This is a genomic window from Pseudobdellovibrionaceae bacterium, assembly GCA_019637875.1.
In the GTDB taxonomy this organism is placed as follows: domain Bacteria; phylum Bdellovibrionota; class Bdellovibrionia; order Bdellovibrionales; family Bdellovibrionaceae; genus JAHBUW01.
The window spans coordinates 57672-173014 of sequence record JAHBUW010000010.1 but is presented as its reverse complement, the minus strand read 5'-3'; the positions used below and the strand labels follow the sequence as shown (position 1 = coordinate 173014).

Annotated in this window: 100 protein-coding genes and 2 tRNA genes (1 of these 102 only partly in view); 58 read left to right on the top strand and 44 right to left on the bottom strand. The window is 59.5% G+C overall.

Annotation, left to right across the window (positions count from 1 at the left end; translation table 11 throughout):
- Positions 1 to 77, top strand: the end of a protein-coding gene (locus tag KF767_13535) for a response regulator (GenBank protein ID MBX3018907.1). The gene continues 1855 nt to the left of window position 1, outside the view; only the last 77 of its 1932 coding nucleotides appear in the window; its start codon lies beyond the left edge, outside the window; the stop codon is at positions 75 to 77.
- 48 nt (positions 78 to 125) lie between these two features.
- Here the strand turns inward: KF767_13535 and KF767_13530 are convergent, their stop codons facing one another.
- The 4 genes from KF767_13530 to KF767_13515 form a co-directional block, all read right to left on the bottom strand.
- Positions 126 to 1949 carry a hypothetical protein gene (locus KF767_13530; GenBank protein ID MBX3018906.1) on the bottom strand — a complete coding sequence of 608 codons (1824 nt, stop codon included), beginning with the start codon at positions 1947 to 1949 and terminating at the stop codon, positions 126 to 128.
- 13 nt (positions 1950 to 1962) lie between these two features.
- On the bottom strand, positions 1963 to 2427 hold the full coding sequence (locus KF767_13525; protein ID MBX3018905.1) for a hypothetical protein: 465 nt from the start codon (positions 2425 to 2427) through the stop codon (positions 1963 to 1965).
- Between the two features lie 73 nt (positions 2428 to 2500).
- Positions 2501 to 3265 (bottom strand): endonuclease/exonuclease/phosphatase family protein, encoded by a 765-nt coding sequence (locus KF767_13520; GenBank protein ID MBX3018904.1) that lies wholly within the window; start codon positions 3263 to 3265, stop codon positions 2501 to 2503.
- A 33-nt stretch (positions 3266 to 3298) separates the two neighbouring features.
- Positions 3299 to 4504, bottom strand: a complete 1206-nt coding sequence (locus KF767_13515; protein ID MBX3018903.1) for a phosphatidylserine/phosphatidylglycerophosphate/cardiolipin synthase family protein — start codon at positions 4502 to 4504, stop codon at positions 3299 to 3301.
- 80 nt (positions 4505 to 4584) lie between these two features.
- Here KF767_13515 and KF767_13510 point away from each other — a divergent pair, with 80 nt between their 5' ends.
- On the top strand, positions 4585 to 5283 hold the full coding sequence (locus tag KF767_13510) for a hypothetical protein (GenBank protein MBX3018902.1): 699 nt from the start codon (positions 4585 to 4587) through the stop codon (positions 5281 to 5283).
- A gap of 10 nt (positions 5284 to 5293) precedes the next feature.
- Here KF767_13510 and KF767_13505 read toward each other — a convergent pair whose 3' ends face one another.
- Positions 5294 to 6607 (bottom strand): hypothetical protein, encoded by a 1314-nt coding sequence (locus KF767_13505; GenBank protein MBX3018901.1) that lies wholly within the window; start codon positions 6605 to 6607, stop codon positions 5294 to 5296.
- Between the two features lie 113 nt (positions 6608 to 6720).
- Between KF767_13505 and KF767_13500 the strand changes: the two genes are divergently transcribed.
- Complete coding sequence (locus KF767_13500) at positions 6721 to 7461, top strand: Fe3+-siderophores ABC transporter protein (protein MBX3018900.1); 741 nt, start codon at positions 6721 to 6723, stop codon at positions 7459 to 7461.
- 85 nt (positions 7462 to 7546) lie between these two features.
- Here the strand turns inward: KF767_13500 and KF767_13495 are convergent, their stop codons facing one another.
- The 5 genes from KF767_13495 to KF767_13475 all read right to left on the bottom strand — a co-directional run bounded on the left by KF767_13495 (position 7547) and on the right by KF767_13475 (position 15708).
- A complete protein-coding gene (locus KF767_13495) occupies positions 7547 to 10984 on the bottom strand; it encodes a hypothetical protein (GenBank protein ID MBX3018899.1) in 3438 nt (1145 codons plus the stop codon).
- Entirely contained in the window at positions 10971 to 12338 is a 1368-nt protein-coding gene (locus KF767_13490) for a hypothetical protein (GenBank protein ID MBX3018898.1), read from the bottom strand. The genes KF767_13495 and KF767_13490 overlap by 14 nt, the downstream gene beginning before the upstream one ends.
- A 255-nt stretch (positions 12339 to 12593) precedes the next feature.
- A complete protein-coding gene (locus KF767_13485) occupies positions 12594 to 13385 on the bottom strand; it encodes a hypothetical protein (GenBank protein MBX3018897.1) in 792 nt (263 codons plus the stop codon).
- Positions 13382 to 14683 carry a hypothetical protein gene (locus KF767_13480; protein ID MBX3018896.1) on the bottom strand — a complete coding sequence of 434 codons (1302 nt, stop codon included), beginning with the start codon at positions 14681 to 14683 and terminating at the stop codon, positions 13382 to 13384. The genes KF767_13485 and KF767_13480 overlap by 4 nt, the downstream gene beginning before the upstream one ends.
- Positions 14680 to 15708 carry a glycosyltransferase family 9 protein gene (locus tag KF767_13475; protein MBX3018895.1) on the bottom strand — a complete coding sequence of 343 codons (1029 nt, stop codon included), beginning with the start codon at positions 15706 to 15708 and terminating at the stop codon, positions 14680 to 14682. The genes KF767_13480 and KF767_13475 overlap by 4 nt, the downstream gene beginning before the upstream one ends.
- A gap of 84 nt (positions 15709 to 15792) precedes the next feature.
- On the opposite strand from KF767_13475, the gene KF767_13470 reads away from it, so the two are divergent.
- From KF767_13470 to KF767_13445, 6 genes are read left to right on the top strand one after another with little or no spacing between them, the layout of a single operon-like run.
- Positions 15793 to 17214 carry a hypothetical protein gene (locus KF767_13470; protein MBX3018894.1) on the top strand — a complete coding sequence of 474 codons (1422 nt, stop codon included), beginning with the start codon at positions 15793 to 15795 and terminating at the stop codon, positions 17212 to 17214.
- Positions 17204 to 19573 (top strand): hypothetical protein, encoded by a 2370-nt coding sequence (locus KF767_13465; GenBank protein ID MBX3018893.1) that lies wholly within the window; start codon positions 17204 to 17206, stop codon positions 19571 to 19573. The genes KF767_13470 and KF767_13465 overlap by 11 nt, the downstream gene beginning before the upstream one ends.
- A 40-nt stretch (positions 19574 to 19613) precedes the next feature.
- Positions 19614 to 20780 carry an MFS transporter gene (locus KF767_13460; GenBank protein ID MBX3018892.1) on the top strand — a complete coding sequence of 389 codons (1167 nt, stop codon included), beginning with the start codon at positions 19614 to 19616 and terminating at the stop codon, positions 20778 to 20780.
- The gene (locus KF767_13455; protein ID MBX3018891.1) at positions 20777 to 21688 is read left to right on the top strand and encodes an ABC transporter ATP-binding protein; all 912 of its coding nucleotides are present in this window, start codon (positions 20777 to 20779) and stop codon (positions 21686 to 21688) included. The genes KF767_13460 and KF767_13455 overlap by 4 nt, the downstream gene beginning before the upstream one ends.
- Positions 21685 to 22428 carry an ABC transporter permease gene (locus KF767_13450; protein MBX3018890.1) on the top strand — a complete coding sequence of 248 codons (744 nt, stop codon included), beginning with the start codon at positions 21685 to 21687 and terminating at the stop codon, positions 22426 to 22428. Before KF767_13455 ends, KF767_13450 begins: the two co-directional genes overlap by 4 nt.
- An 18-nt stretch (positions 22429 to 22446) precedes the next feature.
- Positions 22447 to 23595, top strand: coding sequence for a hypothetical protein (locus tag KF767_13445; GenBank protein ID MBX3018889.1), 1149 nt, complete (start codon positions 22447 to 22449; stop codon positions 23593 to 23595).
- 1138 nt (positions 23596 to 24733) lie between these two features.
- On the opposite strand, the gene KF767_13440 is transcribed toward KF767_13445, so the two are convergent.
- From KF767_13440 to KF767_13430, 3 genes are read right to left on the bottom strand one after another with little or no spacing between them, the layout of a single operon-like run.
- Positions 24734 to 27235 carry a hypothetical protein gene (locus KF767_13440; protein ID MBX3018888.1) on the bottom strand — a complete coding sequence of 834 codons (2502 nt, stop codon included), beginning with the start codon at positions 27233 to 27235 and terminating at the stop codon, positions 24734 to 24736.
- Positions 27235 to 29298: a choice-of-anchor J domain-containing protein gene (locus KF767_13435; GenBank protein MBX3018887.1), complete on the bottom strand. Its 2064-nt coding sequence runs from the start codon at positions 29296 to 29298 to the stop codon at positions 27235 to 27237. Before KF767_13435 ends, KF767_13440 begins: the two co-directional genes overlap by 1 nt.
- 23 nt (positions 29299 to 29321) lie before the next feature.
- Complete coding sequence (locus KF767_13430) at positions 29322 to 30743, bottom strand: hypothetical protein (GenBank protein ID MBX3018886.1); 1422 nt, start codon at positions 30741 to 30743, stop codon at positions 29322 to 29324.
- A 235-nt stretch (positions 30744 to 30978) separates the two neighbouring features.
- On the opposite strand from KF767_13430, the gene KF767_13425 reads away from it, so the two are divergent.
- Both KF767_13425 and KF767_13420 read left to right on the top strand, forming a co-directional pair.
- A complete protein-coding gene (locus tag KF767_13425; protein ID MBX3018885.1) occupies positions 30979 to 31884 on the top strand; it encodes a LysR family transcriptional regulator in 906 nt (301 codons plus the stop codon).
- A gap of 983 nt (positions 31885 to 32867) precedes the next feature.
- Entirely contained in the window at positions 32868 to 33554 is a 687-nt protein-coding gene (locus KF767_13420; GenBank protein ID MBX3018884.1) for a DedA family protein, read from the top strand.
- Between the two features lie 91 nt (positions 33555 to 33645).
- Here KF767_13420 and KF767_13415 read toward each other — a convergent pair whose 3' ends face one another.
- The gene (locus tag KF767_13415) at positions 33646 to 34671 is read right to left on the bottom strand and encodes a hypothetical protein (GenBank protein ID MBX3018883.1); all 1026 of its coding nucleotides are present in this window, start codon (positions 34669 to 34671) and stop codon (positions 33646 to 33648) included.
- Between the two features lie 74 nt (positions 34672 to 34745).
- On the opposite strand from KF767_13415, the gene KF767_13410 reads away from it, so the two are divergent.
- The 5 genes from KF767_13410 (at position 34746) to KF767_13390 (ending at position 38766) form a co-directional block, all read left to right on the top strand.
- Positions 34746 to 35561: a TatD family hydrolase gene (locus tag KF767_13410; protein ID MBX3018882.1), complete on the top strand. Its 816-nt coding sequence runs from the start codon at positions 34746 to 34748 to the stop codon at positions 35559 to 35561.
- Complete coding sequence (locus KF767_13405) at positions 35562 to 36434, top strand: tRNA threonylcarbamoyladenosine dehydratase (GenBank protein MBX3018881.1); 873 nt, start codon at positions 35562 to 35564, stop codon at positions 36432 to 36434.
- Positions 36428 to 36577: a hypothetical protein gene (locus KF767_13400; GenBank protein ID MBX3018880.1), complete on the top strand. Its 150-nt coding sequence runs from the start codon at positions 36428 to 36430 to the stop codon at positions 36575 to 36577. The genes KF767_13405 and KF767_13400 overlap by 7 nt, the downstream gene beginning before the upstream one ends.
- A gap of 40 nt (positions 36578 to 36617) precedes the next feature.
- Positions 36618 to 37712, top strand: coding sequence for a class I SAM-dependent methyltransferase (locus KF767_13395; GenBank protein ID MBX3018879.1), 1095 nt, complete (start codon positions 36618 to 36620; stop codon positions 37710 to 37712).
- A 79-nt stretch (positions 37713 to 37791) separates the two neighbouring features.
- Positions 37792 to 38766: a deoxyhypusine synthase family protein gene (locus KF767_13390; GenBank protein MBX3018878.1), complete on the top strand. Its 975-nt coding sequence runs from the start codon at positions 37792 to 37794 to the stop codon at positions 38764 to 38766.
- A gap of 41 nt (positions 38767 to 38807) precedes the next feature.
- Here the strand turns inward: KF767_13390 and KF767_13385 are convergent, their stop codons facing one another.
- Genes KF767_13385 through KF767_13370 form a run of 4 tightly spaced genes read right to left on the bottom strand, consistent with a single transcriptional unit; the run spans position 38808 to position 43157 of the window.
- Positions 38808 to 39959, bottom strand: coding sequence for a hypothetical protein (locus tag KF767_13385; GenBank protein MBX3018877.1), 1152 nt, complete (start codon positions 39957 to 39959; stop codon positions 38808 to 38810).
- The gene (locus tag KF767_13380; protein ID MBX3018876.1) at positions 39956 to 41470 is read right to left on the bottom strand and encodes a hypothetical protein; all 1515 of its coding nucleotides are present in this window, start codon (positions 41468 to 41470) and stop codon (positions 39956 to 39958) included. Before KF767_13380 ends, KF767_13385 begins: the two co-directional genes overlap by 4 nt.
- Positions 41467 to 42150, bottom strand: coding sequence for a hypothetical protein (locus KF767_13375; protein ID MBX3018875.1), 684 nt, complete (start codon positions 42148 to 42150; stop codon positions 41467 to 41469). Before KF767_13375 ends, KF767_13380 begins: the two co-directional genes overlap by 4 nt.
- On the bottom strand, positions 42147 to 43157 hold the full coding sequence (locus tag KF767_13370; GenBank protein ID MBX3018874.1) for a hypothetical protein: 1011 nt from the start codon (positions 43155 to 43157) through the stop codon (positions 42147 to 42149). The genes KF767_13375 and KF767_13370 overlap by 4 nt, the downstream gene beginning before the upstream one ends.
- A 143-nt stretch (positions 43158 to 43300) precedes the next feature.
- Between KF767_13370 and KF767_13365 the strand changes: the two genes are divergently transcribed.
- Positions 43301 to 44110, top strand: a complete 810-nt coding sequence (locus KF767_13365) for a TIGR02147 family protein (protein MBX3018873.1) — start codon at positions 43301 to 43303, stop codon at positions 44108 to 44110.
- On the opposite strand, the gene KF767_13360 is transcribed toward KF767_13365, so the two are convergent.
- The 6 genes from KF767_13360 to KF767_13335 all read right to left on the bottom strand — a co-directional run bounded on the left by KF767_13360 (position 44013) and on the right by KF767_13335 (position 48955).
- Positions 44013 to 45308, bottom strand: a complete 1296-nt coding sequence (locus KF767_13360; protein ID MBX3018872.1) for a hypothetical protein — start codon at positions 45306 to 45308, stop codon at positions 44013 to 44015. The two genes, KF767_13365 and KF767_13360, sit on opposite strands and share 98 nt — an antisense overlap.
- Positions 45309 to 45376: 68 nt before the next feature.
- The gene (locus KF767_13355; protein MBX3018871.1) at positions 45377 to 46987 is read right to left on the bottom strand and encodes a hypothetical protein; all 1611 of its coding nucleotides are present in this window, start codon (positions 46985 to 46987) and stop codon (positions 45377 to 45379) included.
- Positions 46988 to 47120: 133 nt separating this feature from the next.
- On the bottom strand, positions 47121 to 47465 hold the full coding sequence (locus KF767_13350) for an arsenate reductase family protein (protein MBX3018870.1): 345 nt from the start codon (positions 47463 to 47465) through the stop codon (positions 47121 to 47123).
- On the bottom strand, positions 47465 to 47830 hold the full coding sequence (locus KF767_13345) for a hypothetical protein (GenBank protein ID MBX3018869.1): 366 nt from the start codon (positions 47828 to 47830) through the stop codon (positions 47465 to 47467). Before KF767_13345 ends, KF767_13350 begins: the two co-directional genes overlap by 1 nt.
- Positions 47831 to 47898: 68 nt before the next feature.
- Positions 47899 to 48402 carry a secondary thiamine-phosphate synthase enzyme YjbQ gene (locus KF767_13340; GenBank protein MBX3018868.1) on the bottom strand — a complete coding sequence of 168 codons (504 nt, stop codon included), beginning with the start codon at positions 48400 to 48402 and terminating at the stop codon, positions 47899 to 47901.
- Positions 48403 to 48406: 4 nt separating this feature from the next.
- Positions 48407 to 48955 carry a NifU family protein gene (locus KF767_13335; protein MBX3018867.1) on the bottom strand — a complete coding sequence of 183 codons (549 nt, stop codon included), beginning with the start codon at positions 48953 to 48955 and terminating at the stop codon, positions 48407 to 48409.
- A 128-nt stretch (positions 48956 to 49083) separates the two neighbouring features.
- Here KF767_13335 and KF767_13330 point away from each other — a divergent pair, with 128 nt between their 5' ends.
- From KF767_13330 to KF767_13315, 4 genes are all read left to right on the top strand, one after another.
- Positions 49084 to 50004, top strand: coding sequence for a class I fructose-bisphosphate aldolase (locus KF767_13330; protein MBX3018866.1), 921 nt, complete (start codon positions 49084 to 49086; stop codon positions 50002 to 50004).
- A 13-nt stretch (positions 50005 to 50017) separates the two neighbouring features.
- Complete coding sequence (gene lysS / locus KF767_13325; GenBank protein MBX3018865.1) at positions 50018 to 51544, top strand: lysine--tRNA ligase; 1527 nt, start codon at positions 50018 to 50020, stop codon at positions 51542 to 51544.
- 177 nt (positions 51545 to 51721) lie between these two features.
- Positions 51722 to 52375 (top strand): hypothetical protein, encoded by a 654-nt coding sequence (locus KF767_13320; protein ID MBX3018864.1) that lies wholly within the window; start codon positions 51722 to 51724, stop codon positions 52373 to 52375.
- 205 nt (positions 52376 to 52580) lie between these two features.
- Positions 52581 to 53525 (top strand): hypothetical protein, encoded by a 945-nt coding sequence (locus KF767_13315; protein ID MBX3018863.1) that lies wholly within the window; start codon positions 52581 to 52583, stop codon positions 53523 to 53525.
- Between the two features lie 211 nt (positions 53526 to 53736).
- On the opposite strand, the gene rpsD is transcribed toward KF767_13315, so the two are convergent.
- The gene (gene rpsD, locus KF767_13310; GenBank protein ID MBX3018862.1) at positions 53737 to 54363 is read right to left on the bottom strand and encodes a 30S ribosomal protein S4; all 627 of its coding nucleotides are present in this window, start codon (positions 54361 to 54363) and stop codon (positions 53737 to 53739) included.
- Positions 54364 to 54586: 223 nt separating this feature from the next.
- On the opposite strand from rpsD, the gene KF767_13305 reads away from it, so the two are divergent.
- Positions 54587 to 54922 (top strand): hypothetical protein, encoded by a 336-nt coding sequence (locus KF767_13305; protein MBX3018861.1) that lies wholly within the window; start codon positions 54587 to 54589, stop codon positions 54920 to 54922.
- Between the two features lie 90 nt (positions 54923 to 55012).
- Positions 55013 to 55210 carry a hypothetical protein gene (locus tag KF767_13300; GenBank protein MBX3018860.1) on the top strand — a complete coding sequence of 66 codons (198 nt, stop codon included), beginning with the start codon at positions 55013 to 55015 and terminating at the stop codon, positions 55208 to 55210.
- 7 nt (positions 55211 to 55217) lie between these two features.
- Here the strand turns inward: KF767_13300 and KF767_13295 are convergent, their stop codons facing one another.
- The 4 genes from KF767_13295 to KF767_13280 all read right to left on the bottom strand — a co-directional run bounded on the left by KF767_13295 (position 55218) and on the right by KF767_13280 (position 57403).
- Entirely contained in the window at positions 55218 to 55496 is a 279-nt protein-coding gene (locus KF767_13295; GenBank protein MBX3018859.1) for a hypothetical protein, read from the bottom strand.
- Positions 55497 to 55587: 91 nt separating this feature from the next.
- A complete protein-coding gene (locus KF767_13290; protein ID MBX3018858.1) occupies positions 55588 to 55866 on the bottom strand; it encodes a CsbD family protein in 279 nt (92 codons plus the stop codon).
- A gap of 173 nt (positions 55867 to 56039) precedes the next feature.
- On the bottom strand, positions 56040 to 56450 hold the full coding sequence (locus tag KF767_13285; GenBank protein MBX3018857.1) for a hypothetical protein: 411 nt from the start codon (positions 56448 to 56450) through the stop codon (positions 56040 to 56042).
- Between the two features lie 5 nt (positions 56451 to 56455).
- Positions 56456 to 57403 (bottom strand): HD domain-containing protein, encoded by a 948-nt coding sequence (locus KF767_13280; GenBank protein ID MBX3018856.1) that lies wholly within the window; start codon positions 57401 to 57403, stop codon positions 56456 to 56458.
- A gap of 101 nt (positions 57404 to 57504) precedes the next feature.
- Here KF767_13280 and recG point away from each other — a divergent pair, with 101 nt between their 5' ends.
- Both recG and KF767_13270 read left to right on the top strand, forming a co-directional pair.
- Entirely contained in the window at positions 57505 to 59604 is a 2100-nt protein-coding gene (gene recG / locus KF767_13275; GenBank protein ID MBX3018855.1) for an ATP-dependent DNA helicase RecG, read from the top strand.
- Between the two features lie 6 nt (positions 59605 to 59610).
- Positions 59611 to 60807, top strand: a complete 1197-nt coding sequence (locus KF767_13270) for an RNA methylase (GenBank protein ID MBX3018854.1) — start codon at positions 59611 to 59613, stop codon at positions 60805 to 60807.
- Here KF767_13270 and KF767_13265 read toward each other — a convergent pair.
- A complete protein-coding gene (locus KF767_13265) occupies positions 60795 to 61541 on the bottom strand; it encodes a hypothetical protein (GenBank protein ID MBX3018853.1) in 747 nt (248 codons plus the stop codon). The two genes, KF767_13270 and KF767_13265, sit on opposite strands and share 13 nt — an antisense overlap.
- A 166-nt stretch (positions 61542 to 61707) precedes the next feature.
- Between KF767_13265 and KF767_13260 the strand changes: the two genes are divergently transcribed.
- The 16 genes from KF767_13260 to KF767_13185 all read left to right on the top strand — a co-directional run bounded on the left by KF767_13260 (position 61708) and on the right by KF767_13185 (position 81387).
- Positions 61708 to 62223, top strand: coding sequence for a hypothetical protein (locus KF767_13260; protein ID MBX3018852.1), 516 nt, complete (start codon positions 61708 to 61710; stop codon positions 62221 to 62223).
- 63 nt (positions 62224 to 62286) lie between these two features.
- Positions 62287 to 64398, top strand: a complete 2112-nt coding sequence (locus KF767_13255; GenBank protein MBX3018851.1) for a S8 family serine peptidase — start codon at positions 62287 to 62289, stop codon at positions 64396 to 64398.
- 293 nt (positions 64399 to 64691) lie between these two features.
- Positions 64692 to 65201, top strand: coding sequence for a CarD family transcriptional regulator (locus KF767_13250; GenBank protein ID MBX3018850.1), 510 nt, complete (start codon positions 64692 to 64694; stop codon positions 65199 to 65201).
- Between the two features lie 244 nt (positions 65202 to 65445).
- Complete coding sequence (locus KF767_13245; GenBank protein ID MBX3018849.1) at positions 65446 to 66918, top strand: glutamate--tRNA ligase; 1473 nt, start codon at positions 65446 to 65448, stop codon at positions 66916 to 66918.
- 4 nt (positions 66919 to 66922) lie between these two features.
- Entirely contained in the window at positions 66923 to 68410 is a 1488-nt protein-coding gene (gene cysS / locus KF767_13240; protein MBX3018848.1) for a cysteine--tRNA ligase, read from the top strand.
- 46 nt (positions 68411 to 68456) lie between these two features.
- Positions 68457 to 70505: an excinuclease ABC subunit UvrB gene (uvrB, locus tag KF767_13235; protein MBX3018847.1), complete on the top strand. Its 2049-nt coding sequence runs from the start codon at positions 68457 to 68459 to the stop codon at positions 70503 to 70505.
- Positions 70502 to 72526 carry an excinuclease ABC subunit UvrC gene (gene uvrC, locus KF767_13230; GenBank protein MBX3018846.1) on the top strand — a complete coding sequence of 675 codons (2025 nt, stop codon included), beginning with the start codon at positions 70502 to 70504 and terminating at the stop codon, positions 72524 to 72526. The genes uvrB and uvrC overlap by 4 nt, the downstream gene beginning before the upstream one ends.
- Positions 72526 to 72954, top strand: a complete 429-nt coding sequence (locus KF767_13225; GenBank protein MBX3018845.1) for a hypothetical protein — start codon at positions 72526 to 72528, stop codon at positions 72952 to 72954. The genes uvrC and KF767_13225 overlap by 1 nt, the downstream gene beginning before the upstream one ends.
- Before the next feature lie 75 nt (positions 72955 to 73029).
- A complete protein-coding gene (locus KF767_13220; protein MBX3018844.1) occupies positions 73030 to 74238 on the top strand; it encodes a SpoIID/LytB domain-containing protein in 1209 nt (402 codons plus the stop codon).
- A gap of 182 nt (positions 74239 to 74420) precedes the next feature.
- Positions 74421 to 75686 carry a hypothetical protein gene (locus tag KF767_13215; protein MBX3018843.1) on the top strand — a complete coding sequence of 422 codons (1266 nt, stop codon included), beginning with the start codon at positions 74421 to 74423 and terminating at the stop codon, positions 75684 to 75686.
- A 21-nt stretch (positions 75687 to 75707) separates the two neighbouring features.
- Positions 75708 to 76622, top strand: coding sequence for a hypothetical protein (locus tag KF767_13210; GenBank protein MBX3018842.1), 915 nt, complete (start codon positions 75708 to 75710; stop codon positions 76620 to 76622).
- A gap of 183 nt (positions 76623 to 76805) precedes the next feature.
- Positions 76806 to 77645: a hypothetical protein gene (locus KF767_13205; protein ID MBX3018841.1), complete on the top strand. Its 840-nt coding sequence runs from the start codon at positions 76806 to 76808 to the stop codon at positions 77643 to 77645.
- A gap of 26 nt (positions 77646 to 77671) precedes the next feature.
- A complete protein-coding gene (locus KF767_13200; GenBank protein MBX3018840.1) occupies positions 77672 to 78286 on the top strand; it encodes a hypothetical protein in 615 nt (204 codons plus the stop codon).
- A gap of 58 nt (positions 78287 to 78344) precedes the next feature.
- Positions 78345 to 79232, top strand: coding sequence for a tyrosine-type recombinase/integrase (locus KF767_13195; protein MBX3018839.1), 888 nt, complete (start codon positions 78345 to 78347; stop codon positions 79230 to 79232).
- 21 nt (positions 79233 to 79253) lie between these two features.
- Positions 79254 to 80720: an ATP-binding protein gene (locus KF767_13190; protein ID MBX3018838.1), complete on the top strand. Its 1467-nt coding sequence runs from the start codon at positions 79254 to 79256 to the stop codon at positions 80718 to 80720.
- Between the two features lie 157 nt (positions 80721 to 80877).
- A complete protein-coding gene (locus tag KF767_13185) occupies positions 80878 to 81387 on the top strand; it encodes a hypothetical protein (protein MBX3018837.1) in 510 nt (169 codons plus the stop codon).
- A gap of 30 nt (positions 81388 to 81417) precedes the next feature.
- Here KF767_13185 and KF767_13180 read toward each other — a convergent pair whose 3' ends face one another.
- Positions 81418 to 81810, bottom strand: coding sequence for a MerR family transcriptional regulator (locus tag KF767_13180; protein MBX3018836.1), 393 nt, complete (start codon positions 81808 to 81810; stop codon positions 81418 to 81420).
- A 70-nt stretch (positions 81811 to 81880) separates the two neighbouring features.
- On the opposite strand from KF767_13180, the gene KF767_13175 reads away from it, so the two are divergent.
- From KF767_13175 to KF767_13160, 4 genes are all read left to right on the top strand, one after another.
- Entirely contained in the window at positions 81881 to 82528 is a 648-nt protein-coding gene (locus tag KF767_13175) for a cation transporter (protein MBX3018835.1), read from the top strand.
- Between the two features lie 8 nt (positions 82529 to 82536).
- A complete protein-coding gene (locus KF767_13170) occupies positions 82537 to 82968 on the top strand; it encodes a disulfide bond formation protein B (GenBank protein MBX3018834.1) in 432 nt (143 codons plus the stop codon).
- Positions 82965 to 83615 carry a thioredoxin domain-containing protein gene (locus tag KF767_13165; GenBank protein MBX3018833.1) on the top strand — a complete coding sequence of 217 codons (651 nt, stop codon included), beginning with the start codon at positions 82965 to 82967 and terminating at the stop codon, positions 83613 to 83615. Before KF767_13170 ends, KF767_13165 begins: the two co-directional genes overlap by 4 nt.
- Positions 83616 to 83693: 78 nt before the next feature.
- Entirely contained in the window at positions 83694 to 84032 is a 339-nt protein-coding gene (locus tag KF767_13160; protein MBX3018832.1) for a hypothetical protein, read from the top strand.
- Between the two features lie 3 nt (positions 84033 to 84035).
- Here KF767_13160 and KF767_13155 read toward each other — a convergent pair whose 3' ends face one another.
- Positions 84036 to 84377: a hypothetical protein gene (locus KF767_13155; GenBank protein ID MBX3018831.1), complete on the bottom strand. Its 342-nt coding sequence runs from the start codon at positions 84375 to 84377 to the stop codon at positions 84036 to 84038.
- 114 nt (positions 84378 to 84491) lie between these two features.
- Between KF767_13155 and KF767_13150 the strand changes: the two genes are divergently transcribed.
- A tRNA-Val gene (locus KF767_13150) sits at positions 84492 to 84566 on the top strand.
- 182 nt (positions 84567 to 84748) lie between these two features.
- Positions 84749 to 86728 carry a hypothetical protein gene (locus tag KF767_13145; GenBank protein MBX3018830.1) on the top strand — a complete coding sequence of 660 codons (1980 nt, stop codon included), beginning with the start codon at positions 84749 to 84751 and terminating at the stop codon, positions 86726 to 86728.
- Between the two features lie 30 nt (positions 86729 to 86758).
- On the opposite strand, the gene KF767_13140 is transcribed toward KF767_13145, so the two are convergent.
- The 4 genes from KF767_13140 to KF767_13125 form a co-directional block, all read right to left on the bottom strand.
- Positions 86759 to 87361: a mobile mystery protein B gene (locus KF767_13140; GenBank protein ID MBX3018829.1), complete on the bottom strand. Its 603-nt coding sequence runs from the start codon at positions 87359 to 87361 to the stop codon at positions 86759 to 86761.
- Positions 87358 to 87831 carry a mobile mystery protein A gene (locus tag KF767_13135; GenBank protein ID MBX3018828.1) on the bottom strand — a complete coding sequence of 158 codons (474 nt, stop codon included), beginning with the start codon at positions 87829 to 87831 and terminating at the stop codon, positions 87358 to 87360. The genes KF767_13140 and KF767_13135 overlap by 4 nt, the downstream gene beginning before the upstream one ends.
- Before the next feature lie 126 nt (positions 87832 to 87957).
- Entirely contained in the window at positions 87958 to 89331 is a 1374-nt protein-coding gene (locus tag KF767_13130; protein ID MBX3018827.1) for an MBL fold metallo-hydrolase, read from the bottom strand.
- Between the two features lie 33 nt (positions 89332 to 89364).
- Positions 89365 to 89438 (bottom strand) — tRNA-Cys (locus KF767_13125).
- Between the two features lie 218 nt (positions 89439 to 89656).
- On the opposite strand from KF767_13125, the gene KF767_13120 reads away from it, so the two are divergent.
- The 3 genes from KF767_13120 (at position 89657) to KF767_13110 (ending at position 93394) form a co-directional block, all read left to right on the top strand.
- Positions 89657 to 90682 (top strand): hypothetical protein, encoded by a 1026-nt coding sequence (locus KF767_13120; GenBank protein MBX3018826.1) that lies wholly within the window; start codon positions 89657 to 89659, stop codon positions 90680 to 90682.
- 101 nt (positions 90683 to 90783) lie between these two features.
- The gene (locus tag KF767_13115) at positions 90784 to 92406 is read left to right on the top strand and encodes an FAD-dependent oxidoreductase (GenBank protein ID MBX3018825.1); all 1623 of its coding nucleotides are present in this window, start codon (positions 90784 to 90786) and stop codon (positions 92404 to 92406) included.
- Between the two features lie 115 nt (positions 92407 to 92521).
- A complete protein-coding gene (locus KF767_13110; GenBank protein MBX3018824.1) occupies positions 92522 to 93394 on the top strand; it encodes a hypothetical protein in 873 nt (290 codons plus the stop codon).
- 4 nt (positions 93395 to 93398) lie between these two features.
- Here KF767_13110 and KF767_13105 read toward each other — a convergent pair whose 3' ends face one another.
- A complete protein-coding gene (locus KF767_13105) occupies positions 93399 to 95477 on the bottom strand; it encodes a hypothetical protein (GenBank protein ID MBX3018823.1) in 2079 nt (692 codons plus the stop codon).
- Positions 95478 to 95614: 137 nt separating this feature from the next.
- On the opposite strand from KF767_13105, the gene hflX reads away from it, so the two are divergent.
- Both hflX and KF767_13095 read left to right on the top strand, forming a co-directional pair.
- The gene (gene hflX, locus KF767_13100; protein MBX3018822.1) at positions 95615 to 97012 is read left to right on the top strand and encodes a GTPase HflX; all 1398 of its coding nucleotides are present in this window, start codon (positions 95615 to 95617) and stop codon (positions 97010 to 97012) included.
- Positions 97012 to 97311 (top strand): peptidylprolyl isomerase, encoded by a 300-nt coding sequence (locus KF767_13095; protein MBX3018821.1) that lies wholly within the window; start codon positions 97012 to 97014, stop codon positions 97309 to 97311. The genes hflX and KF767_13095 overlap by 1 nt, the downstream gene beginning before the upstream one ends.
- Before the next feature lie 20 nt (positions 97312 to 97331).
- On the opposite strand, the gene KF767_13090 is transcribed toward KF767_13095, so the two are convergent.
- From KF767_13090 to KF767_13075, 4 genes are all read right to left on the bottom strand, one after another.
- Positions 97332 to 97538 (bottom strand): hypothetical protein, encoded by a 207-nt coding sequence (locus tag KF767_13090; GenBank protein ID MBX3018820.1) that lies wholly within the window; start codon positions 97536 to 97538, stop codon positions 97332 to 97334.
- Between the two features lie 116 nt (positions 97539 to 97654).
- Positions 97655 to 98164 (bottom strand): hypothetical protein, encoded by a 510-nt coding sequence (locus KF767_13085; protein ID MBX3018819.1) that lies wholly within the window; start codon positions 98162 to 98164, stop codon positions 97655 to 97657.
- Positions 98165 to 98173: 9 nt separating this feature from the next.
- Entirely contained in the window at positions 98174 to 99550 is a 1377-nt protein-coding gene (locus tag KF767_13080) for an aldehyde dehydrogenase family protein (protein MBX3018818.1), read from the bottom strand.
- A complete protein-coding gene (locus KF767_13075; GenBank protein MBX3018817.1) occupies positions 99547 to 102924 on the bottom strand; it encodes a PDZ domain-containing protein in 3378 nt (1125 codons plus the stop codon). Before KF767_13075 ends, KF767_13080 begins: the two co-directional genes overlap by 4 nt.
- Before the next feature lie 45 nt (positions 102925 to 102969).
- Here KF767_13075 and KF767_13070 point away from each other — a divergent pair, with 45 nt between their 5' ends.
- Positions 102970 to 103668, top strand: coding sequence for a hypothetical protein (locus KF767_13070; GenBank protein ID MBX3018816.1), 699 nt, complete (start codon positions 102970 to 102972; stop codon positions 103666 to 103668).
- 19 nt (positions 103669 to 103687) lie between these two features.
- Here the strand turns inward: KF767_13070 and KF767_13065 are convergent, their stop codons facing one another.
- Positions 103688 to 104488 (bottom strand): DUF2799 domain-containing protein, encoded by an 801-nt coding sequence (locus KF767_13065; GenBank protein ID MBX3018815.1) that lies wholly within the window; start codon positions 104486 to 104488, stop codon positions 103688 to 103690.
- A 468-nt stretch (positions 104489 to 104956) separates the two neighbouring features.
- Between KF767_13065 and KF767_13060 the strand changes: the two genes are divergently transcribed.
- The 5 genes from KF767_13060 to argS all read left to right on the top strand — a co-directional run bounded on the left by KF767_13060 (position 104957) and on the right by argS (position 113329).
- On the top strand, positions 104957 to 108796 hold the full coding sequence (locus KF767_13060) for an ATP-binding cassette domain-containing protein (GenBank protein ID MBX3018814.1): 3840 nt from the start codon (positions 104957 to 104959) through the stop codon (positions 108794 to 108796).
- Entirely contained in the window at positions 108759 to 108971 is a 213-nt protein-coding gene (locus tag KF767_13055; protein MBX3018813.1) for a glycosyltransferase, read from the top strand. The genes KF767_13060 and KF767_13055 overlap by 38 nt, the downstream gene beginning before the upstream one ends.
- A gap of 48 nt (positions 108972 to 109019) precedes the next feature.
- The gene (locus KF767_13050; GenBank protein ID MBX3018812.1) at positions 109020 to 109637 is read left to right on the top strand and encodes a hypothetical protein; all 618 of its coding nucleotides are present in this window, start codon (positions 109020 to 109022) and stop codon (positions 109635 to 109637) included.
- 392 nt (positions 109638 to 110029) lie between these two features.
- Positions 110030 to 111430: a S8 family serine peptidase gene (locus tag KF767_13045; GenBank protein MBX3018811.1), complete on the top strand. Its 1401-nt coding sequence runs from the start codon at positions 110030 to 110032 to the stop codon at positions 111428 to 111430.
- Positions 111431 to 111658: 228 nt separating this feature from the next.
- Positions 111659 to 113329: an arginine--tRNA ligase gene (argS, locus tag KF767_13040; GenBank protein ID MBX3018810.1), complete on the top strand. Its 1671-nt coding sequence runs from the start codon at positions 111659 to 111661 to the stop codon at positions 113327 to 113329.
- A 99-nt stretch (positions 113330 to 113428) separates the two neighbouring features.
- On the opposite strand, the gene KF767_13035 is transcribed toward argS, so the two are convergent.
- Positions 113429 to 114406, bottom strand: coding sequence for a glycine zipper 2TM domain-containing protein (locus KF767_13035; GenBank protein ID MBX3018809.1), 978 nt, complete (start codon positions 114404 to 114406; stop codon positions 113429 to 113431).
- A gap of 34 nt (positions 114407 to 114440) precedes the next feature.
- Positions 114441 to 115292, bottom strand: a complete 852-nt coding sequence (locus tag KF767_13030; protein MBX3018808.1) for a hypothetical protein — start codon at positions 115290 to 115292, stop codon at positions 114441 to 114443.
- Between the last annotated feature and the right edge of the window lie 51 nt (positions 115293 to 115343).

Genomic DNA, 115343 nt, shown 5'->3' with positions numbered 1-115343 from the left:
CGCTCAACAAACCCAAGCAAGACGTTTTCAATCAAGATCTGAAGACGCTCGTGGGTTCTCTTTTTAAGAAAAAGTAGCCGCTCACTTCTTGAAACGCGACGCGTTTCAAGAAGTGAGCGGCGACCTCAGAACTGCCACTTCAGGCCGCCCTGAAGTTCGACGCGGCTGAACGATTCGCTGATGCCCGCGCTTTCGGCTTTCAGTTGGCCGATCTCGAGACCCCAGAAATAGAAGCGGCGCCCGCCGTGCGGATACAGGAATTCCGTGCGCAGGAAGATTTCGCTCGCGATTTTGGGTTCGCTGCCGAGGCCGACGGTGAAAACCCCCAGCTCCGTCTGGTTCCAGGTTCCCAGCAGGCGGTAGGGCATCTTGAGCTGCGAGAATCCGCCGATCTGCAACCCCATCGTCGATCCCGTTTTGAACGAGTACTGTTCGGGCGCGAGCATCAGTCCCCAGGCGTTATCGAGGAAATTGTAGTGATCGGGGATCGAGTAGTAGATCGGCAGCCGTGCGCGCGACGTGGGGCCGACGTCCTTTTTCCATTCCGAGATGAACTGCTGGTAATCCAGGCCGAAGCCCAAGTTCTGGTTGCTCATCCAGCCGCGCAGGTGCAGGCGGGCGTCGAACGGCAGCGCCAACGCCGCCGTGAAATCCCAGCGCGGGTGGCGGACGATGTCCCAGGCGGCCGAGAACTTGCGACCGTCCTGTTGTACGGTCAGAAAGCGGCGGTTTTTGTTCGCGTCCGAAAGGTTGAGGAGCGTCCACGAAAGGCGATCTTCGTTGTCCTCGATCTGACCATTTTCGTCGCCGGCTTCGATCTTCATCGACGGGTTCTTTTTCAGATCGATGGTGACCGAGCTCGCGTAAGTCGAAATCGGCAGGCGATCGATCACGTCGACCCGCATGGATTGGTCACGGACGGCGCCGTCGATGACGAATTCTTGGCGCATGGGGATATCGCCTTCGCCGCGCAGATAGACCACGGGGCGGCTGAGCGCGATCTCGGTACGCCACGAGCCGTCGGCCAGCTTCACGAAGCGGTGGCCCGCGGCGGGCTCGGCGCCGTAACCGGTCAGCATCAAACGCCCGCGGGCGTCGTTCGAAGCGATGTCGCGGAACTCCACTTCCTTCATGCGGGTGTCGACGTCCAAGGTCGCACCCGACAGCAAGAGCACGCGCATCGAGATCACGTCCGACATCGAAGTCAGGAAGATGACCCCTTGCGGATCGACTTTCGTGCCGTTGATGTTCACGAAGGACTCTTGGCGAAGGGAGTCGCGGGTCCGAATCTCCAGACGTCCTTTCGCGACCTGCACGAAGAAGTCCTTCGAGCAAAGCGAGATCCGCGTCGGCAGCTCCGCCTTCTGCACGCAAATTTGGAAGTAAGGGACGAACTGCAGGCCGCGGAAGACGGACTCGGGCAGAACGTCGCCCTCAAGCTCGGCCAGGTTCTGATTGATCCCGTCGACTTTGCGCTGACGGAATTTGACCGTTTGTTTGTCGATGGGGTGAATCCAGATCGCTTTGCCGATGTTGTCGCGAATCGAAATCTCGCCTTCGGCCAGAAGCCCGGCGGGCCATTTCAGTTTCAGGCGGAACTTTTCTTCGCTTTCGCCGCGGCCCACGCGGAATTCGAACAGACGGGCGTCGAACAACACGTTACCGACGCGGAACTTGTCCTTGTCGACGAGCTCGTACTCGAAACGTTGCGGCAGGATCTTCACGTTCGTTTTGTCGATCGGGAAGAAAAGACTCAGTTCGGTATTGGGCTTTTCGCGGACCCTTTTACGGGCGACGCCGGTGGGGGGAACCGAAGGCGCGACGCCCGAGGGCGGCAGAGGAGCTTCGGCCGCGGGCACGTCGCCTTCTTGCGCGAACGCAAAATCGGGAGCGACGAATAGAAAGAGTCCCACGAGGCCGAGAAGGCCGCGGCTGATCTGAGCGCGCATTGGAAAAATTGTCTCATCCCGCTAGGCGGAGATCAATATCGAGGGCGGGGTCGAAGGTCGCGAATGAGAGCACGCCTTGGTCCTGAAGTTCACGAATATTGGTGAAGAGTCGGTTCAGGGCGACGCTTTTCTCGTCACGCGTGAAGCGACGTTCACGGAAAAGCTGATCGACTTCCTTCTGCAGGCGACCCGGAACGCAGGCCTGAAGTTTGGGGACGTAAGACGGTGCCGCCATTTGCAAAAGGGGCGTGAGCAGGCTCGCGGGCATTTGATCGAAAACCTTCTCCAGCACGGGTTCCGGCCAAGCGGCGACTTTTTCGAAGGACAGCGATTTCACGGAAACCATATGGGCCCAGCCCGGATCTTCTTTCGCGATCAGGCTCAAAAGCTGACGGCGTTTCTCGGGCTCGCTGGTCTCGATGAGCTTCACGAGCTGCAAAAGGCCTTTGGGTTTTCGAAAACGCGCGAGGGTCGACATCGATGACTTATCGGTCATTCGCGTCGGGGGCTGCACCCGCCGAAAGGCCAGGCGTGGCGAGGAGGAAGACGGGCTAACCCGGCAGCTCGAACTCCACGAAGAGCGGTAAGTGATCGGAAAGTTCGATCCAGGGAAGCGCGTTCAGGACCGAGGTCGAGGTGATCGTCAACCCCCGCATGTAGATGCGGTCCAGGGTCATCAGGGGAAAGTGGCTGGGGAAACTGCGCGCGTGTTCGCCCCGATGGGTCAGGAAGCTTTCGCGAAGTTCGAGTCCTTGCGAGAACAGCGGCGAAAGCGAGCCCTGCCAGTCGTTGAAATCGCCGGCCAGGATCAGCGGTGATTCCGCCGCCACGCGGGTTTTCGCCCAAGTGATGATTCGCTGAGTTTGGATGAGGCGTGACGAGTGCAAGAGGTTCAAATGCGTGTTCAGGACATCCAATCGCGTTTCGGGATAACCGTCCTCGGCGGGCAGATGCAGTTGACAGTGCAGCAGACCGCGCTGCTCGAAGCGGTTTGTACTCAGCGAGATATTTTCGGACATCAAGATCGGATATTTGGAAAGCAGCGCATTCCCGTGATGGCGCTCGGGGAAGACCGCGTTCTGACCGTATTTGTAGTGCGGCCAAATGGTGTCCGCCAAAAACTCGAATTGCGCCTCGGACGGCCAATTCGTGATGTTCGACGCGAATTTTTGATTCTGCCCGACGACCTCTTGCAGAAAGCAAAGATCCGCGCCGGTTTCACGGATCGCCTCTTTGATCCGGTGGAGCGTGAAGCGATTGAAGGTGCAAAAACCTTTATGGATGTTGTAGCTGATCACTCGAATCCGGCGGCCCACACGTTCCCCTGGAGCCTGGTTTTGGGATAGGCTCTACATCCAATAGCGTACGAGATAAACCAGGCGTCCGACAAGGCGGCGCAGGGCGCTGTCCGAGTCGAGATCCCTGAGCGTCAAGGCCTGGGACGAACGCACGTCCAGGTCCCATTGTGCCACGAGGGGCTCGACGTGCTCCGGTTGCGCGAACGTGACGTCGACTTCCAGATCGTGAATCAGCGAGCGGTAATTCAAGTTGTGCGAGCCCACCATCGCCCAGTCGTCGATGACCATGGTTTTCGCGTGCAGGACGACGGGTTCATATTCGAAGACATGAACGCCGTCCCGAATCAGTTTGCGCAGCATCGTGCGGCCGGCTTCGCGCACCATCCAGACGTCGGTCTTCGCGGGCAAAACGAGTCCCACGAATACCCCGCGGCGCGCGGCCGCGCGCAGGATACGTAAGAGTGACGGCCGCGGCAAAAAGTACGCATTCGTGATCAGAATGCGGCGTTCGGCTTTGCGTAGACGTTTGCGGAGATCGCGCGTGATGCGCATGCGGCGACGAAGCGTATCGTTCAGGCGAAAAATTCCCAGCGGGGGCCGGCGTTCGCGACGAATCCGGCGGCGAAAGCGCCAGCGGGGTTGATCGAGATCGCGCGACCGGATCCAGGCGCGCTGGAAGGCGGCGATCAGCGGTTTCAGCGTCGGCAGGGTCGCCGTCAGGCGCACGCCCGTGTCGCGCCACGCCCGTTCCTTCACCGCACGGGCCGAGTGGACGTCGGTCACGTTGAAACTTCCCAGAAAAGCCATACGCGCATCGACGATGACGGTTTTGCGGTGATTGCGTTTGTTGGCATAAAACAAAAGCGTCATCAGACGCGTGAAAAAGGCGCGCATCTTCCGGCTGAGCGGCGCCTTCTCGGGACGGAACATCAAACGCGAGAAGAACAGCGGCGGGTGGTACACGCGGAAGTCGATCCGTGCCTTCTCGCAGGAGGCTTGCAGACGCTCGATCGCCGAAATCGAACCCACGCCATCGACCATCAAATGCACGTCGACTTTCCGTTCGCGTGCGGCCGCGAGCGCTTGAATCAGGCGCTGTCCGATCTGGTCCCAATCGTAAATGTAAACCTCGACCAGAATCTCTTCGTTCGCTTGTTCGATGGCCTCGATGACGGCGTCGAAATAGGCGTCGCCGGTGAAGAAAAAACGGACATCGTTGAGCGGGAAGACGGTCGTCGTGGAGTTCACAGGATGCATCTAATTTATCCACTGTGACATCCGGGGTCAAACCGCAGGAATTCTTGCGCCGGACCCTTTGGATTTCCGACAATGAAGGGATGAACGCCATCGCCAACAAGACCTTGTTCGCCGCCCTGACCCTGATCGGATTTTGGGCGCCCCCTATTTCGGCCGCGACCCCTTCGGTGCTTGCCGTGATCGATCCCGTTCCTAAAGCGGAGTTCGAGTCGGTTCGCAAAAGCCAGATTCAACAACAGTTACGTGCCTGCTCGGGCTGCCAGATCTTGAACCTGACCCCTTATGATTCCGCGGGCAATTTCGATCCCTCGGGACTTTCGCGCCAATTGAACAACGTGCCCCGTGAAAACGCGGTCGTCGTCGTTTTGTGGAACAAAAGATTTGAGCCCAACGCCGACAAAGGCGTCGTGGAGCAGATCAAGGGGCTGGCCAGCCAGGGCGTTCTTTTCGTCGCGACGGCGGGCAAACCCGAACCTCGCGGCGCGACCCTGGGCCTGCGCCGCACGCTCTGGGGACAAACCCCCCAGGTCGTCATCATCGGCGAGTTGACCGAGCGCGAACGCCTGCTCCCGGGCACCTTCTTCGGGCCCGAAATGCTGACCGCGATCCGTCCACCCTCCGAGGTCATGGGGCAAGACGTTGCCGCCCTGATGTTCTCGGCCCGCCTGGTGAGCCAGCTCAAAGAAAAGAAGAGCACCGAGTGGGTCGACTTCCTACGCAATAAAAAAGCCACATCCAAGCGGATGTGGCCGTCCATCGACGAATTCTTCGGCCGGTGATCGCTGTGCCTTAGGTGCGCACAGCCCACTTTGCGACGAGGTCGTGGTTGATCCAGGAGACCGGTTGTTGCGGGGCTGCGGCGTCGGCGAGCATGGCTTCGCCGCAGGCGTCGAAGACCTCTTCGCTGAGGACCGCGGTCATCAGATTCTTGTCACTGATGTGGGCGCCGATGATGCGCTCGCTGGTCGCGAGCAGCGTTTCCATTTGTTTGGCGGTATTGTGCTGGGGCCACAGGTCGAGCTCGCTCTGGGCTTGGACTTCGGGCGCCGACAGGCACTCTTCGCACCAGCGCAGAACGTCCGCGATCTTCACTTCGGGTTTCAAAAGCGCCTGGCAATCGTCCCACAGTTTTTTGGTTTTCGCGGACGAGGGGCCTTCGTGTTTCAGCGCTTTCAAAAGCGGGTAGAGCGGCACTTCCACGCCCTGGAAAATGCTCGAGGAGTTCGTCAGGATCTCGGGGCAGTTGTAGACCGCCGCTTTGATGCCGCGTTGGAAGGCGTCTTTCGCGACATTCTCCAATTGGATTTTCGCCCAGCCCTGCAGGTACGGCGCGTAGCTTTGCCATTGGTACTCGTTTTTAATCATGACTTCGGTGCCGTGGTAGCCGTAGCCCGAATAGCTGACGTGGCGACCGCTTTTTTCAAGTTTCGAGCGCAAAGCCGCGCTTTCGTCGATCAGAATTTTGAAAGTGTCCGCCGAAACCGCCAGGAAGCTTTCGCGCGCGACTTCGCCTAAGCCCGATTTCCAGAAGGTCTCGCTTTGCAGGTAGCGATCGCCCGTGCCCTTGAAGACGCGGTTCATGAGCGGCATCACGATGCGCGCGCGGGGCACGCCGCCGGCCATCAGATGCGCGAAGTGAACGTTCGCCTCGGCGGGGAGCAGGGGCTCCAAAGTCGCCAGGTAGGTGCGGACCTGCGTGGCGAAACGATTCGCGCCTTTTTCTTTCGCCTCGAGAAGCTGCGCGTGGGGCACTTTGAAGTTTTCCCAATCGGTCAGCTTCACGTCCTTCATCATCTCGATGATCGTCTGACCGCTCGAGAGCATTTCCATGTCGAAGCCCGCCTCGAGCGGAACGTTCACGAGGGGTTGGGTTTGCGTCGCGAGTTCGTCCGCGTTCAGGGGACGCAAGGTGCCGTCTTTTTCGCGACGACCGACGGTGCCGCGGATGACCGTCATGCCCCGGCGTTCCGCCGCCTCGACAAGACCGTTCGCGTAGCCGCGATTGAAGAGCTCGCCGAACAGGACAAGGACGTCGCCCTTTTTCCAAGTCGTTGTCGCCGGAATTTCACGAAGGGAAGGGACGCGATGTGACAACTGCGACATTTGATCTCCTTTGATCGAGGCGTCCAAGACTTTTTCAGAGGGGGTTTTGGGTCAAGTAAAAAGGGGCTTCCAGGGGGCGTCACAATGGGTCACGATGGGGGAAGATGCGTGTGGTGAGCCTCGTCCCTTCATTGACGGAAACTTTGGCCGAGTGTGGCGTGAATCTCGTCGGGCGCACGCGCTTTTGCGTGCATCCGGAAGCGGCGATGAAGGCCATTCCGGCCCTCGGCGGCACGAAGGATCTCGACGAAGCGAAACTCGCCCTTCTGCAGCCGGATTTACTCGTCGTCGACCGCGAAGAGAATCTGCCGTGGATGGCCGAGCGCGCGCCCTGCCGGGTCTTCGTCAGCCATGCGGTTTCGGTCGACGGCATGGGCGCGGAGCTCCGCCGTTTGGCCGCCGAGTTCGCGGCCGCGGACGCCTCGCGCGCCGCGCTCGAAGATCTCGCCCGTCGTTACGAAACGGTGGCGGCGGCCCCGAACGCGCGCTGGGACGACGCCCGGATTCCGGGCACGATCGAAACCTTGCAGGCGGGGGACGCCACACGTTTGGAATACATCATTTGGAAAAAACCATGGATGAAGATCGGCCCGGGCACCTACATCCACTCGGTCCTTATGAAGCTGGGGGCGGACGCCAGGCTTCCCGACACGGGGGACAAATATCCGAAATTCGAGATGAATGAACTCCCCGCAGGAACGCGGCTTCTGTTCAGCTCCGAGCCTTTCCCTTTCGCGAAGGTGAAAGAGGAACTCCGCACGTTGGGGCGACCGGCGGTGCTCGTGGACGGAGAGGGCTATTCGTGGTTCGGGATTCGTGGTCTGCGCTTTCTGGAAAGCGCGCTCCGGAAATGAAAAAAGCCCCGTTGTCGGGGCTTCAAAGACCAGCCCCGTTGTCGGGGCTTTGAATCACTTCAAGGGACGTCCTCTCAGGGACGCGCTACTTCAAAGGCCGAACGGTCGAGTAGACTCCGGGCAGGGCCCGTGAGCCGCGCAGGAAAGCCTCACGCAGCTTCGTCGTATCCAGCTGACGGACCTGCAGCTCACGCTGGAAGCTCGTCGGAATCTTGTCCGAGTAGGTCACGCGCGCCATGAAGGCGGTCATGTCGTTCACGCCGCGCATGGTGGCGAACAGGCCCTCGACGCTCGCACGGCTTTTCTCGTCGCCCAACATCCCGACGGGCGTGGACGGACGAACCATGTAGAACGATTCGGTGAATTCCACCGCGCGGCCCATGTTCTTACCTTCGCAGATGAGAAGCCCTTTTTGACGTGCGGCCCAGCGCTCACGATCGGTGAGCTCGGGGTGCAGGTACTTCGCGTAGATCGAGCGCTTCTCGGTGAACGTCCAACCCCAGAAGCCCGGATCTTCGCGATCAAACAGGATCGGGTTCACGCGCACCATCACGCAGCGCTCGGCGTCCTGCGCCTTCACTTTGAACTGCAGCGTCTCCATCACGAGGGACATGTCCTGCGAGAAGCTGACCGAGTTCGACTGGCCGAGGTTTTCGCTGGAGCCGATCTGGTAGCCGCCGCCGACGCCGATACCCAGGAATTTCGAAATGCCCAGTTCGACTTGTCCTTCGAGCGCGTAGCCGTCATGCACGCCGTACGAGCGCGATAACGAGAACGAGTTGCCGACCGAGAACGAGCGCGGATCCACGCGTTCGGGAACGACTTCCACCGCGCACTGTTGCACGCCGTCTTCGTTACGGGCGCAGCTTTCGCGGCCCTGCAGACGGGGGTTCTTCACCAGGTACTGGAACTCGATATCGAAGGCTTCCGACTGCGCGGTATCGAAAAGCTTCACGCAATCCGCTTGCAGGTCGTACAGGCGCGAAACGCGTTCGCCTTCGTCCTTCGCGTCGAGCAGACCATGCTGTTTACCGGCCAGGTTTTGCGTCCATTGCTCGCGGAAGATGTAACCGCACATCTTCACCGCGAGCGTGCGGTCCATCTTTCCCGTTTCCAGGAAGGACTTCATCAGCTCGGGCGCAACGGGGGGCTGCTCTTCGTTCCGACGCGTGGGCACCAGATTCGGCAAAGAAGCACTCAGCTTCTTGCGGAACGCCAAGCTCTGATCTTCCCGGGACAGATCGACCAGATCCAAACCGTTCAGACGCGCGATGATCTCTTTTTTCGAGGACTTCACCTGCGAAGCGCTGATTTCGGCTTGGGCGCGCAGGAAGGGGCGCTCCAGCTCGAGGACCAGCGATTTGCCGACGTAGTTTTCAAGCTTCCGCAGACCGCCGCCTTCACCGCGGTGGATGAACTGCGCCGCGAACGGCACGGTTTGGATCGCGTGGTTGTAGTCGACGAACTTCTCGAGCTCGCGGCCTTTCACGTCGGGCGCGAGCGCCAGATCTTCACGCAAAGGCATGATCTCCAGCACGAACTGGTTCAGCAGATTCAGCGAGATCAAAGACTCCGTCGGCAGCGAGAAGCGGACCTGATCGATGATCTGACCGTCTTCACGAACCGAGATGACCGTGCGGTCGACCGCGTAGATGCGATCCTTCAAAGCGCCCGCGTTCGAAAAGTCCTGCACGGACTGATCGACCAGGGCGTAACGGAGCAGGTACTTGCCGGCGGGCAAGTTCTCGGTCACGTAACCGGTCGAGGTGTCGAAAGCCGCGCGGTAAAGCTGCGGGCGGACCGCGATGTTCGCCTGACGCTTCTGGTTCAGGTTCATCTGCTCGTCGAGCGAGTATTGGTAACGCGTTCCCGACGCTTCCATGAAGTAGCTGTCGAGCAAGATCTGGGACGGACGGTTCGCGCAACGCGCGATGCGGTCGCTCGTCGGCAACCAACGGACGTCCTTGAACCACTGCGAACCGCGGCTCCAGGGGTTGATCTGGATTTTGAACTCTTCGTTGAAGCCGTAGTCTTTGTTTTCCAGACGCACGGACTTTTCGAACCAGCACTCGTTCGCGTAGTGGTTGTAGGTCATGGAATCTTCGAATTCCAAGCAACCGTCATCGAGCGTGGTGACCGCCGTCGATTGACCGTTCACCTTGTGCACATTGAAGGTCACCGAACGCATCGCCTGCTGGTCGATCCCCAGACGGACGCAGGCGCGCACGCGGTAGGTGAGGGTCCGCATCTTCTGGTACTGGTTCTGAAACCCGTAGGTCATCCCTTGCAGCTCGCGAACTTCCACGCGGAAGCGTTGAAGCAGATCCGAACCCTCCGGATCGGGATTCTGCGCGCCGGGAGTGATGACGCCCGAAGGACCGACGACGGGATCGCGTTGCCCCACGGGACCGCCCGCCAGTGTCGGTTCACCGTTCATGCCCGGAAGGGGCTTCGTCCCGTTCCGGTAGATCGCTTTGCCTTCCGACAGGAAGCGGTCGATCGTGTAGGTCTTGTCTTTCATGAAGCGGTCCATGAAAGTTCCGTCCGGTGCCGAGAACATCGGGCCGACCATATTCTGTGCGGGACCACCGTGGTACAGACCGTGGAAGGGCGCGAGCAGTGCGGGACCGTTTTCGATCGTGACGCTGACTCCGGCCATCAAGAAGGACGTGGTCGGGCAGAACTCGGTCAGCGTGAACTTCGAATTCAAGAAGACCTTGTTCCCGTTCACGACTTCCGCTTTGACGTGATCCATCTGCGCGATCACGACGCGCATGGGATCGCGGCCATCCGGGTGCATGGTGCAGATCAAACGGATGCGACCGTCGACTTTACCGTAAGCGACGGGAATCAGCTGGCGCTCTTTGCGCTCGTCCATACGCTCCATCAAAAGCGTGGCCGAGACTTCCAAGATGTACGAGCCCTTTTGGCCCGAGATCTTTTCCTGCATGACGTTCAAACGAACCCAGTCGAGCCACAGCGAGCGACGTTCTTTTTGACCCGTGCCTTGCAGCGAGAGGCTCGCTTTTTCCACGGGAATCGGGTTCTTCACACGCGAATCCAAAGCCGAGTAGATCTTCGCCGACCAGGGGTTGACGATGAACTCCACTTTGCGCTCGCCGGTCTGCACGCCTTCGGGGCGCAGGCTACGGCTGATCGTCACGTACTCTTCATCGGCCAGGTAGTTGAACGGAAGCTCTTCGTCCCAGATCAGGCAGCCCTGCGGGTCGGTGTTGATCGTGACGTCCTTCGCGCCGCCTTGAATGACGAAGCGGTGGTTGATGATTTCGCGCGAACGCGCGCTTTCCTTCAGGCAGGCGGTCAGGGACATCGTTTTCGAAAGCGGCAGCGACACGTTCGGGTGGTTGGTCGTGGTCGTGAACTTCCCGTCGGTATGGGAAACGAAATAGCTGGCCGTATCGTCGATGTCGACGCGCTGGGGTTCGGGCAATTGGCAGGCGGCCAGCGCCATGAGCGCCAGCCCTGAAAGACCTAACTTGATAAAGGCCTTAGAAAGGGACATCGAAAGTCTCCAGCGTCAGATTCATGAAGCGCTCGCGAGCCTGGGAAGTCTTCAAATAGACGACTTCACGCTCGCCACCCAGGGCGCCCACTTTAAACATTTTTTTGTAATGAAAGCTCATGCCCGTCGCGTAACCGATGCGGTTCGTGGTGGTCATCGCGTCGTTGTAGTTCGCGATGGTCGCATCGGGTTCGACCCGGAAATACGAGAACGAGGGCGCGAGCGTCCAGTTTCCGTTCATGACGAATTCGATTTGGTTGCCGAGCAAATATCCGGTGGAAAGCCCCTCGGGGGCTTCGGCGTTACGGATGACGGCGCCCTGGAAGCGGTAGTTCAGGCGACGCGAGATCTGCACGCCCGCACCCAAGCGAGCCTCTTGTCCCTGGAAGCGGTAACGGAATTCATTCTGGGGAGAATTGTCCGCACCGAGCGGCGTATTCCCAAGGTAGGTCGAATCGGTCGAGACGTTCAGGGGCAGATCGCGGAACTGGAAGGTCGCGACTTGGGCGAGCGCCTCGAAGCGTTCGCCTTGATAGCGAACGCGCAAGGCCGCGGAGCTGAAGCTCGGCGTTTTATCGTAGTCTTGCGAATTGTTCGTCAGCGTCGCCGAGCTCGGAACCGCGGCCATGGCCGAAAGGCTCAGCGAGAGCGCGCGAGTTTCGCCGGTGGACAGCATGGCCTTCGCCGCCGGGAAAGTCGAAGCCACCAGAAGCGTGGAGTGCGTTTGGGTCATGTCGAGCGCGCCCGCGGTCAGGGCGAAGTAGTTGCGATCCGAAAACACCGCGGCGGCATTCAAAAGCTCCAGCGAATTTTCGCGACCGTTCGTCGCGCTGGCGGCCTGCACGTGTCCGTTACGGAAGCTCACGCGGGGCTGCACGTTCAGGGCGAACATTTCGGTGAAGTTGTAATCCAGGCCCAGATTCAAGCCGAGGGCCGCTTGGGTTTTCTGATTCGCCAGCGAGTCGCGGATGAACTGACCGCCCAAAGAGAGCGACCACGAAGCGCGGTAGGGGCGTTCGGGCGCGAGCTCGGTGTTCGTCAAAGGCAGCGCCAAGTGGCTTTCGCCCGGAAGCAGGGGACGGCTCGAGCCGACCTCGGCGTTGGCCACGGCGGGATCGGCCGCGCGGCGCGGTTGCGGCGTGGTGTTCGAACGGAAGCCCGAGGTGTGGCCCGAAGAGCGAATTTGCGAAGAGTTCCGGGAGCGAGAGTTGGTGTTGGAGTTCGTGGTGGTCGCGGCTTTCTCGCGGCGGCTGTCCGTGGCCCAAGCGGCGCCGGCCGAGTTGGCCGCGCCGTGCTGAGCCCAAAGGGTCAGCGGCGAGGAGAGCATTATAAATAGAAGACCATAGAGTCTCATGTGACCACCAGTTCGCCTCAAGAACAGATCAAGAAGCGCGCCGGATGACCCCTCTCCGGATTTTTAGCTTTTGGGTGAGTTACCAATGGCGGCGACCGTCTACAAGCGTTCCCGCGTGAAACCTTGAGATTGTCAGAAGTTAGACAGGACCCAAATTCGGCTCTGACGCCAAAAATTGGCGCCAAAAAGGACTAGAGCGCTTGCTCAAGTCGAAGGAAAGGGGGATTCATCTCGGCGGTATTCGAGATGGAGAGCTTAGCGGCTGAAAGCTTGGGCATCGGCTTGGACCGAAGAGCCCCACATGACGACCGAGCTTGAGGCGAGGAATCTTTGAAAAAACTGGATGAGATCGCTCGTGCCTTCGTTCAAGTAATACATCACGCACTGGTTGTCGGTGGTGTGTCGGCCGTGCGCGACGTCCTGATGATTCGTCACCATGGGGATGCCGTTATTCACGAAGCCGAGCGCGTGACCGAGCTCATGCACGATCGTCGATTGCTCGACGAAGCGACGGACAACGGGGCCGCCGCTCGCGGTGACGACGGGTTTGAAGATCGCGATGATCGGCGTTCCCGACAGCGAGACGCCGATGACCGAGGTGTTCGAACCGTTGCCGTCGTTGTAGTAGCCGTCCAAAAAATAAATCATGAAGCGCGAGGTGTTCAAATCCGACGAGCGCGTCCGCGTGCGCGCGTCGAGGGCCAAGATCTCGGTGCCCAGCCAGTTCGCTTTTCCCGAGGCGGGAATCTCGGTCGCGTCCGCAACTTGTGTCGGCACGCTCACGTTCGCGACGCTTGAGCGATGTTTCAAAATATCGACCAGATTGTCGCGCGTGATCGTCCAGATCTGCCTTCCGCCCGCCGTCGTGCCGAAGTCGGGCACCGCGCCGGTTTCGTAGTAAACGTCGACCGCGATATTCGCGGTCGACTGAAAGTAACGGGCGGGGGTGTTGTAAGGGAACGAAGTTCCCGTCTCGCCATCGCCGCCGGGCGCACACGAAAGAAGTCCGAGGCTTAAAATCAAGAGGCTTAGGCTTCGCCCGATCATGAGTTCTCCGTCGGTGCATCCGCGCGCGGTTCGAAAATCTTGCGTTCGATCAATTCCGCCATGAGCTTTTCGGTGACGTGGGCGCGCTCTTCGACTTTCTGGACGATCTGCTCGCGCAGGCGACGGTTGCCGAGGTGCGGGTGAATCCCGCGTAGCCAAGCGCGCAGACCTTCACCGTCGTTCGCGATGCTCACGATGCGTTGGTCTTGGATCAGGGGCAGGCGGCGAAACTCCTGCGCTTCGCGGTTGTTGTCGCAGTGGGGGCCCAAGACGACCGGGCAGCCCGCCGCGAGCGGCTCCATCACGCTGTGCACCTTCGCGCGGAAGCTTCCGCCGACGAAGGCGACGTCGGCGCGACGATACAATTCGGCGAGGAGGCCCGTGCGGTCCACGACCAAAATGTCCGAACGCCAGGTGTCGATGTCCGAGAGCTTTTCGACTTTGAAGCCCGACGTTTTCAGCTGTTCGATCAGCTCTTGGATTTTACGGAGCGAAACCTCGTGGGGAACCCAGATCCAGCGGAAATTCGCGCGCAGATCGGGTTCGGTCAAAGCGTCGATCCAGACCTGATCGTCCTCGAACCAAGTTGAGCCCAGAACGCCGGTGAAACGTGCGTCGTTTTCGATGGTGAAGGGAAGCTTCTTCGGATCCTTCAGGCGTTCGATGACCTGCTCGTAGCGGGTATCGCCAAGCACCGCGGTCGGCGTGGACAATTTCAGCGAACGGAAGTTCGTTTCGTCTTCGTCGCTGACGGGCGCGACCAAACGCAGATTTTCGAAACGCCAACGATCCAGCGTGCGCGACATCCAGAATTTGCGCGCGAGCGGACGGCTAAAGGTCGCCGAAAAAAGGATCACCGGGATGTCGCGGATCCGGCACTGGCGCGCCATCTCGGGCCAGACATCGGTGCGCGCGACGAGCACCATCGAGGGCCGCAGTCGGTCCAGAAAGTCCGATTGGTCCCGCGTCAGATCGAAGGGCAGCGGCAGGACTTCGTCGACCGGAAGGCCTTCGATCAGTCGGAGCGCCGAGGGCGAGAAGTACGTCAGTACGATGGGCGTGCCGGGCGAGTGCGTGCGCAGCCAGCGGATCAGCGGCTTCGCGTATTCGAGCTCGCCGCTCGCGGCATGGATGAGGACGGGCGGTTGGGTGTACTTTTTGAGCTGCGGATACTCGTCGCGGTCGTCGATGATCCGGCGAAGTTTCACCGGGAAAATGGGTTTCAAGATCCGCAGCAAAATCACCACGAGGGGGAGGACGAGGTTTCGGTATAGGAACGAGAGGATCGCGACACTCAAGGGTGGGCCTCCATGACGGTCAGGCGTTCAAGAACTCCACGCACTTCCGCAACCGAGATGTCACGCAGGCACTTTTGAAATTCGGGATTCACGCAAGGGCCCTGGCCGTGTTTGCTGCACGGGCGGCAGGCGAGCTCGCGTTCAAGAATCACAGTGGAGGGCCGCGACGGAAAACCGAAGGGCGCGGGGCCCATCAGCGCGATCGCGGGTTTCCCCAGCTGCTCGGCGATGTGCAAGACGCCGGTGTCGTTGGCGACAACCGCGGACATCTCCGCGACGTAAGCGGTGGTCTCGGCCAAACTCAGCTTGCCGGATAGATTCAGCACGCGCTCCGGAGCGACCTCGCGCAGCTTTTCCGTGAAGTCGTCCCCCGGCCCGCCGAAGACGACGAACCGGCGCTGGGGAAGGGCGCGGATCAAGTCGGCGTAGTATTCGAGCGGCCAGCGTTTCAACGGATAAGCCGCCGACGGCACCAAACCGATCGCCTGGCGGAAGTTTTGGGTGCGCAAAGTTTCTTGCGCCTTCAGCGCGTGCGGACGCCCGCAGAAAATCTGCGGTGGCGGCGGCAAACTCTCGCCCAAACCCCAGGCGGCGAGCGGTTCCAAGAAATCCCGTTGCCCCGAAAAGGGTTTGCGGAAGGTGTTCTTGTGAAAACGCAGCAGCAAAAACCTCTGCCACCGCTTCATCGAGCGTCGCAAAAGCCGGGGCGGGTGAAACCGCAACCTCAAGCCCAGGCAGATCAGGCGCGAGCGCAGGTTGTTGTGGGCATCATACACCTCGGTAAAATTTTCGCGTCGGAGCGCGGAAATGAGGCGGAAGAGACCAGAAATTCCTTCACGTTTCTCGAGACGCCAGATCCGGTCGATGGCGGGGTGTTCCTCCAGGAGCACGGCCACGTCGCCGCGCGTGACCCAGTGAATTTCGGCACTTAGTTCCTTCAGGCGGCTGGGGATGCTCAAAGCCTGGGTCACATCCCCGATACTTGAGAATCGAATCAGTAAAATCTTTTTAGTTGCTGCCGTCATGTCGAGTGAACAGTATGCCCGAATTCCGCTTTCTTGAGGAATCAAAAAAGCGCGGATTTCACGGGTTTAGGAGAATTCGTCAAAGTGCGTAAGCCGTGTCTTAACACCAGCATTGCGGAGTTTTTCGGCCTGGTTTTCCTGGTCGTCGGTTTCTCATTACCGGCCTCGGCGAACGAACTCTTCGCCACCGAGAACTCCCTGAACCTTCAGTCCGAAAGTTTCTTGAGTTCGGATTACTCCTCCACCCCCGATCGGAACTACTTTTTCTTCGGCGCGAGTTTTATTTCCAAAAAACAGAGTTCCGACTCTAACTCCGACGATGGCGGCGATGCGCCGGCATACATCGGCGTCGACGTGCGCGGCCGTTTCTCGCCGCAGGCTCCGGTGCTCTCCTCATTTGATTTGCGTGAACTCTATTTCCGTCAGGCGAACTTCGCCGTCGGTCGCCGCAAAGTGAACTGGAGCCAAGGCGACGAAGACTGGGAGCTGGGGCTTTTCCAGCCGCAGTACCGCTGGAACGTGCTGCGCCCGCAAAGTCAGGGATTGTCGGGCGCCTTCCTGACCCTGGGGCAACCCGCGGGCCGGGGTTGGAGCTTCGAGCTCATGGGCACGCCGATCTTCATTCCCGATCAAGGCGCGGGTTACGTTCTGCAGGAAGGTCGCTTTCAGCGCGTAAGCCCCTGGTTCCAGAACCTGCCCCGCGAGATCCGTCTGCAGGGTTCGGATCTGGTCCGCACGCTCGACTATAATATTGAGATCCCGCAGCTTGAGCGCATCGTCTTCAACTCGGGCTACTCGCTGCGCCTGGCGTTCGACGATCACGCCCACCCCAGTCAGTTCAGCGTTTCGTTGGGCTACAAACCCATGAACACCTTGAGCCTCGGCATCGACGGCTGGGCCGAGGCCGGTTCGCGCGCGCCCGTACGCATCGAGCCGACCGTCATGTACCACAAGCTCGCCTCGGTGGATTACGCCTTCCGCACGAATCCCGAAACCCTGCGCGGTTTCGAGTTCCGCGCGGGCGCCCTCGTCGAGGAAAGCGAACTCCCGCGCGAGCAGAAGGCGGATCTGACTTACGCGACCTACCGGCCCATGGTGGTCGGGACGACGTCGCTGGGATACCGCAACCGCGGGCTCGCGGCGCGTGTGGGTTACATCCGTCGTTCGGGCGGGGAAACCCAGATGGTCGGCCCCAAGGCGGAAGAACTCAAAGACGTCGCGCTTTCGCGCATCCCTTATCGCGAAGCCCTGTCGGCGGAGCTGGGGATCACGCCTTACCGTCGCGGCGTTCGCTCGCTGGAGCTGCGCACGCGCTGGACCGAGGGGCTTTCCGAAACCTACTCGCGTTGGACTCTCGACGCGAACTGGGCGATCGATCAAAGCTGGGGCGTCTGGGCGGATCTGGTTCTGGTGCGCGCCGAAAAGGCGACGGGCCGCAATCCCGATCTGTTCACGGCCTTCGAGAATCACGATTCGTTGAGGGCGGGGGTCAGCTATGCGTTTTAAGCTCCTTCTGTTGACCGCGGCTTTCGGGCTGGCGGGTTGCGATCGTTTTCTGAGCCGGCAGAGCCCGCCCACCGAAGAGCAGATCGTCTTCCAGGGCTCGACCCTCGGTTGCCTCAAGAGCGTCCCGAAAGAGCTCGGTCTTTATTTGAAAGACGAACTCTCGGCCGCGCGCGTGCAAGAGAACTTCACCTGCCTGCGCTCGACGCTGACTCACTTCAACAAATTCACCCGTGGCGTCGGCAATTCCGACAGCTACGACCGCGAAGAGATCCGCGGCTTTCTGAACGAGGCGCTCCCGGCGGACCGCAAGGTCTCGGCCGAGTTCATGAACGAGATCATGAGGCTGAAGTCCGTCCTTCTGGGCGGCAGCGACAAGGTCATGACGAAGCCCGAAATCGAAGCCGCGCGCAAGCTGCTCGACACCTTCGAGAGCGAGTTCCTGTCTCTGCGCGGGATGATGCGCATCCTGCTGTTCCAAGCGGGAAAGCAGAAGGTCTCCAGCGAAGATCTGAAAACCGCGCAGCGCCAGATTGAGCTTTCGGTCAAAAACCTGCTCGAAGTCACGAAGGTCGAGCCGACCTACTACGGCTTCGAGGACATTCAAGAGCTCGTCCGTCAGCTCAACATTTACCTGAACGACAATACGCTGCTCGGTCAGCTTCTGCGTTGGCTTCCTTTGACCGCGAAGTTCAAGCTCCTGTTCCTCGGCGATAAGACCCTCGCTTACTCGCAAAAGGACTGGCAGCAGGTGCTGGGCTGGACCGTGCGCGGTTACGGCACGACGCTGGAGTTCGTCTACTGGATCCGCAACCTCGATTTGAATCAGCCCGCCGAGATGGAAAAGCTCATCGACTTCGGCGACTCGGTCTTCGATCTCGTCGAGGCTTCGCCCGAGATACGTGAAAAAGATCAGCTGCGCCTCGACGCCTTCGATCTCGTTTTGCAAGAGATCATGGAGCAAGGCTTACTGAAGACCAACATCACGCTCCCCGTGGTGAAAGAGGCCTTCCGCATGGCGCTGACGACCATGGTGGACGGCCCGTTCCCGCAGCGCCGAAGCGCGTTCGAGGTCGAAGCGCTCACGCGCAAACATCTGGCGACCCTGCGTTTCGAATGGAACGCCTGGGCGCTGACGCAGCGGCATCTGAACGGCGTCTTCCGGGACCCGGCGAAAGAGGTCCGTTACGCGCAGCTCACCCACGAGCTGAACGAGCCCACGGGACGTTCGCTCATCGCGAAACGCCCGCAGTTGAAGCCCGGCGAAGCTTCGGAGCTGCTGCAGACCTGGCGTGAGTGGGTGGGGCTGATGAAGTCCCCCCATCCGATGCTGTGGAACGATCGCGAGCGCCTGGTCCTTGTTCGTGATCCCTCATGGTCGCGCCTGGGATTCCCCGGCATGACGAAAGTGACGCTGCTGCGGACTTTCACACGCATGATCCTGCGTGGCTACGCCCACGGCACCACGAAGAACCTCTGGAACATGACGCTGTCCTCGAAAGAGTTCACGCTCTTCCAGGACGATTTCCGCACCATCGGTCAGGATCTGCACGCGTTGGACAAACGTTCGCCGAATCCGGCCGAACGTACGTTCAAAGAAGCGAGCTTCTTCACCTTCTCGGGGAACGGCGACGGGGAACTCTCGGCCACCGAGCTTTTCGAAGAGCTGAACATCCTGGCCGGCGCGGGCGGCATGCTCTCGACCGATCTGTACAATCGCGCGGTGAGCGCGGGCTGCGCGGTTCCGGACGTCGACGTTTTCGGGAAACACTATCTTGAAACCGACTGCTTCCGCCGCGTGTTCAAATCGAATTTTCTGGATCTGTTCGCGGCGGCGCCCGGGGTGATGGCGCTGCAGATGTCGATGACGGGCCACATCCGCGAGAACGATTTCTACGGCAGCATCTGGGAAATCGGCGGGGCGCCTTATTCGCGTCCGGGCCTGACCGAGTACGGGGACATCCGGATCTACGCGACGATCCTTTACTACGTCGAGATCCTGCGGATTCTTTACGATACGAATGGCGACATGAAGCTGACCCAAACGGAAATCTCGGCGGCCGCGCCCCGCTTCCGTCAGTTCATCGCCGAGCAAAGCCCCTTGGGAACGACCCTTGCGGACAGCTTCTTTGTCTGCATGGTTTTTGAGCAGAAAAAGCCGGGGGCCGATTTCAATACGGGCGCTTGTCTCGCGCAGCTGCCGTTCGGCTACGATCCGATCAGTCCCGTGGATCTTTTGAAAGTGCTCGCGGTTCTGAAAGCCGATCTCGTTCCGAGCGGTTCGTTCAATCCCCAGATGGTGCTGCCGGGGCAGGGCGGAACGCCCGCACGCAACCCGAATCCGGCGCTCCCGCGCGAGTAAGCGCTGGTTTTTTCCCAGGGATCATTGGACACTGGGACCCGTGAATTGGGTTTGGATCGTCCTCGCCTACATCAGCATCTTTCTTTTCGGGCTCAGCGACAACCTGCGCGGGCCTTTGTTCGCGGACCTCTTGCGCGAGTTCTCGTTGTCCAATAGCCGCGGTTCATTGTTTTTCTCGCTCTCGAGCTTCGTGAGCATGGCGGGGGCCTTCGCGGCGCCAAGGATCATCGCGAAGTGGGGACACCTCACGAGCCTGTGGATTTTCATGCTCTTCATGAGCCTCTCCTTCATCGGCTATGCGCTGAGTCCCTCTTTCGAGTGGATTCTTTTCTGCGCGGTTTTTTTCGGCGTGTCCGTCGGCGGCTTGGGGGTCACGCAGAATCTGCTGGTGCTGCAGGGCTCGGATCAAAAGCATCGGGGCCGCGCGCAGGGCGGTCTTCATTCCACCTACGGACTGAGCTCGCTGATCGCGCCCGGAGTCGTGATCTTGATCGCCTTCTTGGGCTTCGGGTGGCGCATCAACTTCTACGTGCCCGCGGTCCTCTCGCTGTTGACGGTTTTCGCGATTTTGTTCATGAGCCGCAAGGCCGCCGCCGCGCCTTCGCTCGAAGAACATGAAGAGTCCGCACGGGCGAAAGAATCCCTGGGCTTTCCCGAAGTCTACTGGGCGATCCTGCTCTGCGCTTACGTCGCGCTGGAGCTGATGGTCTCGACGCGGGTGACGCTTCTTTTGCGCGAGGCTTTCGCTTTCGACCTCGCGGCGGCGAATTTGTGGACGTCGATTTTCTTCGTCGGTCTTTTTGTGGGGCGGTTCGCGTACACGGTGAAGCCGCTCCCGCTGAAACTTTCGCACCAGCTGGCTTTGTCGATGTTTCTGGGCGCGGGCATGATGGCGCTGGGCCTTTTGCATCGCCCCGAGTGGATTTCGCTGTCGGGCTTCGCGCTTTCGATTTTTTATCCCGTGTGGATGACGACGCTCGCGAAGGTGTTTCCAGATTCGTTTCAGCGCGTGGCTTCGCTGGGGATCGCGCTGACGGGTGTTTCGGTGGTCTTCATGCACACCGTGATCGGGGGCCTGACCGATCTTGTCGGATTGGTTCCCGCCTACGCGGCCGTGCCGATCCTTTCGTTCGTCTGCGGAATGATGGTCGTCGGATTCAAGCCGCTCTTCCGTGAGCGCCTCGGGGACGCAAGGATGCCGTCGTGAGCGCGGTCTGTGAATTTCGGAATGTCGGTAAGACCTTCGGCGATTTTACGGCGCTCGCCGATCTCAGTTTTCAGATCGCGCCCGGCGAGATCGTCGGCTTTTTAGGGCCGAACGGCGCGGGGAAATCCACAAGCCTCAAACTTCTGACCGGTTTGCGCCGACCGACCTCGGGAACCGTGCACGTCTTCGGCGAGGCGCCCACCGCGATGAGCGTGCGTGGCCGGGTCGGCATGACCCCGCAAGAGCTCGAGTTCCCACCGACGATGAAGGTGCGCGAGGTCCTGCACTTCCTGGCGCTCGCTTACGGACGGGGCGAGCCCGATCTCTGGCGCGAAAAGCTGCATCTCGAAAAAGTCTGGGGCCGCCGCACGCAAGGACTATCGGGTGGGGAAAAGCGCCGATTGGGCCTCGCTTGCGCGCTGATCGCCGCGCCGGATCTGCTTCTTTTGGATGAGCCCACGACGGGCCTGGATGTGGAATCAAGGCGTCTTTTGTGGGAGGTCGTGCGCGACGAACGCCGTCGCGGCGTCACCATTCTGCTGACCACGCATTACCTCGAAGAGATCGAAGCGCTTTCGGACCGCGTGATCGTGATCGATCAAGGCCGCAAACTGTTCGCGGGCGAAGTGAAAGAGATCCGCCGCCAGGTGCGGATGTCGAAGATCGAATTCGAAATGCCGACGGGCGCAAGCGTCGAGTTCCAGCGCGTCCCGCACCTGAGCTTTGATTGTCGCGATTCGCGTCATTACGTGCTGTGGAGTCGCGACAGCGACCAAAGCCTGCGCGCGCTCGTCGAAGCCGGCGTCGACTTCCGGCATCTGTCGGTGCATCCGGCCTCACTGGAAGAGGCGTTCATCCAGCTGCGGGCCTCGGGCAGTCGGGACCGCGCGGACGGGGGGAGCGTATGACCGCGCTTTTGAAGCTTCCCCGTTTCGCGGGCTACGCGATCTTGGAGCTTTTGCGCCAGCCGACCTACGTGCTGACGACTTTGATCTTCCCGTCGATGTTTTTCTGGTTCTTCGGGGTGCCCAACGCGCAGGATCCCGATTCCGCGCGGATGCTGATGGGTTCGTTCGCGGCCTTCGCGGTTTTGGGCGTGGTCCTTTTTCAGCTGACGGTCGCGGTCGCGCAGGACCGCGCGGGGCACTGGAGCCTGTACCTGCGCAGCCTGCCGGTCCCGTCGTGGGTGTTTCTGGCCGCGCAGATCGTCGCGAGTTTCGTGCTCGCGTTGATGGCCGTGGGGCTCGTGGTTGTCACCGCACTGCTCGCGACCGAGCCGCAGATGAGCCTGCGGCAGTTCCTCGAGTTTTTCGCGTGGGTCATGCTTTGCGGCTTTCCGTTCGCCTCGTTGGGTTTGGTTTTGGGATCTTTGACCGACCCGAAGTCGGCGGTTCCGGTCGGGAACCTCGTGTACCTGCCGCTCAGCTTCGCGGGCGGGCTTTGGATTCCGCCGAACGCGCTGTCGGCCGGCGTGCAGACGATCTCGGAATATTTGCCGACGCGTTTTTACGGCGAGGTGATCTGGGCGCTCGTGCGCGGCGAAACCCCGAACGAGCGGTGGATCTACGGTCTTCTCGCATATTCCGTCGTCTTTTTCGCCGCCGCGATCTATCTGCATCGCCGCGACCTCGGGGCGCGGTTCGGATGATCCGGGAAAGTTTGCGCCATGTCTGACGTCCGCCGTTTTTTCGCAAGCTGCGCCCTCGGCGCCGAAGAACTCCTTCGTCAAGAGATCGAATCTTTTCGTCCCTTCACGCTGGACGTCTCGGGACGACCGGCGACTGCGGACTTCCGTATCGTCACGACCGATCAGGGCGGCGTGGAGTTCGAAGCGGCCTGGGAGGTAGGGCTCGCCCTCAACCACTGGTTGAAGCTTGCGAATCGGATCTGGCTGCGGCTGGCGAGCTTTCCGGCGAAAAGTCCGCCGCGTCTGCAAGAGCGACTGCGCTCTTTGAACCTGAAACCCTATTTGGGCGATCGTCCCTTTCACTTCAACGTCGAGGCCCACCACTGCGCGCTCCACAACGAAAAGCAGCTGCGTCGCTGGGCCGCCGACATCTGGAAACTCGATGCGGACAGTCCGTTCGAGGTTTTCCTGCGCGGCGCGAGCGACGAGTGGACGATCAGCCTCGACACCTCGGGCGAGCATCTGCACAAGCGCGGGAATCGTCCCCACGCGGGCGTTGCCCCGCTGCGGGAAACGCACGCGGCCTTCAGTCTGCGCGTTTTGCTGGAGGGCGAGCCCTGGGCCGTGCGCCGCCGGGTCACGCTTCTGGATCCCATGACGGGCGCGGGCACGTTTCTGCGCGAGGCGCGCGGACTCGAAGCGCCCGTGACGGGGCGGGACTTCGTCTTCCGTCACTTCAAGAACACGCCGAAGATCCTTTTGAGCGACGCTTACTTCAAAAACCTCAATCCCGAATGGCGTCTGGAAGAGACGAAGTCCTGGGGCGATCTCGTCGGCGGCGAAATCGATCCGGCGCTCGCGCCGATCCATCGTGAGCTCATTGATGCGCGCGTGCTCATCGGCGATAGCTTCGCGCGGACGATGCGGGCTGATTGGGGGATTCAAGACGACGCGAGGCTGTGGATCGTTTTGAATCCACCTTACGGCGAGCGTCTGGCCGGTCTGGAATGGATCGAAAGACTGGGGCCCTGGGCCCGCGGCCTCGGCGCCGAGAAACTTCTTTTGTGGTGTCCCGAAAAATTGAAATCCGCGGTGTTGAAGGCGATGCCCTGGGAACCCGCGTTCGAGCAGCGGATGTCGAACGGGGGAATTCCGTGCGCCGTAATGCGCTGGAACTGGCCCGTTTAAGAATCATGCGCAGCGGGAAGTGATCCGAGGCCCCGCCCTTCGCGAAACGCCGGGGCGTTCCGTCCTCCGCGCGCTGAAAATCCAGGTCGCGCATGATCCGAAACTCAAGCCCCGGAAAACGCGCGACGAGCTCGCCGTTCACGACGATCACGTCCAAAAAACTCCAGCTCCCACGATGAGCATGCGTCCCCACTCCTTCGAGGCGATTCGTGGCATGCGAAATGAAGTGAGCCGACCTCGCGTGAAAACGCGCCCACTGTTGCATGCGTAACTCCTCGCGGGTGGTGACGTTCCCGTCCCCGAGCGCCACGACGAGTCCGGCCCGGGCGTGCATCAGCCGCGCGAGCTCCTCTAGGCCCCGGGTTCGCGCGGCGGCGGGGGCCCCCTGCGACGGGAAGTGAAAGACGAACACGCTCAGCGGTTCGCCCGTGGGAAGCCGAAAGCGCGCCTCCAAGATCCCTCGCTGCCCCTCGAGGGGATGCAGCTGGGGCGTCCCGAGAACGGGATAACGCGAAAGCAGACCGACATCAATCCCGCGCGGGTCCGTGCCCTCCAGTAAAATCGCCGGTCCGTATCCCGCGGCCGCGAGGTCCCGCTGGCGCCAAACTTCCAAGAGCTCGCGGTTTTCGATCTCCGCCAGCGCGAGGATGTCGGGACTGCCGTCCGGAGATTCCAGAACGACGCGGGCGAGCGCGTGGCGTTTGTCGCGCAAACGCTCGGGCGTCCAATCGAGCTCGCGGCATTCCCGTCGGTAGTGGTAATTCGTCTGCCGTGCGCAGCTTCGACGGGCGTCCACCTTGCGCGCACGGGGTTGGAAGGCGTAGTCGCCGTCGTGGGTGCTTTCCGTATCGAAAAGATTCTCGACGTTCCAAAAAGCGAGGTGAATTTCGTCAGGCGGGCGCGCGCCGCGCGCGTCCTTCAGCACGACGACGGGCGTTTCCCTCTGCCGTTCGCGCTCCTGCGCGCGCCACCAGAGGGAAAATCCCAAAAGACAGAGCAAGGCCGCCGTGAAGTAAGGACCCGCGGCCGAGTCGCGCAGGCGAAGAAGCCCGCTCCGCGCGGTCTCAGCTAAAAAACGAATCCGGGCCCCTCCTCGTTGCATGGGAGGAGGGCCTCGCAAAGACGGGGCCCGCGTGAATTAGAACTGGAACAGAGATAGGACGGGGTCGTGGTCCGACAGGCGGCCCATAAAGTCCGAGTTGATGTGCAGGATTTCGACCTTCGGAGCGCGGTTCATCAAATTCGCGTTCGCGAAGATGTGGTCGATCGCTTGGGAGTTCCCGTTGTAGTTCGTCGTGTAGCGACGATCCGGCGGCAGGAGCTCTTTCACGAGATTTTTCAGATGATGGCCTTCCAGTACCTTCATCGACACTTCGGTTTCGAGCGCGTTGAAGTCCCCGGCCACCAGAATATTCGCCCGCGGCGCCTGCAAGAGGACGTGCTCGACGAAATCGTTGATCTTTTCGGCGAGCGGAATGCGTTTGTCTTCCGAGCGCAAGTAAGCCGGTTGAATCGAATCCCACACCGAGGTGTCGCCGAGCTTCGAGTTCAAGTGATTCCCGATCAGGATGATCTGTTCGCCGCGGAAACTGAACTCGGTCACGAGCGGACGGCGAACGCCGTCGAAGGTCGGATCGAGCGGAAACAGACGTCCCGGATTCTGCGAGAGGTGACCGTCTTTGGTGATGCGGGTTTGGTCGAGGGCGAGCGCGTGCTCACGGGGCGTAAAATCCACTTTCGACGAGTCGTAGATGATCGCGACGCGGATGTTGCCACCGGGCTGACCGCCTTCGGCGTTCTGTACGGGATCGATGTTGATGGGGCGATACTTTTGCTTGGGGCAGTTCAAAAGCCCGATGATGATCTCGAGCGTTTTGGTGCCCCCGGCGTCGCCGACGAAGGACGGACCGTTTTCGTCCTGGATTTCCACGAAGTTGATGATGTCGGGGCAGCGCAAGTTCACGTCGATCGCTTCGGCGAGCTTGAGCAATCGGCGCATCTGATCGCCGCCGAGGTTTTCGACGTTGAAGGTCGCGACGCTCAGCTGATCGGGACCGGCGACAAGGCTCGCCACCGGCCGGTCTTTCAGTTCGGTCATCGCCGACGGCGCGCGCGCGAACGCGTCCAGGATGGACTGCGGAACCGTGGGCAGCACGAGGTTGAACTCGCCGCCGCCGAACAGGTTTTTCTGGTAGATCAAAACGCCCTCGACGCGGCCGGGGATCAGCGTGCCGACGTTGAAGATCTTCTCGGCGTTGACCGGTCCGGTCAGGTGGTTCGTCGCGATCTGCAGAATGTTCGGATTGTAATCCCGGCGCGGGAAGTCCACGAGGATTCCGCCGCGGATGGTGTCTTGCGGATCGGCGGTCTCGCCATCGGGGCGGACGTAAAGAGTCATGTAGCTTTTGGGCTTTTTGTTCTCGAAGTCCTCTTGGCCGCCGCGGAAGCCGACAACCCGGGGCGAGTTGATCTCGACGCGCATGCCCTCCAGGCTTTCCCAGAAGTCGATCCCGTCGTTCAGATCAAGACTCGGCTTCAGGTTCAGATCCCCGCGCCAGGTCGAAATCACGTCTTTCGGAATGGGGCGGCCGCCTTCGCCGATGGGGATCGGCGTGGGGAGGGGCTCGCCTTGGCGAATCACTTTCATCGAGCGCACTTCGCGGATCGAGGTCATCCCGAGGCCCGAGGTCGCGACGTGTTCGTAAACGACGCCGCGGACTTCGATGACGTCACCCAGAGCGGGGGCGTCCTCGTCTCGTTCGAGGTAAACCATCAGTCCTTCGGCCGTGCGGGGATCGTCGTCGGGAGTCAGCGATTGGATCACGACGTCCACGCCGCCCGGATACCACTGGGCGGTGCCGACCGCGGTCACCACGCCGGTCGTGGTGACCTCCTGCGCGTAGTAGGGCGAACGGTGCGACGGACCCTGGATCTGCGCGATGGTGAGGGGATTCGCCTGCGCGCCCAGACCCGAGCGGGTCACGATCGCGCGACGTTCCTTCATGTCGGGCCAAATCCGTTTCGAAGCGAGGTACTTTTCGAGCGAGGCTTTCGCCGAAATGGTTTTCCCCAAGTCGCGGAAGCTGAAGTTCAGGCCGTTGCGATATTTGTAAGACGGGAACGTGAGTCCGTTGAACCAGAAGAGCTCGCTGATCGCGACCCGGTAGTACTCATTGTCTTTGAAACGCAAACCGTCGGGACGGTTGAAGTAGGCGAACTGACGATAACCGCCGATGTAGTGGATCTGGTACAAGAGACCCGCGACGTCGACTTCGGCGCGGAACTGCTCGGCCGAGCGTTCTTGGATCAGTTTTTTGATGTCTTTCCCGCGCATCGTGCCGATCTTGAATTGATCTTGGATGTCGTCGGGGTAAACGGACATGAGGCGCGCTTTCGCGTCGTGGTCCATTTCGCTGGCGAGAACGGCGGCCTTGGAGCGTTCCACGAGGTCGCGCGGGTACAAAACGATATCGAGACTTTCGCTTTCCTTGATCGCGGTCGCCATCAGATTGGCGGCCGTATTGTAATCCGATTCCGTGCGGCTTTGGATCAAGACCTGGGGCTGCTCAAAACGTGTCAGCTCGGGCGAACACGCCGCAAGCCACAGAAACGGCAGTAAAGCGAAACGTCCCGTTTTCATCACGGCGCTCCCGGCACGGCGGGATTCAGGGGACCGGTCGCCTGGAATTTTCCCTCGCCTTTGAAAGCGAGCGATTCGATTTCCCAGACGCGCGCGCCGGGGCCGCCCGCGTCCTGGTAGCGGAAGCCCAGAACGAAGGGACGTCCCGCGAATTTCGCAAGGTCGATGTCCGGTACGACGAGGTCGGTCCACTTGTCGACGGGAACTTCCGTCGCCGGCGCGATGGCGAGTTCGTTCCACGTCGCCGCTTGGGGATCGCCGCCCGTATAGTCTTCCGAAATCATCAGCTTCCAGTTGTCCCAGTTGGGATTACGGACGGTGTGTTTCAGCTGCAGCGCCAAGTTCTGGCCGGTGAGGGTGATGCGGGGGCTGAGGAGCCAGGTGTCCGTGGGCGTCGCGCCCGATCCGGCCTTCGCGTATTTGAACGCGCCTTTCATCGCCACCGGGGCCCAGGAGGAAGCCGAGTCCGCGGTGCTCGCCGCCACGAAGGGATCCAGCGTCGCTTGCGTGAAGAGGTAAGTCTGCAGCGCTTCGGGGCCGGTCGGCTTCGAGCCTTCCGTCATTTTGTAGTCGCGCTCGGAGACCTTCAGATCTTGCGGGGCCTTCCCCATGATCTGCATGTTTTCGATTTCCCACACGCGGTCGCCGGGAGTGCCGTCGTCCACGAATTGGAAGGCGAGGGCGATCGTCTGGTCTTTGAGCGCCGAAAGATCGATGGGGCCTGAACGCACGTCCTGCCAGGTATCGGGTTTCACGACGGGGATCTTGGGACGCAAGACCTCCTGCCACGACGCTTGCCGGGGATCGCCCGAGCGGTAATCCGTACTGACCAGCACGCGGATCTTCGTGAAGTCGAGATTGCGCACGACCTCTTTGAAGCTCAGCGAAAGCTCTTCGCCTTTCATTTGGATCTGCGGCGAAACGAGCCAGCCTTCGAAGTTCACGCCGTTCGAACCGATTTTCGCGAACTTCGGCATCGCGCCGGGCGAGGTCGCGAACGGAAGCCACTCGGGCGCGCCCGCGCCGCCGAAGCTTCCCGATTGGAAGGGTTTGAAGTCGCGGTTGCTGAACGAATGCGACCACAGTGTCCGGGGACGGGGGAGCATGCTGGGCGTAGGGCCCGCGCCGAAAAGTTCGAAGCGGTTGATCTGCCAGGTCACGTAGTGGTGGCCGAGCGTCGACGACGGCATGTCGAACAGAAACGCGATCGCGACTTTTTCGCCGCGGAATTTCTCGAGGCTCACGAGCGGCGATTGCACGGCGTGGAAGTTGTACGACGACGGCAGCGGCGAGATGTCGACCTGCTCCCAGGTCGCGAGCGCGGGGTCGCCGGCTTCGTAGTTGCGGCTGACCATGACTTTGAACGCCTCGGTCACGATGCGTTTGCGATCGAAGATGTCGGTCGCGAATTTGCCCGTGTTCCGGTTGATCATGAACAGATGTTCGATACGGAAGGCGGGGTCGCGCACTTGAGTCAGATCGAAAGTGGGCGTGATCAGCCACGCTTTGACGTCGTAACCGCTGACGCGGACGAGGGGCTCGTCCAGCGCCCAGTCGGCTTCCCACATCGCCCCGTTCGAGATCGATGTGAAAGGCTCAACGGAGCGGGCGAAGTCCGTCACGAAAAGCGCCCAGGTGATGTCGTCGACGTCCACGCCCGCGCTGCGGGCGCGGTCGTTCAGAAGGCCGTACACTTTCGTCAGGAACGCGGTGAAAACGCCTTCATCCGTGCGCTGGAGCTGCACCGAGGCTTTGTCCCACTCGACCAGTCCGCGCTTCAGGATGCGCAGACCATCGACGTCTTTGTTGTTTTCGGCGACGCGCAGAAGGCCGACTTTGATGTCGTTCAAAAGCGAGGTGAGCGTGTCGCGGTCGCGAGTCGCGAGCGAGGTCAGACGGTGACCCAGGCGCACGCCCTCTTGGAGTTTTTCGGCTTCGCGCACGAGCTCGAGCGCTTGCGTATCCGGAACGGGTTTCGCGTCGTTCGCCGCCGGCTGGCAGCCCAGGAGGGCGAACACGAGGCTGAAAAGCCCCACGGTATTTAGAATATTTCGCATCATCATTCCCCTCCCTCAAGAAACCGGCGTTAAGGTTGAAACGTCCGGTTCTCGTCAATGCGGTATGTGATCAAAAGCGACAGCTGGTAATCTTCGGTCGAGAAGCTCGCCAGACGACGGTCCGCGCGGACGTCCGAGGCGTTGGCGAAGACGGCGTTCTTCGCTTTGAAGTATTCAAACTCCGGATTCACGATGAACTGTCCGGCCTGGAAGAATGCGCCGAAGCCCACGCGGCTGAGGCCGCCGTGGGATTCCGACTCGTCGCCGGTGCGCAGGCGGTGCGCCGATTCCCGATCACGGAAGATGAAGTTCGCGCCCTGATATTTGTACGAGAGATAAGGCGTCGAGTTTTCGCGTTTGAAACCCACGCGCAGCGAAGTCGCGAAGTCGGTCTTGCCGATCCAGCCGTGCTTGTTGCCGAAGACGTCCGACCAGATGGGTTGGAAGGGCGAGAAGTCCTCGAACCAGGCGCCATCGCGGGTCAGGCGGTAGGGTGCGTCGCCGGCTTTGGACGCGGTCCACTCGTTTTCGATGACGAATTGGCCGACGCGTCCGATTCCGTAGATCGACGCCGCACCCGCGAGCAGCGAGCCCGTCCGGCGGCTTTCGGTGTGACCGACGGCTTGGAACTTGATGCGCAGAACGTCGGGATCTTGATAGGTCGCCCCGAACTTATAACCGACGTCCTCTTTGCGTTCCCAGCGGTCCGCGGTGGGGGCGCTTTCGATGTCGAAGGTTTCGATGTTCGGATACAGGAAGCTCGCCGCGCCGATCCCCGCGTAGACGCGGGCCAAACGGCCCTCGGTGTTCCAGCCGACTTCGAGTCCGGGAATGGTTTTTTCGAGAATGCGCTCGGTGCCGAGCGCGGTCCCGCCGACCGTCGTGGGCGCGCCTTCGACGAAATAGATGCGGGTCACGTCCCAGGTGTTGAATTCCGCGCCGACTTCGCCGTCGAAATTGAACGGGAAGAAGGTGAAGTCGAAACGTTCGCTCGAGTATTTGATCTGGGTCAGCTCGGAGTCCAGATCCAGGCCGATCGAGGTTCCACCCGTGGGGCCGTCGCTCGTGAGGACTTCGGTGTCCATTTGGAAATACCATTGATCCAAACGGTGTCCGCCCAGGAACTCGAACTGCGAGGTCTTGTTGTTGAAGCGGTTCTGCACGGGATCGGTGATGAAACGCACGCGGGCGAAGGTGTCGGGCGTGTGCTGGTAGCGGACCGCCATGTCGATGTTCACGGCGTCGCCGAGCTCGGTCTTCTTCGACTGCGAGTAAACGTAGTCGTAGTAGTTCAGGTACTCGAGGAAAAAGCCTTTGCGCTCGGCGCCCGCTTCGGGACCCGGATTCGGGTCTTCCTCAACGACGGCGGCGAAAGCGTGCGCGGTGAAAAGCACCGTCAACAGCGCGATGAGTGGAAACTTCATAAGACGGGCCGAAAATACGGTCATCATGCACCCTTTGAAACTTGGTCTTCTTTCCGTGAATGGAAGCGGTAGCAGTCCACGGATTCAGAAGGAAAGCCAAGCTTTGACGCTCCTCGCTTGCGCCCCGGTTTAAGGCAGACGCCGGGGCATGTCAAATTTCCGCTGAAGAAGGGGGCAGAATCTCCGGTTAAAAACGGAAATCTGACAGGAAACACGCGTGAACAATGGATTTTTTCATCAAAACCCCGTTCAATGGCGGCCCATGCTGCAATTGAATTATCACCATCTGTACTACTTCAAAGTCATTGCCACCGAGGGCTCGATCTCGAAAGCCGCGGTGAAGCTGCGGTTGGGGCAGCCGACGCTCTCGATGCAGCTCAAACAGTTCGAAGACTTCCTGGGTTATCAGCTCTTTGAACGCCGCAATCGCAGCCTGGTTTTGACCGAGATGGGACGGGTGGTTCTGAGCTACGCCACCCATATTTTCGACCTCGGCCACGAGATGATGGAAACCCTGAAAGGCCGCGAGGTCGGCCCGTCACGGATTCGGCTGACGATCGGGGCGCTCGACAGCGTGCCGAAAAACCTCGTGAAAGTCTTGGCCCAGGCGGCGTTTCAGCTGGGGAACTGCCAGATCTCGATTCTGGAGGGGCGCGGCTCGTCGCTCATGAAAGACCTGATCGAGCACCGGATTGACCTCGTGATCTCGAACACCTCGCCGCCGTCTTTGACCGACGAGCGGATCTACTCGCGCAGCATCTCGAAACTTCCGCTGCTCGTGTGCGGGGCGCTGAATTTCGTCTCGTTGAAAGACCGCTTCCCGATGTCGCTCAACGCGAAACCCTTCGTCCTGCCGACGGGGGATTCACGCGTCCGTCACGACTTTGAACGCTTCTTGGAAGAGCGCGGGATCGAGGCCGACGTCATCGCCGAAACGCAAGACACCTCGCTCATGAAGAACCTCGCGGTCGAAGGGCACGGACTTATTGTGGCTTCAGAGACGGCAGTTCAGGAGCATCTTCGTAATGGCGAGCTTCGATTGATCGGATCTCTGGGAGAGTTCTATGAAGAGATCTGGTTGATTGCGGCGCAAAGGAAGATCCAAAATCCGATTGCGAAAGAATTGATGCGGAGTTTTTCATTCGCCGCGAAAGCTCCGAAGGCGTAAACGGTTCGACCTCGTAGACCTGCTCGATGCCGTCCTCGTTCCAAATCAAAGCCTGACAGCGCAGCGCCCAGCTTTCCGCCTGAGTCTTCAGGTTTTCGGGATTGCGGTTGGCGAGCCAGCCGTGATTCGACCCGTACATCCCATCCCCCACGATCGAATGACCGAAGGCTTTCAGCTGCGAGCGGATCTGGTGCGTGCGCCCGGTGATGAGCTCGATCGAAAGCTCGCTGTAAGGGCGTCCGCCGTGGGCGTGGACGTGGTTTTCGCGAATGAAACTCGAGCAGCTTTCGCGGTCCGGGCCGGGCGCGAAGTGTTGGATTTTCGGCGCGCGCGGGGATTTGTGCATCCACGTCATCATCTCGCCCTCGAAGGGGAATTCGCCCTCCACGAGCGCGGAATAAAGCTTCAAGACGTCGCGATTTTGGATCTGCGTTTGGATTTCGGCCTGCGCACGCGGGTGGCGCGCGAAGAGCATCAGCCCCTCGGTGCCGATGTCGAGGCGGTGGATCATCAGCGCTTCGGGGAATCCCGCGGCGTGCAGATGGGCCAGCAGATGCTCGCGCGAATTGTCGAGCGTCGCGTGGGTGGGAAGGCCGTTCGGCTTGTAGACGACGATGGTGTGATCGGTCACCTGACGAACCCAGGTGCGGACCTCGTCGGGCTCCCAGAAAAAGCGGCGCGGGCGGAAGTGAACGCGCAGGATGTCGCCCGCCTGGACGGGCTGATCGAGGAGCTCCTCAAGCACCCCGGGATGGGGAGCGTAGAGGCGGCGGCCGTTCAGGTAGATCGCTCCCAGACTGAGCAGATGTTGCAAAATCTCGGGGGCGATGTCCAAGTCGCGGGCGCGGGAGATCAACCGACCTTCGGCCGGGACTCGGAAGTGCTGAATCAAGGAAGTTTTATTCTCGTGCACGCGTCATGCGGCTTAGCACGTTGCAACACCGGTCTGCAAACGGTGAATCCTTTGCTAGGGTGGAAATCCGATGCCCGTTCAACAGGAATGGATCTTTACGGTCCTACAAAGTTACGCCTACGAACCCCTCCTCGTTTACGCGATCGTCTTTGGCCTTATGATCGCCAGCGGCTTCGGTTTTCCGATGCCCGAAGAGGTCACGATCGTCAGCGTCGGGATCCTCGCCTACATGGGCGCGAATCCCGACATCTATCCTCCTCCTTACGAAGGAGCGCGCCCCATTTTGGGGTATGAGGCCGCGGCGGTGACGCTGCTCTCGGTGGTCTTCGCGGATATGCTTGTCTTCATGCTGGGGCGAAAATTCGGTCGGCCACTCATGGCGCGGCCGCGGATTCGTGAACTCTTCGGCGAAAAGGTCATGGGTAAAGTGAATGAGCTCATGGGGAAATACGGCATCTACGCCGCCTTCATGTTCCGCTTCACGCCGGGCCTGCGCTTCCCCGCGCACATCGCCATGGGTGCGTCGCACTTTCCGCTGTGGCAGTTCTCGCTCGTGGATGGCCTCGCGGCGTTGATCAGCGTGCCGACGCAGATTCTGCTGATCTATCACTACGGCGACAAGATCCTGTACGTCTTCCGCGAGTTCAAAATCGCGGTGTTCAGCCTGATCGCGCTGCTCGTGATCTATGTGGTCGCGAAGAAGATCTATACGCTCTGGAAGATCCGCAATAAGGCGATCGCGGGACCGAATCCCTAAATGCAAAAAGCCCCTCGCGGGGCTTTTTTTGGGCCTTAAGCCGCTGAGCTGGTCTATTGCGCGGCCTTAGGCCGCTGATCTACTGCGCGGCTTAAGCCGCCGTTCCCAGCAGCGAGCGCTCCGAGATTTCGCATTGGACCGAGAGGCGGTCGTGCACGCGGGGGCCGCGGTCGTTCGCATCCGTCCAGAAGATCTTCTCGTAGCCGTCGAACATGCCGTAGAGCTCTTCGCGGATGCGGAACAGAAGACCCGCGTCCGTGCCGAGGAGCCAGTCCATCTGCACGAGATAAAGCGTCTCTTCGAGTTCGTCGGATTTCATGCCGTTCAGGAAGCTCTTGGGCAGGCTTTCGATCAGGTACGCGCCGTTGTGCGAGTAGGTGAGGAACGCGTGCTCCATGTGTTCGGCCGCGGCCGGCTCCATGTGCTCGCGCATTTTTTTGAAGTTCCAGTACAGAAGGGCGTCGTTCGCGACGTATTCGCCGCGCGCGAGGTAGTCCGTGATCGAATCGACCTTGATCGCCTCGTGAGTCGCGTCCTGGATGAACGAGTTCATGTCCATGGCGACGAGCGTGCGCGTATGGAAGAGCAGCGAGTGCAGGCACTGCAAGGACGCGCGCGTCTCTTGATCGAAATGCAGCGAGAAATCGTACAGCAGCGGGCGTCCCAAGTTCTGCTCGAGCTCGTCGACCGCTTCGGTCAAAGGCTCCAGCTTCGTGAAATCGAAACCTTGTCCATCGGCCGCGTGGGCCACGATTTCAGAGTACGCGCGCGCAAAGGCTTGCGCGGGCGGGAAGTTCTTCGATTTCAATTGCTCACGAAGTGCGGTCACGCGGGGTTGCGCGCGCAAATGCAGCTCGAAGTGGGGCTCCAGCGAGCGCCACAGATCCGCCGCGAAGGTCTGACCTTTTTCGGGGAGATGCGCCGAGTTCCACTTGGGGTGGAGTTGGTAAAGCGCGAGGCCCAAAAGCGCGTCGGACTTGTAATGGAAAGGGGACTCGGGAGTCAGGCTCGCGAAATCTTTGTCCTTCCAGAATTCGATACGTTGGGGACGCGGAAAACGACCCGCTTCCGAAACGACGTCAAAGCCAAACCACATTTTCGGGGATTTCGATTTCATCTCGCGGCACTCCTTGCGCTGATCTTCAGGTTGTCTTCTCGGCAAAATTCATCCAAAAATGAGTCGAGGATTTCATGAAACTCGACCCGCAGTCCGCTCTTCGTTTTGGTGAAGGCTGGATCGACAGCCACTGTCATCTGGCCGATCCGCGCATCACCGACCCGACGGACGTCTTGAAAACGGCCGCGGCGGCGGGCGTGACCGGTTTCGTGATGGCCGGAGTCGACCCGGACGATTGGGAGCGCCAGCTCGCCTTGGCCCGTCGCCATCCCCAGTGTCTGCCGGTCCTGGGCCTTCATCCGTATTTCGTCGCGGATCATACGCTCGAAGAATGCGAGACCGCGCTCGATCAGCTCGCGCGTCGCCTGCGCGAAGCGCCGGGCTTCATCGGGGAAATGGGCCTGGATTATCGCAGTCATCTCGTCAAAGACAGCGAGGCCCGGCAAATCGAGATCTTACACGCGCAGCTCGAGCTCGCGGACTTTCACCAAAAGCCCGTCGTTTTGCACATCGTGCGCGCGCACAAAGAGACGCGACGTCTGTTCGAGCATTTCGGTCCGCCGGCTTGCGGGGGGATGGTGCACGCCTTCAGCGGCAGCGCCACGGACGCCGAATTTTATCTCGCGCAGGGGCTGCATCTGTCCATCGGCGGCGGACTCCTAAAGCCCGAGAACGAACGTCTGGATCAGGTCGTGCGTTTGGCCCCGCTGGAGCGGCTTTTGGTCGAATCCGACAGCCCCGATCAGGCGCCGCCGGGTTATCCTGCGGGCGAAAATCGCCCCGATTCGATTTTACCGGTGGCCGCGCGGATCGCCGAGCTCAAAGGCGTGACTCGCGACGAGGTCCTTGCTAGATCCAGGGCGAATCTTCTCGCGCTACTGGAGCCCTGAATGGATCTCGTGACCGACCCGGCAAATGCCCCCATCCCCGAATCGAAATACGTGCTGCATCGCCGTTTCGATCGCATGGGGCGTTTGGTCGGCGACGCGTCCATGGAGAAACTCTTCCGCGCGCACGTCATGATCGTCGGCGTGGGGGGCGTGGGGTCCATGGCGGCGGAAAGCCTCGCGCGCTCGGGCGTGGGCCGCATCAGCCTCGTCGACTTCGACGAAATCTGCATCACGAATACGAATCGCCAGCTGCATACGCTGCAAGGCCTCATCGGGCGAAAAAAATCCGGGGTCATGGCCGAGCGTCTGCGCAAAATCAATCCCCAGGCGACGATCGAGGACATTCCTGAATTCATGAGCGCCGAAACCTCCGAACGGATTTTATCCGTGCGCCCGGATTTCGTGGTGGACGCCATCGACAATCTGACCGCGAAGGCGCATCTCATCGTGACCTGTCGCGCGCTGGGACTCCCGCTCATTTCGTCCATGGGGGCGGGTTCGCGTATGGATCCCTTGGCGGCCCGGGTCGTCGATCTGTCCGAAACCCACACCGATCCCATGGCGCACCAATTGCGCAAAATGCTGCGCTCGAAACACGGTTTTCCAACTGATGGCGCGTGGGGGATTCCCGCCGTGTTCTCGGAGGAAGTGCCGCGCGATCCGGTGGAACTTCACTACGATCTGGGGCAAGGTTTCAAGTGCGTCTGTCCGCAGGGGCAAAACGATCGGCATTCTTGCGATCGCCGCAATGTCATTCACGGCACCGCGAGTTTCGTGACCGCGCAGTTCGGGCTTCTGCAGGCCGCTTCGGTCGTCCAGGCGATCGTCGGTGATCCCAAAAATCCCTGGCGGAAGGGAATCTCTGCGTGCTGACATTTATGTTCTTCGGTTTCATGTTGTCGGTGCTGCTTTTCGGCATGGGATTCTTGGCCCTGACCTTCCGTCATCATTATCTTGAATATCAGAAAGAAAAGGCGGCGAAGGCCGCGGGGCAAGGCTCCGAGTCGAAAGAGTAACTTCCTTGTCCCGCGCGCGGGTCCGGCTTAAAATGCGGGCATGGCTGAAACATCCGCTCTTGATCGCGCCTTTCGCAAACTTCCTTTGAAGGCTAAAACCCGTGAGAATCTGCTCTATGGGTTTGAGATTTCGCGCACGCTTCTTTTCACCGGGCAGATGATTTCGCTACCGGTGGTGGAGTTTCTCTCGCGCGGAAAAACCGAGGCGACCTCGGTCGATCTGAAACTTCATTTCGAAGTCGCCTTTCAAGATCTGCTGAAGCTTCTGCGCACCGATGCCCGCCACATTCAGCTCGGTTATTATCCGGTGGATGTGCTCGAGCCCGAAAACCCGTTGAAATTCTGGACGCGCTATCCGCGGATTCTGCTCGACGGTTACCGCGTGGCCCGTCGGCGCGAGGACAAAACCCATCACGATTTCGACGCGAATTCGGAAAGTTATTTCGGCGACGTGCCCGAATACTATCGCCGCAACTTCCACTTTCAAACCGACGGCTACCTGAGCGACCACAGCGCGGATCTGTACGAACACCAAGTCGAGATCCTGTTTTCGGGCGCGGCGGACCCGATGCGCCGGTTGCTTCTGAAGCCTTTGAAAGAGCACTTCGGCGAAAGCGACGGGACGGGCCTGCACTTTCTGGAGGTCGGTGCGGGGACGGGAAGGCTCACGCACTTTCTGAAGCTCGCTTTTCCCCAGGCGAAGATCACCGCGATGGATTTGTCCGAGCCTTATCTCGTGAAGGCCCGTCGGAGTCTGGAAGGACGGCGGGGCGTGCAGTTCATGCAGGGCGATGCCGCGGATCTGCCGTTCCGCGACGAAACTTTCGATGCGGTCGTTTCGTGCTTTTTGTTCCATGAACTTCCCCGGGAAGAGCGCGAAAAAGTGCTCAAAGAGGGCGTACGCGTTTTGAAGCCCGGCGGTTTCAGCGGGCACGTCGACTCGATCCAGCTGGGCGACGCCCCGGAACTCGATTGGGGACTCAAGCAGTTCCCCGTCAAATTCCACGAGCCGTTCTACCCGAATTATGTGCAGACGCCGCTCGCCCCGATGCTGGAGGCCGCGGGGCTTCTGGGGGTCGAGAGCGAACGCGGTTTCTTCTCGAAAGTCGTCCACGGGGTGAAGGCCGCGCGCTAAATGTTGCGCTGCGCGCCCTTTGCTCTCCGTGACAAGAGACTGTACTCGTCTTCCCACAAAGTTTTTTTGGGGAGGACTCATGGCCGGACCGATTACGCAATTCATCGATCATCATTACCGTCACTTCAACTCGGCGACTCTGCGCGACGCTTCGGTGGCGTACCGCGAGCATCTCGATAAAGGCGGACAAATGATGGTGACTCTCGCCGGCGCGATGAGCTCGGCCGAGCTCGGTCTGTCGCTCGCCGAAATGATCCGTCAGGGCAAAGTCCACGCGATCTCGTGCACGGGCGCGAACCTCGAAGAGGACGTCTATAACCTCGTCGCGCACGATCACTACGTGCGCGTCCCGAACTGGCGTGAACTGACTCCCGAAGACGAGCAAAAGCTGCTCGATCGTCACCTGAACCGCGTGACCGACACCTGCATCCCCGAGGAAGAAGCGATCCGCCGGATCGAAAAGGCGATCATCGACGTGTGGAGCGACGCCGACAAAAAAGGCGAAAGCTATCTGCCCCACGAGTTCTTCTACAAGATCTTGCTCTCGGGCGTTTTGAAGCCATTTTACCAAATCGATCCCAAAAACTCGTGGCTGCTGGCCGCGGCCGAGAAGAACCTCCCCATGGTCGTTCCCGGCTGGGAAGATTCGACGACCGGTAACATCTTCGCTTCGTACTGCATGAAGGGGATCATCAAAAATCCCCGCACCATGAAGTCGGGCATCCAGTACATGACTTCGCTGGCGGAGTGGTACGTCGGCACCTCGAAGAAAGCCGACATCGGTTTCTACCAAATCGGCGGCGGGATCGCCGGCGATTTCCCGATCTGCGTGGTGCCCATGCTTCACCAAGATATGGGAATGGATAACATCAAGGTCTGGAAGTACTTCTGCCAGATCTCGGACTCGACGACCTCTTACGGCTCGTACTCGGGCGCGACCCCGAACGAAAAGATCACGTGGGGCAAACTCGAGCCCCACGGCCCGAAATTCATCATCGAGTCGGACGCAACGATCGTTGCGCCCCTCATGTTCGCGTACATCCTTGGCCAGTAGGCCAAGGATCAATAAGCCAGTCTTGGCCAATAGGCCGAGACTTAGTTTCCGATCAGTCGTCGGCCGAAGAGCGCTTGCTTTTCGGTCGCGACCTCTGGGCAAGTCACCTCGAGAAAACGACGATACGACGATTCTTCCAGAGCGAAGCCTTCGGGATCTTGCGCACGCCGGCGATAGGCGTCGGTCAGTGATTCCGTGCGCGTGCGGAGGAGCTGGCGGCATTGGCGTTTTTCATCCGCCCGCGCCTGAAGCCGCGCGAAGTCACCCTGCTCTAGAATCGCCTGCTGGAAAGAGCGCAGCTGACGTTCAGAGTCGCGTAAGTTCTTCGTCAGTTCCGGTCCCCGGGCCGCATGTTCACGCATGGCCGTTGCGAGTTGTTCACGGTCTGTCTCTTCGGGCATCACCTCTAAAAGCAATTGCGTGAACGGGTCGGCGTAGATCCGGCTGCGCAGAAGATAGCTCAGCTTCGTCTCGCGCAAGATTTCACGTCCCAGGCTCAGGCAACCCATGATTCGGTCGGCGGTCATTTCACCGGTCCAGTGGGCGAGCGGCTCGTGACATTCCTGGCGTTCGTAAAGGGCGCCGAAAACCTTCAGACGCTCGTGGGTGCCTTCCTCTTCGCAACGGACCACCTTCAAGGCGCGCTCGTTCGCTTCAAGCTCTTGCTTTTTCATCTCGATCATCTGGTTACGAATGGCCATTTGCTGAAGACGCAATTTTTCGATGTATTCATAGTCGTCGGCGACGGACCAGCCGCCAATCAGTCGCTGCATCATCAGGTCGATTTGCATCGCGATGGCGACGTAGGGAAACCAGAAACCGATCGCCGTCGAGGCCGTCGCGTACATGGCCTCAAAACGTTGCACGTCGGTGTCGGCTTTCAGAACGCCATCCACATTGCGCGCCAGCGCGTAGACCCGCATCAGGTCGCCCGCAAGTTCCGCGGCCGAACCGATGCCCGCCTCCTGCAGCGTGGTTTCGAGAATCTTTTCCGCGGCGTCGGCTTCGATTTTTTGGCGAAGCGCCTGGGTGATGGCATCGGCGACCGTCCCGGGAAGGGGCGGGGCGTAGGGCGCCTCCGGAGTTTTTTCCGGCGCGGCCGCCTTTCGCTCGACGCAGGCTTTCACCGCCGGTGACATCGCGTTCACCGGAAGTGCGGCGAATAAGCTCAAAGATAAAATCCAGTTCTTCATGGTAAGTCTCCCATTGCGTCGTTCGATAAAGCTCCGCGCGTATCGCGCAGGATCCAGTTCAATTCCTCGATCTCGGTTGGGCTCAAGCCCGGGGCGCGTAGGGCGCTTTCGGCGCGGTCGTGCCAACGTTCGACAAGCGCGCGAATATTCGAGGGGTCCGCGTCGCGTGCCAGTCGTCGTTCGCGCAACTGCGCGGCGGGACTGTCGTTCAGGCCTTGGCGCGTTTTTCCGTGGTAGCCGCGCACGATGCGTCCTACGCCCGAGTCCGCGGGAAGCGTCTGCGGCACGCGCGGATTGCGATAGTAGTCGCGGAACTCTTTGATCTCTTTCAGTGCGCGACCAAAACTGGGGTCCACGGGGTTGAGTTTTCCGGCCCGGTCCAAGGCGAAGTCCAGAACGGGGCCGCGTCCCGCGAAGGCGTCTTTCGCGACCTCGACTCCACTTTCTGATGTCGCCCATGCGCCCGCGAAATCGCGACCCGCTTGGTACAGGTGGATCGCGGCGCGCCCCGCGCCGGTGACTTTCGATCCCATGCCGAGGGTGGCGAGATCGAAGACGGCCAGGCCTTTCTGCAAATCGGTCAGTTGTTGTCCGGTCGAGAAATCGCGGCCGGTGACCAGGTCATGAAAGCTGCGCAGAAAACTCGTCGCCGGGTGTAGACCGATCACGACATCCCCGAGGGCGGCGACGAATTGCACCGTTTCTTCCGTCACGGGAATGCCGCTTTTGAAGAAGTAGCTATCGACGACTTCGCTGGTTTTCAATGCGAAGCGGGCGATCCGCGCCTGCTCGGTGCTGATCGGTTGAAAGCCGGTCAGGGCATCGCGCGTTTTCACCAGACTCCGCAAAAGGCGGGGGTCTTGGGATTGGACGCGGTAGCCATCGCGGCTCGTGATACGAATGTCGGTGCGTCCGATCGAGGGGGTGATTCCGGACCCCGCACTCGCGTCAACGACGAGGTCGAAGATACTTTTCTGAACCTGTTGCAGCGACTGGAGTCCCTTTTCGTATCGTTGCTGTTCGCCGTGAATTTTCGTGCGCACGTCATGCAGACGCTCTTGCCCCAGGTGGCTCAGCTGCTCGAAAGCCCAGCCGGCAATTCCCGCCGCGAGAACTTCTTGTCCGGCGTCTTTTAAGCCTGAACCGAGTCCTCCAAGACCGCCCGCGCCGCTTCCCTTCGTGGAAGGCGCGACATCCGGCGTGGTCCCGCGGCCGGGGCCGGTGACGTCGCCAGGACGGGGATCGGCGACAATGACCGCGCGGGGGCGATCTTTTTCGAAGTCCGGGCCATCGAAACGGCCGGTACGCATTTCGCCGGTCATGCGATCGCGAAACTGCACTTTGTCGTCAAGGCGAAGCGCGCGCAGCTTTTCGATGGGCATTTCCACGGCGAAAAGGAGTTGTTCGCCGGGAACACCGACACGAAAGCGAAACGAGATCCAGTCCCCGTTATACTGAGCGTGGGCGAGGCCCGGCGCGATCAGCAAAAGGAGTGTGAGCAGGGTTTTCATTCCAGGCCCTTTCTTTTTTCGGCCACGTAGTCGGCCTGGATACGCAAACGCTGGCAGAGCAAGCGGGTTTCTTCGAGCCAGGTCGCAATGGTTGCCACATCGTCGCTTTGGCGTGAGCACAAGGCCCCGATGGTCTCGACGTCCAGGCCCGGGTTCGGTTCGCGCTGGGCGACGCGCTCCAGTCCCGCGCGAAGATTTTCGAGCGCGTCGCGCAGTTGGCCGTGCGGAAGCTCCTCGGCGAAACGATTTTTGAAAGCGATCTCTTCTTCCAGTTCGTCCACGATCTCTTGAAATTGAATCTTGCGTTCACGGGCGCGTTTGAGCCAATCTCCGCAGCGATTCAGGACGCTTTCCATGGCCTCACCGAGGCTGAACAATTTCGGCTCGCGAGCTTCGCAGGTGACGACCTGGGCGCGAAGCTCGGTTTCGCGCTCTTCCCAGAGCTTTCTTTTGTGTTCACGAGTCGCGATGGTCAGATCGCGACTGAATTCGGTTTTCCGGAGTGAGAACTCGGCGCGCATCTTCGCGATATCCGCTTCGATCCGGCGCAGGTAGGTCCCGTGCGATCCCGCGTGAATCCCGTATTTGATCCCGTCTTCCAGCACTGTTCCCGCGAAGGTGGCGGGGCTCAAAAAGATGATCCCCATCAGTGTCATCGAAATTCCAAGTCCGGATTTCATTCGTAACCTCCGTTACAGAACTGACGGAATTTGTCGCCGTCGCTGGGAGCGCCGCCGGTGATCGCCAGAACTTCGAGCGCGGTCAGACCCTCTTCGCAGGCGGCGGCAGCGGCTTCGTTCACCAGACCCAAGTGTTTGGCGCGTTGTTCTTTCAGCATGCGCAGGTCTTCGTCGGCGGCCGATTGCAGCAAGGTTTGCATTTTCACGATCTGGTCTCCGGGTTCACCCATTTCGAATTCGGCGTAGAGCGATTCCAGGCGGCCGCCCTCGCTGATATCGGTGGCGGTCATGAGCTCACGCAGTTTCGTTTGGTAAACTTGGTGTTCGGCGCTGGTCTGTTGCACGGTCACTTTCAGCTCGCGGTTTTGGATCTCGCTCAGCAGCAGCTGACCGAAAGCTTTCCCCAAGACATTCGAGACTTCGGCGCGGGCGGTGATCGTTTGACTGCTGGCGAAGGTCATCGCGGCGTCTTCACGCATCTCGGCTTTTTTCTGCGCTTCTTCGGCCGAGAGCTCCGCATTTTGACGGTTTTTTTCGGCCTCGATGTAAGAGCGGTAGGCCCGTTCTTCTTTTTTACGAGCGTCGCGAAGTTCTTTCTGCGCCATGTATTCACTCAGGCAAGCGGTGCGCAGGCAGGTCGTCACGCGGCTCATTTTTTCGATGATGGCGCGGTTGCGCTCGATCGGCTTCATCATCGGGTCGATGAGTTTGGATTTCAGAATCTGCTCGGCTTCGCGATTTCCCTGCACGTCGATCACGCGCGTGCCGCCGATGACGACGGTCGGGGTGGGGTCGATTTTTTTGATTTCCTTTTCGACCTTTTCGATGGGTTTGCGAACTTCCGGGGGGAGGATTTGTTTCACGACGGGGGGGAGGACGATATCGATGGGATTCGGGGGGCGAATCCGAATTTTGATTTTGCAGCACTTGAAGGCGTGCGCGGCGGGAGTCATCGCGCCCAGGGCGATCAAGATCAGGCTGAAGGTCATCAGGCTTTTTGTTTTCATGGAAAGTCTCCGTTTTTAGATGTTGTTGGTCGGTTCGCTAGGCAAAATAGCTGCCCGCGTCAAATGCCTCTAGATTTATATACTTAACGATTAACGATAAACTTAAGTTTTTGGGTAATATTCCGATATAAGATACTGAAACTATGGATTTATATGAATTCGACGATTACAAGGTTTTTGTCCGAAAATGGACGGAATCCCGTCCGAAGCGCGGACGTGGAGAGTTCCGCCGGATGTCCGAACATCTGCGGATCAGTAGCGTCGCCGTCAGCCAAATCTTCCGGGGCGAACGGGATCTTTCCATCGAGCAGGCGCTCGCGCTGGCGAAGTTTTTAGTGCTCGGGCCGGACGAACAGGACTTCTTCATTCTGCTCGTCGAGAAAGCCCGCGCGGGAACCAAAGATCTACGTCAGTATTTTGAACGCAAGATCGAAGGGGTCCGCCAAGAGCGCAAGGACCTTTCGAAACGGGTAAAGGATAAGATCGTTCTCGATGATGTGGCGAAGGCGCGCTTTTACTCGAACTGGTATTACAGCGCGGTTCGTATGGCGAGCTCGGTGCCGGGGCTTCAAGACTATGACGGGATCGCGAAACGCCTCGGGCTACCGCCGGAACTCGTCGGCGACGTGGCGGCGTTTCTTTTGGAGCAGGGCCTTTGCGTGCGGGATGCGCAGGGGCTACGGATGGGGCCGTCGTCCACGATGCTGTCCGCGGATTCGCCCTTCATCAACAATCATCGCCGCAACTGGCGCCTGAAGGCGCTCGAGAACTTGCAGCGGGTCGGACCCGACGATCTGTTTTACTCCGGGCTCGTGAGTCTTTCGGAAAAAGACGTGGCCCGTTTCAAAGAAAAATTCATGGCGCTGATTCAGGAGTTTGTGCGGGGGATTCAGGATTCTCCGTCCGAGACTCTGGCTTGCCTGAATCTGGATTGGTTTGAACTGAAAAAGTGAAGACCTTCGTGTCCGGGTCGCAAACGCGCGGCGGGAGCGGCGCCGGCCCGAGCATCAAAATGTCGCCTTCCGACAATTGCAACGTCAAGAGCTCCGACAGGTGTCCTTCGGGAAGCAGGCACGTCGATTTCTCAGATCCGCCCACAACCGATTTGAGGTTCGTGGCGATCACTCCGACTTGCTCGAACATCAATTGGACGTAGTTGTCCAACTCCTTGCCGGTCGGGAGCGGTGAGGGCAAGGTCGGTTCCTTCCCCTCTTTCACCGACTGAAAAATGAGTCCTAAACTTGTCAGTTTCCAGCCCTGGGACATCGTCGCCAGAATGGAATTCACGTAGTTGTTCAAGAACTCGGGGCGTTTGGGTTTGAGCGAGATCTCCAGTACGATCGGGTCGTACATCTTGGGCATGGTCGCGAGCTGGGCCGCCACGGCCGTCATGACAGAAACCGCGCGTGCCTCATCGCGGAAGTCCGGTTGCTGAAGGGTCAGCAGCGAGGCCAACAGCATGCCCATCGACTTGATGATGATCGACCGGTGCTCATCCTCGAGTTTGCGTTCGGCCATATAACCGAAGTTGGCCGCGTAGTATTCGGCGAAAAGCTCTTGCCATTGATTCGCCTCTTTTTCGTCGCCGCCGGCCATATGGACGGTCTCGTGGAAAAGGAGCGAGAAAACTTCTTTGTAGAGCGCGGATTTGGGAATACGCGTGAGCGATTCGACGCTGAAACAAATCTCCGCGTCGAAAGCGAATTTGGAAACCGACGCGTCCGCATGTTGTTTATCGGGCGCGGGGCAATAGCCTTGCTCGAGCAGGTTGAGTTTCGCGGTCTTCAAGGCATCGATCACGGGACTGCGAAGCAAGACGTTCAGATTCTGATCTTTCCACCGTAACGGTTTGGGCTGCATTCCCGACAGCTCGGGGAAAATAAGTTCGACCTTGCCCATTTTGTAATACAGGCGGTCCGCGTAGGTCTCTTGGGCGCCGTCGATCATGAAGCGGCGGAAAATATTCCGGCGGAGGTCATCCGCCGTCGCGAGTTTGAACGCCATCGTAATCGCGGCCTTGACCTCGGCCGGGGTCGACTTCGGCGAAACGCCGCCGCCACCGTCGTGACCGCCGATCATGTTCGGCTCTTTCACGCAGCCGAGCATCGAAAAACCCACAATCAGGAAACAGAGGAGCGTGCGGACGTTCATCGCCGGAGTCTAACAGGGCGCGGGGGCCGCCGCCCCTGTCGGGTTTTTGGACAGTCGGAATTTCAGCGTCAGCGCTCGCGGAGTTGGTTCAAATACCGCAGGAGCGCCTGGCGGTCCTCGGGTTCGGGCCGGCGAAGCGCCGGCGGCATCTGGTCCGTGAGGCGGGCGTGATCGCTGAGTCGGTACTGCATCTCGTCCCAGAGCGGGCGTCCGCTCGCGGCCCGTCCCTCGCGTAAGACGCGGGAAAGGGCGGCCGGCTGGTCGAAGGGGATCCAGGGCGCTTCCGAAGAGGCGACGTCCGTGTGGCAGCTCGCGCAGCGGGCGAGCAGGGCTTGCGGGTTCGCGGCGGGCCGGATCGCTTCGGCGGGAACGTTGTAGGTCTTCAGCCACGCGGCGAATTTCAGACCTTCGGCTTCGGCGAGCGGTTTCAGCTCGTCGCAACTCATTTTGCCAAGTTCGAACTCCTGCTCCTCGGCCAGAAAACGCATGACCCGCAGATTCGAGGGACGACCGAAGCGCTCGGTGAACGCGAAACGTCCACGGGTTCCGAAGTCCGTCGACCAATCGAGGGTCGAGACGCCTTGGCTTTCGAAAAGAAGCGTCAGCTGCTCCGAGAAGCTGTGTTCCCAGCGCGCGGGCGGCGTGACCAAACGGTAGTCGCCGTCCGCACGGTTGTACCCATCCTCGGAGGGGCCGCCAGCGCCGTAGGGCGGGGGCTGCACTTTTTCGGTCGTGATGCGGAAGATGCCCTGGGCGTTCACGCGCGCGACGAGGCCCAGCCGGTCCTCGTCGGCGAGCGCCAGATTGTCGCAGCGGTAAAGATGCACGAGGTTGTGCTTTACGCGCGCGTAAGCGGCGGGATTGTCCGTCTGCGCGAGGCGCACCATGCGGCGCAGGCTCAGGTTCGAAAGGATGTCGGTGAACGAAACGGACTGGTGCGCGATCTCGTCGAAGTCGACGCCCTTCGCGGTCCGGGCTTTCTTCGGCGTCTCCAGAAGGGCGTAACGTTCATCCGCGGGGCGGGTCACGTTCCAGAAGCGGGTGAGCTCCGCGCGCTCGCGCGGCTGCTCTTCGACCATGATCCGGTCGTCGCCGCGGAATTTGTTCGCTTCGTAGGAGTTCCGCGGCCACAGGCGGCCCGACTCGGAACCGTAGGCCCCCGGCCAGACGTTGTAGGGTTCCCAGTTGGGACGGGGATCGACGCCCGCGCGCGCGGCGGACTGGTGGCACTGCAAACAGGTTTTCGGATTGGCGTCGGAGAGTTTGGGACCGTTCGGCGTGAAGTCGATCTCGCGGAACTCGAATTTCATCGTGTCGCCGCGGAACTGCATCAGCTCGAGCTTCCCGTAGCCGCGATGTTGGGGGTGGCCGTTGAAGGTGACGACAAGTTCACCGGAAGGATCGAATAAAAGAACGCGCGGCGCCTGGAAGCTTGATTCCTGCAAGGACTGCGAGCGGTAGATCAAGACGAAGTTTTCGAAGTACTCGGGGGCTGCCGCTTTGAAAAGCCGGAGCGCCGTGGGGACGTCGCGTGCGTCGCCTTTTTTGAGGACGTTGACGAGCGTCTCGACGTTCATGGAGGAACCCGGTTTGTAGCCGTAGTTCCCCATCGAGTAGTCGGTGCGTAGAGTTTGGGCTTGGGCCGCGATTGTGAACAGGAGCGGAATCAAAAAACGCATGCCGTGAGATACCCGCCCCTGCGTGTTCCCCTCAAGACGGCTTTCTCGATGCGTCCCCAAAGAAATCGCGATGGGTTGTGCGCCCCCTCATTTCGAGAAGACGGGGCGACGGGCCTCTCGCCTTGAAAATATCTCAAAGACGGGCGAGCAGATCCTCAAGGGGACGACCGATGGTGACCCGGCCCTCGCCCCGCAAGAGGGGACGTTCAAGAAGGCGGGGCGTTTCGGCCAGGCGGCTCGCCACGGTTTTCGGATCTTTTGTGTCGAAGGGCGCCGCCAGGAAAAGCTCTTCCTTCTGGCGGACGAGCCGCGCAACGTCAGTATCGAGTTCGATGATGAGCGATGCGAGTTCCCGCTCCGTCAGCGGCGTTTTCAGATACTCGACGACTTCGAGATCGACGTCGCGTTCACGTAAAGCCGCGAGGGCTTCGCGGCTCTTACTGCAACTGGGATTGTGGTAGAGCGTCCACCGCGCCATCAAAGCTCCTGACACGACATCGGCCGACTGTCGCCCCCATCGATGTAGAGCGCGGAATTCAAGTCGTAGTTTTCGAAACGGATGTTCTCTTGAATGAGGCCGAGCACGATCGTCACGAAGTTGAGTGCGTCGTAGCTTTCGATCACGACGGCGTCGGCGCCCGCATAGCTCGATCCGGCGAGGCCCTGGGCATCGTAGACTTGGATCTTCGCTTCTTCGTTCGCGAGATCCACGATGCGCAGCTCGTATTTGAAGCCCGAAACGGAATCGACGCAGACGAAGGCGTCGCCGTCTTGAGGTTTCAGGATGTCCGCGAAACCGAAGCGGGGAGCCAAAAACAGAAACAAAAGTACGAAGATTTTCATGAGCGGGGAGTTACCGCGATTCGCGCGTCAAGAAAAGTCAGGATTTCGCCCGTTCACGATTTCGTGAACTACGCCTTGAGGCCCGTCACCTTCACGAGGAGACGTTTGTCGCGTTCGCCGTCGAACTCGGCGTAGAAAATCTGCTGCCAGGTCCCGAAATCGAGGCGGCCCTTCGTGACGGGCGCGGTGAGCGCGTGATTCGTCAGGTAGGATTTCAGATGGGCGTCGCCGTTGTCTTCACCGGTCTGATGGTGGCGGTAGTCTTTGCCGTAAGGCGCCAGATTTTCGAGCCAGACCGAGATGTCTTTCAAAAGACCGCTCTCGGCATCGTTGATGTAAACGCCGGCCGTGATGTGCATGGCCGAGACGAAGGCGAAGCCGTCGCGCACGCCCGCGCGGTCGACAACCTCTTGCACATATTCGGTGATGTTCGCGAGGGCGTAGCGGGCGGGAAGGCGGACGTGAATATACTCCGTATGGTGGACTTGCGCGCCCGCCTCGACATGGTCGACTTTTTCGAAGCGCTGAAAACCGGGGCAGTCGTGGGGACTCAGGCTCCAGCTGTACTTCATCGAACTACATCGCTTGGACTTCGCGGATTTCGGGGAAGAGCTCCTTCATGCGGACCTCGATCCCTTCTTTCAGCGTGGCTTGCGACGAGGGGCAGCCCGCGCAGGCGCCCTTCATTTGCAGAGTCAAAATGCCATCTTCGAATTTCGCGAAGACGATGTCGCCACCGTCCATCGCGACGACGGGGCGGATGTCGCGAGCGAGGGCATCTTTGATGCTTTTCACAATATCGGTATCGCCGTCGTCGTAGTCATTCGAGGGCGTATAGTCGACCCACAGGGGTTGTCCCGCTTCGAAGTGCTCGGCAATCAGGCCGGCGAGGGGCTCTTGCAGAACGTCCCAGTCGACCCAGTCTTGTTTGGTGACGGTCACGAAATCCGGTCCGATGAAGACCTTTTCCGTCCAGGGAAAACCGAAGAGCTTCTGCGCCAGCGGCGAGATGTCGGTCTCTTGAGCCGAGGCGAACTCCTGGGTCTTCTCCGACAGACGCTCGGAAAACTGGAATTTCATGGTGGCCGGATTCGGCGTGGGTTCAGGGCGAACGGAAACGGACATTTACGCACCTCATTATTTCGCATTTCTTGTACGCCCGTGAGGGGAAAGCGTCAACCGACTCCTTGATTTCAAGGGGGGCGGGGGCTAGGTTGAACGCCTCTCAAAACCCCTTCCCCTGAGGTGAACCGATGACTCCCCGAGTCCGCGAGATTTTAAGCTGGTATGGCGCTGACAACCCCGGAACCCTGGCCAATATGGCCCGTCTGCTGAACCACGGTCGTCTGGCCGGCACCGGCAAACTCGTGATTCTGCCCGTGGATCAAGGTTTCGAGCACGGTCCCGCGCGCAGCTTCGCGATGAATCCCGACGCTTACGATCCGACCTACCACGTGGAGCTTGCCATCGAATCGGGTTGTAATGCTTACGCCGCACCCTTGGGTTTCATCGAGGCCATCGCGCGTGACTACGCCGGTGAGATTCCGTTGATCCTGAAAATGAACAACTCCGAAACGCTCTTCAACCCGAAAGCGCCGATCTCGGCCCTGACGGCGGGCGTGGACGATGCCCTTCGTCTGGGTTGCGTGGGCATCGGCTTCACCGTTTATCCCGGATCGGCGATGCGTAAAGAGATGTACGAAGAGATCATGGCGGCGGCAGCGGCGGCGAAAAAAGCCGGTCTCGTGGTCGTGCTGTGGGCCTACGCGCGCGGCGAGCAGCTCTCGAAAGAGGGCGAGACCGCCATCGACGTCATCGCCTACTGCGCGCAGATCGCGGCGCAATTGGGCGCGCACTTCATCAAGGTGAAACCCCCGACCGCGCACATCGAACAAGAAGCGGCCCGCAAGGTTTACGAAAAACAAGGCATCAAGGTCGCGACCCTTTCGGATCGTATCCAGCACGTCGTGCAGTCGGCGTTCAACGGCAAACGCGTCATCATCTTCTCGGGTGGCGAGGCCAAGGGCACGGACGATCTGATCAATGAAGTGAAAGAGATCGCCCGGGGCGGAGGCTTCGGTTCGATCATGGGCCGCAATGCCTTCCAGCGTCCCAAGAAAGAATCGATTGCATTGCTGCACTCGGTTCAAGACGCTTTTCGCGGAAACGTTTAATCGGAGACCATGAATGAGCGACGTGAATACACCCGGTAATGAAAATCCCCTGCGCGCCGAAAAGCGCCGCAAGCTCACCGAACTGCGCGGGAAAGGGATCAACCCCTTCCCGTACAAGTACGAGCGCAACGCCAATCTCGCGCAATTGAAAGCGGAGTTCCAAGCTTTGCAAAACGGGGAGAAAAAGGAAGAGTCGAAGTTCCGCGTCGCGGGCCGACTCATGACTTTGCGGGCGATGGGGAAAGCGTCGTTCTTCAATATCCAGGATCAGACCGGCTCCATGCAGGTCTATTTCCGTAACGAAGAACTCACCGAGACCGAGCGCACGGCGTTTAACCTCATCGACCTCGGCGACATCGTCGGGATCGAGGGTTTCGTCTTCCGCACGCAGCGGGGTGAATTGTCTTTGCACTGCACGAAGTTCGAGATCCTGACGAAAACTCTCGAGCCCTTGCCCGAGAAGTTCCACGGCATCGCGGACGTCGAAATCAAATACCGTCACCGCCACCTGGATCTGATCTCGGACGAAGAGTCGCGCAAGGTCTTCGTCGCACGCTCGAAAATCGTGCGCGAGATCCGCACCTGGATGGAAAACGAAGGCTTCATGGAGGTCGAAACGCCGGTCCTGCAGCCCGTGTACGGCGGCGCCTCGGCGCATCCCTTCGATACGCACCACCGCGCTCTCGATATGAAGTTGTATCTCAAGATCTCGCCCGAGCTTTATCTTAAACGTTTGGTGGTGGGCGGTTTTGAAAAGGTCTTCGAGATTGGCCGCAACTTCCGTAACGAAGGCATCGACCGCACCCATAATCCCGAATTCACGATGATGGAGTGGTACGAAGCCTATACGGACTACAATGATCAGATGAAACGTTTCGAAAACCTGGTCGCGACCGTCGCCGAAAAAGTGACCGGTTCGATGAAGGTCACGTTCCAAGGCACCGAGATCGACTTCACGCCCCCGTGGCGCCGCTTGACCGTTTACGACGGCTGCCGCGAGTACGGCAAGATCGATCCCGAAAAGGCATCGCTCGACGAGCTTTTCCAGGCTTGCCGCAAGTACGGCGTCGACATCGAAAAGCCGCTCTCGCGCGGCGAGATGGTGATGAAGATTTTCGAAGCGACGGCCGAGAAGGAGTGTATCCAGCCGACGATCGTCATGGATCACCCCATCGAGATCTCGCCTTTGACCAAAGTGCATCGGTCGAATCCGGCACTGGTCGAACGTTTCGAACCCTTTGTCTGCGGTATGGAGCTCGGCAATTCCTATTCGGAATTGAACGATCCCGAAGAGCAGTACAATCGACTGAAGGAGCAAGAAGCGAAACGCACGATCGACGAAGAAGCACATCCCATGGACGAGGATTTCATCCTGGCGATCGACTCCGGCATGCCCCCGACAGGCGGCGTGGGCCTCGGTATCGAGCGCTTGGTGATGGTCCTGACCGATCGCCCCTCGATCCGCGACATCCTGTTGTTCCCGACGATGAAGATCAAATCCGGCCTGAACAAAGCTGCCGACGACTCGAAGAAAGCCTAAAGGGACCTTCTTCCTTTTGGTGGCGGGCGGCCAGTCCCGCTTGTGTGTCAGAAACGCCTCGTGGGGTTCGGTGTTCCTCTTTTTGACAAGCCTGTATTTTAGGTCCTTGTCCTCTGGATGCGGGCTTGCCCCCTGTCGTTTCCGGGAGGGCGGGGTTATATTGCGAATGAGTTCGCTATGTACTGGAAGACGTTCCTGATCTTTTTCTTTAGCCTTTGGATGGGTTCGGAAGCCCTGGCGCAGTCGCGTTGCGTGGGCGTGCATCACCTCCCGATGTTCGGTGCGGGCTCACGCCGTTCTTCCGCGGCCGATGTTTTCCTCGATACCAATCTGATCAATGTGCTTGTGGAGGTCAGCTTGTCCGTCCCGAGGGATGGCGCTCGGACGGCGATGTTCGAGTCGTTGGCCCGGCATTTCGAGACGACGACCCCGCAATTTTTTGCTCGGCAGGACATCTTTGACCGCATCGGGATGGTCGGCACGATTCGCAGCGAAGTCGAAGTCATGGACGCCGGAGTTCTCTCGGGACGTTTCCCTGTCTTCCGGCATGCTCCGAAGCCTGAAACTTTGCGTATTCTCGAAGAGGCGAACATCGGTGGGGGGCGCGGCCGCGGCGATCGGAATATTATCGCTGAGCTGCTGGCGCTGTCCGGGACCCGCGACACGCCGATTTATTTCGTCACGGGGGACCGGAAGGTCATCAACGGTCTGTGCCGCTTTTCCCCGGCCTGCGTCGACCCAAAGTACCACGTGCAGCGCTTCCGCGAAACCGGTTTCGAAATCGAGATCAACGGCGACCGGTTGACGGTCCTGCCGATTTTCACGAATTGAGGACACGCCCTATGCTGATATGCGAAGAAATCGATATTCAGGCCGCGCACGGTCTCGGAAGGCGAGGGGCCGATGAGTTTGTGGACGGCGTCTCGGATCACTGCGCCTTCACGGATCAGATCCGTTTTTAGATCCCTCGGCGGCGCCATTGTCTTTACATTCTCGCGGTCCTTCGTAAAAATGAAGGGGCTTTCAAGGAGGCCCCATGACGCCCTTTCAGATGAAATTCGTTGCCCTCTCTGCGCTGGTCGCGATCCTCGGCGCTTGCGCGGGCGGCCCCACGAAGGTCTCAGAAAGCACGCCGGTTCTGGAGAATCCCGCCGGCACCGGCATTCCGGAGTCGGCCGCAGATGGCCAGGCGGTCGGCGAGCAGGTCATCATCCTTGATGCGCGTCCCGCTTTCGTCGCGGCCACCGCGCCGATCAAACAAGCCCAGCGCCTGGACTGGCGCGATTTCACACGCCGCCTCGCGCCCCGTCCGAACTCGCTCGAGGGGGATCTCTTCTTTCACACGCGCCGCTTGGCCCGGATGGGGATCTCGCCTGATTCCAAAGTTCTCGTGCTCGGTCGTGGCGGAGAGGGCGAAGGGGAAGAGGGACGTCTCGCGTGGACGCTCCGTTATCTGGGCGTGACCCGCACTGATTTCCAGAACGCCGCGGATTTCCGTCCCGCGCTTCAGCTGGGCGAGATCCCGCCGCCGAAAGAAGCCCCGGTCTGGAAGCCCGAGGCGAACGAAACATTGCTCGAGACCCGCGCGAAGTTCACCGAGCGCGTGAAGAGTGGCCGCAAATTCTATTTGGTGGAAGTGGCGGTGAAAGACCGCGACATCAAGTGGCCGCAGCAGATGCAATTCGGCGCCGCCCAGCGCGTGCGCTTCACTCAATCCGATCTGTTCCGCATGCTAAAAACGAATCCCATGGCTTTGCGCGCGCTCTTCTCGGGCGCAACTTCGGGCGACGTCGGCTTGACCCAACCCGCCGCGCGCGAACCCAGCTCCGACAACCCCAATCTGATTCCGGTCGTCGTCACCGATCCCTTCGGCGAAATGGCCGGCCACCTGACGCTGGTCCTTCGCGACCTCGGCCTGCAAGCGAGCTGCGCCTGCGCCGGCCCGAGCGACCTCTTCCTCGAACCCAAAGACCTGAAATAGGGTACCACGTACCGCGTGCGGTAGATGGTACCGCACGCGGTACGTGCTACTTTCCGGAAAGTAGATGCTACCCTCGGGGCTCCCACCGGGATCCGGAAAAACAAAAAGGCCCCCTTTGGGGGCCTTTGGTTGGTAAAGTTGAGTCCCGCGAGGACTCTTCTTCATTCGGGTGGAGCGCTCGATCGCTCCACCTTACTAGCTGGTTTTTAAATTACTTCAGTCCCGAGTAGAAGCTTGTGAATGTTCCCGCATCGAAGGGGAAAGGAATGTCGCCGACGGTCGGACTGTCGATGACTTTACCGGTGACGCCCGCATCCGCTTTTTCAACGGTGAGGTAGTTCGGCAGAGTCAGACGGGGAGCCATCTGCGCCTTCAGGAAGTCTTGGCCTTCCAGTCCGCGTTGAGTCAGGGTGATCACATCACCAACTTTCGCGACGTAAGATTTCACGTTAACGATTTTGCCGTTAACCATGACCTTACGATGCGAAACCATCTGACGTGCCGACGGGATCGAAGGTGCGAATCCAAGGCGGAACACCAGGTTGTCCAAACGACGCTCAAGGAGCGAAGCCAAAGACGCGACCCAGTTATCGCTCGAACCCGACTTCGCCTTGACGACGAAACGACGGAGTTGAGTCTCGCGCAGTCCGTAGTGGACGCGGATCTTCTGTTTTTCTTCAAGCTGAAGACCGAATTCGGAGAACTTCTTCCGTTGTTGGCCGTGTTGGCCCGGAGGATAGGGTTTCCGTTCCAGAGCGCCAGCTTTACCCAGGCCCGGGAGTTCGGTCATCAGACGACGTTGCATTTTAAAACGCGGAATCTTACCAGCTCTTTTCATAGGTGCAGAAGGTCTACAGATTTTCCAACGCGGAAGCAAACATGGAGCGGCAGGCCAAATTGAAAACCGGGCATTTTGCAATAACGCCACAGGTAAATGCGGCTGGAGGAGGCCTCTGGCGCTTGGTTTTCATCTCGGACCCACCCCCGGAGGGCGGGTGACAGAGGGGCCCCCGGGGTTTTATCCAATGCTGCATAAAAATCAACCATTTCAGGGGGTTAAAATGAAGTTGAAGCTTTGGATCATGGCTTTGGGATTGGGACTGTCGGTTCAGGCCTCGGCGGCCGGTGGCTTCTGCGCCAAATATAATGAGAACGCCGAGTACGCGAAAGCCATCGAAATCGTGGCGGCAAAGCTGAAGTACTCGACGGAAGAGCTCTGCACGCTGGGGCGTCTGGCCGACATCTACGTCGACACCAAAAACATCTACAATGCGCAGATCGACGAAGTGGAACGTCACATCTGGGTCACGCTGCACTACTACGAGTACAGCTGCCAGTACTTCGTCCGCGCCAAAGACGGCGTCACGACCGCGCAGAACTGCTATAACACTTTTTAATCTCTCAATTGGTTTACGACGGTAGAGCCCGACCTCGCCGGAGTTTCAAAAACAAACGCTCCCCCCTCACAATAAAGGAAGGGGGAGCGCATGGCGATCTGGAAGATTTTTGCGAACGGCCGTCCGGCGCCAAGGGACCTGACCACTCAGGAACTTGAAAAAATCAAAACTCTCGAGTGGCTCGATCCCGCACACGCGGAAGCCCATCGGCGGCTCACGCAAAATCGCGAGATCTGTCCGGCCTTGCGTGAGTACTGGCGTCGGAAACTCGCGAAAAAATCCGCCTAACACCACTTTAGTTGGTGTCGACCGCGTCTTGCACTTCACCCGCTTTGTTTTTCACTTTGTCGCCGGCATTTTGCAGCTTGTGTTTCGCTTTTTTGCCCGCGCACTCCATCTTGCCGTTGATCATTTCGCAAGTGGCGTCTTTCATGTTGCGGACACCTTTTTTGGCGCCGTCTTTCACGTCTTCAACGACCTGACCGGCTTTTTCCGTGGTCGTCGTTTCGGCATGGGCGAATGCGGGAGCGATCATCAGTGCGGTGATCGCGATCATGGATTTCATCGATTTCATTTCAGTCCTCCGTTGTGGGGTTTGGTCTCTCAAAAACGCCGCACCCCTTCGAGGTGCGGCGGTCGAAATCAACTCAGGCTCAGTGAATTGACTAGATGTTGCGTTTGTTGGAAGCCATCGGGTCGACGACGCCGGGGACTTCACGATCGTAAGTGGGGTTCTCGGGGTTTTTCACTTTCGCGACGGTGTCGTTGAAAGTTTTCGAGGCTTTGTCTTTCAGGTCCGAGACGGCCTGTTGGGCTTTACCGAGACCCTGCTCGATGTTGCCTTTGATCACTTGTTTGGGATCGTTGGTGGCTTGGCCCCACTGTTCGCGGACTTTGCCTTTCACTTCTTTTACTTTGCCTTTCACGTCGTCTTTGATGCCCATGTGGCTCTCCTTCGTTGAGGTTCGCGCGAATCGCATCTCGCGACCGCTACGAACGACAGAAAGAGCAATGGCTGGGCCATCTCGGATTCGTCGGAATTCGGGTGCGGAAGGGACAGAAGTAGGGAGAATTGCCCGTCAAGACGAGCCGTGGCGCCCGGTGAGGCGAAGTCGCCTCAGCGTTTTTTGCCCGGGCTTTTTTTCGTGCTGCCCTCAAACTGAGCGGGCATGCGTTGAAACTTCGGGCCTTTTTTATCGGCCGTTTTGCGCAAGCAGCTCATGCGCTCTTGGTCGGACAGATCCTCTTGCGCGCAGGTTTCGAGCTCACGCGGATCGATTTCGGCTTTCGTTGCGAACTCCAAGCACTGCATGAAGAGTTTGTTGTCGTCGAGCGACTGGCAGGTCGAAGCGACGTAAGTGTCGGGTTTTTTCGTGTTCACGAAGTTCAGGCACTTCTTTTCGTCGGCCTTCTTCTCGAAACGGTCGCAGAGGGCGGCGGGCTCGACGATCTCGAGCGCGGCCCGCGTTTCCAGGCGCGGCAAAAGCGCGAGCGCGGTCAAAGACACAACGAAGAGAATCTTACGCATGAACATCAGGCCACCTTCTTCAAACGGAACAGGACATCATAGAGCGCTTTGAGCATCTCGGGATCGTAACGACCGGCGAGTTTCTCTTTCATCATGGTCACGGCGTCGATCGGCGCGAGCGGCACGTTGTAGGAACGCTGGGTCGTCATCGCATCGTAGGTGTCGGTCAGCGCGACGATCCGCGCGAACGGGTGGATCTCGTCGCCGATGAGCTGCTGAGGATAGCCGTTGCCGGCCCAGGATTCGTGGTGTTCGAAGCAGGCCGCTTTCACGCCGTCGGTCGCGTTGGACATTTCGTTCAAGATCGCGAGACCGTACTGCGGATGTTTTTGCATCTGCGCCCATTCGGCGTCGTTCAGTCCGCCCTTTTTGCACAAGATGTCGAGCGAGATCTGGCGTTTGCCGATGTCGTGGAAAAGGGCGGCCACGCCCATGTCTTCCAGCTCTTTGCCTTTAAAGCCCACCGCGTCCGCCAAACCCAACGAGTAGATGCCGACGTCAAGGGAGTGGTTATACGTATAGAAATCATGGGACGAGAGCGAGATCAGCTCGGACATCCCGTGGGGGTTCGTGTCCATGAACTGAATGAAGTCTTGAATCAAAGGTTGCGAATTGGCGAGCGCCTGATTGACATCGGGATGCTCGTAGAGTTCCTCCATCAAGGTCATCGAGGATTCGCGAAGGACCATGGCTTTTTCACGCACTCCGAGTTCCGAGGACATGATCTGGCTGTGCACGAAGGCTTTGAACGCGGCCCGTTCGGAATCGGGGATGAAAAAGCTTTCGCCGGTATCCTTGCGGTTCAATAAGAGGAGCTTTTCTTTCTGAATTTTGTCGCCCGCACGCAGGTACATCGTGAGCTTCGAATTCAGGCGCAGGTAAAGGTTGAACGGCAGCTGTTTATCGGGGATCAAGCTGTTGATGCGGACCTTGAAATAGCCAGTCGTTTCCATGACTTTAATTGTACGTCCGGAAGGCAAATCCTGCCTCATTTTTGCGGGGCGGTCCGGGTGAGCGGTGGACAAAAGTCCGGGCGGGGATTAGTTTTTCACAAATGCCGCCGGATCTGAGACGCACCACTGAAATTCAATACCTCAAAGGCGTAGGCCCGGCCCTCGGATCCCAACTTGGGAAACGCGGTTTGCATACGGTCGAGGACCTCCTCAACTACTATCCGCGCACCTACGAAGACCGCCGCGCGGCCCGCAATATCGCCTCGCTGAAGCCCAACGATCTGGTCAGCGTGAAGGCGACCATCGTGAACGTCTCGTCCTTTCAGATGGGGAAGGCGAAACGCAAGATTTACGACGTCCTTGTGCGCGACGCCTCGGGACAGATTCACTGCAAGTTCTTTCGCGTGCCCTACCGTGGTTACTTCGAACGTTTCGAACGGGGGAAAGAGGTCCGCGTTGTCGGGACGGTCACGGACTACCGGGGGCGCCTGGAGTTTCATCACCCCGATCTGCGCGACGTCGTTCCCGACGAGGAAGTGGAAGACGCGCTTTTGCCGATCTATACGGAAATCGAAAGCGTCACCTCGGCCCGCATCGGTCGCTTGATCAAGGCGGCGATGTCGCAGCTGACCGAAGAGACCTACGGCCCCGAGGTTTTTCCGCAAGAGCTGATGGCGAAGTACGGTTTGATCCCGCGCAGCCACGCCCTTTACCAGATCCACAATCCGCCCCACGAAGAGGCCGCACTGTATTTCAACTTCCGCGCGGCCGCGCAGAAACGGCTCATCTTCGAAGAGTTCTTCTGGCTGGAACTTTATCTGGCCGCGCGCAAGGCGGGACTGCAGGCCGAAAAAGGTCCGGCGCTGCGCACCTCGGGCGAGCTCGTCGGAAAAGCCCTGGCCGCTTTGCCTTTCGCGCTGACGGGAGCGCAAACCAAGGTCTTCGAACAGATTCGCGCGGACCTGGAGCGCGCGAAGCCCATGCACCGGATGGTGCAGGGGGACGTCGGCAGCGGTAAAACGGTGGTCGCTTTCCTGGCGGGGCTGACCGCCCACGAGGCCGGTTACCAAACCGCGCTGATGGCGCCGACCGAGATCTTGGCCGAACAGCATTTCAAAAATGCGAAAGAAATCTTCGAGCCCTTGGGCATCGGCGTGGATCTGCTCGTCGGCAAAACCAAGGCGGCGGAACGTCGCGAAATTCTGGAGCGACTGATTTCGGGCAAGACGGGACTGCTGATCGGCACCCACGCTTTGATCGAGGACGCGGTCCAATTTCAAAAGCTGGGACTCGTCATCGTCGACGAGCAGCACCGCTTCGGCGTCGAGCAGCGCGCGGCGCTCAAACGCAAAGGCGAGTCGCCGCATTTTCTGGTCATGACCGCGACGCCGATCCCGCGCACGCTCGCGATGACCGTCTACGGCGATCTCGACGTTTCGGTCATCAACGAAATGCCGCCGGGGCGTTCGCCGATCCAAAGCCGCGTCATCTACGAAAGTAAACGCGTCGAGGCCCTGAAGTTCATGATGGACCAGATCAAGAAGGGGCGTCAGGCCTACGTCGTGTACCCGCTCGTCGAAGAATCCGAAAAGATCGATCTGAAAAACGCGCTCGAGGAATTCGAGAAATTGAAACAGCAGTACCCCGACGCGAAGTTCGGGCTTTTGCACGGCAAGATGAAGTCCGACGAAAAAGACGCCGTCATGGAGGCCTTCCGCGCGGGGGAAATTCAAGTTCTGGTCTCGACGACGGTCATCGAAGTCGGGGTCGACGTGCCGAACGCGAACATCATGCTGGTGGAACACTCCGAGCGCTTTGGTCTTTCGCAACTGCACCAGCTGCGCGGACGGGTCGGCCGGGGTGAGCACAAAAGCTTCTGCATCTTCATCTTGGGCCACGCGGTGTCGACGGAAGCCTACGAGCGGACCTCGTTTCTGGAAAAGACCACCGACGGTTTCAAAATTTCCGAATTCGATCTGGAACTGCGCGGCCCCGGTGAATTTATGGGGACGCGCCAGTCGGGGCTTCCGGGTTTCCAGATGGCGCATCTGGTGCGCGACATCGAAATTTTGCAGGACGCCCGCGAGGCCGCCTTCGCAATTCTGGAGAAAGACCCCTCATTGATGAAGCCCGAGCATCTTCCGCTGCGTGAATATCTTCTCAAAGCGCATGGTCCGGCGGCGCTCGCCTCGATCGGTTAGGAGCCCATGACATCCCTCAACTCTCAATTCTGGAAGAACTTCGCGGCGAAACATTGGGAGAAAAAACCTCTCTTGCTGAAAGACGTGGGCACTCCGCTACGCAAGATGGACGCCGCCGCGGTCTTTGAGCTTTTGGTGAAATTCGCGGACCTGTGCCGGGCGCGGGGCGACTCGGCCGGATTCAAGTTCTACGTCGATGGGGCGAAACTTCATGAGGACGAAGTCTTGGAGCTTCTGCCCGAGAAGGCGGACGCGTCGCTGCAGGGTTATCACGAACGTATGAACGAGATCTTCGAGGACTACGGTCTGGTCTGCGATGAGCTCTTGCAAGTGAGCGCGGAATATCAAGGTCACTTGATCGAATTCACGCGCGAGCTTTACCGCGTCGTCGGTTTCCCGAACCGCTTTGCCGAGATGGGGCTTTACCTCGGAAACTATAAGAAGACGCCCTTCGGCGTGCACGTCGACGGTTGCGGCGTTTTCAGTTTTCCGGTGGCGGGGACGAAACGTTTTCGCCTTTGGCGAAATGAATACGGTGCGAAACATCCGGATCTTGATCGCGCATTCGAATACAAAAAGCATCTGAAGGCGTCGGAACTCATGACCGCGAAACCGGGCGACATGACTTACTGGCCGTCGTCGGCATGGCATATCGCCGAGTCGGACGGTGAGTTCTCGGCCACGTGGAGTCTGGGCGTTTGGGTGGATAAACCTCACGCCGAAGTCGTCTCCGAAGTCCTCGGCCCGCTCGTCGGCGCCCTTCTGGGGAAGAACGCGAAGCTGGGGGCCACGCCGATCAAAAATTTTCCGGCGGCGAGTGGGGAAGTCGCGGACTTGCCACCTCTCCTCTCGCAAACGTCAAAAGTGCTCGGACATCTCGATGCGGAAGAGCTCGAACGCCGTCTGCGGGAGTATTGGTTAGGTCATCTCTCCGCTCAGGGGCTTAAGGTCGCACCGGCCGCCAAATTCCGTCTCGGGAAAAATCTCAGGCTCGCGCAACCGAGTTCACCGATTCTGTGGGCTGTGGAGGGTCGGACATTGCGTTGCGGGTTTGCGGGTCAGGTTTTCGCGGCTCCATACTCAAAGGCCCTGGTCGATCAGTTGAAATTGCTCAACTCGGGTCAGACCGTTCCTTTGAAGGCCGCGGACCGGAAGCTCTTCACGAGTTTGGGGAATGCGGGAGCCTTGGCTCACCTCAAGTAGCGGTTCGTTCCCATCATCCGTACATTTTTCGAAGCGTTGAGGGACGGGGAGTGCAGTACCCGCAGGTCCATCACGAACACGTCGCCCGCGCGTCCGCTCATTTCTTGAATCGCAACCGGAATGCCGTTCACGTCATAGGTTTTGCCGACCTCAAGCTCCGTCGCGCGTCGGGCATCGTAAAGTGCCGAAAGCTGCGCGTGCTGACGTAAGATATGGTGCGCGCCACCCTCACGGGCGAGTTCATGCAAACGGTGCGAACCCGCGATCGCGAGCGTTGCGCCCCCGCGCGGGACCAGGTCGTCGATCAGGACGAAAGCTTGCAGTCCCGGCGAAGAAAAATCGTGCGGAACTTTGAGATCCAAATGCCAATTCATCGTCGGTACGTGCCACGCCTCTTTGTTCGGGAGCGAGAGCAGAAGTTGCGGCGTCGGCGTCTGCGGAAGGAGCGGTCCGTCGGCCGCGAGATTCAGAACCTCACGCAATTCCTGATCGAAGAGGCGCTTGAACTCTGGACCGACGCTCACCATTTGGCTGAGGGCTCCGCTGCGCTGAAAGACCGGCATCGCATCGAGTTTCCCGGCGACCCATTTCCCGTTTTGGCGGATCTTGACGCGCTCAAGTTCACTCATCACTTTTTCGCGAACGGGCGCGACGACCTTCTTCGGCCAAAAACCTCGCAAAGCGACGAGGCCGCTTTCGACAAGTTGAATCGAGTCCGTCGTCTTCCAATCCATCGCCCCTATTCTAGCGTACATCTCTTTATTAAGCCATTCTCCCGTGCTATCGTGACCGCGGATGATGGCGCGGATCTTGTTCCTCTTTTTATTATTTGCGAGCGTCGGAGCTAGAGCGGCTCTCGCCCTCGATTTTTGGGAAAAAGACGCGAAGCTCTGGAAGAAAATGACGGAGCAGCGCCAGATTCTGGTCTCCGCGAAGAATGAGGACGGCCGCACCGTTTCGAAAGGTGTGGGCCTTGCGAAAAAACCCCTCGATAAAGTTTGGGCCTTCGCGACCGATCCGGAGAAGATCAAAAGCACGAGCCGCTTCCTCAAGGACTTCACCTGGAATCAAGAGACGGGCGAAGTGAAAATGCGGATCGAAATCCTGACGATCGACTACACCCTGCGCGGTCGTGCGGTCCCCAAACCCCATCCCCAAAATCCCCGTGTGGAGTTCACGGTCCTTGAAGGCGACATCGTTCCCTTCACCGCCGAACTCGAACTGCGTTCGCCCGAGGCGCAGTTCGCGCGCGGCGAGGGCGTGCCGAGTTTCGGCGCGGGTCAAACGCTGGTGAGAATCGAAGGCTGGAGCGCGAAGGACCGCGCGCTCAGCTGGCCGATGCGCGTGGGGCTCGAAATCTTGCTGCAGCGGACCGCCGGTGCGCTGCGCGAGGCCGTTGAAGCCGAAAAAAATTGACCGGCCCGGCAAAGCCGACTCGACTTGTTCCCGACAACTCAATTCCACCACGGAGGGGGAACTATGATGACACGGTCGTTCGGTCGCGCGCTCGTCGCGACAACGCTCATGCTGGTCGGACTGCAGGCGCAAGCGGCGCTTGAAATCCGGGGCCAGAAGGTTGAACTCAGCCGCGAAAACCGCGGACTCCTGTTGCAGAAAAACGAAAATCGCGAATGGGTGATCCAGTTCGGCGACCTGCTGCGTCCGGAAACCCGTCGCGAGATGAAGGCCCACGGCCTGGAAATCCTGCGCTACCTGCCGCCGAACGGTTTCCTCGTTCGCGGTGACGGACGCAGCCTGGAGCTGATCCAAGCGCAGAAAGTCATCGGCTCGGCCGCATGGCAGCCCCAATGGAAAATCGATTCGGAGCTCGCGAAGAAGATCGCGGCGCGCGCGTTTCTCGCCGACGGCGAGAAGAAACGACCCTTGCGTCTGTGGGTGATGGCGTTCGACGAGACCTCGGCGCAGCGTCTGTCGGCGGATCTGCGCCGCATGAGCATCAACCACAAGGTTGAAGGCCGCACGCTCGACGCTTTGGCGGAAGTCGAGAAGATCGTCGAGATCGCGAAACTTCCCGGCGTCGAGAACATCGAAGAGGCTCCCCAGGTCGAAGCGATGCACATGAACCTCGGCACGGATATCGTCGCGATGGCCGCGGGCAAAGGCGATTACACCGACGTCACCGGTTTCGAAACCGGCACCAAAGTGATGAACTTCGAAGCCGTCTGGGCCCAAGGTCTTTCCGGTCAGGGCGAGATCGTCAGCTTCGCGGACACGGGCCTCGACATGGGCGCCATCGACACCGTCTCGATGGAATTTCGTGGCGGGATCAAGTCGGGGCAAATCCTCGGCATCGGCGCGAAGGATTGGTCCGATCCCATGGGTCACGGTACGCACGTTGCGGGTTCGATCGCGGGTCGCGGAACCGCTTCCAAAGGCGTGTTCAAAGGCGGCGCGTACGACGCGATGCTGATGCCGCAAGGGATGTGGAGTCCTTTGATCGACAATCTGACCGTTCCCCCCAAGCTCGACAAAATGTTCCAGCCCGCGTTCAACGACGGCGCGCGCCTGCACTCGAACTCGTGGGGTTCGCCGCGCAATCTGGGCGCCTACGACGCGATGGCGGCGCAGGTGGACGACTACGTCTGGAAAAATCCGGAATTTCTGCCGATCTTCGCGGCCGGCAACTCGGGCGTGGATAAAAACGCGGACGGCATCATCGATCTGGGCTCGATCAGCTCGCCCGGCACATCGAAGAACTCGCTCACCGTGGGCGCTTCGGAAAACTACAATCTGACCGGCGGTATCCAGGCGAAAATCGGCGAACTGCGTTCGGCGAAAGAGAGCTGGCCCGCAGAGCCCATCTCGAGTTCGAAATTGTCGGACGATGCGAACGGGATCTCGGTGTTCAGCTCGCGCGGCCCGACCTCGGACGGTCGTTTGAAACCCGAAATCGTGGGACCCGGCTCGAACATCCTGTCGGCAAAGTCGAAGACACCCACCGCGCAACTTCTGTGGGGCGCCTACAACGACGAGTACGTCTATTCGGGTGGAACCTCGATGTCGACACCGCTCGTCGCGGGTGGAGCCGCCATCGCGCGCGAAGTGCTGCGTACGCGCTACAACATGGCTCGTCCTTCGGGCGCGCTCGTGAAAGCGGTTCTTCTGCATACGGCGGTGGACTTGGCACCCGGTCAATACGGGACCGGACCTAAACAAGAGCTGAAACCGCGTCCCGACAACAACCAAGGTTACGGTCGTTCGGACATGGCGATGCTGGGAAAGCTCGGCGCACAAACGCAAATGATCGACGAGAAGACGGGCCTCGGCACCGGCGAAGTCATGGAGTACCGGATCAACGTGAACGCGGGCGAGACTCTGCTGGTGAATTTGGTTTACGCCGATGCGCCGGGAACCCCGTCGGCTTCGCGTGCGCTCGTGAACAACTTGGATCTCGAGGTTTCGGGACCCGGGGGTCACCTGTCGAACACCGACAGCCTGAACAACAACGCGATGATCGAGCTCAAAAAAGCTCCGGCCGGCGCTTACATCGTCCGCGTCCGTGGCCAAAACATCCCCATGGGGAATGCAGGAAAGCAGCCGTTCGCGCTCGTCCTGTCGGCTCTTCTGTAAGCCCGTTTATTTCGTTCTCAGTAGGTCCGACTCGTTCGGACCTACTTTTTTTCCATAAATGCCCTGAAAAAAGTCATCATCATGCCGCAAATCGGCTGACACTCCGCTGGGTCGTTTGATTTGTTGTGTCAAACCTGTTAAACCTCCCTTCGCGCATGACGTCCAATCTTCATGGGTACTTGCACCTGGCCGGGGTGATTTTTTAAGGGGCCGGGGCAAGAGTTAAAGGGGTGCAGATGACCAGACCGAGTCCCAAAGAAAAAGTCCTGCGTGAGCGCTCACAACGCGAACGCATGCGGCCCGCTCCCGCGGGTCCCGTGGAATTCAACGTGGGCGACAACGCCGTCTATCCTGGACATGGCGTCGGCGAAGTGGTCGCCGTCGAATCGAAAGAGATCTCCGGAAACCGCTGTGATTTCTATATCGTACAGATCCGCGATACCGGCATGCGCGTGATGGTTCCCAAGTCGGGAGTCAGTCGCGTGGGCCTTCGCCCGATCATCTCTAAAGAAGAAGCGACGAAAGTCATCGAAATCTTGAAGATGACCGATGTCAAAATCGACAATCAGACCTGGAACCGCCGCTACCGCGAGTATATGGAGAAGATCAAAACCGGCTCCGTTTACGAAATCGCTGAAGTTTTGCGCGATCTGTTCCTGCTGAAAGTCGACAAAGAGCTCTCTTACGGCGAGCGCAATATGCTCGATACCGCCCGCAAGCTCCTGATGAAGGAACTTTCGCTCGCGGTGGATAAAAACGAGCTGACCTCGCAGGACGATGTCCGGGCCATCTTCGGTTTGTAAGCCAAAAAATAGAATTTGAACTCGAAAGGGCTGGTGAAAACCGGCCCTTTGTTTTTTGGCTCATCAGGTCTGCGGATGAGCACTTCTTTGCCTCATCCGCGAGGCTGGATGAGCGTTAATCCCAGACGGAGTGCCTCAGACTTTGCCAAAGCCCGGGGCCGCGTTTTAAGCTCTCTCTTTTGGTTTCCATCTCTGGAGAGAGCCCACCGTGAGCACACCGAATTCGTTCCCGCCGAACCCCGCCATTTCAAGCGAGACGCGCCTGCGTTTCGCGCCGAGCCCCACCGGTTATTTGCATGTCGGCGGTGCGCGGACCGCACTCTACAATTACCTCTACGCGCGCAAAACCGGCGGCAAGTTCATCCTGCGGATCGAAGACACCGACGAGGCCCGCTCGACGGTCGAGTCGCTCAAGATGGTGATCGAGGATTTGGACTGGCTGGGCTTCAAGTGGGATGAAGGCCCCGATGCGAACACCTTGGCTGACGTGGGACCCTACGGTCCCTATCGCCAAAGCGCGCGCCAAAACATCTACAAAGAGATCGCCGACGGTCTGATTCAATCGGGGAAGGCCTACTACTGCTTTATGACGGACGCCGAGATCGAAGCCCAGCGCGAGGCCGCGATGAAGGCGGGGACCTACGCCCACGTGAACTCCCCCTACGCCGATTGGCCGCTGGACAAGGCGCTCGCCAAGATCGCCGAGGGCGGAAAGGCCGTCGTGCGTTTCCGGACGAAGGAGCTGAAGAAGGACTATATCTTCCAGGACATCGTGCGCGGCGAGGTCAAATTCCCGTCGGATATGGTGGGGGATTTCGTGCTGCTCCGCTCGGGCGGCATGCCGGTCTACAACTTCTGCTGCGTCGTCGACGATCACATGATGAAGATCACGCACGTTCTGCGCGCGGAAGAGCATCTGTCCAATACGCTCCGTCAGATGATGATCTACGAGGCGATGGGCTGGGCGCAGCCGCACTTCGGGCATCTGTCTTTGATCCTGGATGAGGACCGCAAGAAACTCTCGAAGCGCAAGGGCGCGACCTCGTGCCACGAGTTCAAGGGCGAAGGTTATCTGCCCGAGGCGCTTTCGAATTTCGTCGCGTTGCTGGGCTGGTCGCATCCGGACGGGAAAGAAGTGATGTCCGCGCAAGAGCTGGTCGACTCGTTCTCGCTGGATCGTTTCAATCCTGCGGGCGCGGTGTTTGATGCCGTGAAGCTCAAATGGATGAACTCGGTGCATCTGCGGGCGCTGTCGAACGAGAAAATCTGGGGCGAGATCGCGCCGTTTCTGAAAGAGGCCGGACTGCAGTTGCCGGCGGATCCCGCGTGGCAGAGCCGCTCGGTGGAAACTTTCCGCCCGAAGCTTGAGACCATGGTGGACGCGGTCGAGCTGTACCGTCCTTTGGCGGACGGCAGCTACGCGATTTTGCCTGAAGCGGACGAGGTCTTCACTTGGCCGCAATCGAAGGCCGTCTTCGAAGCCTGGATCGCCGGACTGAAGGCGCTTCCGCAAGAGGAGCTGAGTGCCGAGGACTTCGCGAAAGTGCAAGACGAAGTGAAGGTGAAAGCGGCGGTGAAGGGGAAAAACCTGTTCATGCCGATTCGGGTGGCCGTCATCGGTAAACCCCACGGCACGGAATTACAGATCCTCGTTCCGTTGATGAAAAAGGCGAGTTTGATCGCGCGGGCCGAGCAGTGCCTGGCGAAGATGGGGTAAGACCATGGGAATCACGATCTACAACTCCATGACCAAATCGCGCGAGGCTTTCGAGCCCCGCAACGCGCCGGTGGTGCAGATGTACTGCTGCGGCCCCACGGTTTACGATCTTTTGCACGTCGGGAATTTCCGCGGCGTCATCGTTTACAATTTCGTGCGCCAATGGCTGGAAGAACGCGGCTACAAGGTGAACTTCGTCTACAACTACACCGACGTGGACGACAAGATCATCAACCGCGCGCTGAAAGAGAATCGCGATTCGGCCGACGTGGCGAAGCAGTACATCGAAGAGTTCGAAAAAGACTTCGGTCGTCTGAAGCTGCGCAAACACGACGCGAACCCCAAGGTGACCGAGACGATGGATGAGATCCGCTCGCTGGTCGGTCAGCTGATCGAGGGCGGCAAAGCCTACGTCACCGAGGGAACCTCGCTGGGGAAAGACGTGAACTTCGCGGTTCGCTCGTTCGAGGGCTACGGCAAACTCAGTCACCGCAACATCGACGATATGATGAGCGGGACGCGGGTGGAAGTGGACGAGAAAAAGCGCGATCCTTTGGATTTCGCTTTGTGGAAAGCGGCGAAACCCGGCGAGCCCTCGTGGGATTCGCCGTGGGGCCAAGGGCGTCCGGGCTGGCACATCGAGTGCTCGGCCATGGTGCGCAAGCATCTAGGTGAGTCGATCGACATTCACGGCGGCGGGATGGATCTGATCTTCCCCCACCACGAGAACGAAATCGCGCAGTCGGAAGGGGCGTCCGGGCACCAATACGTGAAGTACTGGATGCACAACAATATGATCAACTTCGGCGGCGCGAAAATGTCGAAGTCCATCGGGAACATCAAAACCGCGCGCGGCTTCATGGATGAGTACAATCCGGAGATCCTGAAGTTCATGATGATGAGCGTGCATTACCGCTCGACGCTGGACCTCGGTGAAGAGGCCGTCGACCAGGCCATTGCGGGTCTGGCGCGGGTCTACTCGGCGTTGGCGTTGGCCGAGAGTCTGATCGCGGACGGCAAGGCGGCGGGCCTGACCGAGGACGCGGCGGTGCCCGCGGACTTTTCGAAAACGATGGCGGAGGCCTGGGAAAAGGCGTCGCATTCGTTCGATGACGATTTCAACTCGGCGGAAGGGATCGCGCGGCTGTTCGAGATCGTCCGGGCTTTCAACGCGAAAGTGCGCCGGGGGATGAAGGTGAACGCGGCCGTCATGGGGACGGCCGTGGGCTTCCGGAATTTCGCGTCCAATTATGGGCGTTTGATGTCCGTTTTCGCCGAGCCGCCCGCACAGTTTCTGACGGATCTCGACAATCGTCTTTTGAAGCGTATGAATCTGGACAGAGCCGAAATCGAGCTCATTGTGAAAGAACGTGCGGAGGCCCGCAACGCCAAGGACTTCGCGAAGTCGGACGAGCTGAGGAAGCTCCTGACCGACAAAGGCATCAGCATCTCGGACACGACCCAGGGGAGTTTCTGGGAAGTCAGTAAGTAGCGCGGTCGGTTGGGGATCGGTGGCCACCCAAGGATAGGATTGCCCGGTGAAACGCAAATTTGAACTCGTATCGGATTTCAAACCTTCGGGCGATCAGCCCAAGGCGATCAAAGAACTCGTGGACGGTTTCGGCTCGGGCCTGAAGCATCAGACCCTTTTGGGTGTGACGGGGTCGGGGAAGACCTTCGCCATGGCTCACGTCATCAATCAGCTGAATCGCCCCGCGCTCGTCATGGCGCCGAACAAGACGCTCGCGGCGCAGCTGTATGCGGAATTCAAGGAGCTCTTCCCGAAGAACGCGGTGGAGTACTTCGTTTCGTACTACGATTACTACCAACCCGAAGCCTATATCCCGTCGACGGACACCTTCATCGAGAAGGACTCGGCTATCAACGAGCAGATCGATCGCATGCGCCACTCGGCGACGCGCTCCTTGTTCGATCGCCATGACGTCATCATCGTGTCCTCCGTCAGCTGCATCTACGGTCTGGGTTCGCCCGAGGCTTACGAGGGCATGATGATCCACCTGCAGGCCAATACCCAGGTGAAGCGTGATCATCTGCTGAAAGAGCTGATCCGCATCCAGTACCAACGCAACAACGTCGATTTCTCGCGCGGGACGATCCGCGTGCGCGGCGACATCGTGGAAGTGTTCCCGCCCTACGAGGAGCAGCGCGCGCTGCGCATCGAACTGTTCGGGGATTATATCGAGACTTTGAAGTGGGTTGATCCCTTGACGGGGAAGGTGCTCGAAGAGCTCGAGAGCGTCGCCATCTATCCGGCCTCTCACTATGTGACCGAGGACGACAAGATGAAGCGCGCGGTCGCGCAGATCCGTGATGAGCTGCGCGAGCGCCTCCAGACCTTCCAGAAAGAGATGAAGTTCCTCGAGGCGCAGCGGATCGAGCAGCGCACGCTCTACGACATCGAGATGATCGAGCACATGGGCTTCTGCCAGGGCATCGAGAACTACTCGCGCCACATGACGGGCCGGGGGCCGGGCGAGCCGCCGCCGACTTTGCTGGAGTACTTCCCCGACGACTTTATCACCTTCATCGACGAGTCCCACGTCACCGTTCCGCAGATCGGCGGGATGTACCGTGGGGACCGCGCGCGCAAAATGAATCTGGTGGAGCACGGCTTCCGTTTGCCGTCCGCGCTCGACAACCGGCCTTTGAACTTTCAAGAGTTCGAAGCGCTCATGGATAAGGTCGTTTACGTCTCGGCGACGCCGGCGGCCTATGAACTGCAAAAGTCCGAGGGCATGATCGTCGAGCAGATCATCCGTCCCACGGGCCTGGTGGACCCGCTCGTGGAAGTGCGTCCGGTCAAACATCAGGTCGATGATCTGCTAAAAGAGATTCGCGATCGCATTGCGAAAAAAGAGCGCGTCCTCGTCACGACGCTGACGAAACGTTCGGCGGAAGATTTGACCGAGTATTTCGAAAACTTGGGGGTGAAGGTGAAGTACCTTCATTCCGATATTGAAACCATGGAGCGGGTCGAGATCATCCGCGATCTGCGTCTGGGCGTCTTCGACGTTCTGGTTGGGATCAACCTTCTGCGTGAGGGCCTCGACATTCCGGAGGTCTCGCTCGTGGGGATCACCGATGCGGACAAAGAGGGCTTCCTGCGTTCGGAGCGCTCGTTGATCCAGACGATCGGTCGCGCCGCGCGGAACGTGAACGGGCGCGTGATCCTGTACGGCGATACGGTGACCGAATCGATGCAAAAAGCCATCGACGAGACCCAACGCCGTCGCCACATCCAGGAAAAGTACAATAAAGAGCACGGGATCACTCCCGCCACGATCAAGAAGAAGATCCTGGAAGGCTTGGGCGATCTGTTCGACGGCAACGTGACCATCGGCGCGGGGAAAGAAGACCGCACCGCGAATCTGTTCGAGAAGTTCTCGAAAGAGCCCTCGAAGATTCAGCTCGAGATCGAACGTATGCGCGAGAAGATGAAAAAGGCTTCGGAGCGTCTGGAGTTCGAAGAGGCCGCGAAGATCCGTGACGAGATCAAACGTCTGCAGATCATGGATCTGAATCTGAAATCCGTGCCCGGAGAAAAGGACGCTAAAGGCACGGCATGAGCGAATATCGCTATCCCCGGAAGGGTCCCAAGAAGCCAAGACCCGAAGAGGGGAGCGAGGTCGACTCCGGCCCGCGCAAACCGACCGTCGGGGAGCGACTCGACGCGATTCTGGAGAAGGTGCGCGAGTATCCGACCCAGTCGGGCGTTTACCTGATGAAATCCGAGGGCGACAAGATCATCTACGTCGGGAAGGCGAAGAATTTGCGCAATCGCGTGCGCAGCTACTTCTCGAACTCGCAGGATCTTTCGCCGAAGACGCGCTTTCTGGTGCGGAACATCTTCGAAATCGAATACATCCTGACGAAAACCGAGGTCGAAGCCTTTTTACTTGAGGCCTCGCTGATCAAAAAGCATCGGCCGAAGTACAACATCCGGCTGAAAGACGACAAATCCTATCCCTATATCAAAATTTCGCTGAAGGACGAGTACCCGCGCCTGTATCTGGCGCGCAAGGTGAAGCGGGATGGATCGCAGTACTTCGGACCCTACACCTCGGGCGCGGCGGTCCACGAAACCATTCGTTTTCTGAATCGCACTTTCAAAATTCGCGATTGCACGGATTCGGTGTTCAAAACGCGTCGGCGCCCTTGCATGACCCACCAGATTGGGCGCTGCACGGCCCCTTGCGTGAAGCTGGTGACCGTGGACGAGTACCGCGCCGACATCGAGGGCGCCCGTTCGTTTCTGAAAGGCCAGGATAAGAAACTGCTGAAGGTCTTGAGTGAACGGATGATGTCGGCGGCGCAGGATGAACGTTTCGAGGTCGCGGCCCGGCTGCGTGACTCGGTCGGCGCCATCAAGGCGATTCTGGAGAAACAAAACGTCATCAATGATCTTTCGGAAAAAGATCAGGATGCCGTGGGTTTCTTCGGCGATGAGCGCGGAACCTTGATCGAAACGGTCCACGTGCGCGCGGGCCGCGTGATCGGGACGCGTCCGCACTTCTTCCCGCTGCTGAACCCCGAGGACCCGGCGGAAGACGCGCGCGAATGGCTGGTGAGTTTCCTGAACCAGTACTACGAGGACAACATCATCCCGGATGACGTCATCCTGCCCGTGGACTTGGGGACGGACATGACCAAACTTCTAGAGGCGGTCTTGTGTGAGCGCCGGGGTGACAAGGTCGTCGTGCGCTTCAATCTGGGCGGGAAGGCCGCGGCGCTCAGCGAGATGGCGAGCGCGAACGCGCAGGCCCATTTCGAAAAGTACGTCACGAAATCCGAAGAGAAGAAAAAGGGCCTCGAAGAGATCCAAACCAAGCTGGGACTGCCGGAATTGCCGACGCGGATCGAGTGCTTCGATATTTCGACTTTCCAAGGGAAAGAAACCGTCGCTTCGCAGGTGGTTTTCGAGGATGGAGTTCCTTCGAAAGAACACTACCGCCGTTACCGGATCAAGACGGTCGTGGGGACGGACGATTTCGCCTCGATGAACGAGGTTTTGGGTCGTCGTTTTAAGCACGACGAATACGAAACCCCGCAGCTCATTGTCATTGATGGGGGCAAGGGGCAGTTGGCGGTGGCGGTGAAGATCCTGGAAGAGATCGGGCAGAAGATCCCCGTGGTGGGTTTGGCGAAGGCGCGCACCCAAGGGCACTTCAGCGATTCGGAAGTGACGGCGACGGAAGAGCGTTTCTATTTGCCGGGCCGGGCGAACCCCGTGATCTTCCGCCCGAACACCGACGCCTTCCAGATTCTGGTGGGCATCCGCGACGAGGCGCATCGTTTCGCCATCACCTACCACCGTAAACTGCGCGAGGCGAGTTCGCTGGAATCCGAGCTTGATTTCGTCGTGGGCCTTGGCGAAAAGCGAAAGCGCGACCTGTTAAGGAAGTTCCCGAGTGTCGAGGCCATCCGTGGCGCGAGCGTCGAGCAGATCTCCGAGGTCCCGGGTTTCAACCGCGTCCTCGCGGAACGGATTCTACTGCAGCTCAATGAGGGCGACGAGGTGGAGCTCAACGAGGATACGGGTGAAGATACAGCCAGTCATGATTTGAACGCGATCGAAGGAAAAGACTAGTGCAACAAGCGGCCGGTAAATTCATGCTCAATTATTTCGATCACGTTCTGGGCGTACGCACGCTGCCGCGGCGTTTTGAAACCAAGCCCGCCCTTTTGATCGTCGACATCCCCTGGCCGGAGGGTCTCGGGCAAGATGAGATGTTCCAGAAGATGATGGGCGCCATCGGGTTGACCGCTCGCGATTTTGAAGTGCGGGAACTCTTGCCGGGCGAGGTCGCGCAGCATGCGGATGCGTTGGCGGGACGGGGTGAAGTTTTAAGCTTCTCGGCGGACCTGACGGAGCGTCTTCGTCACTTCGCGAACGAGGCTGGACTAAAGTTCAATTTGGAAACGGCTCTCGGGCCGCGGGATCTGCGTCATGCTCCCGAAAGAAAACGTGAAACCTGGGAAATCCTGAAAACCCTGAAGGCGCGACTTCCGTCCTGATAACCGGTCCCTGGTCTTGTGCCGGACCCGGTCTTTGGGTGGACTGGGTCTATGCCGAACCACGTGGGGACATGGATGTTTCCCAAGGTGCGTGCGGGCCTGGGACTGGGCCTGATCTCCACCTTCTTTTTTCTTTCCTCCTCTTATGCCGCCGATACGGATCATGTGCGCGTTCGGTTGGGGTCGGCTCCGGCGGAGTTGGAATTCGTCACCGAAAGCCTGCGCTTCGATGAGGAAGCATTCACGAAGCGCCCCGGACAGATTCTGCGCGTGAAAATAGAAAAGGCGCCGGCCGGCGCTTTGCGGATGCGGGTCACCTCGGGCGGCAAGGCGGTTCTGGAACGCCTGATCGGCGAGCCTCCCGTGCGCTTCGAGACCCGCGAGGCCAAGATGGGGCCCAAGAATTTGCCTCCCCATTTGATTTTGGATCAGGTCGCGGGCGTCATCGAGCTGCGCGCCGAGGTCGCCTTCACGGACTATCTGTTGGGCGTCTTGAGTCGCGAGATGCCGGGGATGTGGCCCATGGAGGCGCTCAAGGCGCAGGCCGTGGCGACGCGTTCCTATACGCTGTCGCAGATGCGCGCGCGCACGGCGTGGAGCTTCGATCTGGAAGGTTCGATTCTGGATCAGGAATTCGAATGGGTGACGCCCAAACGGCGGGCTTCACCGGCGCTGAGACGCTGGGCCGAGGCGCTTGCGGGAACCCGCGATCAGGTCCTGCGCGGGGCGGGGGGCGAAGTCTTCCGCGCCTACTACCATGCGGACTGCGGCGGGCGCACGACGACCCCCGAATTCGTGTGGGGACCGGTCGGTGAATATAAAAGCGTGCGCGATCCCTCGTGCGAGGCGCGGCCCTCGAACAAATGGAAGTTCGTCGCCGAAAAGAACTGGCTGAAAAAGCAATTGCAAGATCCCGGCGGCGACCGTCGTTTACCGGCGGCGACGAAAGCGGGTTTGGAATTCTCGTGGATCCAAAGCCTGTTTGATCAGCGCGTGACGCTGGTGGAGTGGTGGGACGGGATGAGCGATCTGAAAATCCTGTCGGGTCAGAATTTCCGGCAGCTTTTGGGTTTCGGAAAATTGAAAAGCCTGCGCTTCCATACGCGCGAACAAGGCAAAGACGTCGTTTTCGAGGGGCAAGGCTACGGTCACGGCGTCGGTCTTTGTCAGTGGGGATCGAAAGACTGGGCCGAGAAGGGCCTGTCGTCCACGCAGATCTTGAATCACTATTATCCGCTCGCGCGAGTGGGCGCACCCCCGCGAGGTTATGCGCAGGCTCGCTAGCATCAACTGTCAAAAATAATGACGGGCAGAAAATTCCCTTCGCGAAAATCGGAGGTGTCGAGTTGAACTTCGACTCTATTCTTCTTTCAGGCCGCCGCGCGCGGAGTCCAATCTAAATGGAATAGACACGGCACGGATTTCGAAAAGAAACCCTTGGGCTTCATCGCCTTTTGGAGGTTTCCGTGTCTTCCTCGCGCTTCATCTTGAGTCTCGTCATCTTGCTGCAGGCGCAAGGCGCGTGGGCGCGTACGGTTCCGCCGCAAGTGGCGAACGCGGGCCGCGCCCAGTACGGCGACCAGCGCGGTCCCTTCCGTGATGAGGATCTACAATCCGAAGAAATGCCCGAGGAGCCTCGCGACTACGCGGAGCTCAATGCGGGTCTGCCCATGCAGATCGATCAGGGCTTGGGCCTGAAGCGCGATCGCAACTACATCATCCTTCTTAAGAAGAACCCGCAGTACGTTTTCGATTTCCGCACGGCGGATCGTCTACGTCGCTCGCTGATGACCATGAACACGAGCGACATGGACATCGGCCACGCGATGGTCGCGTGGCAGTGTCGCAACGCCCGCGGCGGGATGGATTCGGGCGCCACCGGACAAACGGGTGAACAGCAGAACCAAGGCATGCAGATGCTGCGGTCGGGCTGGGGGCTTTCGACCTTCATGTCGAGCTTCCGCGACGGTTATTTGAATACGCCCGAAGAGGCCGAAGAGGTCATCGAAGAGGCGAGCCAAGCGAATCGTTTGCGTTTCATCGCGTTCGAGGTCTCGAGCGCCGAATGCCAGAAGATGCTGGGCTGGCTGAAGACCTACATCAAGCATCCCAAGGAGCCCCAGCGGCACTTCGGGTTGAACCTGCGTCCCGACCGTTTCGAGGGCGGGGGTTGCGGGAGCTTCGCGGTCACGATGGTCGAACAGTCGGGGCTTTTGCCGAAGGGCGTGACCGACAACGTGTGGCGCACGTTGAACGTGCCGACGCACCTTTTGGGCGTGGGTTCGAAAGTTCCTCCCTATACGGACTACTACAAAAAAATCCCGTACAACCAGAACGTCTTCGGCGGCTCGATCATGTCGGATTACTGGAGCTGCCGTCCGGGTTGGGCGCCCTGTCACAAGCTGCGCGTGGCGGATCCCGAGATGATCATTCATCTGATGACGTCCTACGAAAAGGCGGCGGCGCAATTGATCGGCCGCACGAACGTGATGTTCGGCGAGGCCGGCATGAGCCTGAAGTCGAAAGAACGTCGGGTGAGCTTCATCGAAGACACGATGGAGCGCTTTCAAAACACGGCGACGCAGCTGATCGACTCGCGCTATGACCGTCAAACCTTGGTCATGGAGCAAACCGCGTTTGACGACTTGAAACGCCGACTGTCGCAGGGATCGAAACTGCGGCACGGGCGTTTGGTGAACGTGGATGGACTGATTGTGGAAAAGGCTCGCTAAAAAAGGGACGGGGAGATGAAGATGTTCATTTTGAAATTGGCGGGTGGTGTTCTGGGCGCCTTCGTTTGGGCGACTGTTTGTGCGACTCCGGCGTTTGCGCAAGAGCCCGCGGCCGTCTGTGAGTTCGGTGAGTCCCGCGGTCCGCACTGCTATCTGGGTGAGATGACCTTTTGCCGCGGTGTGAAACGCTCGGCGCTTTTTCCCTCGCTGATCGAATGCGGTGATTCCCGTCGGTCTTGCTCGCCGCGCGAGTGTAAGCCCTCGTTCGTCAGTGAAAAGGGGAAGGTGGTCGTTTTTGACTACGATAAATTCACCGAAATCTCGGCGGAGCTTGTCGTTGGCCAAAGCGCGAAGGGCTATGCGGCTCTTTATACCCGCGAAGGTCAAAACCTGATTCGCTCGGCGACGCACTTCTGGAAGTGCACGGGCTTGAAACTGCTGGACGATCAGACTCTGGAGTGTTCGGGCGATCGTCCGGGTCATTTCAAGATCGAGGATTTGAAAGCCTTCCGTCAGAACTCGTTTGCGGTGAAAGACATCGTTCGCCACAGTCAATTGGATGTCTGCGCGGCTTCGCGCGATCAGGGCGAAGGGCTTTTGCAGTTCTGGTCGAACCGTTTCTGGATCGGCGAAAACAAATACGCGATCCATCTGGACCGTTTGGACAGTGGCGTCCGCGTCTGCCGTTTCCAGAAAATGTCGGGGCCGGCCTGCTTCCGCCTGCTGGTGGATGAGAAGGGTGTGATCTGCCGTCATCAAGGGGGCGAGACCCGGGTGCTGGAGAAGGACTTGAGCCTGGACGTGCGGACCACGAACTTCCGCAGCTGGCGCGATGGAGATAAAGCCACCTACTCGGGGCTCGAGATTGAAGAGACCGAGGACCAAGGGCTCTTCCACGTCGTCGATCGCGACGGCCTTTTGAAGCTGCGCCCCTGATGGGCGGGGGCTTCGCGCTGTCGAAAATCTCGACAGCGGGGGACCGCTCGCGTCACCCCTTTTTCATGCCCAATTTGAGACACCTTCTAAGTGTCCGGGACCCTTGGGTTATTCATTCCGTTTTTTTGGCATAAGGCTCGCAATCCTGACCGGTAAGTGAAGATTTCCGTCAGGAGGAAAGCCATGAAGACTCAATCTCTCAAAAAAGCATTGGTGCTGCTGATGGCAGTCGCGATGCTCGCGGGCTGTGCCCAAGAGAAGATGGCCGGCTCGAACGACGACGGAAACAATCCGCAAGCGACGCCGACACCGGGCCCGGGCGCGACGCCCACTCCGCTTCCGGACAACCATCCGCTGAACAACGAGGCGGGATCGACGGTCACTTTTCAATATTCGGATTTGGCGACTTTGAATGAATACGTGCAGTCGCGCCCTTTGAACAATCCGCAGAACATGAAAATCAACGTCAAGGTGACGGACGTCGGTAGCGGTCGCTACGACGGTCACGTCAAGCTCGGCTATTACGACACCGGCACCTATTATATCGGGATTTTCAATACGACGTTCTCGGGAAGCCAGTATCAGCCCTATCCGACGAGCCCGGTTCAGGGTGGCAACCAGACGTACAAGAACGCTTACCAAGGTTACTTGAACTCGGAATTCAATAACTGGTTCATGAGGGGCGGGAAGCGTGTGTTCCACGGTTTCTTCCAGGACAGGATCGGCGCGGTGGTTCTCGTGATCACGGGTGGCGTGGATCAAGGCGACGGCGGCGGTTACGCCGAAGTGAACGGTGAGATCTGGTTCAAAAATTTCGAAGTCGCGCCGGCGCAACAGAGCCCGACGCAGTGTTGGTTCCACTTCTCTCCCAGCCCCTATCGCTGCGGAACCTTCTACACCTGCGGTTCGGATAGCGGTTCGTGCGTGATTCCGAAAACGGGTCGTCCCCTTCGTCCCGGCAATGGTTATAAACTTCTTGGCACTTTCCAATCTCTCAATAAAGCCAAGGCGTTCGGCAACTAACTTCAAGCATCTAAAGGAGGTGCGTGATGAACACATTAACGAAAGCAATGAAGACCGCGTTCCTCACTTTGGCCGCTCTGTCCGCATTGACCCTCACCGCATGTAAGAAGAACGACAATTCGAACGCGCCGGTCGTGACGAACGTCACGCCGAACTGGGTCGGCTGTCCCACTTGCGCGGGCACGATCAACCAGCCCTTCCCGGGTTTGATCGGCGTGCGCTCGTCGACCACGAACGAAAACGTCATGTTCGCCTTCGATATCATCGTGAATCAGGTCGCGACCGTGAACTGGAACGACCCGAAAGCCATCCTTGCTTATCAAGGTCCCGTGACGCTGCAAGGCGTACTGCGGATCGTGCAAGCAGGCGACATGATGGTCTGCGGTGCGGCTCCCGGAGATTACGAGATTCGTCCGATGTCTTCGTCGATGCTCGGCGTGGGCGGAGTGCTGTCGAACGGAACCTTCGAAGCCTTGAGCGGCAACGGTTCCCGCATTGTTTTCCGTGTCGGAACTTCGACGGTCTACAATGGTCAGGATCCTCAAGGTGTGAGTCGCAATTCGCAAACCAATCGTGTGAACTTGAACATGATTTTGGATCAAGTGAATGGCGTCTACTGCGGACAATTGGTGACCCGATAGTCCCCAATAACTTTAAATGACTTGCCTTTCGAAGAGCATTGCCGTTTCATAGTTGGCGATGCTCCCTTATTGGATCGAGTTTTTCGAAGACTTGCAGCATGTTCGGGGAAGATCACAAAATACGGTGATGGCTTACCGGCGTGATCTCGAGCTTTATAAGAACTTCCTCGACACCAAACAGCCGATTCCGGCCTTTTTCGATTTCATGCGTAAGCAAAACTTATCGACCCGTTCGCAGGCCCGCGTGGTCTCGTCGGTTCGGACTTATTTGCGCTACATCGAAACGCGCGGCGAGAAAGTTCCCGAACTCGGAGAGCTCCGTCCGCCGAAAGTGACCGCGAAACTGCCGAAGACTCTCAGCTTCGAAGAGTTCCAGCTGCTCGTGAAAGCGAGCGTCGTGGAAGATCCCGCGAAGACCTTGCGCAACCGCGTGACTTTGATGCTCCTGTACGGAGTCGGTTGCCGCGTATCCGAACTCATCGGTTTGAATTTGATCGACTTCAGCCCTTCCGACCGTTGGATCAAGATCGTCGGCAAGGGACATAAAGAGCGGATGGTTCCGTTGACCGATCATTTGGTCACGGAGCTGCGTGCATATCTGGAAGACGCGCGCACGAATCTTCTCAAAGAAGATCGTTTGCTGAACGCGCTTTTGATCAATGACCGCGGTCATCGTCCTTCGCGGGTCGATGTCTGGCGTTGGTTGGCGGCTTGGTCGGCGAAAGCGGGTTTCAGCGAACCCGTGAATCCGCACCGCTTCCGGCACGCCTGTGCGACCTCGCTTCTGGAAAACGGCGCGGATCTGCGCAGCATCCAAGTGCTGCTCGGTCACTCGTCGATCCAGACGACGCAGGTGTACACGAACGTCACGACCCAGAATCTTGTCCGAACCGTGGACGAGCATCACCCTCTGTCCAAACCTCCGCGCGATCAGGACCTGGAATAGGCTTCGCAGTCGCCTTCGGGCATGCGAATCCTCAGCTTCTATAACGAAGACCAAGAACTCAAACCCGTCGATGTCGAACTCATGCTATGGCCCGGGCTGCCGACCATTCAATTTGTCGGCGGTGCGGATCTGACATTGAAAGAGTCCGCGGCCCGGATCAAAAGCGCCATCAAGGCGGCGGGTTTTCAGTTTCCCGTAGCGCAGCAGATTCTCGTGAACCTCAAACCCACCCATATCCGAAAATCCTCGCGGGGACTCGAACTGGCCGTGGCGCTCGCTTACCTGTGGGCGACCGAACAAGTCGAAGCGCCGGAGTTAGGGCGGGTCACTATCTACGGCGAGCTCGGTTTGCGCGGTCAAGTGGAAGAGCCCGCGGATCTGGCGCGGGCGCGGGTCACGCAAGGGGAGGTGGTGCTTACAGGTGCGGGAAGTGCCTCAGCCGCTGCGGATTTTCCGGTGCGACGGTTGAGCCACCTTGCGGACTTGCGCGCGGGCGGGAATGGGTTCTACGAGCTGGAAGCCGACACGGCACGGGGCGTGCCGATGTCGCGACCGCCTCCGGTTGGAAATGAATTCGTCTCGGCGGCGGAAGCGCGACTTCTCGAGATCATCGGGGTCGGAGGGCACCATACTTTGCTCGCGGGGCCTGCGGGTTCGGGCAAGTCCACCTTCGCGCGCCTTCTGCATACGATGTTGCCGGATCTCTCCATCACGGAAGAGCGTGAGCTGCGGCGCGAGCAGCGGGACGACCCCGAGGCCGGCTCCTGGCGCCCCTTGATCGAGCCGCATTCGACGACGCCACGGATGGCGATGCTCGGGGGCGGGAATCCTCCGCGCCCGGGCGAAATCGTGCGCGCGCATCGGGGCCTTCTCGTGCTGGACGAACTTTTGGAGTTCGACGGCGAAGTGCTCGAGGCGTTGCGTGGTCCCTTCGAGACCGGAGAGCTGCGGGTCGGGCGCTTGGCGGGCGTTCGCAAATACGCGGTGGACTGCGTGATCGCGGCGACGACGAATCTTTGTCCCTGCGGGGATCTGGTGCCGGGACTCACGCCGAATCTGCGCTGCCGCTACTCCGCGAAACGTTGTCGCAGCTATGGTGAACGTTTGTCGGGACCGCTGCTCGACCGTTTTCAGGTGCTGCACTATCCGCCGCGCAAATCGCCCGCGCGCGAAATCCGGGTCGCGGAGGTGCGCGCGAAAGTTCTGCGCGTTCAGGCTTGGCAACGCGAACGGGGACGGAATCTATCCAACCGACGACTGTCGGGGGCCGATCTGTGGGCGCAGGTTTCACCTACGGTGCGCGAGATCGGTTTCACCTCGCAGGCCTTGTCGGAACGGCGCCGGCTCGCGGCCCTGCGGGTGGCACGCTCGATCGCGGATCTGGATCTGCGTGACGAGATTCGGTTGGAGGATTTCAACGAGGCCATGCCTTGGGCCGTGGACAACTTCTCGCGCCTGCACCAGTGGCAGATGGACCTTCGGCATTGATGATTTTGGCAACGCGATTGTCGCTCCGTTTTCATCTGGACGGGGCGGGGGCGGGGAATTGCCACGGGCGGCGGAATCGGGGACGACGCGGGGAAAATCACGCGGCGGCGTCGAGCGGCCTGCGTTGAAATCAGGCACTGCGGTGCGGGAGAGAACCATGAAGACATGGATTTGGGGAGTGATCGTGGCTTTGGGCGCGACCGTCGCGGTCGCGGCGGCGGGAATCGAATCGACACCGCTGTTTCAAGAGTACCAGCGCCGGACGCAAGTGAAGTACCAAGGTTATGGTCAGGCCGTGTTGACGGTTTTGTCGTTCAAAGGCCTCCCTTGGAAAAACATCGCGGAGTTCTCTTCTGATGAAGCGACGAACAGCTTCGAAGTGAAAACCCAAGACGGTCAAATCTGCAAGGGCACCTACAAGGACCGCGCGATCAGCTACGAGTGCGCTCCCCGCTGGAACGACAAAGAGCGCCGGATTATCGCCGAAATCGGCGCGGCAATGCTGGAAGATACGGTCGTCGACATCGAAATCTTGGGCGAGAACTTCATCTTCCAAACCGCGAACAATCAGTTCTGCCGCGGCAACATGAGCCACGGTAAAGCGGCGTTCAACTGCTACTCGAAAGCGGGCCTCATGAGCTTCTCGGCGAGCGGTGACAGCGACTGAGTCGTCGTTGTCTTCGAGGCTTTTCGGCTCTTAGCGATTGAGGGATTTGATGATCTCGCAGTCGCTGGGGTCGAGCTCCTGATTGCAAACCGAACGCAGCTCCGCGAGTTGCAGTTCAAGCTTCTTGAGCTCCCGGATACGATCCCGAAGGCGCGCCAACTGATCGTCGATCACGACGTTGGCCTCACGGCAGGATTTCGCGGACCGCGAACGCACGTGCAAAAGCTTTTTGATCTCACTTAAAGAAATATCCAGGGCCCGGCATTTGGCGATGAACCTCAAGGTTTCCGCGGTGTCGTCGGAAAACTCCCGGTAGCCGCCTTCCGAGCGCCCCGCGCTGCGAATCAATCCCTGTTTCTCATAAAAGCGCACGGTATCGACCGTGAGCCCCGTTCTTTTCGCCAATTCGCCGATTCGGATCATGACCGAGAGCATTAGCCTTGAGTCTGGAGTGACTCAAGGCTTTTTAATGGAGATCGGGAAGAGGTGTCGGATGGGAAAGAGCTGTTGCGAAAACAAGTCGTCGGAGTTGGCCGCGCTTCGCCAGAAGCAGGCGGGGATCTTGAAGATCGTGCTCGTGGTGAACGCGGTCATGTTCGCGGTCGAGCTGGGATTCGGTTGGATCTCGCGCTCGACGGCGTTGATGGCCGACTCACTGGATATGCTGGGCGATGCGAGCGTTTACGCCTTCAGTCTTTACGCGCTTCATAAGGGCGCCGTTTGGCGCGCCCGGGCGGGGTACGCCAAGGGCGTGATCATGGCGGTCTTCGGTGCCGCCGTTTTAGGACAAGCGATTTTTCGCTACATGACCCAGACGGTGCCGCTCGCGGAAACCATGGGCGCGATCGGGGTGGTGGCGCTCGCCGCGAACCTCTACTGCTTGCTTCTGCTTTACCGGCACCGTAGTGATGACATCAACATGAAGTCGACGTGGCTTTGTTCACGCAATGATATCATCGCGAACGCCGGCGTCATCGGGGCGAGCGGGTTGGTCGCGTACTTTAACTCCGGGCTTCCGGATTTGCTCGTGGGAGCCGCGATCGCGGGGCTCTTCTTGTGGTCGTCGATCCAGGTGATCGTCGAGGCGCGGGGCGAGCTCGACGCCGCGAACGCGGAGGCGCTCGACTTGAACCACGCTTAAGGAGGACCATGACCACCGACGACCGTCGCCGCATGCTGCTGCAAATCTCGTTTGTCCTGGCGGTCGTCGCGACCTTGGGAAGTCTCTATTTTGGCGAGGTTCTGAAGTATCCGCCCTGCCAACTCTGTTGGTACCAGCGGATCGCGATGTATCCGCTCGTCGCGATTTGCGGTGTTGCGCTCTGGACGGGGGACTTGCGTTTTCACCGCTACGTTCTGCCGCTCACCTTCGCGGGCTTCGCCATCGCGAGCTACCACGTGCTTTTGTATTACGGGATCATCCCGGACAGCATCACGCCGTGCAGTCAGGGCGTGTCCTGCACCACGAAACAAATCGAATGGCTGGGGTTCATCACGATTCCGCTGATGTCTTGGATCAGTTTTCTGGCTCTGCACCTGTTGAGTGCGGCGAATCTTTTGCTGAAGGAGAAAAACGCATGAAATCCAACAAACTCTTCGTTTTGATCGTCATCATCGCCGCGGCGGCGGTTTTCGCTGGGCTTACTTTGTGGCAGAAACCCGCGACGACGACGGGCGGGGCCACCGGCGTCGTGATCGACAACGCCCTCTTGGAAAAAGCCCACAGTCCCGTGAAGGGAACGGCGGACGCGCCCGTAACCATCGTGGAATTTCTGGATCCGGAGTGCGAAGCCTGCCGCGCGCTGAACCCCATCGTCAACCGGCTGCTCGAGGAGTTTCCGGGGAAATTGCGCATCGTGATCCGCTACATGCCTTTTCACGGAAACTCGAAGTGGGCGGCGAGCGCGTTGGAAGAAGCGCGCGAGCAGGGCAAATACACCGAGGCGTTGAACTACCTGTTCGAGACGCAGCCCGCTTGGGCTAATCACGGGCAACCCCGTCCCGAGCTGATCGCGCGCTACCTGAAGGAGATCGGCGTTGATGACTCGAAGCTCGAGCGCGAGGCCGTGATCGCGAAGCACGGTTGGAAGATCGACGCGGACCGCGAGGACGGGGTGAAGCTCGGCGTTCGCTACACGCCGACCTTTTTCATCAACGGCAAGATGATCGAAGAGATCGGCTACCTTCAGCTCAAGGAAGCGATCGAGAAAGAACTCGCCCGGAAATAAAGACATGGGGTCGGTTCGCGCCGGACCGCTTGGCGTGCCTCTTGCTGTGGGGACTTCCCGGTTTCAAAAGGAGTCACCATGCGCCCGTTTCTGATGTTCGTAATCGCTTTCGCCGGTCTGTTTTCCCAAGTCCATGCGTCCAGTTCCGTCCGCTGCGAGAACCGCGGTCCTTCGGTCGATTGCATCGAGCAACTTTTTTCCAAGACTCACCTGAGTCGCATCGAGGCCGCCAATCTCTGCCGTGGCGGGGTTTCCATGGAATGCGTGGACTATCTTTTCTCTAAAACTCATTTAAGCCGCATCGACGCGGTCGAGTACTGCCGCGGCGGCGTCGAAGTGGACTGCATCGAGCATCTGTTTTCGAAGACCCACCTCAGCCGCTTGGAAGCGGCCAAGGCCTGCGGCGGGGGGAACTGAGCCTCAGGCCTTTCGTGACGAGAGGCCCAGCGCGAACAGTACGAGAGTCAGACCCGCGAAGTAGGCCAGCGCGACGAGCGTGACCATTCCATCGAAGACCCGTTCATTGAGCCACTCCCCGATTCGGAGTGCGGGCCAGGCGCTGATGGGAACCATCGCGACAAACGCCAGCCGAGGGGCGACGGCGGGAGAGATTCGGCGGCTCAGCCAGAAGACGCCGGCCATTGTCGAAAGGCCCACGCCGCCGATCATGAGGACCGAGCCCAGCGCCCAGTCGAACAGCCCCGCTAAGCTCAGGAGAAAAGCCAGAATCGAAACCAGGTTCACGAGAACGAAGGGATTCATTTTAACCTCCGGGGAAAGAACATTTCGCCCGTTTTTACCGCATCTCGGGCCGAAGGAAAAGTTGACCGCGCTGGCCCCCTCAGTCTAAATGAAGGTGTTTCAAGTCCTTGAAATCGGGTCTTAACTCAGCGGTAGAGTGTTACCTTCACACGGTAAAAGTCACAGGTTCAAATCCTGTAGACCCGACCAATTTCCCTTTCGGATTTCGACGCATTCCCTGTCCAACGGAAATTCAGGCATCACTTTTCTGACGGCGTCCGTTCGCCGGCCGCTCTCACGTTGAGCCTCGCCGAAATTCTTCTCAACATGAAACGCCCAATTTTGGTCCAAGAACTGCACCGAAGGCTCTTCATCGTCCGGGGGGATGTCGAATGCTTGAGCTCAATCGCCGTGCATGGCCGCGCCATGCGACGCTCGTCTTTTCCATCATCAGCATTTTGTTTTTGTCGGCCTGCGGGCCGGGACTCGAACTGAAGGGCCTTGAAGACCTTCCGTCGATGTCGCGCACGTTACGGGGCGAGGCCTTCCTCGCGGCGACGCCTTCGCAGATCGCGTCCGTGCCGACCGGTTTCGGCGTGGCGAACGAGAATCCGCTCTACAATCCCCACGGCGGGATGGACACCGTCTTCGTTGACGCCGCCAAAGACACGCTCGCGCTCGGGATCAAGACCACGAAAATCCAAATGAGCCGCGCGGTCACCAAAAACCCTGCGTTCTACCATCTGCCGGCGGCGCAGCTGAATCAGGTGAAAAGCTTGAAGGAGCTCGCCGAGGTTCCCGCTTTCCGCGAGGTCCTCGCGATGCCTTTCCACACCATCTTCATCTCGGCGGATACGATCGCCGATCGTTACGCCGACTACTGGGCGTTCGACAAAAAGATCCAGACTGCGGACGATCTGCAAAAAAACTATCAAGAGACCTACGATCTTGCGGTGTATTTTCTGACCCAGTTCAAAAATGAAAACAAAACTTTCGTCCTCCAGAATCACGAGGGCGACTGGCATACGCTCCGCGAGAAAGCCAACGGCGAATTGGATTACGAAGCGCCCGGCACCGACATGGGGCTCGCGAACTTCCGCGAGTACTGGCGCGTGCGGCAACGCGCGGTCACGGACGCGCGGGCCGCGGTCGCGAATACGAAAGCGAAAGTCTACCATTTGTGCGAGGTCGTGCGCCTGCGCGGCTACCTTCAGGACACGGACGAAGGTGTCGTCACCGAACGGGGCAAAAGCCTGACCCGCGATATTCTGCCGCAGGTGACCTGCGATCTGGTCGGCTATTCGGCGCACGATACGGCCAACGACGAAACCGCGACGCCCGCCGGGAAGTACCGGAACTTCCACCAGGCGCTCAAGCTGATCCGCGCGAAGGCGAAGCCGAGCCCCACCTTCGGCACGAATCAAGTCGTCGTCTCGGAAATCGCGGTGCCCGAGATCGCGGCGAACGGCGCTTACCTGCCGCAGGTACCGCTGCAAGCGGAGCTCATCCGCGATCTCTTGAAAGCGGGTATGCCTTACGTGCTCTACTGGTCCATGTGGGAGAACGCGCCCCCGAACACCGTGGGCGACTACCTCCGTCGACCCGACGGCAGCCTCTCCGAGATGATGCGCGCCCTCTACGCCGTCTTTGCCTCCACGGGGAGCGGCGGCGGCGTGGATCCGCAGGATCCCGTCATCACGGATCCGAAGGATCCCGGTGTTATCGATCCCAAGGAGCCCGTGATTGCTGACCCGAAGGACCCGGTCATCGTAGATCCCAAGGACCCCGTCATCACCGACCCAAAAGATCCCGTCGTGACGGGCCCGCAAACGCCGGTCGTGGTGGATCATGCCCCCACCGTCAAAGCGCTGTACGCCGAGATCTTGCCCGGTTGTTTGAATGCGGATCGTTTGCAAACGTGGACGGCGTTTTTGAAGAACGGCGGCAGCGTCGCCGACTTCCGCACGACGCTCGTCGCGGAAACCGCGAAGCAGCCCGCTTGCATGCGCGGGCACTTCACGGGCGTGGGCCTGAACGTCTGGGACGGTTATAAAGCCGAACTTCCCGGCTGCTGGACGACGTCACGTCAAAAAGAGTGGGTCGCGAACCTCACGAGCGGAGCGAGTAACCCCACCCATTTCCGTCAGTCGCTTTTGAATGCCGCCGGGGACCAGCCCGCCTGCGCGCGAAGCCTGTGGACGGGGCACGCGCTCACGGTTTTCGATCTCTACAAAAAACATCTTCCCGGCTGCTGGAATATGGAACGTCACACCTACTGGACGAACCATTTGAACGCGGGAACGAAAAAATCCGATTTCGAGAACACGCTGATTCAAGTGCGTGGGGAGAAGCCCGGCTGTTTGAAGCCGTGATTGACGTCTTGATTCGGCGTCTCGGCGTTCTCAAGAGCGGACGAAAGCCAAAAGCTCCGCGTAGTTTTTCGTGTCGGCGAGGCGTAGTGCGCGGATGTAGCGTGCGCGGGCGTCGCCGTGTTCGCCGAGGGTTCCGGCGTTGAGGTGGGCGCCCCAAGAGAAGCGCGGTTGATCGAGGCTCATCAAGAGGACGTCCGCCATGGCCCGTGCCCAGCGGCCGTTGCCGTTCGGAAACGGGTGAACCAACACCAAGCGGTGGTGAAGGCGGGCCGCGATTTCGTCGATCGGGTAGGTTTCGTAGCTGATCCAGTAGCGGACGTCGTGTAAGAGCTTGTTGATCTCGGCCGGAATCTCGAACCAAGGAACGCCGATCGACTTATCCGAATTGCGGTAGCTGCCCGCCCAGCTCCAGACGTGCCCGAACATTTTTCGGTGCAGTTCGCGCATGAATTTTTCGGACAGAAAGTCCTTTCGTTTTTGCGCGAACGCCCATTTTTCTCCGAGCAAGATGTTGTCCTGTTCGGCCGCGTTCAGCTCACGTTGCGTCGAGATGTAGGTGGGTTTCAGACCGGCGAGTTCGTTCGGATTCAGCGGCGTCGCGCCGGGCGGGTACTCAAATTTGAAGTCGCTCAACGCGTGCCCCAAAGGCGGCGATCCAGTTTATTCTTGAGTTCCGTCGCGAGCTCGCGCTCGTGCAGCGAACTTTCCGCGGCACCGACCTCCTGGGTTTCCAAACGCATCGTGTGCAGCGTCCGCGCGAGAATGCGCTTCGCCGCGCGCGCGGCTTGCTCGTCGACGATCTTTTCCAGATTTTCGCGCGGGACGAGGGCGTAAACGAGTTCACAGTTCAACGCTTTCGCGGCACGCTCCAAGGTCTCGAGGGTCACTTTTTTCTCGACTTCGCGTTTTTCCATCAACGTCACGCCGGACTGCTGGATGCCCATGCGTTCGGCGAGCTGCGAGGTCGTCATTCCCAAGGCCTCTCGCAGAGCGCGGATCCAACCGGCTTTGGGGCGAAGCTCGGCGCGGGCCTTCACGAAAGCGCGAAGCTTTTCATCGAGGCTTTTGCGCTGGGTTTTCATAAGGGCCTTGTTCGTCTTCATTGTATTTATTAAAACATATAATATGGTGATTGTATAATATATTATAGGATATGTTTATGTCCATATATGATATATTATAGTATATGGTCTTCTGCCGGAGATTCGGGCGGTCGGGCGAGCGGCAGCCTAGTCCAGAAGGAATTCCTGATCCTGCACGGGGACAACGGCGTCGAGACCCAGTTCGGTCTGCAGCTTCTCTTTCATCGCTTCGGCGGCGCTCGGCTCACCGTGAGTGACGAAGACCTTCTTCGGTTGAAGTTGGGAATCGCGGATCCACGTTAGAATCTCGGCGTAATCCGCATGCGCCGAAAGGTTTTGCAACGTACGCACCTGCGCGCCGATGGGCGAGAGTTCGCCGAAGATCTTGATCTCGGTCGCGCCGTCTTGGATTTTGCGGCCGCGCGTTCCCAGCGCCTGAAAACCCGAGAGCACGATGAAGTTCTTGGGATCCGCGCCGAAAGTTTTGATGTGGTGGAGGATGCGTCCACCGGTCAGCATTCCGCTGGCCGAGATGATCACCATCGGACCTTTTTTCAGATTCAGCTCTTTGGATTCTTCGACGTTTTTCACGTAGTGCACGACGCCGCAGGTTTCGTCGCACTCCCGCTCGCTGAGGCGGTGCAGGGCGCGGAACTTCGAAAAAACGCTCGTGACGTTCGTCGCCATCGGGCTGTTCAGGTACATCGGAAGGTCGGGGATACGTTTGGATTTTTTCAGCTGCGCCAGGAAATACATGATCTCTTGCGCGCGCCCTACGGTGAACGCCGGGATCATCACGACGCCGCCATCTTGGTGGGCCTTGTTCACGATCTTGGCCAGCTCTTCCATCGGTTGGGCGTCTTCGTGACGGCGGTCCCCGTAGGTCGATTCGACGACCAGATAGTCGAGCGGGGGCGGCGGCGCGGGGGGATAGAAAATCGGATTTTGCAGTCGGCCGAGGTCGCCCGAAAAACCGATGACCCGATCGCCCGCGCGGACGATCGCTTGCGCCGCGCCCAGGATGTGGCCCGCGTAGATGAAGGTGACGCTCAGGCCGGGGGCGAGTTCGAATTCTTTGTCGAAGTCGTGGGGGACGAAAGCGCGCAGCGATTCTTCGGCGTCTTTTTGCCCGAAGAGCGGGAGCGCGGGCTGGTGTTTCGAGAGGCGGCGTCGATTCAGGTACTCGGCCTCTTCCTCTTGCAGGTATCCCGTGTCCGGCAGAAGGATCCGGCAGAGCTCGAGCGTCGCGCGGGTGCAGTAGACCTTCCCACGGAAGCCCTCTTTGATCAGCCGCGGGATGTAGCCGGAGTGATCGATGTGCGCGTGGGTCAGCACGATCGCGTCGATCGTGCGCGGGTCGACGGGAAAAGCCTCCCAGTTTTTCAAGCGCAGGTCTTTGAGTCCCTGAAACAACCCGCAGTCGATCAGGATTTTACGATCCTGATAATGCAGAAGGTATTTGGAGCCCGTGACCGTGCTCGCGGCACCTAAAAATTGAAGACGTGGGGGGTGGATCGCCATGAAGACCTCGTGAGAGGTAAAATACAGGGAAGTTGGAGGTGGCGGACGGACTTGAACCGCCGTGACAGCTTTTGCAGAGCCGTGCCTAGCCCCTCGGCCACGCCACCATCGAGGGATGTTCCTATGAACAGACCCACGAATCTAGCTTGGCACCTATTCAAAAGCAACGGCCAAGCCCGGAGTGCTGAGCAATCAGGCGACAACGCGGGGCGTTTGCGACCGCTCGGAGTCCCTCCCTTGTTTCAAGTTGAGACGGGCTTCCGGCGCGGGCTCACGGTGCGCGGGGCTTTCCCCCTAAAATAGAGGAGGGCAGGGAAAGGGAATCATGTTCGTGAGAAGTCTCGTCGCCATTCTGTGCGGCCTTCCTATTTCATTCGCGCAAGCGGGCTTCATCGATCCCAAAACGGGGAAGTTTCCGAAGGCCACGATCCGGATTGAACGCGAAGAACCACGCGCTCAGCAGGACGTGATCGATCGTTGTTATCCCGTCGACCTGCGCCGCACCCTGGGACCCGTTCGCAATCAGCAAGATCTGGGTTGGTGTTACGCCTACACGGCGGCGGATTTGATGTCGCAGGCCTTGCGCCAAGATAAATCCCGCGTGCTCGGTCTGAACCAAAGTGGCGCGATGTTCGATGACGTCTCGGCAATGCAAATGGCGCACGAATATCAACGCAAGACCGGGTTGAGTTTGAACTCCGCGCAAAGCGATGGCGGCGTCGTGCAGCGGACACTCGATTCGGCGTTCGAAAGATCCAAGGTCTGCTCAGAGTCCGAGTTGACCGCGCAGAATCGCGGTCAGGGAAGTGACCTTCTGCGTTTTCAAAACGGCCAGGCGCGCCGATTCAATCCCGGAACTTACGATATTCATCGGGCCAACCAAACGGCGGCCGAAGATCTGATCGCCCGTTCTTGTCGGCGCTCGATCGATTCACTCAGTGTCGTGAGCGTCGCCCAATACCAACGCGCGACGGATCCCAGTTACGGCGGACAGGGACTCAACGACCGTTTTCGTCGCGCCATCGATACGGCCCTCGGCCAAGGACGGATCGCGGGCATCAGCTACCGCAACTTCCTGCAAGGCGCCGGAGGCCTTCACGGCAAACATGCGAGCTCTATCGTCGGTCGAAAGATGATCAACGGCCAATGTCAGTACATGATTCGCAACAGCTGGGGCCTGAGCTGTAGCCCGTACCACGAGCCTTATCGTTCCCGCTGCCAAAAAGGCCACGTCTGGGTCACGGAGGATGAGCTCATGGGGAACGTCTTTGCCGTGGACTACATCCGTAGCGAGAAAAATCGCAGTACGGCGGGGGAAACCCCTTCGCAATCCCTCGACGCTCGTCGATAGATTCCGCCATCCACGCCCATTTTACCCAATTGTCCTTTGCCCGGGGTTTGCAACTTGCCTTGTTTGGGGAGTCTTTCCCCGGATTCGCAAAGGAGGCCGTGATGAGCGCGATTCACCCTGGAGAAACCCGTTCCCTCTGGCAAGACGCGGAAGCCGAAACGCACATCGGTGCGCTCACTCACGATTTCAATGTCGACGTCTGCGTGATCGGCGGCGGCATCGCCGGATTGACGACGGCGTACCTTCTGCAGAAAGAAGGCAAGCGGGTCTGCGTGCTGGAAGACTTCGAGATCGCGTCGGGACAGAGCGGCCGCACGACGGCGCAGTTCGTGACCGCGCTCGATGAGCGTTACGTGAATCTGGAGCGCTACCACGGGGCCCGCGGCGCCGAGATGGCGGCCGACAGTCACTCCGAAGCGATCGAATTCGTACGCAAAATCGTCGAGGACGAAAGCATCGATTGCGAGATGCGTTTCGTCGACGGCTACCTTTTCGCGGACGGGGGGCACGAACGCCTACTGGAAGACGAGCTCGAGGCCTGCCACCGCGCGGGACTTTTCGAGGTCGAGCGGCTGGCGACGTCGCCGGTTCCTTCGATGAGCGAGGGGCCTTGTCTGCGATTTCCGAATCAGTTGCAGCTGCACCCGGTGAAATATTTGAACGCGCTGGCGAACAAGTTCGAAGAGCGGGGAGGACGCATCTTCACGCGCACACGTGCCGTCGAGGTCCGCGGCGGTGAGGATGCCTACGTCAAAACGCAGGAGGGTCACACGGTCCAAGCGCAGGCGATCGTCGTCGCCACGAACTCACCGGTGAATGATCTCTTCGCGATCCACACCAAACAAGCGCCCTACCGTAGCTACGTCATCGGCGTGAAGGTGCCGGCGGGCACGGTGCGCGAGGGCTTTTACTGGGACTCGGAAGAGCCGTTCCACTACGTGCGCCTGGAGGCCGGTCCGCGCGACGCGGATCCGGGCTTGATGGAATTGGATTACGACATTTTGATCGTCGGCGGCGAAGACCACAAGACCGGCCAGGATCAAGACCCCGAGGCCCGCTTCACCCGGCTTCTGGAGTGGACGCGCGCGAAGTTCCCTCAGTCGACCGATCTGCTTTACCGCTGGTCGGGGCAGGTGATGCAATCGATGGATGGCGTCGGCTTCCTGGGGCACAACCCGATGGATCGCGATAACGTCTACGTCATTACCGGCGACTCCGGCAACGGGATGACCCACGGAACGATCGGGGCGATGCTCATCACCGATCAGATCATGGGTCGTCCGAACGTTTGGGAGACGCTTTACAATCCGTCCCGGGTCAGTCTGCGCGCGACGGGAAGGTTCCTGCTCGAGAACGTGAACGTGGCCGCCCAGTATGTGGACTGGTTCACGCCGAAGGGGGATCCGGATTTCGCGAACTTGCCTGCGGGCGAAGGCGTCGTCGTTCGCGAAGGACTCAAGATGATCGCCGCGTACAAAAACGATGACGGCAATATGGAATTGATGTCGGCGGTTTGCCCGCATTTGGCGGGTATCGTCCAATGGAATACGGTCGAGAAGTCATGGGATTGCCCCTGTCACGGCTCGCGTTTCGATTGCCACGGCAAAGTCATCGAGGGGCCGGCCTTCCAAGATCTGCGTCCCCATGTGGAACTGACGGAGCCGCCACTCACGGAAGTGGAGTTCCGGACACGTCCGCTGCTCACGCCAGCGCCGGAGTTTTAGACAGCGGCCGTCTCAGACCGGGATGGACGTCAAACTCCTGGTCATTCCTATCTCCTTCATAAGTCGGAATCGGGGTCGTTCAAAGCGATCCTGTATTCATCAGGGGGGATGAAAAATGAAGACGCAAACACTGCTTTCGATGCCGCTTCTCGCACTGGGGCTGATGGGCTGCGCGGGAACGAGCTTTAGTGAACTGCCCAGCGAAGCGCCGCGCTTCGCGCAAACGCAAACGAACGGCGACTCTTGTAACGAAGGCGCGACTTGGGAAGAGCGTAACGGTGAAATCGAAGTCCCGAAAGTGCAGTGCGCGTCCGGGGACGACCTCTACGAGAACATCACGACTTACCGCTGCGAAAACGGCGCGCCCGAAGCGATCGGCCATCGTCCCGGCTCTCGCCTGCGTGCGGGTTTGGGCATCAACTGTACCGGCACGACCTCACCCGGCACCACGCCTCCGGTCACGGAAGAGCCCGTCCCTTCGCCGACGCCCGTCACGAAGTTGAATTGCGGACAGGTCGCGCATGGCGGAACCACTTGGCGTGTCTTGGGTCAAACTCAAGTCGCCGCGGCGGTTTGCCAAGACGGTTCGCAAAACTACGATACTTATGCGCTCGAGACTCAGTTCATCTGTCAAAACGGAGAACTGGTGGGCACCGGCAACTCTCGTCGCGGCGCTCTGGTCCAGGCGGCGGCGGCTTGCGTGAACACACGTCCCATCTACTGCACCGACTACTACGCGAACGAGTTCTGTTTGGCTTACCAGTATCTGTTCGGACGCTGGCCCGACCGCGCGGGCGTCGAATACTGGGCGAAGGATCTTCCCAATCGCGGCGTGCCGCTCAAGTGCTGGGTCAAAGAGATTTCGAACGGCACACGTAACGAGGATTGCGAACGTCATAAAAACATTCATGGTGGTTATCCGACATCGCCTTTGTGTCCGCAGACACCGATTCGCGAGTCTTACTTGGCCAGACAGTCCGGATGCTAATGGCTTAAGGGGACTCGGGGTTCACCCGCCATAAGCGAAAGCGGAGGCGGGGGTCCGTGGGTGCCAGTTCCTGCAACAGTTGATAGATCTCCCGGCGAGCGCGAGCGGATTCATGGTCGAGTCCGTTCGCGATTCTACGTTGAACCTCGGCGTTTTGCGGACGGATTTTTCGCAGCGCCACGATGAAAAGCGCGCGGGTTTCGTCGTTCGCGATTTCGCTCGCGCCTTCCGCCAACAGCAGCTGAATGGAAACGTCCTGAGGCTTCAGCTCACCCAGCGCCTGGACCATGTAGCCCGCCACGCGCGGATCCGCGGATCTTTCAATCAAAGCGGCGAGCGTGCGGTGCACCTCGGGATTGGGCGTGCGGGTGGCGATCAGGTAATCGCGGATCGCCGAGGCCACGGCGGGGAAGGGGCGTTCCTCGAGCAGCTTCAGCAGGCGATTTTGGATTTCACTGTCGAAGGCTTGTAATGTCGTCAGCGTTTCGACCGCTTTCGCCCCCGCGATCGAGCGCAAGCGTCCCGCCATTTCGGCGATCTTTAGAATCAGTGCGCGATCGGTCGTGCCGCGACGTTGGATGAAGTGCAGGGCGTGGATGGGCGCGACCGTGTCGGAACTGTCCAGAAGGGCCAGCAGCGGTCCCACGACGGCGGGATCTTCGCTGCGGCTGCGCCCGATGATCTCGGCGGCCAGGCCAGCCAGTTCGGGGCGCGCGAGATCTTGCGCCACGAGTTTGAGCGTCTCGGCGTTTTGGACGCCCAGGCAGCGAAGCGCTTTCAGGGTCGGCTCGGTCCAAGGACGCGGGGGCAATTGATCGGGCGCGAGGTCGAAACGTCCATCCCATGCGCAGATGATGTCGGCCTCGGCGCGATCCAAATTGTACTTCAAACTTTTGCCGAGAAGTCGTCGACCGTGAACGTGGTAGTCGTCCCCGCCGACCCAACCCACCCGCCGCGCGAAATTCAAAATGTCGAGCTGCGTGCTGATGAGGCCCGGTACGGGACGTGCGATTTGACTTAAGACCGATTTCTTCGCGTTCGCATCGTGCTGAAGACGGTCCAGCACCCCTTGCTCCGCGTCCGGCAGGCCGCGGCCGAAATTCTCTTCGAGTTTTTCCAACCAGCTATCAATGACGGGAAGGTACTGCAGGCGCGAGTTCTCGTCGCGGAAGACGGCGTTGATCCACGCCAGACGATCGCTCAACGTGCGGCGTTTGTCGTTCAGGACGCAGACGGGGCTTTCGGCTTTTTCTCCCGCGCCGCGGGTTTCCGTGAAGACGGTTCCCTTCAGGAGCTTGCGTAGGGCTTTGTTGGGTTCTCCATTTAAGGGATCGAAGGCGTGAAAATAAGCGCCGTAATCTTCGAGACCGTCGACGTACTTCTGCAAACGCGTCCGGACTTGCGGGCCCGTGGGCCCGACGCCCGAGTAGCCGTAAAGGCGCGAGCGCGGGAAGATCGTCCGCATGCGGCCAGCAAACTCGCCGCCGATGGGGGAATAACGAAACGCCGCGACCTCTTCGGCCTGGGCGCGCGAAAATTGGTAGTGCGAGACCAAAAGGTCCGCGTACTCACCGGCGGTGCGATGGTCCGGGCGTTTGGTCGCTAGGGTGTTGCAGCCGAAAAGGAAGACCTCTTTCGGTTTCTGGAAGAGGCCGCGGCAACCGGCGTCGCAGCTGGCCAGTTCCAGTTCGTTCGTGCCGAGGCGGAAGGCACTCGTGCCGAAAAAACTGCCGGCGAAGTGACCCGAGACCAGCAGGATGTCGCACTCGATGCCCGCTTGGCAGGCGCGACGCAGAAATCCCGTCGGTGCGCCCGCGGCAAGCTCGAAAATATTGAACTGGCTTTTGAGTTTTTCGCGAAAGATCTCGCCTTCGTCGGCGGAGTTGATCGTGATCAGGCAAAGATTCGGGCGCATCGGATCGCGCGCGCGCCACTGCTCGGGTAAAGGCACGAGCGTGTCGGGACTCGCTTCGCGTTCGCGGTCGAAAGCGGGGTGGCGCAGGCTCGCGGCGACGCGATCTTCGAAATGGGCAAGGCGGGACGGCGCGGGCGTCACCACCCACCATCCGATTCCGGCGATCATCACAATTGGAAACCAGTGCCAAAGCCGCGACATTCTTTTAGGTTTTCGGATATTTGAGGCCCTCCCATAAGACCGGAACCCGGTGGGCTCATCCGAAGTCTGGTCTAAGCGCGGGAGCTGTGGCAGACTGGGCCCCGATGAATGAACCTCGCCCGTCCGCACTCCTTGTCGCCCTTCAACTTCCCGGAGTTTCCGAGACCGACGTCCAGGCTTCGCTCGCCGAGCTGACGCGTCTGGTGGATACGCTCGGGTACGACGTCGTCCATTCGACGTGGCAAAAACGTCCCAGTGAACGCGCGGCCACGGTGCTGGGGGACGGCAAACTGAAAGAGATCGCGCGCTGGACCGGCGGAGCCGGTGAAGTCGGCAAACTCTTTACCCGCAAAAAGCACAAAGCGGCGTTGAAATTCCAGAACGCGCCGGACGACGACGAAGACGAAGAGGAGCTGGAAGACTCGGCCCCCGAAACGGCCGACGACTATCTCGAGGGCGAAGCGCCGGGGCGCGCGGACGTCGTGATCGTCGACTGCGATCTTTCGCCCTCGCAGCTTCGTAATTTAGAGAAATGCTTCGGCGTGAACGTGCTCGACCGTACGGGCGTGATCATCGAGATCTTCAGTCGCCACGCGCGCACCAAAGCCGCGAAGCTCCAGGTCGAAATCGCGCGGCTGACCTACGTGGCCCCGCGCGTGCGCGAGACCGGTGGCAACGAGGATCGCGGCGGCGGCGGAGTGGGCGCGAAAGGCGCGGGCGAGACCAGCGTGGAGCTCGATCGTCGGCGGATCCGTGACCGCATCAAGGAACTGAAGGAAGAACTTGACGCCATCGGCGACGAACAAGATCACCGCCGGACCCGTCGCGCGCAGGAGATCACCGTGGCCCTCGTCGGCTACACGAACGCCGGAAAGTCGTCATTGATGCGCGCTTTGACCGGCAGCGAGGTGCTGGTCGCCGACAAACTCTTCGCGACTCTCGATACGACGGTTCGTCAGCTGCATCCCGAATCGGTGCCGCGGATTTTGATTTCCGACACCGTCGGATTCATCAAGAAGTTGCCCCATGACCTGGTCGCGTCGTTCAAATCCACGCTGGATGAGGCGAAACACGCGTCGCTTCTTTTGTTCGTGGTCGACTCTTCGGATCCGAGCTTCCGTTCGCAGCTGGAAGTCACGCGCCGGACCCTCGATGAGGTCGGCGCGCAAAACTTGGAATCGTGGCTCGTGCTGAACAAGGTGGACCGTTTGGATCCCGCGTTGCGGGCCTCGCTCGAGCAAGAATTTCCGCAAGCGGTGTTTCTTTCCGCGAAGAATCCGGCCGACGTGGCGGGCTTCCGGGATCGTCTGATTCGCCATTTCGAGAGCGCGATGGGCGATTTCGATCTGCTGATTCCCTATACGGTGAACTCCGCCGTGGGTGAAGTCCGGCAGAAGATGCGCATCTTAGGTGAGACGCATACGGAGCACGGGTTTTTGTTTCGGGTGCGCGTGAGCCCCGATGATTTGAAACGTTTTAAATCCAAACACGGACTCAGCTGATGGCGATCGTGCACGTTTCGCATATTTTGGTCGCGCAGAAATACCAAGCCGAGGATCTTGAGCGCCGCTTGCAAGAGGGCGCGGATTTCGAAGAGCTTGCGCGCAAACACTCCAGTTGTCCCTCGTCCGCGCGGGGCGGGGACTTGGGGGCCGTGGACGATCGACGTTTGGTGGACGATTTTCGCGAGGCCTTGGAGCCTTTGGCGGTGGGGCAGATCTCGGGGCCGGTACGGACCCGGTTCGGGTATCATTTGATTCGGCGCAATCCCGCGCCCGTGGTCGGACAATCCGAGACCTAATTAAAGCGGCCCGCGAGTCGTCAGAGCGGCCAGCGGCCGGTCGCGGGGCGTTTGAGCGCGGCTTCTTTGCGGGCATTCAGCTCGGCACGGCTTTTCTCGAACTCCGCGCGCGAAGTCGACGAAAACAAACTGCCCGCCATCAAGGTATGGGCCAGGCAGAAGCTAATCATGAGCGCGCAGATCAAGAAAAATTGACGGGCGAAAAAATCGGAAGACGGCTTACGCATGGGAACTCCAGGGATCGGGGCCAACATATCGCCGTCCTTGGCGTCTGACCAATCAGGAATTCTTGTGGAGCCAATCGCAATTTCTTGCCGGAAATCTCACCAAATTCTGTAAAGACTTACAGGGATTGCCCCATCGACGGGGGATCCCCGGGGAAAATCACGATGGGGGAGCGTCCTTTGAGCTCGGCATGTTTCTCGGTATAGCTCCGCATGACGCTCATCACTAAGCCGCGTGCCGACTCGCGAGTGATGCGGCTATTGATCACCGTCTTCATGGACACGACGAAGCGTCCATTCGTGAGGTCGATCTTTTCGGCCTCAAGGCCGGGAAAATTCTTCGCGGCCGAGTTTTGAATCTCGGGGAAGAGCTCACCTTTGATCTTTCGCGCGAGCGAGCTGTTGTCATCGGTGACTTGAAGCGGGGGCGGGGTCGCCACGGCCACGGGAATTTCATGGTGGCGCAACGTCGGATCGGACGGGGTGGTCGGCGAGGACGTCGGGGTCTGCGTTTGCGCGGCGGGTTCGGAGCTGACGGTGGGCGCGGTGCCGGAAACGAAAACACGCATCACGAGGGCGAAGTTCATCACCAAAGAGAGGATGATCAGACCTTTCCAAACGGGGCTCATGCGACTCCTTTACATCCAGCGTAGGATCTTTTCGATCAGACGGTTTCGTCCTTCAGTATAGGGCGGCGACAGAAGGCGCGGAAGCATTTTCAGCGGTCCTTGTTTGAAGACCGCGCGCTCATGCGTGAACGCACGCAGCGAAGCGACGCCGTGGTAATTCCCCATGCCGCTGGACCCGGTGCCGCCGAAGGGCAGATGGTGGTTTCCCAAATGCAAAAGCGTGTCGTTCACGCAGACGCCGCCCGAGTTGGTTTTGGATAAAATGAGCTCTTGGGTGCGGCGGGATTTCGCGAAGACATAGAGCGCCAGTGGACGGGGGCCCTGCGCGATGCGGGTGAACACCTCATCCAGATCGCGGTAGCTCACCAGCGGGAGCAAGGGGCCGAAGATCTCTTCCTGCATGACTTTGGAATCCGCCGGAGGGTTCGCGGGGAACGCTAAGGTCACGCGACGGGGATCGGCCTCTTCGACGTTCGCGACGTCGGGAAGTTCCGCGCGCATGTCTTTCAGGCGTTTGGCGTGACGTTCGGTGACGATCTGCGGTTGCTCATCCAGACGGGGTTGCATTTGCGCGCGGGCTTGCTCGAGCAGGTTCTTGAATTCCGCGAGTTTCGCTTCGGGGACGCAAACGTAGTCGGGGGCGACGCAGGTCTGACCCGCGTTCAGGCTTTTCCCCCAGAGGAGCCGCTCGGCCGCGTGACGTAAATCCGCGTCGGGAGCGACGATCGCCGGCGATTTGCCACCGAGCTCAAGAGTGACGGGCGTCAGGTGTTCGGCGGCGGCGCGCATGATGATTTTCCCAACGGCGGTCGATCCGGTGAAGAAAATGTGGTCGAACTCATGCTTCAAGAGCGCTTCGGTCTGCGGCACGCCGCCTTCGACCACGCGAACCAAGTGCGGGGGGAAGGTCTTCGCGCAAAATTCCGCGAGCATCTTCGAAGTCGCGGGCGTCAGCTCGGAGGGCTTCAGTAAAACCGTGTTGCCGGCCGCGAGCGCGCCCACCAGGGGGACGAGGGCCAGCGCCACGGGATAGTTCCAGGGGGCGATCACGAGGATCGTGCCCTTGCCTTCGTGGCGGATGTAGGACTTGCCGCCCGGGAAAAAGGGACTGCCGGTCACGCGTTGGTCGCGCATCCAATCGGCGAGTTCCGCGCGGATGATTTTGATCTCTTCTTTGACGGGGAAAAGCTCGCTCATGAGGGCTTCGAAGCGCGGCTTCGCGAAGTCCTGCGCCAGGGCGCGGACGAAACCCTCTTGATGTTCCAGAAGGGACTTCTCGAAAGTCTCGAGCAGCTTCAGGCGCGCGCGCAGATCGCTGTTGCGGGCGGCGGCGCGGCCATTTTTCACCGCTTCGATGTGGGCGGGAATGTCCGTGACGGGAGTCATTTGCGTTTCGCTTTCGTTGCGGTCGCGTCCATGGGCGGGGCGGGAAGGCGCAGGTCGGGACGTTTTTTAAGATCGGCCTTCAGCGGGGGCTGACGACGGGCGAGCTTCAGGCCCTCTTCGATGGCACGGTCAAGCTGTGGGTCTTGGCCTTTGGCGTAAGCCTCGGGCGGGAACTCGACTTCGATGTCGGGTTCGGTGCCGTGATTTTCCACCGACCAGCCGACGTCCTTGAACCAGAAGCTGTACTCGGGCTGCGTGGTGGTCGTGCCGTCACGGAGCGAGTACTGTCCGTTGATCCCGATGACGCCGCCCCATGTGCGTTTGCCGATGAGCGGCCCGATCTTCATCAGCTTGAACGAGTGGCTGAAGATGTCGCCGTCCGAGCCCGCGTTTTCGTTCGTCAATGCGACCACGGGTCCGTTCACCGCGTAGGTCGGATACTTCATGACGCCGTTCCAGCGCGACTGATCGTAGCCGATCACTTTTTGCGCGAGCACTTTCAAAATGTGCTGCGAGATGTGGCCGCCGCCGTTGTAGCGAACGTCGACGACGAGACCGTCGTGATCGTGCTCGGTGAGGAAACCGCGGTAGAACTCGGAATATCCGTAAGACATCATGTTCGGGATGTGCACGTAGCCGAGCTTGCCGCCGGATTTTTTGTGGACGTAGGCGCGATTCGTGTTCACCCACTCGCGGTAAATCAACGAGACCTGCTGGCGGAGCGTCTTCACGCTGATGATCTCGGTGTCTTTGGCGCCTTTGCGGCGAATCTCGATATTGACCTCGACGCCCGCTTTGTTCAGGAGTCGGAAACCCAGATCGCCGGGTTCGGCCAAACGCCAGCCGTCGATGGCGATCAGTTTGTCGCCGGGTTTGAGGCCCGCTTTCGGCCCCAGCAGGGGACAGCTGTGGCCTTCGATCCACGAGTCGCCGGGATACAGGCGCACGACATCGAAGCACTTGTCATGGGGATTGAATTTGAATTCGCCGCCCAGGTAGCCCACCGGATTCATCGGCGGACGGCGGAAGTAGTCTCCCATGTATTCGTAGCAGTGCGAAGTTCCCAGCTCGCCCTGCATTTCCCATAGCAGATCCGACATCTCGGAGCGGGTGCGGACGCGGTCGACGAGCGGCAGGTAGCGACGGTAAATCAGATCCCAATCGATGCGGCTCATGCCTTCGTCCCAGAAGTGCTCTTTCTGCAGCTCCCAAGCTTCGCGGTACATTTGTTTCCATTCGTTGCGCGGATCGATCCGCAGGCGCAAACGGTCGGTGTAAACCCAGCCATCCAGGCGGTCTTGTCCACCGCCATCGCGCGGGATCTCGCGGGTGGGGATCAGCCGCAGCTTGTACTTCACGCGCAGACAGATTTTCGAACGGTCCTCGTTCACTTCGAAGCCGCGAACGGCGGGGGCGAAGACCTCTTCTTTCTGTTTGTCGAAGCTGTACTGAAGCAGTTCGGGATCGGGCTCGGTCACCCGCATGGCGAAATCGCGGATGGGGTTGATCCGCGCGCGGGTGTAAAGAACCTTGTTCTCCAGGCCCACCAGGCGTTGGTAACCACCGATCTTCACGGGCAGGGCCTCGATCCGGTTGTCCAAACCTTCCCAATCGATGATGACGTCGGGGATTTTTTTGCCGTCGTCTTTTTGCGTGGCGCGCGACTTGGTCTTCGCGTCCTTGCGTTTCTGGGCGGCGTAAGTGGCGTCCGTTTTTTTCTTCGAATCCTTGTCGTCGGTCGAAGCGGTTTTCGTTTGGTCGACCTCGGGGAACTGGTGGAAAGGGCTTTCGGTCGAGCGGCGAAGCGTGACGACGTAGGGGCGTCCCGCGAACGGGAAGCCGAGGTCGAAGTGGGTCGCGTTGTAGTTCGGGTAAAACTCGCGAATGCTCAGAAAGTAAAAATACTTTCCCGTCTGATCGAAACTGCCGGACCAATCCGAATGAATCGGCGTCGTCAGCCAGCGCAGCTCTTGGTTCTCGATGTCGTAAAGGCGGATGCCCGTGCGCTCGGACGACAAGAACGAGGTGTACGCGAGCAGCTTACCGTCGGGACTGAACGAGATCTCGCTCATGCGGCCGAAATTCGATCTCTCGATTTGGCGATGGGAGTTCTTGTCGAGGTCGATCAGGAAGATCTGGTTGCGGTTGTTCGCCAGCACCAGCTGATTGCGGTGGGGCACTTTCGACAGTCCCCAGATCTTGCCCCAGTTCACGGCGGGGAAGATGGTTTTCGTCTCGCGGGTTTTTAGATCGGTCAGATGTAAACTTTCGGCGGCGACATGATCCGAGCGGACGAAGACCAGTTCACGCCCATCGCGGACGTAGACCGGCAAGCGGCTGCGGAGCGGATCGGCGGCGGAAAGTTCGGTCACGCCCTCCGACCAAGGCTTCAAACGAAAGCCATGGCCGCGGGCGATGATCGTGAGCTCTTCGCCTTTGGGCGAGATCGCGACCTCTTGCAGATAGTCGATGGCGTCCTCGAAGCGTGGCTCGGCTTGGACGGCCGGGGTCTTCACTTGGATGTCGAGCTTGCGGCTGCGACCATCGAGAGTCGCGACGAACAGATCGCCCCCGGATTGATAGGTCAAGAGGCGGCCGTCGGTGTTGAGTTTGCGCGCGTAGAACTCGCGGTGATTCGTCAGGCACTTCAGATTTTTACCGTCGGCGTTCACGCGATAAACTTGCGCGATGCCGTCGATGTCGCTCAGAAAATAGATCTGCTCGCCGATCCAGTGGGGGTTCGTCAGGTTCGACGTCACGTTCGCGAGGATGCGGCTGAATTTTCCGCCCTTCGCGCCCACCCAGAAGACGCCGGCGGTACCGCCTTTGTAGCGCTTCCAGAGGGCCGAGTCGCGACAGTGACGTCCCAGAACCATCCGGCCTTTCGAGCCGAAGGAAATGTCGGTCGCGGGGCCGACCGGTAGGCGTTTCGAATCGAGCGAGCGCAGATCCAGCTCGTAGATGTAGGCGACCCGGGCGCTGGTGGATTCATGCGCCGAGGTGTACAGAAGCGTATTCGCGTCCTTCCAGCCGATGAGTTTGGAAATTCCCAGATAAGTCAGGCGCCGCGAGGATCCGCCCTCGGCGTCGGTCAGGTAGATGTCCTTGATTCCGCCGTCGGTTCCCGCAAAAGCGATCTGCTCGCCGTCGGGAGAGATCGCGGGTTCGGCGACGACCCCGAGATTCGCCGTGATCCGGTGCGCGCGTCCGCCTTCGAGTCCCACGGTCCAAAGGTCGTCGTCACAAATGAAGGCCACGAATCCCGAGACGTCGCTAGAGCCGGATCTAGACTCTGGTCCGGTCCGGGAGCCGCCGGGGGGCTGGCTGTAGATCGAGGGCTGGGACATATAACCGGGCAAAGACTGCTTTTTCATCACTGGAATACCTCAGGCAAAATCGAGGGAAAACCGAAACAAGCTATGATGGCAGATATCCTCTTTGACTACCAATTCAAATTTGATGACGGCACGAGCCGGGGTTTCAAAGTGCGTATCGATGCGGACTCGGGCGCACTCATCGACGATCCGACGATGGAGTCACCGGATTGGACGCGCCTCGAATTTCATCAGTGTAGCCATTGTCCCTACAAAAAAGGCGAGTTGACCCATTGCCCGGTCGCCCAAAGCGTCGCGCGCGTCGCCGAGGCGTTCAAAACGGAGCTCTCGCACAAGGCGACGACCGTTTTCGTGCGCACCGAAAATCGTTTCTACGGTAAAAAAACCGATCTGCAAACCGGACTGCAGTCGCTGTTCGGTCTCGTGATGGGAAGCTCGAAGTGCTCGCACATGAATCTGTTCAAGCCCATGAGCCGTTACCATCTGCCGTTCTCGACCTTCGATGAAACGGTTGTGCGGGTTTTGGGAAAATTTCTGATTTCGCAATTCTTGCGCGTGAAAAATAAGGGCATCGCGCCCGATCTGGAGCTCATCGAGCTGATGGACAAGTACGCGCAGGTCAACATCGTCAACCGTCACATCATCCAGCGCGTGCGCTCGATCTCGAAAGGTGACGCCGACAAAAACGCCATCGTCATTCTGGATGGCTTCGCCTCGCTTCTCCCTATGGAGCTGCAAGGCGGTTTCGAACACTTATCGAAAATCTTCAAAGACGTCGCCTGAGAACGCGCCCGAAAGGGACTTACTCGATCGTCTGCAGTTCGCGCGAGTACTTGTAGAGCTCGTCGCGTAGGGTTTGCTGCTGCGATTGGAGTTCGCGGACTTCGCTTTCGGTGCGGCGCAGGTTCTGTTGCACGTTCTCGCGGCGTTGCTCGTAAGGGTCCGAGGTTTCCTTTTTCTCGACCATGCCGGCGGGGGTGACCGTGCGATTCACGACGGTTTGCGGGGGCGGGATCAGCGCGAGCTGGGTTTGGAAGTTGCGCATCTCGCGGTCTTTGTCGTTCACGCGGCGATCCAGGTCGGCCACTTTACCTTGGGTCTCGGCGACCATGGCGGACAGGTACTTCTTACGGCCGCGGTTGAATTCGGGAAGGAAGGCCTTTTCCAGTTCGGCGGGGCAGATCTTGTTGTACACGCGGCCCGTGGTGCCGACGTTGTAACCGTTTTTGGGATCGCAGAACAGACGCACGCCTTCGGTGTGACGGGCGCGCAGCATGCGGGCCTGACCGGGATCGCAAAGATCCAGATTGATGTGTTCACCGCTGCGGCCGGTTTGGGTCACGACTTCGGGTTTACAGTAGTTCGACATTCCGGCTTTGAAACCGCGATCCAGATCGGCTTCCGAAAACTCCGCCTCGGCTTTGCGGCACTCTCCGACGAAATTGTCGTTGTTGATGCGTTGACCTTTCATCGCCAGGTCGTACCCGTATTGGTACCAGTTCTTCGCTTCGCACTCTTTGCGTTTGAAGTAGCTCGCGCAACCCGCAAGAAGAAGCGTAAGGGTCGCCGCCGCGACAAGAGTTAAAGCCGATTGCAAACGCATGAAGCCTCCAGGGAGTAAGATCACGTGGACTTCCAAATTGACTCGATGAACGCGCGCAATTCAAGTCGATGTAACGCAATCCGCAAAATGCATCTTCATGAAATACATCTTTGACGTTCGTGAGGTCTCTTCGTTAGCCTCAGCGGATACTCTATAGAAAGGGGATCTTCCATGATTGGAATTTACAAAATGAATACGACCTCGCTCGTTGCCCAGTCCATGGTTGATGGCTCAGCTGCCAACCCCTCCTTGGTGCTCCACTCGCGAGATTGATCGCGTTCCTGCGGCCGAGGTTGATCGCTTCCCGCGACCCAGCTCTCTCTCTAAAATTGAATTTTTGAACGAAGACCTTCATGGTCATCGTGATGAGCGAAAAGCCGCTTGCTGCGCGCCGCATCTTATTCACGATTTCCACAAGGTCCTGACTCGAGCTTGCGTCCGCGCCGGTTTCGGGATGGATGGTGAATTGTGAAATTTTTGAAGTTTATTTTTTTCCAGAACGTCAGCCCGCTGATCAAGCTGGGGCGCACGAAAAACCTCGAAGCCCAAGATCTTTTCGAGCTGCCGCCGGCGTTCGCGCCCGACATCCGTTCGGTCGATGAAGATCGGGTGGATTGGTCGTCGTGGTCGAAGCTGGCGTGGACGCTGGCGCGGGAGTCGCGCGCGTTCTGGATTCCCGCGTACGTTTTAATCACGCTTTGCGCGCTGGCTTCGCTGCTTTCGCCGATCTTGGTTTACGAGTTCGTCCGCACGATCGAAGCGGGCATGCCGAACTTCGAGCTGACGGTCGCTTACGGTCTGGGGATCGGCCTTGCGGGTTTGGCGTCGGGGCTTTTGGTGCAGCATTACTTCGCCCGCACGCTCGGGCTTTACCAGGTGCTGACGAATACGATCAACCGCAAGCTGTTCCGGCACTCGTTGGGCTTACGTAAATCGGCGCGCGACAATCTGCCCGTCGGCGATATCGTGAATCACATGAGTTCGGATTCCGACTCCGTCGCGAATATGGGCTCGGTCATCGGCGATGTCGTCTACAATATCGTGCTGCTGACCGGTTTCGTGGTGCTGCTGTTCCATTATTTGGGCGCGGCCGCGTGGGCGGGGCTGGCGGTCTTGGCGCTTTTGATCCCCATGACGAAAAGAACCGGCAAACTCTTCAGCGAGCTGGACGAAAAGCTCATGAAAAAGCGCGACGCGCGCACGACACTGATGTCGCAGATCCTGTCCAGCATTCGCGTGGTGAAATACTTCACCTGGGAAAAATCCGTCAGTCGCGAAGTCCAAGCCCTGCGCCACGAAGAGCTGCGTTTGCGCGGGAAACTGGCGCGCGCGGAAATGGGTTCGACCCTCGTTTACGTGGGGGTGGGCACGCTCGTTTTGTTCGTGGTTCTGGGGACGCACGTGCTGCTCGGCGGAAAGCTCGAGCCCGCGCTCGTTTTCGTCGCCGTGAGCTTGTTCCGCTTGGTGGAAGATCCTTTCGCGATGTTCTCGCGCATCATTGCCATGCTCGCCAACGCGCGGGTCGCCGCGCGCCGGATCTCGTCGTTCGTGGATCAACCGCAACGTCAGGAAAAACGTCGTGCGCTGGACGCGCAGTCCGCGGTCGCGATCGAGGTGCGTGGGTTGGGTCTTCAGTACGCGGGCGTCCGCGCGCTGAAGGACGTGAACTTCCAGATCCGTCGGGGCGAGAATTTCGCCATCGTCGGTCCGGTGGGCTCGGGGAAGACGTCGGTCTTGAACGCGCTGCTGGGCGAGGTGGACTTCGAGGGCGACATCGCCATCGCGGCCGCGCGGGCAAGTGAACAGAGAGGTGAACAGACGGTTTCTGCGCCCCGGGGGGCGACCGCACTTGCGCCGGGAAGCGCAACAGCATATGTCCCTCAGGAAGCCTATATCATCAACTCCACGATCCGCGAGAACCTGAGCTTCGGGCGCACGGACGTACGTGAAGACGAATGGGCGCGGGCGCTGTGGGCGTCGTGTTTGGAAGAAGATCTGGAGTTCATGCGCTCGGGCCTCGACACCGAGATCGGCGAGCGTGGCGTCAACCTTTCGGGCGGACAGAAGCAGCGGATTTCGCTCGCGCGAAGTGTGCTGCAAAATCCCGAGATCATTTTCTTGGATGATCCGCTTTCGGCGGTGGACCCGCGCACGGAAACTCAGCTGGTCGAACGTTTGATCGAAGGCGCCTGGCGGGAACGCACGCGCGTGACTGTGACCCATCGTTTGGAGCATTTGGACCGCTTCGACCGGATCTTGTTCTTGGAGCAGGGTGAGGTGAAGGGCTTGGGCTCGGCGCGGGAGTTGCGCGCGACTTGCCCCGAGTTCGTCGCGTTTTTGAAAGAGCATGAGGCCGCCGCGCACGCCGAGTCCCTGGCCCGGGAAGAGGCCGCGAAGCAAGAAGCGGAAGCTCCGAAGAAGGCCGGTGACGGCAGCTGGACCGTGGCGCGCGTGACCGAGGACGAGGATCGTGAGCAGGGCGCCGTCGGCGGTTCGGTGTACTATCAGTACATCCAAACCCTCGGGGGCGCGGACCCGAAGCGCCGTCCGTTCATCTGGGCGGCGCTTTTGGGACTGGCGATCGCGGCGACGGCGATGCCGCTCGTGCAAAAGACTTGGCTCGCGTGGGTTTCGAACGCGCAGTCGGGCGAGGGGCTTCCCTCCGTGCTCGAAGGGCTGAGGGGCCTTTTCGCGTCGCCGATCACGGCGGTGCTTGTGTACGGCGCGCTGGGCGTGCTGACGCTCGGGGGAGTCCTGTGGTCGGACCTGTATTGGCTCGAACGCGGACTGAAGGCCGGGCGTGAGCTGCATGACCGGATGTTGAAGGCGATTTTGCGCGCGCAGATCCGGTTTTTCGATGCGACGCCGGTGGGACGCATTCTGCAAAGGTTCTCGCGCGATCTGGAAGCGGTGGATATCGAGCTTCAGTGGTCGTTCGAGAACTCGGTGAAAAGCCTCGTTCAGGTCCTGGTGAATTTGGTCCTGATCGTGAGTGTTCTTCCCTTGGTGATCGTGTTCCTGGTGCCGGTGTTTGCGGTCTACCACGGAATCCAGAGCGCCTACCGTGCGAGCGCGCGCGAAGTGAAACGTTTGGACTCGGTCAGCCGCTCGCCGCGCTACGCTCACTACAAAGAGACCCTGCAAGGTCTGGTGGTGTTGCGTTCGCTGGGACGTGAGGACTGGTTCTTCCGCGAGTTCGCGCAGCGGCTCGCGAATAACCAGCGCATGTTCTACGGACACTATATGGTGAACCGCTGGTTCAGTTCGCGCATTCCGGTGGTGGGCGCTTTGGTCGCCATGGTGACGACGACGCTGATCTGTTTCGCCGTTCGCCAGGGACAAATGACCGCGGGCGTGGCGGGGCTTTTGACCGTTTCGTCGCTGGGGTTCTGGGGCGTCCTGAACTGGGGGATCCGGATCTGGGCCGAGGTGGAAGCGCGGATGACTTCGGTCGAGCGCATCCGCAGCTTCATCGCGGTCGCTCCTGAAGGGCACGCGCACGAGGCGACCCTTCGCCGCGTGGCCGAGTGGCCGCAGGCGGGGAAGGTCGAATTCGTCGACGTGAAGTTGCGCTACGCCGAGCATCTGCCGGTGGTCTTGAACGGTTTGAGTTTCGAGATCCAGGCCGGCGAACGGGTGGGGCTCATCGGGCGGACGGGCTCGGGCAAGTCGACGGTTTTCCAGGCGCTTTATCGCTTCATCGAGTTGATGGAGGGCGAGATCCGGATCGATGGCGTGAACATCGCGAAGATCCCGCTGCGCCAACTGCGGCGGGCGCTGGCGATCATTCCGCAGGACCCGACGCTGTTTCTGGGAACCTTGCGCACGAACCTCGATCGCTTCGGTAAATTCACCGACGACGAGATCTGGCGCGTCCTGGAAAAAGTGCGGCTGGCGGATTTCGTGCGCGGACTTCCGCAGGGACTGGCGTCCGAGGTCGTCGAGAACGGCGCGAACTTGAGTCAAGGGCAGCGGCAGCTGATCTGCCTCGCCCGGGCGCTTCTGCTCCGCGCGCGCATCCTGATTTTGGATGAGGCGACGGCCAGCGTGGACGTGCGGACCGATGCCTTGGTTCAAGGGGTCATCCGCGAGGCCTGCGCCACCGCGGACGGCGGACCGATGACGATGATCGTGATTGCCCATCGCCTCGGGACCGTGAAAGACTGTGATCAGATCCTTGAGCTCGCGCATGGTCGACTCAAACGTCGTTTGGTGCCGACGAAGCGTGCGGAGTCCGAGGCCCAGATCCAGACCCCGACCCAGGAGAAGCGTGAAACTCCGACTCGCGATCATCATTCCCGCGTATAACGAGGAACGGCGGCTTCCGCGGACGCTCACGCGTCTGCGCGAAGCGGCTCAGCGGCCGGATTTTCCGTGGGAGCTCGCGAAGGTCATCGTCGTGAATGATGGCTCGAAAGACGCGACTTCGCGTTTGGTTTTAGAAGAAAAGCTTTCCCTGGTTGGAGCTTGTCGAGTTCCGTGAGAATCAAAGGAAGGGCGCAGCCACCGTTTTTCGCCAGGGCTGTTCGAAATGGAAACTTATTTCGACGGCTTCGCGGACGCGGTGCTTGTCGCCGATGCGGATGAGGCCACGCCTTGGAAAGAGTTGTGGGGGCTTTCCGCTGCCCGCGCGCGCTTTCCGCAGGCCTTTTTGATTTTCGGTTCCCGTCGTCATCCCGAAAGCCAGATCCTGACCCGTCAGGTGTGGTGGCGCGAAAAGATGGGCCGCATTTTCAATCAACTCCTGCGTCTGGTGACCGGTGTCCCTTTTAAGGATACGCAGTGCGGTTTCAAACTTTTCGCCACGGGCGAGGATTTGCGGGCGATTCTGCAGCTGTGGACCGTGAACCGTTTCGCTTGGGATGCCGAGGTGGTGCTGAACGCTTTGGGCCTGGGGTTGGAGTGCATCGAGCATCCGGTGGAGTGGCATCATGTCGATGAAAGCCGCGTCCACCCGGTGAAAGATGGCCTGCAAATGGCTCAAGAGATCCTGAAGATTCGTTTGAAGCAGAGCATTAGGGGGCCGCGAAGCGAGCGCCTTAAAAACGGGCGCTTCGATCCGACGTCCATGACAGATCGAGTGAAAACTCAAATCATTTCAAGCAAGATAGCCCTCACAGAAAAAAACAGAACCTCACAGAATTCCTGAGTTCTGACGGGCTTTTGCCTTCCATAAATATTATTTGAAGGAAACTGGAAAAGATTTCTTGAATTGAAACTTCGCGAGTGTTGATGATTCGACCCAGCAACAATTGGACTCGTTGATTCAAGATTCTCTGAGGGGGGAACACGATGAACAAAATCAATGGAAGATTTGCCGTTCTCGCGCTGCTGTCTGCAACTGTTTTGGGCACAACTCAAAACGCCGACGCCGCAAAATACCTGGTCAACTTCAAGAACAAGGCCGCATTCAATCAGGTGCATGCTCAGTTTATGCTGCAGCAAAACCTGGCATTGGGTGATGTCAGCTTCTTCGCCGATCTGGGCCCTGCTGCCCAAGTCGAAGATTCCTTGAAGCACCTGAACACGGTCGTCGTCGATATGGACGATGCACAGATCGCCGAGCTGCAAGCGTCGGGACTGGTCGCGGCGATTGAGCCCGAGACCTTCCACCCCGCTCCGCTCCCGATCCAAGGTTTCCAACCCTGGAAGCCCTGGAACGTCGACATGAACCAAATCCTCGCGGCTTCGCCCGCAGGCGCGAAGACTCCTTATGGAATCACGCTCGTGAAGTCGCACGAAGCTTGGGCCGTGAACGGCAAAGGCGCTGGCGCCCGCGTTCTGGTTCTGGACACCGGTATGGATGTGAACCATCCCGCACTGGCGGCGAACTACGAAAAAGGAAAAGACTTCAACTCCATGGCCGATTCGTCGGACGTGACTGATGTCGTCGGACACGGAACTCACGTGGCCGGTACGGTCGCGGGCGTTTTGTTCGCGGACGGCTTCAGCGGTGTTGCTCCCGAAGCGAAGATCCTGATGGGTCGCGTTTGCGGAGAACAAGGCTGCTCGAACATCGCGGTTTCTCGCGGGATCAACTGGGGGATCGAAGAGAAAGTCGACGTCATCACCATGTCGCTCGGCGGTCCTTTGGGTTCGCTCTCGGAAAAACGTGCGGTTGAAGCGGCCGATGCAGCCGGTATCACCGTCATCGCGGCTTCGGGTAACGAAGGCACTCCGCGCGTGAGCTATCCCGCAGCTTTCCCGACCGTGATTGCGGTGGGTGCGGTGGATTCGACTTCGACTCGTGCGTCGTTCTCGCAATATGGACCTGAGCTCGACATCACCGCTCCTGGCGTGGCGGTCATCTCGGCGGTTCCTGTGGGTTCGGGCCGCGAATCGAAAGTTCAAGTTTCGGTGGGCGCTCAATCCCGTGACGTTGTCTCTGCTGGTTTCGCCGGTTCGCCCGAAGTGACTCAGCCTTTGACCAATGAGTTGGTTGATTGCGGTCTGGGTAAGCCCGAGGACTTCACAGCGGCAGTGAAGGGCAAGTTCGCCCTGATCTCTCGCGGTGAGATCGCGTTCGTCGATAAAGTGAAAAACGCGATCGCGGCGGGTGCTGCGGGCGCGGTCATCTACAACAACGCTCCCGGCCTGATCCAAGGCGCGCTGACTCAAGACGGTTCGACCGTGGCGATTCCCGCGATGATGATCGAGCAAACCGTGGGTGAAGAGATGAAGTCGGTCCTGGCGACCGGTGGTGTGGCTTCGGCAACGATCCAGACCCTGCGTACGGACTACTCGGCGTTCGACGGAACTTCGATGGCGACTCCCCACGTGGCGGGTGTTGCGGCTCTGGTGAAGGCGGCGAACAAGGCGCTGACTCCGGCGGAAGTGCGTGAGCTCTTCAAAACTTCGGCGAAAGCCATCGGCCCCGTCGGCGAGTACGGCGCAGGTCTGGTCGACGCCGAAGCAGCCGTGAACAAAGCTCTCGGCAAATAAGCCTGAGTTTTAATCACTCGCTTGAAAAGGGAGCCTCTGGGCTCCCTTTTTTCGTTTGGAAACACGCTTTTTCGTCAAATCGCGGCGGAATTGCCTGATTCCAGGTAAAAATATTGGCGAATCGTTGCTATCTTAGGGGCTTCAACCGGAGGCCCGTTCTTGAAAACGCTTTTTGACCCCGTCCGCACTCGTCTTGCCGAAATTCTCGTTCCCGCCCTTGAAGGAACGATGGACGTGCGACAGGTCTTCGACCTGCTGGTGGAACCTCCGAACAGTGAGATGGGGGATCTGGCCTTTGGCGTGTTCCAGCTCGCGAAGGTTCTGAAAAAAGGCCCGCCGGTTATCGCGAAAGAGGTTGTCGCGAAACTCGCGGCCGATCCGCTGGTGGCGAAGGTCGAAGCGGCCGGCCCTTACGTGAATTTCAAATTGAACGCGGCCGCCGTGGGTCCCTTGATCCTGGATGGCATGCGCGACGGTTCGTACTTCAAGACGACGCTTCTGGAAAAAACGCCGAAGACCATGATCGAGTTCTGTCAGCCGAACACGCACAAAGAGCTCCACGTGGGCCATATGCGGAACGCCTGCCTGGGCGACTCCTTGGTGCGGCTGATGCGTTACGCGGGTTACTCGGTGGTCTCGTCCACTTTTCCGGGGGACGTCGGCACGCATGTGGCGAAGTGCCTTTGGTATTTGAAGTTCCATAACACCGAGCCCGAACCCGCGACGCAAAAAGGCGAGTGGTTGGGGCGGATGTACTCGAAGGGGAACCTCAAGCTTGAAGACGAGCTCGGTACGCCGAACGAGGCGAAGAACCGCGAACAGCTCACCGAAATCCTGAAACAGCTCGAAGCGAAATCGGGCGAGTTCTACGACCTGTGGCTGAAGACGCGCCAGTGGTCCATCGAACTCATGGAGCAGGTCTACGACTGGGCGGGCGTGGAGTTCGACCAGTGGTACTGGGAATCCGAGATGGACTCGCCCTCGGTGAAGTACGTGAAAGAGCTGTACGCCGAAGGCAAGGTCGTCTTGTCCGAGGGCGCGATCGGCATGGATCTGAACGAGGACAAGCTCGGTTTCTGTCTGCTGTTGAAGTCGGACGGCACGGGACTTTACGCGACGAAGGACATCGAGCTCGCGCGCCGAAAATTCCAGGACTACCACATCGAGAAAAACCTCTACGTCGTGGACATGCGCCAGGCCCTGCACTTCCAGCAGGTCTTCAAGACTTTGGAAAAGCTCGGCTTCGAGCAAGCGAAGGACTGCTATCATCTGCAGTACAACTACGTCGAACTTCCCGACGGCGCGATGAGTTCGCGCAAAGGCAATATCGTGCCTTTGATGAAGCTCGTGAACGGCATGGAAGACATGATCAAGACGAAGTACCTCGCGCGTTTCGCGGGCGAGTGGACGGCGGACGAGACGAACACCATCGCCTCCGAGGTCGCGCAAGGCGCGATCAAGTACGGCATGGTGAAGATGGATCCGAACAAAAAGATCGTCTTCGACATGGATGAGTGGTTGCAGCTCGACGGCGACTCGGGCCCGTTCATCCAGTACTCGGCGGCGCGGATTCAAAGTATCCTGCGCAAAGTGGGGCAGGCCGAGGGGCGGGTGGATTGGTCGTTGCTGACCCACCCGGCGGAACACCGGGTCTTGCAGCAGCTTCTGCACTTCCATCATATCGTGATTCTGGCGGCCGAGAACTACAAACCCTCTCTGCTCGCGACCTACCTTTTCGAACTCGCGAAGAAGTACAACGCCTTCTACCACGATTGCCCGATCGGCACGGCCGAGACTCCGGCTTTGAAAAACACGCGCCTCGCGCTGTGCGAATCCGTGCTCGCGGTCCTGAAGCAGGGCCTGCAGCTGATCGGCATCCCCACGCCCAACAAGATGTAAAAACAAAAACGCCGACCCTCAACGGATCGGCGTCATGGGAAAGGTACCTGCTACCTTCCGGAAAGTAGCAGGTACTTTCTGGAAGGTAGATGCTACCCCTTAGCGGAGGCGGTCGGAGAGCAGGCTCAGGGCCTCTTGGCGGCCGGAGCGGGTCTCGAGTTGGTTGAGGATGCGGTTGAGTTGGCGATCGTTCAGCGTCATGCGGTTGGCGCGTAGATAATCGCGTAGATCGTAGACCACGCCCAGACGAGCGGCGTCCGCGTAATGGTTTTGCATCGCTTGAACGTAGTTGTTCAGATCGTAGTTTGAGATCTGTGCGCCTTGCTGTTGGTAGCCGCCGCGATCTTGATCGCGACGTCCGTAGCGATCGTCGTCACGGCGACCGTAACGGTCGTCATCGCGGCGGTCGTAGCCACCACGATCATCACGGCGATCTTCGCCACGGCGGTCGTAACCGCCACGGTCGTCACGACGGTCTTCGCCGCGACGATCATAGCCACCACGGTCATCGCGACGGTCGTAGCCGTCATCCCGACGATCGTCTCTGCGATCCTCGCGACGGTCATCACGACGATCATTTGACGCGAAGATCACTTCGCGGTCTTCCACACGCACCCAGCGCGATTCACTGTAGCAGGAGGTTTCGACTTGCGTCGCGATCACGCGGCCGAAGGCGTCGGTCACGACCGAGCGGATCTCGCGGCACTGCACCGTCGTGCGTTGGCGTAAGTAACCCGTGCGCACGACTTCGCAGTGGCCCGAGTGTTTGTCGCCGCGCCAGTCACGGCGACGGCCGACGGGGTCACCCATGGACTCGTTCATCGAGCGGCGGTAGGCCTCTTGATCTTGGCGCGAAAGGCTGCGGCCGATCTCGGAGCCGAGCAGGGCCCCACCGATGGCGCAGGCCGCGGTCAGGACGACGCGACCGTCGCCCTTGCCGAATTGGCTGCAGACGGCGGCGCCGCCGACTCCGCCCAAGATCGCGCCGAGGAGCTCCTCGGTGGATTGAGCGTATCCCGAATTCGGGGTCAGCAGTGCGGCGTTCAAAGCGAGTACGGTCAAAATTCCTTTTTTCATCGTATCCTCCGTGATTCCACGTCAATAAAGAAGATTACTGAGCCTGTTCCGCGCTGGTCGCGTCCTCGAGAACGGGGACGTACACCGACGAATCGATCATCGAATCCACGCTGTCGCCAAGGAAGCCCGAGACGAGCTCTTCGGCGATAATCGCGCCGCCGACGACGGCGACGATGATGTTTCCGCGCATCATACGTTTCATCTGCGCGATCTCCATACGGGCGGCGCGGGGCACGCGCTCGATCGCGAGTACGTTTTTACCGGCGCGCGATTTTTCGAGCAGGAACATCTCGAGTTGGCGGACCGAGTGTTGATTCATGTCGACCACGCGAGTCGCGCTGCGCATATCGATCACGGTCGCGCCCGAACGCAGATCGACGATCTGCTTATCGAGGTCCGACAAAATGATCATGTTGTCGCGGATCTGCATCGAGATCCCATTCAACTGCATAGCCGCGTTGGATTTGGTCAGATTCAATAGACGGGTGCGCAGACGGCCCAGCTCGGCGTTGATTTCGCCTTTGCGCTTTTCGATCTGCGAGATGCGGATCTTGCGCTCTTCCGCGTCGGAGGTGCGGTAAGTGATGCGCACTTCGTCGCCCGCTTCGAGGCCCCGCGCGACGCGGTCGATGTCGTTCATATCCAAACGGACGCCGCGGGTTTGCGTGGTTTCGAAGGCCTTCACGGCGTGGCGTTGGTAAACCGACAGCATGTTCTCGACATTGAGTCGGGACATGAGGGCTCCGCCCGTCATCAAGGTCACTCCGGCGCCGGCGACGATCGTGCGTCCGGTGCTGGCGTCTTCATAGCGGTGATCTGACTCCGCCTTCGCCATGCCGGTTGCCAAAAGATGGACTCCAAGTACGATTCCAAGCGCCTTGCGCATAAATTCCTCCGCGTCGGCGGACCATTGTGCAAAAGCCACGCGGGGTCCATT

Bases quoted from the DNA above. Each gene is read 5' to 3' on its own strand.
- KF767_13530 (MBX3018906.1), bottom strand. From the start codon at position 1,949: ATGCGCGCTCAGATCAGCCGCGGCCTTCTCGGCCTCGTGGGACTCTTT.
- KF767_13525 (MBX3018905.1), bottom strand. From the start codon at position 2,427: ATGTCGACCCTCGCGCGTTTTCGAAAACCCAAAGGCCTTTTGCAGCTC.
- KF767_13515 (MBX3018903.1), bottom strand. From the start codon at position 4,504: ATGCATCCTGTGAACTCCACGACGACCGTCTTCCCGCTCAACGATGTC.
- KF767_13510 (MBX3018902.1), top strand. From the start codon at position 4,585: ATGAACGCCATCGCCAACAAGACCTTGTTCGCCGCCCTGACCCTGATC.
- KF767_13505 (MBX3018901.1), bottom strand. From the start codon at position 6,607: ATGTCGCAGTTGTCACATCGCGTCCCTTCCCTTCGTGAAATTCCGGCG.
- KF767_13495 (MBX3018899.1), bottom strand. From the start codon at position 10,984: ATGTCCCTTTCTAAGGCCTTTATCAAGTTAGGTCTTTCAGGGCTGGCG.
- KF767_13490 (MBX3018898.1), bottom strand. From the start codon at position 12,338: ATGAGACTCTATGGTCTTCTATTTATAATGCTCTCCTCGCCGCTGACC.
- KF767_13485 (MBX3018897.1), bottom strand. From the start codon at position 13,385: ATGATCGGGCGAAGCCTAAGCCTCTTGATTTTAAGCCTCGGACTTCTT.
- KF767_13475 (MBX3018895.1), bottom strand. From the start codon at position 15,708: ATGACGGCAGCAACTAAAAAGATTTTACTGATTCGATTCTCAAGTATC.
- KF767_13465 (MBX3018893.1), top strand. From the start codon at position 17,204: ATGCGTTTTAAGCTCCTTCTGTTGACCGCGGCTTTCGGGCTGGCGGGT.
- KF767_13450 (MBX3018890.1), top strand. From the start codon at position 21,685: ATGACCGCGCTTTTGAAGCTTCCCCGTTTCGCGGGCTACGCGATCTTG.
- KF767_13445 (MBX3018889.1), top strand. From the start codon at position 22,447: ATGTCTGACGTCCGCCGTTTTTTCGCAAGCTGCGCCCTCGGCGCCGAA.
- KF767_13440 (MBX3018888.1), bottom strand. From the start codon at position 27,235: ATGAAAACGGGACGTTTCGCTTTACTGCCGTTTCTGTGGCTTGCGGCG.
- KF767_13435 (MBX3018887.1), bottom strand. From the start codon at position 29,298: ATGATGATGCGAAATATTCTAAATACCGTGGGGCTTTTCAGCCTCGTG.
- KF767_13430 (MBX3018886.1), bottom strand. From the start codon at position 30,743: ATGATGACCGTATTTTCGGCCCGTCTTATGAAGTTTCCACTCATCGCG.
- KF767_13425 (MBX3018885.1), top strand. From the start codon at position 30,979: ATGCTGCAATTGAATTATCACCATCTGTACTACTTCAAAGTCATTGCC.
- KF767_13420 (MBX3018884.1), top strand. From the start codon at position 32,868: ATGCCCGTTCAACAGGAATGGATCTTTACGGTCCTACAAAGTTACGCC.
- KF767_13415 (MBX3018883.1), bottom strand. From the start codon at position 34,671: ATGAAATCGAAATCCCCGAAAATGTGGTTTGGCTTTGACGTCGTTTCG.
- KF767_13410 (MBX3018882.1), top strand. From the start codon at position 34,746: ATGAAACTCGACCCGCAGTCCGCTCTTCGTTTTGGTGAAGGCTGGATC.
- KF767_13405 (MBX3018881.1), top strand. From the start codon at position 35,562: ATGGATCTCGTGACCGACCCGGCAAATGCCCCCATCCCCGAATCGAAA.
- KF767_13395 (MBX3018879.1), top strand. From the start codon at position 36,618: ATGGCTGAAACATCCGCTCTTGATCGCGCCTTTCGCAAACTTCCTTTG.
- KF767_13390 (MBX3018878.1), top strand. From the start codon at position 37,792: ATGGCCGGACCGATTACGCAATTCATCGATCATCATTACCGTCACTTC.
- KF767_13385 (MBX3018877.1), bottom strand. From the start codon at position 39,959: ATGAAGAACTGGATTTTATCTTTGAGCTTATTCGCCGCACTTCCGGTG.
- KF767_13380 (MBX3018876.1), bottom strand. From the start codon at position 41,470: ATGAAAACCCTGCTCACACTCCTTTTGCTGATCGCGCCGGGCCTCGCC.
- KF767_13375 (MBX3018875.1), bottom strand. From the start codon at position 42,150: ATGAAATCCGGACTTGGAATTTCGATGACACTGATGGGGATCATCTTT.
- KF767_13370 (MBX3018874.1), bottom strand. From the start codon at position 43,157: ATGAAAACAAAAAGCCTGATGACCTTCAGCCTGATCTTGATCGCCCTG.
- KF767_13365 (MBX3018873.1), top strand. From the start codon at position 43,301: ATGGATTTATATGAATTCGACGATTACAAGGTTTTTGTCCGAAAATGG.
- KF767_13360 (MBX3018872.1), bottom strand. From the start codon at position 45,308: ATGAACGTCCGCACGCTCCTCTGTTTCCTGATTGTGGGTTTTTCGATG.
- KF767_13355 (MBX3018871.1), bottom strand. From the start codon at position 46,987: ATGCGTTTTTTGATTCCGCTCCTGTTCACAATCGCGGCCCAAGCCCAA.
- KF767_13350 (MBX3018870.1), bottom strand. From the start codon at position 47,465: ATGGCGCGGTGGACGCTCTACCACAATCCCAGTTGCAGTAAGAGCCGC.
- KF767_13345 (MBX3018869.1), bottom strand. From the start codon at position 47,830: ATGAAAATCTTCGTACTTTTGTTTCTGTTTTTGGCTCCCCGCTTCGGT.
- KF767_13340 (MBX3018868.1), bottom strand. From the start codon at position 48,402: ATGAAGTACAGCTGGAGCCTGAGTCCCCACGACTGCCCCGGTTTTCAG.
- KF767_13335 (MBX3018867.1), bottom strand. From the start codon at position 48,955: ATGTCCGTTTCCGTTCGCCCTGAACCCACGCCGAATCCGGCCACCATG.
- KF767_13330 (MBX3018866.1), top strand. From the start codon at position 49,084: ATGACTCCCCGAGTCCGCGAGATTTTAAGCTGGTATGGCGCTGACAAC.
- lysS (MBX3018865.1), top strand. From the start codon at position 50,018: ATGAGCGACGTGAATACACCCGGTAATGAAAATCCCCTGCGCGCCGAA.
- KF767_13320 (MBX3018864.1), top strand. From the start codon at position 51,722: ATGTACTGGAAGACGTTCCTGATCTTTTTCTTTAGCCTTTGGATGGGT.
- KF767_13315 (MBX3018863.1), top strand. From the start codon at position 52,581: ATGACGCCCTTTCAGATGAAATTCGTTGCCCTCTCTGCGCTGGTCGCG.
- rpsD (MBX3018862.1), bottom strand. From the start codon at position 54,363: ATGAAAAGAGCTGGTAAGATTCCGCGTTTTAAAATGCAACGTCGTCTG.
- KF767_13305 (MBX3018861.1), top strand. From the start codon at position 54,587: ATGAAGTTGAAGCTTTGGATCATGGCTTTGGGATTGGGACTGTCGGTT.
- KF767_13300 (MBX3018860.1), top strand. From the start codon at position 55,013: ATGGCGATCTGGAAGATTTTTGCGAACGGCCGTCCGGCGCCAAGGGAC.
- KF767_13295 (MBX3018859.1), bottom strand. From the start codon at position 55,496: ATGAAATCGATGAAATCCATGATCGCGATCACCGCACTGATGATCGCT.
- KF767_13290 (MBX3018858.1), bottom strand. From the start codon at position 55,866: ATGGGCATCAAAGACGACGTGAAAGGCAAAGTAAAAGAAGTGAAAGGC.
- KF767_13285 (MBX3018857.1), bottom strand. From the start codon at position 56,450: ATGCGTAAGATTCTCTTCGTTGTGTCTTTGACCGCGCTCGCGCTTTTG.
- KF767_13280 (MBX3018856.1), bottom strand. From the start codon at position 57,403: ATGGAAACGACTGGCTATTTCAAGGTCCGCATCAACAGCTTGATCCCC.
- recG (MBX3018855.1), top strand. From the start codon at position 57,505: ATGCCGCCGGATCTGAGACGCACCACTGAAATTCAATACCTCAAAGGC.
- KF767_13270 (MBX3018854.1), top strand. From the start codon at position 59,611: ATGACATCCCTCAACTCTCAATTCTGGAAGAACTTCGCGGCGAAACAT.
- KF767_13265 (MBX3018853.1), bottom strand. From the start codon at position 61,541: ATGGATTGGAAGACGACGGACTCGATTCAACTTGTCGAAAGCGGCCTC.
- KF767_13260 (MBX3018852.1), top strand. From the start codon at position 61,708: ATGACGGAGCAGCGCCAGATTCTGGTCTCCGCGAAGAATGAGGACGGC.
- KF767_13255 (MBX3018851.1), top strand. From the start codon at position 62,287: ATGATGACACGGTCGTTCGGTCGCGCGCTCGTCGCGACAACGCTCATG.
- KF767_13250 (MBX3018850.1), top strand. From the start codon at position 64,692: ATGCGGCCCGCTCCCGCGGGTCCCGTGGAATTCAACGTGGGCGACAAC.
- cysS (MBX3018848.1), top strand. From the start codon at position 66,923: ATGGGAATCACGATCTACAACTCCATGACCAAATCGCGCGAGGCTTTC.
- uvrC (MBX3018846.1), top strand. From the start codon at position 70,502: ATGAGCGAATATCGCTATCCCCGGAAGGGTCCCAAGAAGCCAAGACCC.
- KF767_13220 (MBX3018844.1), top strand. From the start codon at position 73,030: ATGTTTCCCAAGGTGCGTGCGGGCCTGGGACTGGGCCTGATCTCCACC.
- KF767_13210 (MBX3018842.1), top strand. From the start codon at position 75,708: ATGTTCATTTTGAAATTGGCGGGTGGTGTTCTGGGCGCCTTCGTTTGG.
- KF767_13205 (MBX3018841.1), top strand. From the start codon at position 76,806: ATGAAGACTCAATCTCTCAAAAAAGCATTGGTGCTGCTGATGGCAGTC.
- KF767_13200 (MBX3018840.1), top strand. From the start codon at position 77,672: ATGAACACATTAACGAAAGCAATGAAGACCGCGTTCCTCACTTTGGCC.
- KF767_13195 (MBX3018839.1), top strand. From the start codon at position 78,345: ATGCTCCCTTATTGGATCGAGTTTTTCGAAGACTTGCAGCATGTTCGG.
- KF767_13190 (MBX3018838.1), top strand. From the start codon at position 79,254: ATGCGAATCCTCAGCTTCTATAACGAAGACCAAGAACTCAAACCCGTC.
- KF767_13185 (MBX3018837.1), top strand. From the start codon at position 80,878: ATGAAGACATGGATTTGGGGAGTGATCGTGGCTTTGGGCGCGACCGTC.
- KF767_13180 (MBX3018836.1), bottom strand. From the start codon at position 81,810: ATGATCCGAATCGGCGAATTGGCGAAAAGAACGGGGCTCACGGTCGAT.
- KF767_13175 (MBX3018835.1), top strand. From the start codon at position 81,881: ATGGGAAAGAGCTGTTGCGAAAACAAGTCGTCGGAGTTGGCCGCGCTT.
- KF767_13170 (MBX3018834.1), top strand. From the start codon at position 82,537: ATGACCACCGACGACCGTCGCCGCATGCTGCTGCAAATCTCGTTTGTC.
- KF767_13165 (MBX3018833.1), top strand. From the start codon at position 82,965: ATGAAATCCAACAAACTCTTCGTTTTGATCGTCATCATCGCCGCGGCG.
- KF767_13160 (MBX3018832.1), top strand. From the start codon at position 83,694: ATGCGCCCGTTTCTGATGTTCGTAATCGCTTTCGCCGGTCTGTTTTCC.
- KF767_13155 (MBX3018831.1), bottom strand. From the start codon at position 84,377: ATGAATCCCTTCGTTCTCGTGAACCTGGTTTCGATTCTGGCTTTTCTC.
- KF767_13145 (MBX3018830.1), top strand. From the start codon at position 84,749: ATGCTTGAGCTCAATCGCCGTGCATGGCCGCGCCATGCGACGCTCGTC.
- KF767_13135 (MBX3018828.1), bottom strand. From the start codon at position 87,831: ATGAAGACGAACAAGGCCCTTATGAAAACCCAGCGCAAAAGCCTCGAT.
- KF767_13130 (MBX3018827.1), bottom strand. From the start codon at position 89,331: ATGGCGATCCACCCCCCACGTCTTCAATTTTTAGGTGCCGCGAGCACG.
- KF767_13120 (MBX3018826.1), top strand. From the start codon at position 89,657: ATGTTCGTGAGAAGTCTCGTCGCCATTCTGTGCGGCCTTCCTATTTCA.
- KF767_13115 (MBX3018825.1), top strand. From the start codon at position 90,784: ATGAGCGCGATTCACCCTGGAGAAACCCGTTCCCTCTGGCAAGACGCG.
- KF767_13110 (MBX3018824.1), top strand. From the start codon at position 92,522: ATGAAGACGCAAACACTGCTTTCGATGCCGCTTCTCGCACTGGGGCTG.
- KF767_13105 (MBX3018823.1), bottom strand. From the start codon at position 95,477: ATGATCGCCGGAATCGGATGGTGGGTGGTGACGCCCGCGCCGTCCCGC.
- hflX (MBX3018822.1), top strand. From the start codon at position 95,615: ATGAATGAACCTCGCCCGTCCGCACTCCTTGTCGCCCTTCAACTTCCC.
- KF767_13095 (MBX3018821.1), top strand. From the start codon at position 97,012: ATGGCGATCGTGCACGTTTCGCATATTTTGGTCGCGCAGAAATACCAA.
- KF767_13090 (MBX3018820.1), bottom strand. From the start codon at position 97,538: ATGCGTAAGCCGTCTTCCGATTTTTTCGCCCGTCAATTTTTCTTGATC.
- KF767_13085 (MBX3018819.1), bottom strand. From the start codon at position 98,164: ATGAGCCCCGTTTGGAAAGGTCTGATCATCCTCTCTTTGGTGATGAAC.
- KF767_13080 (MBX3018818.1), bottom strand. From the start codon at position 99,550: ATGACTCCCGTCACGGACATTCCCGCCCACATCGAAGCGGTGAAAAAT.
- KF767_13075 (MBX3018817.1), bottom strand. From the start codon at position 102,924: ATGAAAAAGCAGTCTTTGCCCGGTTATATGTCCCAGCCCTCGATCTAC.
- KF767_13070 (MBX3018816.1), top strand. From the start codon at position 102,970: ATGATGGCAGATATCCTCTTTGACTACCAATTCAAATTTGATGACGGC.
- KF767_13065 (MBX3018815.1), bottom strand. From the start codon at position 104,488: ATGCGTTTGCAATCGGCTTTAACTCTTGTCGCGGCGGCGACCCTTACG.
- KF767_13050 (MBX3018812.1), top strand. From the start codon at position 109,020: ATGGAAACTTATTTCGACGGCTTCGCGGACGCGGTGCTTGTCGCCGAT.
- KF767_13045 (MBX3018811.1), top strand. From the start codon at position 110,030: ATGGACGATGCACAGATCGCCGAGCTGCAAGCGTCGGGACTGGTCGCG.
- argS (MBX3018810.1), top strand. From the start codon at position 111,659: ATGGACGTGCGACAGGTCTTCGACCTGCTGGTGGAACCTCCGAACAGT.
- KF767_13035 (MBX3018809.1), bottom strand. From the start codon at position 114,406: ATGAAAAAAGGAATTTTGACCGTACTCGCTTTGAACGCCGCACTGCTG.
- KF767_13030 (MBX3018808.1), bottom strand. From the start codon at position 115,292: ATGCGCAAGGCGCTTGGAATCGTACTTGGAGTCCATCTTTTGGCAACC.